Below are 83686 nucleotides of genomic sequence, written 5' to 3' on the forward strand. Positions count from 1 at the left end.
TATTGGGAACATATCGGGCACCGCTGGCGCGGTGCCCTTGCCCTCTTCGACTTTCAGCCGCAGCTCTCGCTATCAACAATCTCCTTCGCAAGAGCGTTCTCCTATGTCAGAACTACTGTTACCTGATTCACCAACCATGATGCGATATAGAAAGGAGGCTCCCTCCCCTAAGCTCAAGATGGAATACAGTACTAAAAATATCAAGATAGAATCCAACAAAACGCTGATTAACTCTCTTTGCGCCTGAATAAGGTTCAAATTTGAATCCAAACTTAAAATATTCAACAAAAATGAATAGATAATACCAATGACGGCGCTGAAGAAAGGATACATGAAGACTTTCTTCATAATAGCCAGTAGCCCATTCTCCTCTGCTCTATCGACAACGCTATCATAGCCTTGAAAAATGACAATAAACGTCAGAACACCAGCGATAACTACACCAAAGACGCCGAGTGCAAAGTTTCCAGTCAAACCGTCAGCACTGATTGTTCCCGCAATCATCAGAGCCGCGATTACAAGAGTCAGCCCTAATGCCCAGAATAAATCGCGGTGTCGTCTCAGTATAGAAATGTTCGACATGATAGTTAAATTTATACTATAATCTAGTTACCACATATTCGATGCCACGATTCACATTTAGGTTTGGTGAATTTGAGAGTGATGAACGGCTTCCACCACTTGCTTCTTTGGATGAGGTAGCGGAGCGTGATGGTATTTTTGGCCCTACCGGTGATCAGCGCGGAGCGTATGATCATTTCATGGGGAATGATTTTCTTTATGTAGATTTTGTCAAAGAGGTTTCCGAAGAAGTTACACAAATTGAGGAAGGGAGTTTTAAAGCAACAGAAATACCACACGCCCGACGCATGCAGTTTCTGCTGTTTGAAAATGGAACGTATGCATTCGAGTCAAGACGGGGAGTGTATGATAGCGATGTGTTTGAATATCTGCTAGAGGATTACGATTTCCAATATTCACTAAGTCGATATGAATCGCTTGGACTAGATGCGATGAGGCGGTTTTATAAAGGGAGTGACCGCGTAAAGAAACTCAAAGCTGATGAGATCGGACAACATGAACCAAATCCTCATGTAACCGATGAAGAAATCCGAGAACTGACCGAAGACTTTGGTCAGCATTCCCGGAGTATTATTGCTAGCGTGGGCCGGACCAAAGAAAATCTCAGAAATGCCAAATTCATTAAAGATGGGGTGGCAAAATACTCGGGCCTATCGATGATAAAATCAGTAACCCCGGAAGGTGAAATACGAAAGTTGCGCGACAGCGGCAGATTCGATTTTGGGGTTGATGCCGATAAGGATGAAGACGAGCAAGCACAATCCGTCCGAGACACTGTTTCAAATGTGATCAGGAATGTATTCGATGGAGCGAGCGTCGATGATGACGACGATTAGACTTGGTCTTCATTTGTTCTAATTCTCATACACTGTTCTAGTTACTCCCCAACCGCTTCTTCCACAATCTCGATTTCCTGGTCGGTCAACCCATACAGCTCGTAGACGATCTTATCAATCAGCTCGTCAGTCCGCTCGATCTTCGCTTCCAATTCGTCGGCCCGCTCGACTGTCTCCATGTAACTCGCCAGTCCATCGCGAACGTCGTCGATGGTTGGCAACGTCAGCGTCTGAAGGCGATCTACCAGCGAGTTCCTCTTCGTAACTGTCTCACGGAAGCCAGTGAAGCCACTGGCCTCGTCGGGAGAGACCGGCACAAACGCCGCAATCGGGTCAGTCACCCCCTCTAAACTCATTTCGGGATGTGCGTTGGTTCAACCGTATGACTGATTAGTTGACCAACCGACAACTCGGCACTCAGCGGGGAGACAGCCTCGCCATACAGCAGCAGAATCAGTCCACAGCAGTTCCACGCCACTACACCGTCCAGCAGCCAACCCAATAGCTGCGTCAGTGCGTTGCGTGTGTCAAGACGCGGTAGCCATCATGCCGATACTGGAGTCTGACCAGCGCTGTTGTGCGCCCGCTCAGCGGATTTGGTGTTCCATTTACACTCCATTTATAAGTGGTATTCGGCCAGATTTCGGGGCCATATCACACTTCCTATACATACAAATCCGCCGCTATAGACCCTCTGAAGCCCCTTAACAGCGACTACCCCTCATTAACGCGCGAATAACGCGCGCGAATGGAAGGCCCCAACTACACCTTCCCACCCCCTTCGCCGAATCGCGCGCGACGCGCGATGCTTGGACTCGAAGGGGGGGTCGAAGGGGTCTGTCCCCTTCCTTCGCGCGCGTTTAAATCGCGCGCGAATTGGAGAAACCCAGTACCAATTCCCATATATAAGAATATGAACTATTATAGTCGATTTGTGGTAGCACACCTAATACCCCGGTTTGCGCGGTTTAACAGTGCTATCCCTCGTTGTCTCAAGTGCGTCATGTTCGCAACAACTACGAAACTCAGCGGCGGTAAGAAACACAGTCAGAATATCGGTCCAGTCCCGATCACCGACCACGCACATGAGCGCTGGGCCGAGCGTGCGGCCACCGCAGGGACGGATATCGAAACGGCGTGGCACCAGTCGATTCCTGTTGGCGCACCTGAGCGGGACGCAGACATGGCTCGGCTGTACGCACCGTGTGACGTGCTGTTCGTCGTCCGTGGCGGGGCTGTGACCACCGTGTGCCCGGCTAACTACGGGAGTCTCAACACCGACGGCCTCGGTGCGTGTACGGCGTGTGGCAACCTTGACTCGCTCCAGTACGGCGACACGGCCTGTCGGTGGTGCAACACCCAGCCACAGGAGATCACGCTGGATAGTGGACTGACGGTCACCGCGACGGAGGAGGAGTAACATGTCTGCTCAGTGGCCTGAAAAAGATCTGGCGGACGTGCACGGGGCGGACGAGTACATCGTCGTCAAAGCGTGGGTGAACCACATCGAAGATGTCGCGTCACATCGCCCACACCAGAAGGGCATCCTCGGTGACGAGTCCACCTGGGACGAGGATGCCCGCAAGTTCACCGTCTGGGACCCAGATCTGGACTTGGAGAAAGGCAACCTCTACCGGATTTTCGGCAAGGAGCGAACCTACGAGCCGCTCGGCGAGATTCAGATCCAGATTAGCGATGCCGACCACGTCGACCTGCTCTGCGAAGGCGAGTAGGTAGGATCAAGGCAGCATTTTTTGCGGCGAGATCTACACCGCTACCGATTGGTAGTCGCACGACCTGCGCCGTGGTCCAGTTCCAGCTAATACTCCGGGAGATGCTGTGAGTGACTGAGTACGGGGTGGAGTTGCGTATTCACAGTACGAACACGACTCCGGCCACGGCCCACGAACTGTAGAGTTGTGCCAGCCCATAGTATTCTTCCCGCAGCGATGAACCACTCTCGTAGCTATAGATTGCAAGTGCGGCCATCACCAGTCCAAGGTTTGCATAGACCTCAAGCATGGTGTGTGGTCGCACAGCCTCGTAGACATGAGCGTTCACGGCTACTGCGTTCGCAAAGATCGCCGGCCGGCTCACATACTGCTTCTCGACTAAGTATCCCAATACAATGAGCGACAGCGGGGTCAGGTGGCGCAAGACAATGTCCGGCAACCACGTAACCCATGTTTCGGTGAGCCACGACAGTTGTAGCAGAGCAGTACTCACACTAGAACACCTCGCTTGCCGGGTCCGAATCGGGGCGAGCAGCCGTGATCTTGGTATTGCTTTTGTTGATCGATCAGTAGCTTGAGACGCATTTCAAACTCTTGCATTATGGCTCAAAGTCAGATCTGGTTTCGACATAAGTCGACTAGACGTTTTAGCTGTAAACATCGGATAGAGACTTGTTTACAGGCGAAAATGCCGTTTTGAGCTTCAAAACGATGGACGGGTTAAAGTGCCAGCCAATATGATTGAAAGGTATGCCGCCGACGATTAGCGCTCGTGTGGACGAAGAGAAAGTTGAAGAACTGAAGAATCTGACCGACGCCGATGCTGATTCCGAAGCCATCAGAGCGGCTGTTGATTACGCCGTCCGAGAACGGCGGCAGCATTCGGCATATCTGGGGATATTCATGACACTGCTATTCCTCACGTTTGAGGCATACGGTGAGATATCGGTTCCTAGAGAGTCTGGACCAGTTCTCTTGTTGGCACTCGTGGGTGTGTACTTGCTACCCAAGTTGATGCGGTTCTACCACAACTGGACGAATTAACGAACTGTCTGGTTGCAGTAGACTCATTATCCGCATTTTTACTTCTTCTGTGCTTCTCGGAGGCCACATTATATGTCAGTAAGAATTGAACTACCCGGCATGAACATCGAGTCCGCAGTGAGCGAATTGACATCTGCAGAGAGTCAAATGCGGGATGATCCCCCAGACTCAATTGCAGACAAAGACGAGGCACTCGGTGAATACCAGTCACTGTTCCAGCCTGATGAAGTCGCTAATCTCCCGGAAGAGCGGTTGAAAGAATTCCTCCGGTACGAGAATAACAGGCACTGGACTGGTCTCCATCGACAAGAAGGCAAACTAACAGAGGATATGGACCAACTCAGGACGGCTCTCCAGACGCTTGTTGATACAGACAAAGATTTAGCCTCCCGAGTAACCGAAGTAAAAGATACCATTCACGGGATGGGGAAAGCGACGCTCTCAGCCATTCTCCTGACTGCGTATCCGGAAGATTATGGCGTCTGGAATAACCGCTCAGAAGAAGCGCTCAAACAGCTTGATGTCTGGCCCGAATTCGAAACTGGAGCCGAGTTCGGCGAGCGATATACGGAGGTAAACGCCGTTCTGCGTGACCTCAGTGATGAACTCGAAATCGACCACTGGGACCTTGATGCACTCCTTGGCTACGTCGTTGAGAATGATCTGGTACTCGAGGAACCCATCATCGAAGACGCGCCACAAAAGAGTGAGTTTGTCAAAGAAAAACACCTGCAACAGTATCTCGTCAACAACTGGGACCACATCCAACTCTCACAGGACTGGCAGATCTATAGCGATTCAGACGACCCAGAGGCAGGCGTAGAATTTTCGACTGGGGTCGGACGCCCAGATATCCTCTTGACTCACAAAACCGACTCCAGAGTGTGTGTTGTCGAGTTGAAAAAGTCCAATAGCAGCGACAGAGCAGTTGGCCAACTGCTTAGATACGTCGGTTGGGTTGATGAGCACCTTGACGACTTAGAAAACGTCGCCGAAGACGCTGATGTCGAAGGCCGGCTCATCGTCAGCGGAGCCACAGAGAAATTGGAATACGCGTTGTCAGCAGTTCAGGGCCTCACTCTTCACCAGTACGACGTCAATGTGGAGCTCAAGACTCCGGATTCAGTTTCTGACCGATGATCACACCTGATCGCTGGCCCGTAGGTTATCGTCACTGAGAGCACTCAAGACGACTTCGCAGACCGACTCATGGAGACAGCCACTGATGCGACGATTCACCGCGCCCAGGTCGACCTCGAGTCGTTTGCAGCGGCACACCCCACGCCGACCCATGGATGGGTTGGTTCCGAGCGAGCGACGGCCCGATCGATAGCGGCGCAGCCTATGGCGACATCGACAGCGAGCCCGATCTGGCGGAGTTCATCCACAGCAACGAGAACAGTCAGCTGGGCCTGACGAATCTAAAGTACGACGGGCGGCTCCTGAAGCTCGTTCTGTCGGAGAGTGGTTGGCTCGCTATCTACGATCCCAAAGATATGGACACGATCGAGTTCACGCGGTTCATCCACGACGAGGTGCTGCCGCACACATCGCCGAAGCTGATGAGCTGAATAAAAGCTGGGCTCTGCTATACTCCCCGACGTCGATGCAAACGGTAGCTGCACCCCCAAGGTATTTTCTACAGGACTCTCGATACAGCACCTGATGTTCTGGATGTGCACGCGGTGTGAGACGGTTCATACACAGAATCCCGATGAATGCCGTGAGTGCACTGCAACCACCTTCGAACCTGTCGCTGAATCCGATCTCCAGTCCACTTCATCGACAGGCCCGGATGCACTGGACGATACAGACACCCAAACCTACGGAACAACGCCTGATCCCGAGTTTGAGTCCAGTCCTGACGTGGCCGTCGATGGCTCAGTCGAGGCCAGCCAGCACGATACACTGCCGGCCCACAAGGAGGCGAGTGGATCTGGACTTACCGCAACGGCACGGCGTGTCTATCATACACTTCGGGCGACATTCCTTGCACCGGTGGCCCTGTTCCGTCAGTACCTGCTTCCGATTCTCGCTTTCGCGACCGTCGTAGTCGTTGTGCTCTGGCTATTGAGTTAATCACTGTACGCTCTTGCGTAGGAGATTGTTGATACTGCTGAGCGGTCGCTGTGGATTCGAAGAGGACAAGGGCACCGCGTCAGCGGTGCCCGACACGAATGATCCCGCTAGATGTGTTTGGGTCGGAATCGGTCGCAGCGGACCTGCTGGAACAGGTTCGCTGGCGTGACGGTGTTACCTGTCCTCGCTGCCGTTCTGACCGAACGGTCAGAAACGGCAGCTACAGAGAGTTTCAGCGGTATCTCTGTAAGAATTGCGACCGCACGTTCAACGACAAGACTGGCACAATCTTCGCTCACTCGAAGATCGCGCTCCGTCGGTGGCTGTTCTCGATCTACGCATTTCTCCGGTTTAACACCAGTCTCCGCCAACTACAGTGCGAAATCGAGGTGACACACAAAACGATACATCGGCGCATCGAGCGCTTTGCCAGAGCGCTCGATGCGCCTTCGCTTGATCTCGTCGGCCCAGTCGAAATCGATGAAGTGTACGTCTCTGCCGGGAAGAAAGGCCGCGAGCGCGACCAGCCGTCGCGCTCGCGTGGCCTGTCCACACGCGGGCGAGGTTCGTATAGCGGGGACAAGCCACCGATTTTCATCATCGCCGACCGCGGCACCGGTCAGCGGTACGTGATCCCAGCGAAAGCCGCAGACGAATCGACGATTCGACTCCTGCTGGCCGACCGCCAGCAGGAGTCGATCACCGTCTATACCGACGGCTTTCGAGCGTACGAACCGCTCGAAGCGGACGACGCATTCGACCGCGAATACGTCGTCCACGGTGACGGCGAATACGCCGACGACGAGGTGCACGTCAACACCTGCGAGAGCCACGCGTCGCAGGTGCGACGGTGGCTCTCGCCCCACCGAGGAATCTCCAAAGACAAGTTGACACAGTATCTCAGAGCGTTCCAACTACGTCGGGAGCTGTTTCGGAAACCCGGTCGAGACGCTCTCAAACACGCTGTTCGAGCGACGCTGTGAAATCAACAATGTGCTACGGATGAGCGTAGTCGAATGCTGAGATATATTACTAGCAGAGGCGACGGACACCAGTCAGCCCTATCAGGAGGCATGCATGCACCTTGCTTCACCAAACAACAGCATCCGCCTACACTGTTCTTGGAATAGTTTGATAATAACTTGCGAGGTCAAGGACACCTGTTGCGAGACCACTTGTATTATATATTAAACAGAGATAGAACTAACAGAGTATATCGCTATGCCCCCGGGACTACGGTCTGTCACTATTATGGACTCAGAGGGGGAGTCAGTTAATGCAGATAATGTGATAGGTATTGATGAGTCTGGGGATAGTGGGTCAGGATACTACGTTACAGTTGCAACGCGTTGTAGCAGGGAAGCAGATATCGACTTAGTTAGAAACCTCATCGAAAACGAATTACAGCCATTCAAGCACAAATCCTCCTCCATCATCAGATACAGCTCGTTAACACCTGAGGGGCGAGCAGAGCGAGCATCAGCACTTCTAGAGGATCTACGCGATACAGAAATAACATGGGCAGCGATCGTGTCTCAATCGAATCCCTCTAAAGAAGAACAAGCCGCTGCGGCGGCAATGGCCATTAAAAAGAGTATCACGCACGGGCTTTCCACGGGGGCTGTTTCCCACGGTTGCGGCGAGACTGTTGCTGTACACGATGGCGTCAGAGACACATATAGTGACTATTCTAAAGATCTTCGAAAGCAACTGTCGGGGTGCTGTGATAGCAGTTTCCAGAGAAGTATCTGCCCTGTGTATCTAACATATCTTCAGGAAGCAGATCTCACATATCCACAATCAACTGCAGCTGACTATATCGCAGGATACATTCGAGAGAAGTATGCTGACAATGAAGCCGTAGCTCACGACTGGATATACGAGTTTGACCAATCTTGGATTGACCCGGGCCCCCAAGCAGATCCGGTCTACCGCCTCGAGGAATTCAGTCCTGTTCGGGAAGCGGAGGTACGTTCGCGTGTAATCGCGTGGTTGACTGGGCGAGGTATACCACGGGAGCCCCAACCAACAGGCCGCGACCCATATCAGAATTTAATCGACGAAATCGAGAACGAAATCGTCTACGAGTATCTAATGAGCTTAGAGTAGGAAACCGGACGTCGATAGGCCGTGAGCCACTACCTCACTGCCCTAACCGGGCACGGTGGCGCCTTACGCTAACCACCATGCCCGCGTCCTCATATTCAAATTGGCCAGAAGTATGTATAAAGCTTTATCCATGAGTGCCGGGATAGATGGAACCGGCTATCCTGGGATTGCCGGTCCCGCTCATCCCGGGAAGACTGGAACAGGGGATTCCGGGATACTTGGTTATGAGAACAACATCTCATACCAGGGATGAGAATCTTCCTAACAATCAGAAGTAGGCTACAAAAATATGAGCTTAGAAATTAACGACAGAGATCTCGAACTTCGAATCAAAGGCCACCTGTACGAGATACGCGAAACAAATGGAGAAGTCATAGGAGGGGAACAGGGATATCCAATGGCAGAGCGTGGCTATCAATCCACTCTCCAAAGTGTCGCGAGTTGTGCTAACGAAGAGGTATTGGATGCCGTTGCCGAGCACATAAAGGATAGAATGAGAAACACCGGAGAGCGGCCAGAGAATCGGAAAGTTCGTCGAACTGCTCGCAGATTAGTTTCTGAAGCGGGGTATCCTCCAAATCAGTATTTGAATAGAGCTTGATGACCACTGTTGGCAGAAAATGTCCAAGTAGCGTATAACACAGTCTAAGCAGATGTCAATGTATCAGTAGCACTCAAAGGGGTTATCGACAACGTAGTTGACATCAATAACGACTTGTTATATTAGTCGCAACATATACCCCCGATTTTCATATGAAATACGGTGTGTGACACTAGCTGATACCCACTTTACTAGCGGATACCTGACTAATCGTAACTACGTACCTGAAAGAGCGCGTTGAGGCACAGCAGTCTCCAGCAGCCGGCGTCGTGGGCAACGTCAAGCGAGCACGCCACATCGCTCGCGAGTACCATGGCTGGGATCTACCAGACGAAAGCGAGCTCCGTCACCAAGCGATGGCGGGCGATGCGTGATGTCCAGTGACTCGTCCCAGTATATGACCTACAGAACCGACGAGTGCGACGCGCCGATCTTCGACGCCGAGCGCATCGCATCTGTCGACGGAGAGTACGGGCCCTGCATGGCTCTCGGGCGTCACGCCGGCGTCTGTTCCAGTGGTCATCTCTCTGTCTGGGACGTCGCTGAGGCCTGAGTTCTGTCGGTCGCGTACTCGTACTGGAAGCAATTTTGTGTCCCCCCGATAGGGTGAGGAGTTTCCCGAACATGAGCACCGAACAGCAGTCCGTCGACGAGCACCCTTCAGGCACCGAAGCCGACGACCGACCAGATATTCGTGCCCAACACCGGCAGGCACAGACGAGTGGCGAGGTGTTTCAGGGGCGTCCACGGGGTGAGAGGTAGATGTGCTGCCCCGACTGCCAGTAGGCCCCACAAGAGAGACTCAACCTCGACAGTTGAGAAACGGTTAACGAGGAGCATGCAAAAGTCGGGCTTGTGACTGACGATCTCGCGTATCCCTCTGTCGAACTCATCCTTGAGCTCCACGACCAGGTCGTGACAGAAGGCGACATCACGGAACCGGGGGTCCGGTCAGAGGACGCGATTGCATCCGCACTACAGTACGTTTCGGAGGGGTTCTTCGGGGAAGTGCCTGAGACGATCCATCAAAAGGCGGTCCATCTGATGCGACTACTCGTTTCGGAGCATCCGTTCGTCGACGGAAACAAGCGAACGGCACTCCGAACAGTGGTCGTTTTCTATATGCTGAACGGATACACGTTTGAGTACGGTGATGAAATCCGAGCGCTCTTACACCGGTTTGCGACCGGCGAAACCACAGTCGACGTAGACACTGCAGTCATCTACTTCCGGGCATGTGCTCGCCGCAACTGATAAACCGATACACTGGATAATGATAGATAGAGAAATGGCGTCTAGCACCGATTCCTCGACGGCGATTGACGAGGAAGTCCGCCAGTTGTACGAGCGATATCAGGCGGCCGAAAGCGACGCCGAACGCCGCGAGATTGCGCTTGAAATGGGGAAGCTCGATGGACGTCGCCACGCAGATATCTACGCAGCGCTCGAAAACGAGTGAGAAGCCCCACGTTCTGCGTTTTCGTGTCCAGCGTCGTTCGCGACTAGTGGCTGCTCGGTCGCCTTTTGTGAACGTCTTTGCCCTCTCGTAGAAGGATCAACCCATCTTGAACTCTCCACGCCGCTAGCGGTTGCTTCCAATACGACAGCACAGCACAATCGTCGCGCACATCTGAGTTTCGTGGTCTATGCTCGTGTTGCGTCGGCGACGTGGTCGTGTTTGTCGAGGCTGCCGACAACTTGGGTTTCCGTGGCATACACGACGCTGCTCCTGCGTGGGTCGAACCGCTGTAGTGATGCCGGTCTAACGGCGGTACTGGAAGCAATTTTGTTCCCCCCGGTGGGTGAGGGGGTTCTCGAATATGAGCACCGAACAGCAGTCCGTCGACGAACAGTCTCCAGACACCGAAGCCGGCGACCGACCGGACATTCATACCCAGCACCGGCAGGCACAGGCCAGTGGCGAAGTGTTTCAGGGGCGTCCACAGGGTGAGAGATAGATGTGTTGTCCCGACTGCCGGCGGCCACGGTCAGCGTCGGCGTGTGTCGACAAGCGTTACTACGTCAACGGGCAAGCCCATGACCCGATCCCGTGGGGCGAGGGGAGCCAGTATCTCACGTACAAGCTGCAAGTCCTCCAGACAAACGAACGGACCGTTACCGTCGACCTCGAACGGTGGCGCGACCAGTCGTGTCCTGCCTGTGGCGTCGAGCAAGGCGAGCTCCACCACCAGATGTGTGACTACGAGGAGTGCCCCGCGTGTGGCGAGCAGCTGCTACTGTGTTCGTGTCTTGTCGAGATCAACGCGACGTCCAGTATCACAGGCCGCTTCAAAAGGTTGCTTGGCCTCTTCTGACAACTTAGCGTCTGTGGGTGCGGTTTGAGTTGCGGACTGAACTGACGAAAAGAAACGCTGCTATCCAGAATCCGAGCGTATACACAATATGTGATAAGACAAAGGTAGTCAACTCAACCTCAAACTGCAAATTGAAGATTTCTGCTCCAGTAATTAGGAAAATCCCACCAAACATTATTTGCGGAGGGAATCCACGCTGCATAAACCAGAACCGTGTGGATAGCCCCAAGACACTGATGATAACCGTGGCGATCGTCCAGTACAGTCGGACAGTATCCTGTATTCCCAGGTCTAGATTGCCCCAGATTATGAAGTAAATGATGGTCCACAGTGCGATCAGTAACAGAAACAGTATCAACAGGTGAGCAATGATCTTTCGTCTGAATCCACCACTTGATGGGAGCGAGCCATTCGAAACGAAGTCATAGACTTTTCGATAGAAATTGACCGCGACTGCCCCCTGCATAAACAAACCGAGTAGGATGATCCCAACAACGACGGTGTCGAATGAGGCTGTCTTTCGTGCGCCCCAGATCGTGAAACCCGTTCCGATACCGAGTATGAGCGTCCCAAAAACACCCTTCGGAGCCTCGACAGCGAAGTCGCTCTTCGGATCAACGAACGGCAGGCCCCATGTGATAAGTACAGATCCAGTAGTTACCAGAACTATTGCCAACCACGGCGGAAAGTAATCCAAAATCCACGAAACGACCATCATGCAACCTCCCGAAAGCGGTCCTGTAACGATTGAACGAGGATGTACGTGACCAAAAGCATCAAGATTAGTGGGAGTCCGGCGACGCTATCTGCAAATGAATACCCGAAGATAATCTCGCGTGTTATATCCATAGAATTTATTTGCCAGATGAGAACTGGCGGATAGACGACAGTCATCACGACCCAGAGTCCAGCAAAATTGGCCAGATCATCGGCGGCTATCAGATACGCACCCGTTGCTGCGAGATACGTTCCCAGCAACACAAGTGGTGGATAGATCTCAAATATCGATTCAAGCGGCCCGATATTTCCACCGAGGATCAGAAGCCCAGTCAGTAGCTCTCTTGTTGGCATTCGTTGTATGCGTATCTGCACTAATCAATAAGCGTTAATTGCTGGTTGAGATGACGCGCACGTCAGAGTCGCGCGCAGTTGGCGACGAGAGGGACACGACTGCACTCGCGCTGGCAGTCGGTTCCTTGCAGCGTGGGACTGACGGCCGGGCAGAGACGGGTGGCCGGCTGGTGTATCGTTTGGCCGTCGATTAACAGAGACACTCGTGGCGCACTTGGCTCGCGTTGATCAAATCTTGATGAACATCGGTGGCAAGTTCGTGCATCGCCTTTGCTTGCGATTCAGTGGCAATTCCGAGCCGGTAGTAGGTTTTTGTTCGGTTCTGGTTCCATAGTTCAGCTAATCGTTCCCCAAACGCGTCATCATAGAGTCCGATCTCTGCACCTCGCTGGTACAGTCGCCGATGACTACTGATGACTTCAGAAGCGTCCATTGCGCCGTCGTGGATGAGTCGGAACTGGATCGTCCGCTCTATCGCAACGAACGACGACTCGATGACAACTGTGTAGTAGCCACCATCAAGCAGGCGGGACGCAGCTGCCAGAAGCCGACATGCTCGGCGAAGTTGGACCAATTCGGCTTCGTCGACATCGAGCCCGTCCTCAACATTCTGTGGTGTCTGCTCGAAACTACGCTCAGCGGCTGCCAGTGCGTTAAGCACTGATTCATTCTCCATTCGCGTACACCTCCGCCCGGATATTGGATAACTGATCTGTCCCGACTAATATCAGTCCCTCATCGAACTGCTGTTGGAGCCGGTCACCAATCCGTTTCGCGCTTTCGGTCGATTCGACCAACGTTTCGAAGGTGTAGCGGTTCCCCTCAAATTTCGTCTCTTGGAGAGTGCTTACGATTGACTGAACAGTTCGGCGAGCCTGTGTCCTATCGTCTTCGACGAAGACAAGAAGATCGATATCACTTGCGCGGTCGGCTGTCCCCCGTGCCACGCTACCGAAAAGCAGGACGCCGACGAGATGGTCAATCTCTTCCTGAACAGTATCGACGAAGGCCCGGACAGGCTTGTGAAATTCCGACTGGGGGATCGACAGGACTGGATCAGATTTTGTGAGTCGGTCACGATGGATACGCACGTATTGCTTCCGGCCTTCTTTACGGGTCTGAACTGTGCCGAGTTCTTTGAGCAGTTTGACTGCCTTTGAGACCGTTGCCTGATTCCCGTCAATCATTTCCGCGAGTTGGCCGATGGTGAACTCTTCATATGGCTCCTCAATCAAGCGAGCGAGCACATCCTGCATCGCCTGATATCGAAAGACCCGGTCCTGAGGGAACGGATACTCCAGAGCAATTGTGGTCGTTCCTTTCGTAGTAGGCATACTATTCCTATTAGGAATGTATTGGTATAAAAGCCAGCTTCAGCCTGGGCAACCAATTTGGAAACTATCGATGCCCATGTCGGGGGTGAGCGATTGAAGGCGAGAGGGACATGACTGGCACTGACGCTGGCAGTCGGCCCCTCGCAGCGTGGGGCAGACGGATACCTGGTGGATAGCAACGTGGGGCTGGCAGGCGGGCTGAGAGCGCGAGAGACGAGCGTGTATCGGCGTGGGACTGACGGCCGAGCAGATACAGGTGGTTGGCTGGTGTGTCGTCTGACCGCCGGGCAGCCGCCGCTGGGCGGCACGCTCGCTCTTGGCGGAGCCGGTACGTGAGCTGTGGGCCGGCGGAGAGGGTTCGGAGGGATAGCGTCTCGTGTGTGGCGGGCAGGAGGTTCTGGTATTACTGGGACTGGAGGCGAGTTGGGTGGCACTTGTGACGGTGTCGAGGGAGCCGACGGTTCGGCTGGCAGTACCCGTGAGACTGCTGGTGACGGGACTACTGACACTGACGTCGGCGGCACTACTGACTGCGACGGGACTGCTGGCTTCGACGGCGCTACTCCAAACGGTATCGCGACGACGGACTCGGTGTCGGACCAGCACACCTTGAAAGCCCCACGCCGCTGGCGGTCGCTCACCGACATATCCTCACTCCGTTCGGATAGGGGCCGCTGACGCGACCACGGCAAGCGCCAGCGGCGTGCCCCTTTCAGTCCCACCCGACTGCTACGGCACAACACAGCAGTAATCGAACGCACGCGTCGGAGTCGCGCGCGATCCAGGTGAGGAACCCTCGCGGCCGGCGCTCCCTCGCCGGAACGAGGACGGGCACTGCGTGCCCTGTGTTCCGGGCTGCTCACTTCGTTGCGCTGCCGGGCTTTCACCCATCCGGCACTCGCTTGGCCGCGCGGGATGCTGGCTCACCGCCACCGCACACGATGGGACCGCCCACCGGGGTGTCAACCACCTACGTCCTTTATATACCATTTTCCCTCGAAACGCGAAACACAAGACGCCGCTTAGAAACCACTCAGACACCCGAATATTGCACTTGAAACAATCCAAATGGTCCGTTATCTTTAAGTAGTCGGCACCCATGCCTTTAGGTACGGAAAGACACGACGCACGCGGCGCTGGCAGGGCAGTTTCACGCCGCAGAAATCGGGTGTAGCAGCACCCGACAAGTGTCTTTCCGTATGGGAACTGAAAGACAATGTACGCTACCAATTCCAGCGGTAAGAAAGCATCGGCAAGCAACCAGACGGTTTCTCTTTCGGCCCACGTCGAGGGTGGCCCCGAACAGCTTCTAGAGGCGGTTGCAGAGACGGAGAACGGCGACGAACTCGATTTCAGGATGAATCGGGGTAGCGATAGCCGTGGCAACTTCTACGCCCGACAGGAGGAAGCATACGACTGGACCCGCTCGACCGAGGTTGGTCCGGACCGGCGGTTTGGCGAAACGCTGGAACAGCAGGAAGAACGCCACGGGCGCGAAGCCGAGCAAGCCCGACACTCCGAGGTCGCACGCGCCCACGTCGACGGTGCCGACCGCGAAGCCTCGGCTCGCCAGCTCACCGACGCGGAAACCGGACGGGCTGACGGGTTCCGTTCCCCGGCTGACCCCCGGCAGTGGATGGACCGCGACACGCTGGCGCGAGTCAACCAGCAGGCCGCGACGCTGGCAGACAAAACCAGCCTGTCACGAGCGGCAGCAGGCCGCCGACTCGCGGCCCTTGTGTCCGGGCAGATGGGCGACTGTAACAGCCTGTATGAGGCTTCCTTTACCGTCTTAGACGAGGCCCAGAGCGAACTGGCAACTCCCACGCCTATCGCGGATGTCTCGCCCTACGGCTACGAGTGTACGGTTGAAGGCGAAGTAACGCACATCATCGCGGAGCCAGACGCGCGGAACCAGTACCAAGTCCTCTATATCGAGGACGACGAGGGCACGAGCGCGAAGGTCACGGTCTGGGGCAAATCCATGCACGGCGGCGAGATGGTGCGCACGCTTCACGAGGGCGACCGGGTGCGAATCTCCGGGGGCAAGCCAGACGACTACAACGGTATCAAGACGGTGGCGGTCACGAGCGACACGCTCATGTGCATCATCGAGCGTGGCGACGGTCCCGCGCCTACCGGACACGGGGGCGGCTCGTTCGGTTCGTCCGGCGATAGTCGAACGGCGGCGTCATGGGAAGCAGAGTCAGACACCCATCAGTGGGCCAACGAGCGGGATTCTGACCGCGCGGTCGCCGTGACGCTCGGGAAGGCCCGCTGTCCCGAGTCCGGGTGTTCGGACCTGTTCGACACTGAGCATGGAGCCGCCACCCATCAGGGTCTCGTCCACTCCGAAGCAGACTAACGCCCGGTAGCGAGGGCGTTCCCCATCGAGCGGGGGCTTCCTCAGGCGGTGCGACGGTGCTCGCGCACGCGGCCTCGCCGCCGCCTCCGGCACAGCGGGCGGCGGCGAGACAACCGCGCGCACGGACTGGCACGCCACCGCACCAGCGCGTCGACGTGGGTCAGTCTGGTGGGGGCTGTGAGAGAGCCGATGTCTTGGTGTGTGCGTGAGCGTGGGCCAGCCGGCCCGGGAGAAACCGGGCTGAGTGGCTGGTGGGTCGCGACAGCGCGCGACGCCACCGACAGACTCCCGCTGGTCGTCTGTCGAGCCCTCGTTCGCTGTCGCTCACGAGGACGACGGAACGCTCCGCTCGGCGCTATCGCGCGCCTCGCGGCGGTCCATCGTGCCTGCGGTAGCGGGCGCGATCCCGGCCTGCCGCCGGAAGGTGAACGGGAACCACTCTTCCCGATGGGCGGGAGCGCCTTCGTCTTAACCAACACAGTCGGCGCAGTCTGGGGAGCTGTTGGTTAGTTGCTTTCTGGGCCCGATGTCTCGGGCGGAAACACCTCGATTTTGTGTGGCCGCAGGCGGGTGGCGGCCAGACAGGGCCGCCGGGAGGTGATTTCTCAAATGGGAGACGTCCAGTGTCCACGCTGTGAGGAAGTCTTCAATACCCGGTACAACCCCGTGCGGTTTCGCGCCGGGTCCTTCTACGACCCAGAGCGCGATGAAGAGTACGAGCAGGTCTGTGAGGACTGCCATCGAGAACTGACAGACAAGTAAATCAGTCGTCTACTCCCCAATTTTTTCTCGTACTGGATCGGGTATCGTTCCGAGTTCCATCTTCAGGAGGCGTTCTGCTTCATCAGTGTGGGTATCCTCTTCGATCAGGAAGGCTTCGACGGTCTCCCGATCACTGTGATACTGGATTGCTGTCTCGTATCCATACCGGGTGTTTACGCCTGGTGCTGAGCCGTGCTTGACACGCACCAGAAACTCGCGATCCTCCCATGTTTTGATTTTCACTGACCGCGGTGCATCGAGTTCTTGCCGGGCGATGTCGATCACTTCGTCGACGACCGGCCCGATCGTTTCCATGCTCGGAATCTGACGCTGGTTGGATGGCTGTTGCTCTGGAGAAAAGTGTGGCTGTGACATGAGAACGGTACGATTCAGACTTGTCCGTCATCGCTCAAAAAGCTCCGGGTTGGGCTGGCTCCCCCAGCTGGCACCTGGGGAAAGAACAGTCTCACCAAGTGCCGGATGTATCGCAGGCGTGGGTCTGCCGGCCGGGGCGCAACTGGGCTGGATGGCTAGTGGACCGTCCCAGCGCGCGACGCCACTGACAGACTCGCGATGCTCGTCTGTCGTGTCCTCGTTCACTCTCGCTCACTCGGACGACGGGGCGCTGCGCTCGGCGCGGTCGCGCGCCTCACGCCGGTCCACTCGTGCCTGCAGTGGCGGGCGCGATCCCCGCCGGGAATCGGACAGTCCCCCGGCTGAATGCCACACTAAATTACGATAGTGAAAGAGTGTGAAAACAAGGCGTGTTGTACTTGTTGGGATTCAGATACAAAGCTCCGGACATGATGGTGTGGTCGCCGGCCGGTGGCTGTCGGGTTGTGCGCCACGAGAACCCGAAGCGAGCGAGGGTCGAGCGTGGGTCTGCCAGCACTGGCTCAACTCGAGTGTGGTCGTGATCGGCGTGGCCCTGGACGTCGGCGGCCGGCAACGTGCGTGGCACAGTGGACTCGCATGGCACTCGGTGGGGCTGGCCCGCCGTGTCGAAGTCACGATATGGCTCCGGGGAGTGAGGCGACTTCTATCTGAAACTCAATAGGTTTCCTTGCGGGGTGAGTGTGTCAGTCTTCGCTCTGGGTAGGTTCCGCGATCCACTGTCTCTTCCTTTGTTCTATCTCTTATGTTTTCCTTCTTATGTCTCTCGCGCCTCCGCCGGGATATGCACGACAAGGTAAAGAGTGTAGTTTGTATCCGATTCTGGGCGATTCATACCCATGCCGTCCTGCGATTTGCTGATGATTCGTCGCCGTGTTTGAGTGATTCACCGTGATTCAGATTAGCAAATTACCGACGCCTTCTTGCGATTTCGCATATAGAATAGTCCGAAGAAAGTAACTTCAACAACTCTGATATAAGTCGAGTGCTACAGTCTCGACAAGACCCGGTTACCAACTTGCAGAGAAGCACCACCACGTCACGGAAATAAGAAATATACAGAATATCTTATAGTTAGAACACGGGCAAATTGATGTAGGTCACATGAACTCAGATGGCCTGCGTCGCTCTCCGCTTGCCTCAGTTTCGTCCCGTTCTTCACTCTTGTCAGTATCAGCCTCCGTGTCCGATTCAGCAGGCGATTCACTCTCCTCCTTCTCAGCAGAGTCCGTCTCGTCACTGCTGTGATCTGGGACCGTCTCAGGGGAGTGGTCGCCATCGTCATCGGACAGCTGTTGGTCCTGATCCGCGCCACCAGAGTTACCCTCTAAATCTGATATATCTGGGTGGTCTGTGTCCGGAGACGTGACGGCAGTGTTCGCTGTTGTCTGGTCGAGTGGGTCGCCCGACTCGTCGTCGCCCAACCCGTCTGTCGCGTCGACGGTCGGCTCGACTTCGGAGTCACGATCCGACCCACTCTCTCCGGACTCATCATCGTCGTCCTCACCAAGTGACCCACGAAGCACATCGTCGAGCCGAGCCCGGGTGAACGAGAACCAACTGTCGCTCTCGATGTCGGTGTCATCGTCAGTGGGTTCCGGCTCCGAACTGCCCGGCGACTCCGCACCCTGTGCCGGGAGGCTATCGCGAACGTCGTCTAGTTCGTAGGACTGCCCGTGGACCCACGTCGTCCGAGAGACAGCAACGCACTCACCGGGCTGAAAGTCACGGAGCAGACCAGAGGTGACCGGCGTTTTGTCCTTCTCTTTGTACGTGTCCCGAGCCTGCGTCCGTGGGTTCTCGCCGCGCCCTTGATGGCTCATCGACACCATCTCGGACCGGTCATACTGCCGACTCTCGCCGAGTTCGTCGAGGATAAAGTCCGTCGACTCGCTGTCACCCGGACCGAAGTAAACGCCTTGCGGGCAGTTGCCGACAATGCCAGAGATTGTACTGTACGTGTCCTTGAGTTGGCCGATTGTTTGCACGCCGACTAGTGCCCGAGCCTTGTGTTTCCGCCCTCGGGCGGTAAGGTTCGTCACCTGAGTAAGCGCCGGCAGCGCGTCAATCTCGTCGAGGATGTGGACCGTCGGATTCGAGGCGTTCATCGCGTAGCGGATCGACCAGTCCACGAGCAGCTGATACATCGGCCCGAGCGTTTCCAGTTCCGTCGGGTTCGAGTCGATGATGAGGACTCGGCCTTCCGGGTTCTCGATATATTCTTGCAGTGAGAACTCCCCGTAGTCTCCGAAGTCACCAGTGAAGACGGGGTCGACGTTCTCTTTGATCGTTTGGTAGACGTTCTGTGCGCCTTTGCCTTTATCAGGGTCGATATGACCCGAATCCGGCCGGTCGAACTCGTCAAGCGCTTTCTTGAGCGCGATGTGGCCCTCGTTGAGCAGCGAGACGATATCGGCGTGACAGAGAGCATGGCGGCGACTGTTCTTTTTCGCGCTGAGATGCAGGTACATCAGCATCTCCGCGAAGGTCTGTTTGGCGGGCCGATGGAATGGGTCGTGGCCGTCGGCTTCGCCGAAGATCGCGCCGGCGACCTCACGGAAGTCCGACTCTGAATCGGCGTCCTTGAACAGATTCCAGACTACGTCGCTATCTTCGTGGCGGATGCGCTGAACCTCAAAGCCCAGCTCCTCGTAGAATGCTTGAAAGTCCTCGCCGGTATCGTGAGCAATGACCGCCGTGTCACTGTAGTACGGGAACTGGTAAGCCAGTAGTTTCATCATCGACGTCTTCCCGCTTCCAGTCTCGCCCACGACGGCTGTGGAGACATCTTGATCGAGCGTGAACGGCATCTCTGTGTCGTTGTGTTCGTGAGAGACTTCTTCGAGCGGGACAACGGACTCCCCGTCGTCATGCTCCCACTGGTTCATCGCGAGCATTTCCGGCGAGGTCCGGCGGAGTAGTTCCCCAGAGAACACGATACCGATTGAGATGGCATACAGGATTACCGTGGTCGAGTACGAGAGCATCGGCAGCGATAGCCCCGGCACGGTGAAGTCAGCGAATAGTGTTCCGACTGAGATGGCAGCCAGAACGTGTGCGAACGGGAACAACAGCGCTGCGCTGGGTGTCTGGACAAGCACGTCGTAGAAGAACGCCGCGCTGATGAGTCCAAAGCCGAGGTAAATGTAGCGCCACGCCCAGAACCGCTTCGGAAGGACCTTGTCACTATCGACGATCATCGGTGGGAAAAGCAGCATGAACCCGGCCCAGACGAACCCGACGACGTTGTCGTACTTGAGGCTATTCGGGACTTCGCCAGAGCGTTGTCCCGGTGGTGCAGAGGAACTAGAACTCACTGCCACCACCCGACTTCGCGTTCGGGTTCCTGCTCGCGTTCAATATCAACTTCGGGTTCGCGTTCAGTTGCCGCCTGTTCTTCGGCTCTCTCCGCAGCACGTTCTGAGAGTGGTTCAGTTTGGCGCTCATCGTTCGCTTTCTCAGCCGTGGGCTGGCCGACGTCTTTCTGCTGGCTCTTCTCAGTCGCCCGTTTGAGCGCTTTTTCTGCTTCGGGGTTCAGCGATAGTTCTTCCTCATGGTACTGCTCCCGTGCTTCTTCATCCACGACCCGACCGATGTCCTCCGGAGAATCACTGGCGGCAGCCGTTGGGTCACGCGTTCGAGCGGGTTCTTCAAACGCGGTTTCCGCCCGTTCACTGAGTTTCTGGATGTCTTCTAAATCCATTTCCAGCTCTGCCTGCTTCCCAGTAGCTGCGACATGTGCATGTGGAAAGTCTGTATCCCGGTGGACAGCATACACATAGTCGGTTGTCGGCTGGCGGGCAAACTCTTGGTTCATTACGTCCCGAGTGTTGGTCTGAACCTCTTGGGGAGAATACTGTCCAGTCGGATCTGGCGAAACGATCAGATGCCGCTGGAATCCGAACTCTTGACTCTTGTCGACAAATCGGTCTACTTCTGGGTCGGAGAGTTCTCGGCCGGCCGGGTTCCGTAGATCAACTGTCGCTCCGGCATCCTGGTCTCGGTCACGGCGAATATAATCGACGAGGTTCCCTGCTCCGCTCTGCTGATAGTCCGTTTCTACAATCATGCGCCATCACCCGCTGCGCCGGCGGACCCCTGTCCGTCTTCGCTGCTACTGCCTTCCCCTGCAGGAATCGCTTCGGACTCAGTGTTGAGCTCCTGTCCAGTGAACCGTTCAGCAAACTTCATCGCAAGCTGTTGCTCGGCAGTAGAGTAGTCGTCTTTAATCAGCTTCCAGATTGAGATAAGATACGCTGTCCGCACTCTCTGGATGTGCCGTACTTCCTCGAGTGTTTCAGACTCAAATTGGTCCAGAGTCTCCCCCAGTTCCTCCTTAAGAGAGTCCAAAATGACTTCTATCTCAGTATCAGTTCCATACCGGCCGTACTGATGCTCCCCAGTTTCACGGTCAATGTGATCCTCAATCATCTCATGACCATACTCCGAGATTGACGTATCCTCTTCATCGGCTAGTTGTTCAAGCCACTCCCGATTTTCGTCAGTCGTATAGATCTGAATGACAGTTCTCTCACTCATTCTTGACCCTCCTTGTTACGGACGTTGTCTACCTCTTCCTGTAGCTTGTCTGTCGCTTCATCCATCGCAATAGCACGCTCCTCTGAGGAGTAGTCTGTCGAAATCAAGTCCCAGAGAGCTACTTCATAAGCCAACTCTTCAGTTGTCTCAATATCTGCTGCCTTGTTCACTTGCTCTGTCACACTCTCAGCGATCTGTTCCAGCTCTGGTTCCAGACCCAGTTCCTCCGCACGCTGATCGTGCAGCTCACGGGCAATGCGTTGCTCCGTAGCTTTCAGGATATACTCCGATAGGTCTTCATCTACCTTCCGAGCCTGCCGTACTATCTGATCTCTCTCTTCTTCACTCATCCGTAGCGAGATTATGTCATTCATGTGAATTACTCCGTAGTGTCAAGCTCCGCATCAGTCTCTGCCTCGATACCACCGTCAGCGACAACTGCTTCTGGCTGTGTCTGGTCAAGCGCTACAGACACCACATCCACCAACTCGTCTTCGCTGAGTCCGTTGAGGACGTGTTCAGCCTTCTCCGGGGACAATCCACGATTCGCTAGCTCTTGCTCGACTGCCTTCGAGCGCACGAACTCTTCGAAATCAGCAGCGCGGGAGTCAGCCTCGTGAGCAACAACGTCGAGCGCATCTTCCGCGTCAGCGTCGAGGTCAATGATCTGCTTTTCCTCCCACGACGTCTTGATCGTCAGCGGGTAATCGCCATGTTCGTCGACGCGAACCAGTGCTTGCGAGTAGCCCTGTCCGTCGCCCAGCGACTCCTTGCCGGCTTCGGCGTGCTGGATGTAGGACTGCTGTTCGCTCGTTAGCCCAGCGCTCGTTGCGGTTTCGTCGCCCAGTTCCGGCTCGCGGTGATGCACCTTGATCGGGCACATTCCTGCGATTTCCTCAGCGGCTCCCTTGTCCTCGAACTCAGAGAGCGTCTGGGACAGCATCACCAGTCGCAGTCCGGCGTGGCGCTGGTGCCGCGCAATCTGGTTCAGCGACTCCAGATTTGCGTCGTCGTTGAACAGGTAGTGAGCTTCGTCGATGATGATCTCGACCTTCTGTTGCATATTCTTGGCCTGCTGGTACAGCGTCGACAACAGCAGTTGCATGATGAACGACTGCTTACCGAGGCCACTACCCGAGCCTTCGACCTGTTGGAGGTCCAGATAGACGGCCTTGCTGCTGTCGTCGATCAGCCGCAAGTCCGACTCTTTCGAGAGGTTGCCAAAGGTACTCCCCGGCCGGAACGGATGCAGTGCAATCGAGAGTTCGTTTGCGTACTGCTGGATTTTCTGCTGGGACGATTCCGTCGTCGCTCCCGGGAACATTTCTGGCTCTTCCTGGAGGCGGTCAACGACTTCGAGGAAGTCACTCAGGTCCGGCGAGTTTTCCGGCGTGTGCGTCGACGGGTCCGCTGGGTCGATATCGGACTCGGAGAATATCGTGTCGATCAGGAACGTGATGAGGCCGCTGTGCATCTCCAGATCGACATCCCGCGATTGCAGGAAGTTCTCGATCACTCCGTACACTTCGTCTTTCTTCGCTGAGACGGGCTGCATATCGGGGGACTGTTCGAGCACATGCTGAGGCGTCGGATGCATCTCGCACGGGTTCAACGGCGTCTCGCCGCTGATTGTGATCGTCTTTGCATCCAGCATCTTCGCGCTGCCGTGCATATCCCCGACCGGGTCGATGTAGATCTGCTTGACGTCCGACCGCTTTTTCAGCATCCGCATCGCCCGAGCCTGCGTGCCGTGGGTCTTCCCGCCGCCGGGCATCCCAGTTACCAGCTCCGAGTGGCCGGTTTCCAGTTCCCACGGGTCGATCAGCAGCGAGGAGTCGTTGTGGCCGTGCAGTCCGTACTCGATGCCGTCCTCCATCCGCAGGTAGTTCGACGAGAACGGGAACAGCGACCCGAGCGCTTCCCCGGTCATCGAAGAAAGCCGATTCTGGCCCAGTTCGTTGGCCCCGATCGGCGAGACGGTCACCAGTCCTGCTTCCTGCCGGCGGGTCGTTCGCTTGACCCCACAGTTCGACGGCGAGTCGCGCAGCAGCGTTTCGAGCCGGTTCGTTTGCTTCCGGAGGTCTTCTTCGGTCTCCGCAGTGAGGCGGATGAACGCCCCAACACGGAACAGAGACGTGTGATTGCGCCGGACCATCTGCCGGATGTACTTTGCCTGGTTGACCTCCTGTTCGATATCCTCCGCTTCCAGCTCTCCTTTGTCGTTTTGCAGCATCTTCAGCGAGGAAATCCACTCCTTCATCACCGACACTGCTGTATCAGCGTCGTATGGGTCGATGTGGATTGAGACGTCGACGGCGAGGTCCGTATCCAGCAGCAGTTGCTCCAGCATCCCACTCGTCGGATGCTCGGGATACGTCTCGATCCAGAAGCACCGCGTGTACGTCTCTTGGTCGATGAGGGCGTGGTCGGCTTCCCATTCGATATCCGTCGGCGCGACCAGTGATCGATGGTTCTCTCCCGGTCTATGCAACTGGGAGACGAAGTCAGTCTCGTCGACCTCGTAGTCGGTCCCACCAACGTCGTCGGTGTCCATCCCCTCCGCAGCGTCGTGGGCTGTGGCACCCTCGCCGTGCTTGATGAGTTCCCGAGCGGAGTACGTCACCGGAGAGACGGAGGCCGCCTCTTCGTACTCGCGTTCCGACCGCGTTTCACAGGCCCAGTAGTCCTCAGTCAAGTGCGCCAGTTCGTGGGGGCTGACCGACCGGCTACGGCACCGAAACATATTGTTGACTGCTCTGTCGACGGTTTCGAGCCGGTCGTGGAGCTTCTTGGCTTTGAACTCTTCTCGCTCGGCGTCAGTGAGCGTGTCACTGTCGAATCGAGTGAACAGCCGCCCAATGACCGGTATCCCAGTCAGGTAATCCGCGATGGAGTCGCTGTTCATCTGGAGGTCGTGAATGTCGTCGTCAGTGACCCAGACGACGATGTAGTACTTGCGCTGGAGTTCAGTCTCAGTTTCAACGTTGCCGCTGTCGTCGATGTAGCGGTTGACGAACTCCATGAGGACGCCCCGGAAGATCGAATGGCTCTTCGCATCGGGGTCGTCGAGTCGGTCGATATGCGCTTGGATGTGGGACTCGTTGTCGACTTCGGCCGTCGTGACGTGGAGTTTCGCCCGCCCAGTCAGGGATTCAGACAGGCGTGTGAGTGACTTGACGGCTTTGTCCCATTTCTCGTCGTCCTGCAGCGACATATTGGCGGGCTCGACTTCGACCGCGCCGACGTACGCTCCGTCGACGCGCTCAATGCCGTGGGGCATAACCCGCTCTAATCGGGTGACCTGCCGAGTATCCTGATTCCCTTGGCCGTGAGTGTACTGGCGCTTTTTGACGAGCCAGAACAGTTTGACCCGTAGCCACTCAGTCAGGCGATAGTGATCTGGCCGGACTTTGTGCAGGATGTAGAGGAACACTTCCACGACCGCTGTGAGAGCCAACGTGGGGAAGAACAGCGCCGCTGGCACGAATGGCATCCCCATCGCGACGAGGAAGCCAAACGGCGGGATGAGGAACAGGATGAGTTCCCCGAGTGTGTAGTCGCCCCAGAAGTTGGTCGAATCTCCGAGCGATTCGTGGATGATGTTCGTGTTGTACTCTTCTTCTGAGTCAGCCATTAGTCGTCATCCTCCTTGTGAGGCAAGCCGTCGCGGTACACATCCGGCCCTAATATATCGTCATCAGTTGCAAACACATCCCTGAGCGAGTCGTACGACTCGGACTCATCGGACTCCGTGGTCTCGGTATCGTTCTCGTCGAAGTCGTCGTCGGAGAACGGCGGGTCTGAGTCAGACTCGTAGACTCTGGTATCGCCAGAGTTGATCTGTGTTTGGCGCTCCATCTTGGTTTGGCGCTCCATCTTCGTCTGGCGTTCGCTAATCGGAGTGTCGTCACTCTCGGAGTCACCAGACGAGCCAGACGAGCCGGACGAGCTGGACGAACCACCGTTGGTGAATCGGCTGTTGAGGGGACTTCCACTGGACCCGCTCCCGCCGCTGGAGGGCGGTGAGCCACCAGATCCACCAGACCCGCTACTGCCACTGCCGCCGCCAGAAGGCGGAGCGGAACCGCCTGAGCCACCGGAGCCACCGCCGCCGGAGCCACTGTTGCCGCCACCTCCGGAGCCGGTGGGACTACTGCCGCCACCGGAACCGCTAGAACCCCTCTTCATGCCAGCGGGGTTAGCTGCCATCTGGCGGTGGACCATCTGGGCTCCCGTGGCAGCACTGCCGACACGCCCTTTTGCAGCGCCTGAGGCAGCCCGAATCGTGCCACCCGTCGCCATTGCTGCGCCGGGGCCACCGACCGCGCCAGCGCCGGCTGTCGCCGCTGCGCCACCAGCCGCCGCACCGATCTTGAGTGGCTTTTTGCCGCCGGCGAGCGCCTGTTCGCTGACTTGGATTGCCACACGGCTACTGCGCTGGATGAGGACCTTCTGAGACTTCGCCGCCAAGTACAGCGTCACGAGGCTGATGAACAGGGACAGGTCAGAAGCCAGTCCCCAGTTTGTCGCTTCAAAGCTCATGCGGATCAGGATCGCAGGCGGGATGCCCGCAGCGAGGACTCCGGGATATGCGCCGGCGACCTGTTTTGCCAGTCCCGAGAAGCGGTTCAGCGGCCAGACTTCGACTGCCCAGAACGTCGCAACCAGTGGCATCGACAGCGTCAGCAGGAAGACCAGCAGCCACCGAGTGATGAAGATGAACGCCGCCTTGAGGTAAACGTACAGTCCAACAACCATGAGGACGAGGAATATCCCAAGGCTGAGATCCGCAATCTGCTGGACTGAGCCAATTAGTGCGGCGATCTCTTCTTTCGACTGACCGGAGCGGTAAGTCGCCTCACCGATAGCGTCGAAGAATTGTGTCCCTAGTGAGGCCACTGGGAGCCAGAAGAACAGCGAAAGGAAGGCAACTCCGAGGCGACGTAGGAGTTTCTTCCGGATAACAGGGTTCATTGACCCGTACCTGAGCCCAATCATCGCCAGAACAGAAAGCTGGATGCCGAGCGCTAACCCAACGATTCCATCGAAGTAGATGCCTGAGATTAGCGAGTTCCACGGAGCATTGCTCGCCGACTCAAATGCAATGTCGACAGGGGCTGCTGAATTCGGTCCTTCAGGGGCAGGTGTCCCAACCATTGGATCGATAAGTTTCTCTAGAAACCCGTCGAGATAATCAACGATGTCCGATTTGAGTTGATCAAGGAAGCCACTGATACCAGATGTAATTGCCGACGAGAGTTCTGCAACCACCCTCTCGGCAATCTCCTTCACGATTTCCCCAGCAATTTCCGTCTGCATTGCTATGTCTCTGTCTCCGCTGGGGTTGCAGTGATTTCTTCTGGCTCACCGGCCAGAGATCGTTTGCAGCCGCTTGTGTCGTCATATCTGATGGGCAGGCTGACTGTAACTGAGTCGCTCCAGAGAAAATTGACAGTCAGTGCTTGATCGATCTCAACTATTTCACCTCTCTCATCAACTCTCCTACAATTACCTCCATGGTCTTCAAGAAGGAAATCAAATTTAACCACAGCGGTTTCGCTGGGCTTCACTGGAACGAAGCGATTGCTTTTCTCCTCACCATTCAGTAGTGTCTGAGATGCTGCATCTGTGCGTTTCCCCACGTTCCGCACAACCATCGCCAAGCTACCATCGACGAAGTCTGGATGTTCAGCCCCAGGGATAACCTCCTCAAACTCAAACGTAGTGCCCAGTTCGAGTGGGAGTTTGGTTTCGACGTCGTCACCACGGAGATAGAGCGTGTGCTGTCCCCGAGGCAGCGGTTCGTACGAATCCTCTCCTTCTGTTAGCGAGAGGCGTGTCCGGGTCTCGCCAGGACTGAAGTAGTCACTGGAGAACTCCCGACCGGACTCTGTGATGATGCTAACCGATGAGGGCTCAATCTCATCGGTCACAGCCACTTCCAGAGCCAATTGACGGCCGTTCTCGACAATCTCAATCGACGTCTCTTCGATGTAGTCGGACTGCTCTTCTGGCGGGCCGGCGCTTCCACCGTCTCCGCCGCTATCATCAAACAGCCCGCCACTGCAGCCTGCAAGCGCGGCAAGGCTCCCGCTAAGGAGTCCAAGCACTGTTCTGCGGTCGATACTGCTGTTTCGTGGTATATCTTGCTTTGTCATGGATTATACCAACCAACAAATTTGCCTCTCGTCCAGACGTCGTAGCCATACAGCGCCAGCACAGCCGGCAACACTGTCAGGAGCGTCACCACAGCGAGGTCGATGAACTCCGCAAGGTCTGGGAGATCGAGTTCATACGCGACCCGCTCTTGGGTGTCTCGCACTGGGACAGCACGCCCTTGCTCCCACCAGATCTGAGCCGGGCGATACGTGACTATCGCCGAGGAGACTTCGCCTTGGTCGACGGTGACCGTAATCTCATCATCGCCAGACAGTGACCGTTCGACCCGGGACTGACCCGTTGCGACGGTAACGTTCCCTGCCGCAATCGGGAAGCCAGCCGTCGGTTCGACACGGACCAGCAGGTCCGTCGAGTTGTCGGTCGAGTTGACGACCTCGGAGGTGATATTGACCTCGCGGATTAGCGTCGGGTTCGTCGAGTCCGCTGGCTGTTCGATGCTGTTCCCGCGAACCAGTCCGTTGATCTCGAAGTTCTCTGTCCGGAGTTGTTCCGCACTCCGAATGGTAAACCGATCTGCCGTCGTGAACGTCTCCGAACGGTTGATCCGAATCTCCGGCGGGAGCGTCGTCCTGTTGGTTGCGTTCGCCGTCGTGTTCGCAGTCGCATTTGCCGGATACGTCGCTTCGAGCGATGGGACGAACCGCCAGCCGTCGGCACTCTCGTTTTGGACGCGGTTGACCGTGACCTCTGGGCCTTCCGTCGTCCGGACAGCGTGGGTTTCGAGAGGTCGTACTGGCGTGGTCGTGTTCTCCGACCAGTTTTCCCAGCCCGGCGGTGAGCGAGTATAGAACCGCCACTTGCTCTGGACTTCGTATCCGCCATCGAACTGGACGCTCTGCCAGCTGCCGGGGATTACAGTCCCGATGCGATAGTCGTCGGTCGTGGCCCCTCTGCCGTTCGGCACGACGCCGGGCTCGACGACCATGGCCCGCTCGGAGAGATTTTCCACCTGGACTGTCCGTGAGTCCGTGACCGTCAGTTCGTACTCGTCAATCTCGTCATCGCCAATCTCCGAGATATTCGTCGAGATCGTCGTGACCAACTGGAGTTCAGTGGTTCCGTTGATCTCCGTGTAGTTGAGGGTGGGCTGGGCGGCAGTGCTGTTGTCCATCGCAGTGCCGTTGGCGTACAGCGTCGTGTTCGTCGACGTGTTCAGGACGCGGAAGTCGTCCTCGAAGAACTCCGAGATGTACACCCGGTAGTCGTGGATGGCACGAACGGTCCCGTTCGGACGGACCAGCCGTTCCGTGCCTCCCTGTTGATGGACGACCGTCGATGGCTCGATGCTGAAGAACGCGACGTAGGCGTCACGAATCCAGAGTCCAGAGCGAGTGTCCGTGACGTTCACTGGGTGCGAGGCGTTCTCGATGCCAGTCCGGAACGAGTCGTGTTCGGGCCGGTTCCACAGCGTCGTGTTCGAGGGCTCGCGAGAAACCATATCTCCCGTGCATGAGGGCAGGACGGCCAGCGTGCCGTTCTCAGCCTCGGCCCGGTCAGCCCGTGTGAGGTTCGGATGATCGGGATCGCCAGACCACAGCGCACGGAAGAAGGTGTGGTTGTGGTTGTAGGACCGGTTCGGGGGCAGGACACCCGGCGTCGCGTTGTCCCCGACAGAGGCATTGGCCGGCGGGTTCGAGGCGTTCTCGTAGCACGAGACTTTCGCGCTGAGGTTCTGCCTTGCTCCAACTTCGACGGACCTGTTTGCTTCTGTCTGGTTCGCCGCTGGCCCTCGATCAACGGACTCGTTGCCCTCGGTTCCGTTGGCTGTTGTCCTGTTGCCTGCTGGGTCTTGGACGCTAGATTCGTTGTTTTCGGTGCGATTCGTCTGTGTTCCCTTGCGGTTGGAGCCATTCGGTGCGGTGGCGTTTTGCTGGAGTACCCCCACGCCACCGTGACTCGTGTCGGGAAGGGAGTGTGCCGTCCCCCGCTCAATTTGGGCTGGGTTGCCACCAGCGGACGCCGGCCCCGCAGCTGCGGCTGTCGAGAGCAGCGAGCAAAGGGCCGCGATCATCAGCAGTGAGCGGAGTGATGGCATCGTATCTTCAGAATGGCGTCACGCAGTCGGAAAAGCCGAAGCCGACGTTGTCCCCGAACTTTGTGATGAGCTCTGGAGCTACGATTGCCAGCACGACGACGCCGAGGCCAACCAGCGAGAGGATGAGGTCCCGGCGGGCCTCGTTTTGCTGGTTCGGGTTGCCAGAGGCCCGCATATACGACAGGCCACTGCGACCGACGAACACCATCGTTGCTGGCAGGCCAAGACCAGCCAGCGCGCCAAAGACGACGTTGACGCCATCCTCGACAGCAGTGTTACAGTAGATGTTCCCGACGTCGGTCTGGCCCATCGCCGAGCCAGCAAACAGCGTGAGGATCAGCAGTAACTGCGTTGTCTGTCGCACGCCGGGCGTGAGCCACGCGTCAGCAAACCGCCGCTTCGCGTGCGTGTAGAGTGTTGGTTGTGCGGTCGATGCGTTCGATGCTGTGGTTTGTGTTGACATAGATATCTCTGTTTTTGCGGTCTTGCTTGCCCGCCGATTCCCCACCGGTAATCCGCTGGTAGCGTTATGTTGGTTTTCTTATACAGTTGGTGAATTCTGTCTTGAATCCACCAGCATGTTATGACAGTGGGATGAACAAATAACTTGTGAACAGAATATAACATTCTAGATTTTGACAGGCAGTATTTTACGTGAATGACGTAGTTTTACGCACCCATGTATACTCAGGCTGTGAAAAATATGTTTGGAAAGTATAATTAACTCAGTCACATGAAAATCCTGATACTGAAAGAATATTTAGAATATAGGCTATATATGTCATTATAGTTTCGGCTATACTGTCGGCAAAGTGAAAGGAAAAAATACATATAACCTGACTAGATATTGTCACATACAAGTGCAACGACTCAACAGGGGACCAGCGAGACGGGACCGCTCCCCGTCGACAGCTGGAGAGTCAATCGCAGATCGCTGGTCCACTCAAGACAGTCAACTAACTCTTGTCTGACGCGCGGCAGACAAACTAGCCGCGGTGTTTAAGACAGGAGCGGCCAAACCAAATCAACATCAAGCATACGAAAAACACTCACCGCTAATCGGTGAGAGGCAGGACGCCGGGGTCGTTGGCGCGACCCCGGCTGAAAAGGTGAGCCTACTATCGTTCTCACCTACTGCTTCTTGCCGTGATGAAATAAGCGTTGCGCCCGAACAGAGAGAGCCATCTCTGCGCTGTGTTTGGGCCTAGTCGCGTCGGCAGATAGCTGTGAGACTGTCGTAATCGCCGGACATGACGAGCTTCGACGTTCGCCCCGAGGGGTCGATAGACCCTACCGCACGACTATCACTCGGCCCAGAGGCCATAACGAGTCCTACGGCTCTCAATCGCGCCCTCTGGGAGCCCGACACGCAACTCTCGGATGCACTCTTGACAGCGCTACGCCAACTGGTCGCGGATGTGCCTCGCGACAAGTGGCGGGCGACACTGATCGAAGAGTGCGGTGTCACGGCACTTACTGACGAGATTCCCGGCACGGGAGACGAGTACCACTACGCGACGCTGGCCGCCCAAGCAGCCGACTCTCAGTTGCAGTGGTTCCGGCTGCTGGAAGTGTCTCGCCAGCTCGGTGGAGCAACATCTATCGGGACCCATTCATCGCTTGCTGATGTGCTTGAGGGGCCGATCACGATGCTTGAGGCCGCCGACGTCCAGCCAACGCTTGCCGTCGACGTGCGTGAGTTGTGGGACCTCTCTCGAACACAACGCACGGCGCTGATCAAGTTTCTCGTCGAACTGAGTGTTGGTATCGAGATCGTCCTGACGAACGCGACGCCACGAGTCCAGCGACATCTCCTCTCCGAGTTTGATAAGGTGCTGCCGGCCAGCGTTATTCAGTCTCTGGAATCGTGCCTGCACGGGTCCGACGCCGTGACAACGCGAACAGAACAGCGCCGCCAGCACGTCCGAAATCTCTTGGCCGACCGAGGGGCAAACCATGAGGACTGGAAGCGCCTCTACGCCGTCGCAGATGCCACAAAAGAGGAACTGACCTACGATGCTCTCCAAAGTCACACGCTCTTGGAGTGGTCCTCTCGCGAAGCGATACGCGCGTGGGTGAAGCGGATGGCTGACGCCGATCTGGTGAAATCCTATGGTACACACGAACGGACTGTTCGCCTGCTGCCAGCGGGCTATGCGTTGCTGGATGAACACCCAGACTCCTCTCTCGAAACCTCGTCTGTCCCCTCTGATGGCGGTACGGGGCGTATTGACGAGAGCACGCAAGGAGTGGGTACCAGCCAGCGGGCCGATTCACCCGGCGTTACTGACCCCCCAAAATCTCCGCACAGTTCCGTGTACACCCCAACCGCCAAAGGAGAGGAGGGGGACCGGCCCGACAGCGAGGCCGCGACCGCCACCCGCGGCGGCTCCAGCACCACGCCGTCCGTCTCGTTCCTTGACGGTCACATCCACGACGCAGCGGTCTCAGCGGCCGCTCCCGGCGAAATCGCGCTCTCGTCCCGCACGGTCGACTCGACTGGGGACTCTCGTGGGGTCGGTTACTCATTCCTAGAGGAGCGCGACGAGGTCGTTGTTGAGGTTGAAGCAGCCGGCTACCAGGCCCACACACTGGTCCGTCTTTGTGCGGCGTTACTCTCGGAACCGGCGTTTCAGCAGGTCTTAACGCAGAACAGACTCGCTGGCGGGCCAGACCGGTCTGGTCTTGATGGACTCCCAGTGACTGACCCGTATCTACTCCGGGACGGCGGCTGTCTGGGCTACCTACGAAACCAAGACGCCGACGCGAAGGGGCTTCAATCCCGGCTTCGACAGGCTCGCGACGGCCTACTATCGATGAGTGTTGACGTCGACGTTGAGGACGACAGCAACGACGAGAACAACGGCCTGTCAATGTTGGCCCGGACCGCACACGGCCTGCTCGGCACTGTCTCTCGAATCTATGATATGCTGGGGGTCGACATCACCCGTGTCCTCAAGATTCCTGAGTGGGCTGTCTCGGATGGCTGCCGCCGGGATCACCTCGCGAAGATGATCGCAACCCAGACAGCCGTGTCCAGTCGCTACGGGCTCTATTCCGCGTATCGTGTCCTCTACGAGGACCGCACAGACAAGCGGTCCCAACTTCTCGCGACGCCTGACGTCGATGCAACTGACCCAACCGGCGACACGACTGGCAGCTGGGTCTTGGCCGGGCCGACCGTCGATTCGATGCGCTCGCACCTCGAAAATCTTGACGAGTATCTCGATCTTCAGGACGAGGCTGACGGGTTCTCAGCGTTCATACTGAATGTCGATATCGTCAACGGTGATCGTCGCGACGCCGTCGCCACTGCGCTGTCCCGGCAACTCAGCCTCAAATCGCTGAAACCGACCCGAGAGACGGTTTCGATCCTCCATGCACTGACGAGCGATGCCTTCGCTGCGGCACGGGCCGTCTCCTATCTCGGTGCCGAGACGGACCGGCCACGGAACCTCACGACCGAAGACATTCGGTATGCGCTGTCGATGCTCGATGCCGCCGAACTCTTGCCCGATATCGGCCCCCAGTCTGTCTCGGAAACCGTCGCGATACTGCTGGATGTCGATGAACCCCTGGCGACGGGTGACCTTGCCGACCTTCTGGACGTCTCGACACAGACGCTTCGGAACAATGAGACGTACTTTGCCGACCTCGAGGCTGCCGGCGTCATCCAACGCGAGGATCTTGGGCCGGGTCGAGCGACGGAATGGCGGATTTGTCTCCCGTTCGGCGGCGAGGACAGCAGTTCGCGAGTTGCAACTCCTACCCCTGAGGTGGACACAAATGCCTACGGACCGCAGTTCGCCGACGAGATGGCTGTTATCGCCGAAGTTCTCTACGAACTAGGACACCGGGAGATCGACTACGGCGGTGAACTGACGCTGGCTGTGACAGGACGCGGTGATCGGTTCGACGAGTGGCTGGAGTTGCATCCAGATGTCAGGCCGGTGCTGTCGCCGGTCGCTCACCTGCAGGGGACGACGCTCGAAAAACTGACTGAGACGGGTGACACAGTCCGTTACCAACCCCCCAAATCGGTCGTGCTGGGGCTTGATCCCGATCCAACGACAACGCAGACTTCGCTCGTCAATTCTGCAAACTAGAGAGCAATCCGCCGATCTGGATGATTCCCTCTACGCGGTTGTGATTAGCGCGATAAGCACGACCAACAGTACTCAATCTGACTACCTGATTCAAATCCGATCCTCATTAGCTGTCCGCAACTAGGCGTCTCTGCTGCGGGAGATAGTTGTTGTGTGTGTGCAGTCTGAATTTTTTCGTGAGCCCTCCTTGGACGAATACGATTGATTTGTGCCCGGATGATTCGCCAGAGAATAGATGTCCATCTGGAATCAGACATATATAATCGCCCTGTGAACCGACGTTCAGATGGTCGAACTCACTCTGGATCGGATTGTTAGCCTTGCTGGCGATTGGAATGACGATTCTCGCGCTAGTGAGCAATTTCGGGAAATAATTGAGAACGAACAGACGACAACCGAGGAGATTGAGGCGTATCTGCGTGAGGCAATGGAAGGAACTGAGCAGTACCACAACCGTGCTTTACAGGATATTGTCAATAACATTGGACGACGTCTTGGGTTTGAGGTAGAGTACGGTATCTATCAGGGCAGAAGTGATATAATCGGGTACGACGGCCACTGGAAATCGACTCCGACAGAGGATGAAACCCATCTCGTTGTGGAAACGAAGAAAACGACCGCCTACTCCATCGATCCGGGACAGGCTGGCGATTATATGGCTGAACTCACGAACAGAGACGACATTGAGCGGTCGCAGATCTATGGTCTATACGTAATTGGTGAGGGCGATGTCGAGACGGTTGCACAGACCGTGTTTGGCTCACAGTACCGCGACCGGATGCGAGTGATAACTGCACAACGCTTGCTCGACCTGCTTAAGATTCAGGAAGATTCAGGACTCCGGCATGACCAGGTGGTTGATGTTCTTCTTCCGATCAACGCTGTTGATGTTGGGCAACTTGTCGGCCTGATTCAGGACGTGATTGAGTTTCGAGAGGACAATAGTACGGGTGCCGAATCGACTGGAGCCGGAACTACCGGAACTAGCTGGGACGGTCCACAGACGGGTGGAGATGCCGTCCAAGGAACAATTTCTCGGGACGAACTAGGTGGTCCAAATGATGCGACAGTCGCTGTGTTCCCGTCGCAAACGTCGGGTGTGGAGTTCCTCAAAGAGAATAATGCATGGGGATTCGTCCATATCAATCAACAACCCGAGTACGTAGCGATGTACATATCTGATGATGTCCAGCAGATACACTACGTAGCTCGTGTGCAACAAATAGTCCCGGCTGCTGATGCCACTCTTGCCCGAACGCTGGAGTCATATATTGGCGACCAAGCGGAGTTCGATGAAGGCAAGAAAGTGGTTGTCTTCGAACCTGATTCGCTATACGAGTTAGAAGATCCAATAGAGTACGAAAGCCGAGTTCCGTACTCTCTACGCTACACAGAGCTGAGTCGATTTAAGCAAGCAGAGACAACCGACGATATTCTGTGAGTTATCTGAATCTGATGTCTATTTCGGGGATAATCACGACCAGATAGCTTGGATTATTCTTCGAGGTAGGTCATTACCTGTTCCTGTAGATGCTTGAACGCATCCTCGGCAGTGGCCACGTCAGAACCACCTGTGATGACTATCTTTCCATTGGCAAAGACCAAGAGAACAGCTGGATGGTCAGCGGGCCGATAGATGAGTCCGGGGAACTGTTCTGGCTCATATTCCACGGATTCCAAACCCAACGCGACAGAGAGCGTATTCAAATCGACTGGGTCATCCAGCTGTGCCGTACAAACGACGTTCTGTACTTTGAATCTGGTTTCAGTCTCTGCGTTTACGATGTCCAGCTCGGATAGTGCCGTGAGGAACGCGCCGTTTGTCTCGTACAGCTGTTCCAACGTCGAGCATCCACTGATAATGTATTTTCCACTCCGATAAACCGTGATGAGCGGACCATCCGCAACAAGTCGAAGGTAGAGACCATGATAGTTTGAAGGGTTGTATTCGGTGTACGGCAAATCTAAATCGGACTTGACCTCGGCGACATCAAGTTCCACACCCAAATCTCTCGACCCGACAGCGTTCGCAATAGAGATCATTCTTCCTTTGTCTCTGTAGAAGAGACGACATACGCCGCTGTTACTAATTCCGGTTCTTGGGGAGTAACATGCTTCTCTTCCTCAAGCCTGGATAGCTCCTCTTCACGTTCTCGTCGTAGACTCTCGAGCTTCTGCTTCGCGTTCCCAATCGGCGCGGACATATCCGCACCCTGCTCAGCACGGTGTTGGTACTGCTCTAACCGCTCTTCCCATTCTTCGATTTGCTCTTCGAAGTATCGCTCAGCGTGCTCACGTTTGATTTCGATCTCCCGTTCTCGTTCGGTTCGGGCCTCCTCGGCGAACGACTCAACGTGCGTCCATGCTTTCATCTCTGCAGCCTCGTAGAGATCCTCCGCCATACTCGAGAGCCGATCAACCTCATGAGACGATGAGATATCGCTAAGAGCCGTCGTCTTCGAGAGCTCAGGAACATCAGTTGTCACACTACCATCTGGGCGAACAAAGAGACGAACCAGCTTCTCGGTCACCACATCCCCAGCACCGGAGACGTAGCCAAGGCGGTAATTGAACAAGATTCCAGGGGTTTGAGACGCCGTCGCAGCGACCTTCGTCACAATTTCACCCTGGATACGGTCGCCGTCCAGGCAGAATTCGATGAGCGACTCGACGAGAGGATGGTCCAGCGAAATGAACTCGACATCATCCTCCTCCATCGCGATATCCTTGGTGAACGTGGCGCGTGGGTACTGTCGTGCTACCTGATTTCCACTCAGGACCTCAGGGACATCCAACTGGAACACGTCCCCTTCCATCCGGGCCGGTCCGGGTCGAACACCCTTAATAGAGCCGCCGAATTCGCCGAAGAACACACGCACGAGCGTCTCGATATCGTCCTCAGACACCTCACCGTGTTGACTGCGTTCGATCACGTCGAGAATCTCATCGTCTTCGCCGGAGAGATCGAAGCGGTCGCGAATTAGGAACTCGTTTTCGACGGTCTGAATCGCCTCACGTTTCTCCTCGATGGTCGCCTCGATATCGGCGACGACACGTTCAGTCGGCTCCCCTTCAGCAATGGCCGCCATAATCGTCTCGTCCAAGTCGACGTCCTCGAGGACGCGACCGAGGACATCAGAGCGCATCCCGAGGTCCGACTCGATCTGGTTCGTCTTCTCGATGAGCAGGTTGAGGATCTCGCTCTCGCGGGTATCGGCGAAGAAGAGATTCCGAATCTCGACCGTGTGCTCTTGGCCGTAGCGGTGGAGCCGCCCCATCCGCTGGTCGATCCGGATGGGATTCCATGGGAGGTCGTAGTTCACCATGATGTGGGCGAACTGTAGGTTGAGCCCCTCCTGGGCGGCGTCAGTCGCAAGCATCAGGTTGGCTTCCTCCTCGAATTTGCTCATCTCTTCCCGTCGACGGGACTGCTCGAGGTCGCCGTACACCTGGGCGACGTCGTGGTCAGCGAAGACCTCGTCACGTAGATACTCCAGCGTGTCCGTGTATTCGGTGAAGATTAGGATTTTCTCGTCGGGATCCTCTGAGAGAATGCGGTCGACGAACTGCCGGAGCAATCGGGCCTTCGAGTCCGTCTCGATGTTCTTGGCCTGCTGCCAGAGCTGTTTCACGCGGTCCAGTTCCTGCTGGACTTGCGACTGATTGAGCGTAATCGTGACTGTCTCAAGCGCCTCCTCGACCCGAGCGCGTTCCGCGTCAGTGAGCGTCTCGGGTTCGGTACTATACCGCGGAATGAGGTCCTGAACCTCATCTGGGAGGTCTTCGGCGACGGCGTCGTTCTGAATCGCCCGCATCCGGTTTTCAAGAGACTTCCGGATCGCGTAGATACTCGAGACTAGCCGCTTCTGGTAGATCACCATCGTGAACCCCGCCGCCTGGTTCTCCTCCTGCTGGGCGAGATTGTAGTACTCGCGGATGTACTCGGTGACGTCGTCGTACAGCTTCCGTTCCTCACGGGTCATCTCGACCGGCAGCGCCTCGATGTTCTTCTCGGGGAACATTCGGGTCCCGTCGGTCTCATACATATCGTCCTTCAGCCGCCGGATCATCAGATCCTCAAGCGCCTCGGGACTGATCTGTGACTCGTGGCTGAAGCGATACGGGTCGAGCAGGCTCACGAGGAAGTAGAACTGGTCCGACTTCCCCTTGTGGGGGGTCCCGGTGAGGAGGAGCAGTGAATCGGAGTTGTTGGCGACCGCATCGCCGACTTTGTACCGCTCTGTCCGTTCGATTGAGTCGTCGCTCGACCGGCGGGCCGTGAGGTGATGGGCTTCGTCGAAGACCGCAACATCCCACTCCTCGTCGAGGTTTTGGAGGGCATCGAGGACAGAGACGCGGTCCGACTCGGGGTCGTCGACGGTCTGCTTCGCGAAGTCGATGGAGGTGATAATGAGGTCCTCTTGCTTCCAGACGTTCTGGTTGGGGTGGGACTTCCGGTGTGTACGGACCGTCTCGCGGTCGTAGATGACGAAGTTGCGGTCGAACTTCTCGCGCATCTCTTCTTGCCACTGGACGGTCAGCGGCGCCGGCGCAACGATGAGCACCCGGTCGGCCCGGTCACGGGCGATGAGCTCTTCGATGACGATGCCGGCTTCGATGGTCTTCCCGAGGCCGACCTCGTCGCCGATGAGGTAGCGGTGGTCGTAGGAGTTGAGGATTTCGTAGGCGGCCTGTACCTGGTACGGTTCGATCTCGATGCGGTTGCTGGTCAGCGAGAGGAATCGATCGTACTTGTAGGCGAGATCCAGCCGGATCGCCCGCTCTCGAAGGTCGTAGTGGAGTGGGGCGTCGGACTGGCCTGCTGCGAGGCGATCGACGAGCGAGTCGAGTTTCTCGATGTGAGGGAGGCCGCTGGGGAGTTTGCGGAGCTGGCCCTCCGAGGTGTAGACGTGGAGGAGATGCCCACCGTTGGGCCGTTGCTCGATTTTCGTGATTTCTCCACGCCCGCCGGCGAACTTGACTTGATCGCCGACCTCGAAGTTAGTCATTGAGAATCTCTATCGGAAAATAGCCGCTCAATACGATCTTTGAAATTATTGAAAGCAGCTTCAGCTTCCCCGAGTGTCCTAACACCTGTTATGATACACTGCCCGTTGGTGGGTATTGTTATTAAGCAATCTGCGTTTTCTGGCCAATAATATACGAACGGTGATTGTTCAGGCTCATACTCAACATTCTCAAGTCCCAACGCAATAACGAGGGTATCTAAATCAATTTCGCGACCAAGCTCATCCTTACAAATGAGATTCTGAACTTCGGGACGTCCTTCTTCAGAATCATAGCTGATCCCCAGCTCTCCCAAGGTTTCATTCAGACGATCATAGAGGTGTTGAACTTGCTCATTTGTCTTCACACCAACTATCGTATATGCACCCGATGAGAATAGAATAATGACTGGCCCCCCCTGAGCAAACCTGATCTGAAGCCCAGGGAATTGCTCCGGCTCATATTGGATATTTTCAATATTGAGGTCATTATAAAGCGTATTAAGATCTAATTCCACTCCGAGGTTGCCTGAGGCAACAATATTCACAATTTCCATTTTCAGAGATCTATATCCTTGTTTAGGCTATTCACCGGTCGTCAACGGATGCTTCAATCAGGTCGATTTGTTTCTCGGAAAGGCCATACATGTCGTAGACCTGTTCGTCGATCTCCGTTTCCAGTTCTTCGATCTCCTGCTCCAGTTCCTCTGCTTTAGAATGAATCTTAATGTAGCGTTCCATTCCCCCCTCTACATCGCTCACTTTTGGCAGCTGAAGATCACTCAGACGGTCGATTAACGACTTAGTTTTCGTGGCTGTTTCCCGGAAACCTGCGAATCCTCCTGCTTCTTCAACAGCGACCGGCACGAAGTCAAGCAGTAATCGCTCCATCATACGATCAACTCCAACGAACTGCATCGCAAGGATAGGCTCAGTTTCTGTATAGCCCCATTGATCTGTTTCGTAATCTTCGCGGTCAACAGGTTTGTAGCGAGCGGTAGCGTACAAATTTACGGTTCCATTTTCTTGTTTGACGCTTACCTCACCTAATCTAAGGTTCTCTTTTTTGTCAGACGTGTCGGTGAGAATAGTTTCATTGAGATTGCTTGCCGGCATATACAACTCGCCAAGACTTTGTCCTTCGGTGTAATCTCCGAGGTAATCTTTCAGATTCAGATTTAGCGAATCTAATTCTGCTGTACGCTCACAGACTCTCTTGACGAGCTCTTCTAGCTCATCACCAACAGGTGCAGGAATGGGGAGCTGATCTAGGTAACTACAAGAGTAACTGTAGTACCCTCCTCGTTTGATCCGGGAGATAGAGTGAAGATAGAACTCGGCAACTTTGGAATTAAGCACTCCAAGAAGTGCTTCAGCTGAGAGTTCTCTTGGAACTACTGAAAAGACTCGTGCGTTACTATACCCTCTTCCACCTTCATCAATACAAAATTGGTTCTGTTTAGATTCGCCGGAGGTAACGATCTTACGAGAATTGAACACCGGAATTCGCCCCGGTCGTGTGAGCTTATACCAGTCATCGCCTTCGATATTCTCTCTTGAATCCTGACGCTCAGCGAGCTCTTCCTTATGTGAAACTAAGTAGTCGTATGCGTTAGGGTACTTGTTCTGTAATGTAGTAACTGAGAGTAACTGAGTTTCTCCATCAACCTCTTCGTATGGGTAGATTGATTTTTTGCTCGCTTGTGGGAGATGCCAGCGTTCAGGATCTCCACCACGAATTACGTCAAGAAAAATTTCGTCTTCTATATCGGATTTTTCTGCTTCTTCGGGGTCAAAAAGGAGAATCTCATCCCTGCCTGTGAACATTCCAGTACATGATTCCGCGAATTCAGTCAGTCGTGGATTCTCTTCTAATTCATCAATTAAAGCTTCCTCTGACTTGCTAGTGAACGTCCATTCCTCATCTGCTGGGAGAGCTGTCTGATACTGGTCAATAGCATCAGATTCAGCCTCATTACGTAAGACATCAACTAATTCATCAGATAGCGAGTTGACCTTAGTGTAGTCAACGGTAGTTTCCGTGGGTTCGTCAGGTTTCCAGACGATGATACCGGCATACGTTGTCGCGTCTTCAAAGACAGGTAGATCACCGAAATCCACTATTTTCTCCACATTTCGATTAGCTAAGAACTCACGCAGCTTCTCCCCATAAGTCGAGTTCCGAAACTGTAACGAGGAGATATACGATGCTGTTCCACTAGATTTACACAGTTCTGTTGCTAGTTCGAAAAACATTAACGAAACATCTATTCGACGATACGCGACCTGATATTGTTGTTTTAGATAATCAATCAAATCATGATCTAGATTCTGAACTCGGACGTAAGGCGGGTTTCCGATGACCGCATCAAACCCTGGATCACCTATCTTCTCACCCTCTTGATTATAGAAGACCTCTGGGAATTCTAAACTCCAATGGAAATATTGGCTCTCTTCAGACCATTTTTGTGCCGTCTGGAACCAGGAAGTATTTCTAATACCTTCCCAGCTACTGTCATCTTCTAACGATGAAGCCATGCGTTTGTACGCATCTGAAGGTATACTGTCACAACCAAACCGTTCGGCAGTATGGACATTTGCCATTGCCTCCAGACGTTGCCGGAGCTTGTTTCGTTCAAATTCGTCATACTTGGACTCCATCTGCTTTACGTCAGCTAACTCTTGGTTTTCGATTGCGATGAAGTCCTGATATATCCGCATAAGCTGCTCAATAGTTCCCTTACGCGCGACACCGAAGTCAGCTAAAGTAGCATTCTGACCATTCCCACCGGAATCGGATTCCAATTCTTCGATCTCCTCGATATCGCTGCCGACTAGAGAGTTCCCGGTCTTCAGGTGGTGATCAAGAAACGCAAGTGGTTGTTCAGCGGCGAGCGTCCTAAGCCACATCGAAACCTTTGCCAACTCGACTGCGAGCGGATTCAGGTCTACACCGTATATACATCGCTGAGCGACTTGTCGTCGTGCCCAGTTGATATCGTGTCCCTCATCGACGGTCTCAATACCCTGTTGAGCGGCTTGTCGCTCCTGTGCATCGATAATTTCACGAGCCAGATAATCGATAGCACTCGTGAGGAAATGTCCACTTCCCATTGCGGGATCAAGAATTTTGAGATCGAATATCTCTTGGGCGAACTCCTCGGCGAATCCGCCCTCATCGAACGCGCTTTGGCCAGCAAGATCTATCCGGATATTTTCAACCAACGGTCCGAGTGTGTTTTCAACAATATATTCGACAACGTATTCTGGCGTATAATACGATCCCGTTGTCTTCCGCTCACCAGAACCAGTGGTGAGATATATTTCACCACTCTCAACGACGATTTGGTCGTTTTCATCAGCACTCACATATTCCCCATCGGAAAGGGATAATGGCTCATCAGCGACGTGGAGTTTGTACTCAAGAAGCCCTTCGTAAATGCTCCCGAGGTGGCGGACGTCCAGCGACGAGTAGTCGACGAAGATCTTCCCGCTGCCGTTGCCGTTCTGACTCCGGGTGAGCAGTTCGATAACCTCAGCGAGATAGGCGTCCCCGACCTGGTGGTTCGCGAGGAACCGGGCTTCGACGCTATCGTCCTCGTCCGGATCAGTTCTGAACAGCCCACCGTTGTATGCCGGGATGTAGAGGTCCTCCTCAGGGATACCGCGCGACTGACTGCCCTGGTCGATAAGTTTGAACAGTTCGTCCAGTCGGTCCCAGAGGTTGTCCTGCCAGTCGCGATACTTCGGATTCGGGCTGTCGAGTTCTTCAGCGACATCCTGCTTGAGCGTATTCAGACTGTAGGATTTCTCGTAGATCTCGTTGTTCGTATCGAGCAGGTCACGACCCTCACTTTCTGCGTAGAGCACGAAGATGAGCCGGTAGAGGTAGATGAGCGAACTGTCGTGAATGAGGTCGAGATCGTCCTCGGAGAGGTCGTTGTCCGGGTACTGCATGAATCCCTCCGAGAGCACCTTGATCGCCTCGTAGATGTTGTCCTGGAGGTCCTCTCCCAACTCCTGAGCGAAGACGTTGGACTCGTCGTAGACTTCATCGAGGAAGCACTCGCCGCTGGAGTCCTCGAGGAACGCGCCGTGCCTGAAGAAGAGGTAGAAGTATTTGAAATCCTCAAGATCTCCCTTTTCGAGGACGGTCGGCAGGTCGATCTCGTAGTAGGAGTCGAGGCGATGGCTCGTCGGGCCGTAGTAGAGCCGCCACTTCTTCCCGTCAGTGAGGACGGCCCACCGCGCCGGCGTCTCCTGTAGGTAGACGTGAATCTGGTAGCTCGGGTTCTCGAAGTCCCGTTCGTGTTCCCCACTCCCACGGGTGTCGAGTGGCCGACCCCAGCGCTTGGCGTCCGCGACGGCGACGGCGTCCTTGTAGAAATCGCCTCCTTCCTCGCGGCGCTCGAACGCACCGCGTGCGGCGTCCTCGGATTCGAAGAAGCCGTAGTCGGGCCGCCGTTGGGTCCGGCTGGTGCTCTCCTCAACCTCAAAGGGGATGCCCAGCTTCCGAAACATCGGCCGGATGAACTTCTCCTCAAGTTGGGACTCATTGCGCTTGGGCGCAGTTTCTTTCTCTCGCTCCCATAGGTCGATAATGTCCGCTTTCGCTTCGCGGAGTTCGTCGTCGCTAACCTCGTCCCACGCCTCGGTCTCAGGGAGGTGCTCGTCTAGATAGTAGTTCGAAAACAAGTCGCGATTCGTCCGGTAAGTGAGTGCCGTTTGCATACGTTATAGTGGAGTGACGATGAGGAACTGATCCGTGTCCTTGCTGTCGATGATAGCGTGAGCGACTTCTTTTGCATCGGCAACGTCGACATCGACGTCGTCGCCAATCTCAGCCTCAAGTTTTGCGAGTTCAGAGCCTGAGATGTTCACCCGGCCGGAGTTACCTGAGTTCCGGGCGATGCTCTTTCGCGTCATTCGAGATGCTCGGATTGAGCGGCGTATACTACTTAGTCTTTACTTAGACTATTTCACTCAGATAATACGAAAAGAACGGTAGAGAACGTCCACATTACGGATGACTACTCGTAATCTGGTACTTACAGAAAGGTAGTGCTTTGTACAGACCCGCGAGAAGGCGGATCAGTTATTTACTCAGAAGCCACCGTACAAAGGGTTCCTGACCAACACTGATGCCCGTGTGTCAGCAACAGACTGTGACTCATGACGACAGCACCGAACTCTAGGAGTTTGGTGAAAGCACGATAGGGGAGTACGGAGAGTGGAACGCAGGTGGAGGGGAAACGGGGCACGTTGGAGGGCAGCGGGTCGAGCACTTAGCGCTCGCCAACACTGGGGGTCAGTTGGGGAGTGATGGGGCAAGCGTGTCGGATACTTTTCGGGGACCGCCTCCGACCGGCGGCTACCTACACATACTGGCCAGTGGATAATCAAGCCCCACAGAGTGTTTCTGACTCTGAAACACTCCTTCTGGGTCGGCTCTTACCAAGCACAGCGAAACAGCCGAATTCCTCTCTGTATTGACCGTGAGCCAGTCCAAAATTTTGTGTTCCTCTGTCGGGTGAGAGGATGACTGACCTTTCACTCGGTACGTTCGAAGACGGAGACAGCGCCGACAACGACCTCGATCCCGATGCTGCAAGCATCGCCCGATGCGCGACGACGTGTCGCGCTCCTGACCGTGACGACAGCAGTTGGGCCTCCCCGGACGAGGACTGGGGGCTGACAACACAGCGGCCGGCGTCGTCGATCAACACGTCGGCTGGTCGAGCAACCAAACAGCAAACCCGGTGGGTCGTCGATGGGGACGTCGGAGACTACGTTGAGCAGTACGCAACTGGTGACCTCCTGCAAATCCCAAACACGTACGGCGACTTCAGTTCAGTCGACACTCGAGTCACATTCGTCGACGGGCTCGCTGACAGCTACGGGTACGGCATTGACACACAGGCTCTTGAAAAGGCATTCCGAGTCCTCACTGGCGGTGGCCGATACACTGCGTCGCAATATACTGCCATCCCGTGCGGGAAGCAGCCATGGATTCTGACGGGTCCAGAAGGGACGCTCTTGTGCAGCTGTATGCCCGTCGAACGGCCGGAGAATCCATACACGAAGGACCTGCGGACGCCAGAGACAACCCTGCAGATCGAGGAACAGAACCAAACAGTCCGCACGGGAGCCGCTGAGTTTGCTCACTTGCTGTCCGACGCTCTCGGTGTCGATATCGAGGGTGTAGAGTACGCAACAGTACGCGGGCAAACCCAGCACTCGTTCATCGGCGAGGAGGACAAGTTTTCGATCAAGGCTAGTGACTTAGCACAGTTGCACGGGTTAACATCCGACCCATCCATCATCCAGGCGGGGATAGGCCATGGAGTCCAGCCCCCCAGCGGTGGCGACCCAATCTCGGTTGAGTGGGACGGGCCGGAGCATCCGGTTGGATATCTCGACGAGGGAGACGTGATCGCCGGCTACGAGTTTACGTGGGAACAACCTGAAGAGTCGCTGGAAGACGTTGCAGTCGTTCGCGAGTACCGGATCACACGGAACTACTCGCGATGGACGGTTGACTACTATACCCACCGCCTTGCGTCAGTCGTCCCCTGACCGACGCCGCCAACGGCATATTTTGTGTGCCCTCCGGCAAGTGGAGGGAAATCGAAATGTCACAGTCTACAGCGGCCAGTAGCACCGAAGCAGCAACCACCGACGCCGAAACGAGCGTGCCAGAGACGCCGGCGGACGGTGACGCAGAACTCGACACTGCGGACCTCCTGTCGCTCAATGCCCCGCAGCATCTTCGGATCAGCGGCGAGGTCCAGTTGTTTGAGCGGATCTTCGCGGCGGCTGGCACGGTCACAGACAAGACGCGACTCGGGATTGCAGAGTCGGGAATCGCCATCCGGGCGGCCGACCAGCAGGGGCACGCGATGGTTGACCTGCGTGTCTCTGCAAGTTCGTTCAGCTCCTTCGATGCAGGGAGGGGGACACTGGGAGTGGATGTCGGACGAGTTCGCGATGCACTCTCGATCGGCGACGCAGGCGACCTTGCACAGTTCGCACTCGATGCAGCGAATAGCACACTAGAAATCAACATCGACGGGATAACGCGCACTATTTATCTTGAGGCGGTTGAATCGCTCCGCTACCCTGTCGAGATGCCAGAGATAGACATCCCGGCAACCGTCCATCTGAGTCCAAATGACATCTCGCTCGGTCTTGAGGCAGCGGATATGCTTGCCGACCGGTTTGACCTCTCTGTTGACTCCGATACCGGAGAAATGCAGTTCGCCGCAGACGGTGACACTGACAGCATGACCTACCGGTGGGACGACACGGATCTCATCGCCTTCGAGCCTGCGGATGTCGAAGTGAAACTTGACTCGTCGCTGGTCAAATCGGCGAATGCTGGCCTGCCAGACGGCACTAATCGGGTTCTCCATATCGGAGACTCAGTCCCGCTTGTGCTGAAATCGGAGTTCCCCGACGCCGATGGAGCGATGCAATTCGTGATCGCGCCGAAGCTCCCGAACTGACTCGGCTCCCCGTGGTTTTGCGGAAACGGTGGTGTGTCTTAACCAACAGCGACCGCCATACTTCTCGACTGTTGGTTAGCGCTAATTTTGTGTCTCCCCGGTCGGGTGAGGGATTTTCCTCTATGGACCCGACCGAAACAGTGCCAGACTACGAGCGCTTCGAGCGCGAACAGATCGCACAGGACCGTGACCGGCAGCGTCCCAATACCGTCGAGATTGACGAGCCACGAGGCCGTGAGGTGGTCACCAGTCTGCTTGACGAGGGGCTGGTTGAACCGATTCCGGAACAAAACGTCTTGCAGCACGTTCCGTCCGGGCAGTGCTTTGACTCCGACATGGCGCTGGTGTACTTCCACAAAGGCTGGGAGGCCAGAGGCGAGGAGTAGCGGATTCGCGTTTGTTAGACTCTTAAGCCAACAGAACGAGCTACAAGACTATCTATTTGCGTTAACTACTCTCGGAAAGAATCAATTGTCACAAACACACATATAGCACAGGTAAAGGACTTGTCTGCAGAGATATATATCAGATAGCAATGAGTGAAACCACTAGCAATCAATTCTTTCGGAGCCGATTCGGGCTAGGAGCTGAGTGCGTAGTTATTGGGATCCTAGAGTTTCTCTGCGTCACGGTCGTCCTCTTAGTAGACGAGAGCTCATTGCAGTTCAGCCTTCTTGCAGGTACTGCATTGGGAATATTCACTACTGTTTTACGCTATTTAGTCCAGCGCTGAAGGAGTTAGCCACCCACTCACTCGGATTGGGGTGGTCTACTCAGCTGCTGTGAGCGCCACCTGAACTGAACAACTCGAAGCATCGTAGACTGGGGAGACACGATATCAATGTGTCTTAAATTAAACAGCGAATTTTCTGACCCCCAGTGGAGGTGCGGGGGCGTGCCCGAGAGCGCGTCCCAGAGACAGATTAATGTCAACGATACAGTCAGAGACACCAGAGCAGTCGTCCAGCCAGCAGACCACTTGCACCTTCGACGATTCGGACTCCCGGGACGAGGAGATGCGCGACCAACTCGATGCGTGGGTCGAGGATCTTGCCGACCTCACCGACGAAGCGCAGGCCAGCGAGCAGTTCCAGCAGTGGCTCGACGTCCAATCGAAGTTCCATGATTACTCGGCTCGGAACACGCTACTCATCAAGCTCCAGTGTCCCGAAGCAACCCGAGTTGCGGGGTACAATACGTGGCAAGACGAGTTCGACCGGTACGTCCAGCAAGGCGAGGACGCGATCTGGATCTGGGCTCCCATTATCACGAAGAAGTGCCCCGAATGCGGCAATTCGCCGTCGTATCACGAGAACACGGACTGTGAGTACGACGAGACAGAGCCCGAACAATGGCGGCGGGGACTGGTCGGGTTCCGGCCAACGTCGGTGTTCGATATCTCTCAGACCGAGGGCGAACCGCTTCCCGAACTGGAGACAGAAGCACACGGCGACCCGGATGGACTTGTCGAGGACCTGTTGGACGCGACCGACGAGATCGGCGTCGACGCAAGAATCGTCACTCCGGAAGAGTGGGAGCATGGGTCTGCACGGGGCGTTTGCGAGCGTCGGAACGTCATGACCACGAATCCGATGGTCGAAGCGGTCGACCGAGACAATCGGGCCGCCCTCGCGAGTACACTCATCCACGAGTTCGCCCATGCAGAGCTTCACTTCGATGTCGAGGATGAGGCGGAGCGGTCGAAACGCGAAGTCGAAGCCGAGGCAGTCGCCTACGTGGTCAGTCGTCACTTCGGGCTGGACCCCGACAACTCGGCGTTCTACTTGGCGGCGTGGGACGGCGACGCACCAGAGACGCTTCGGGACCGGTTGGACCGTATCTCGTCGACTGCGGCGGATCTGATCGACGCCGTCGAAGGTGCCAGCTGAGAGGGAGCGGTATCTTTCCAGACGTGCTTGAGAGGAGTGTTTTGTGACTCCCCTGGTGGGCGAGGGAGTCGAATATGCGTTCACAAGCAGCGTCGGGTAGCAGTCCTGTCGGACAGTTTCTGAGTGTCTTAGCTGACGTGCGTGACCAGATCGGAGGGCCGTACTACCTCGGAGATGCCAACGGGCGGTTGGAGTGGCCCGACCGAGGAGTGTACTTTTTCTTCTCGCCAGCAAGCGACCTCAGACAGATGCCCTCCACAAAGTGGCGACTCTCACGGATCGGTACCGTCGGCGTCAGTACCGGTTCGTCGAACACGCTCTGGAACCGACTCAGGCAACATCGTGGGAATGTTCGCGGGAAGTACGCCGGCGGTGGCAACCATCGTGGTTCGATTTTTCGCTTGCACGTTGGACGGGCGCTGATCGAGAAACACGGCTGGCACGACGAGTATCCCCACTGGGGCGAGCAGAATCCCGACGCCGAGACGACTGCTGTTCGCGAGCAGGAACACGAACTTGAACAGCGCGTGTCGGAGTACATCCGGGATTTGCCGTTTCTGTGGGTTGACGTTCCGGGCGACCCCGGACCCGAGTGTGACAGAGCCGAGATTGAGTCAAATACCATCGCAATGGTGTCGAGGTATCGTCGATCCGCAGGGCCATCGGACCTCGATTGGCTTGGATACCACTCGCCGAAGTCTGAGGTGTATCAGTCTGGACTGTGGAACGTGCGACACGTCTCCGACTCGTTCGATCCGTCGGTCGTGGACCAGTTATCAGAGTATATTTCGTCAACGGAAGCGCTGGACCATCAATCGCGGATCTGATGGCAGGTTCCGCAGCGAGAACTCAGTACGCTCGGTTACGACCCCGTAGGCAACCCCAGTCAGTGGCGCAACCACGGGAATCCACGCCAGTACTGAGATGAACGGCTCCACCGAGGAGGCCTGCCAGATTCCAGCGTACATCAAAATCATGTAAACGGATGCAGCAGCTGTCGACAGTCGCCATCGGACTCCCGCCACGAGCCCGGCCAGTGGGAGGCCATAGAACGCTACATCACCCGCAAGCGAGGGCAAGGGAATGGCGACAGCAATCGCACAGAGATATGTCAGGAACATCGCTGTGCCTCCTATGGACGCGACGAATAGCCGTCGCCATCCAGCACGCTCGTCGGTGTCGTCCTGGACGGACTGCTCGTCGCTTTCCTCGGTCGTCGTGGTGACTGCAAGAGGACTCTTCGACTGTGTCTGAATGTGGCTGGGCTTCGAACGCGGGGCATTGCGAGACTGCCCGTTGGCCTCAGTTTCGCCCTCGACTTCCTCGGTGATCGGGACTTCGCTCTGCAACGCAAGGACCCTGTGAGTGTCCTCTTCTGGACTGCTTGCTGGCTCTTGTTTCGCTGACTCTGGCAGGTTCAGGCGTCCCGTCTGTGTGATGTCTTCTTCGCAGAACGAGCACACTGTCAGGAGGTTCGTGGTTTTATTTGTCCCGCCGTTCTCGGCGGGGATTCGTCGCACGACTTCCAAATCCTCCGCAGGGAACCGCGTCCCGCAGTTGATGCAAGTGTTGTTGTCCAACTGCTTCCGGAAGACGATCCGGTACGCCCAGTCTGGTGGGTAGTCGCCCCGGTAGTTGTCAGGGTCGTCGTACTGCGATTCGATACCTTCCTTCATTCTGCTCGACACTTCTTCCCGTCTCCGTATTTAAGCCGCGGGGTCGTTTTGTGCCGCGCCTGCCAGCTGGGCGCGCCGGTCGGTGCGCTCGGTGTTGTTCATGTCTTCTGAGGCTCGACACTCTTGGTCAGCGGCGGCTGTCGGCGATGCACAGCAGGCTGAGTACATCGGGTTCCTTCACCGGGAACCGTTCGTAATCGATGCTTACCGGCTTGGATTCGCCGTCGGCGTTCGCGAGGACTACACCTACCAGTCCTCGCTGCGGAACGTCGACGTCCCGATTGAGATTCTAGACAACGACTTCCGGAATCCAGACTTGGACCGGTACATTGAGCGCTTCGAGCGATGCGAGCCGTCGGTCGGGATGCTCGGCGATGCATACGACCAGCAGGAAGCGCGACGGTACAACCAAGCCGCACGGGAGCTGAAACGAAAGTTTCCGGAGACAGAGGTCATTATCGTCCCGAAGTGCCGCGACGCAATCGACGTGATCGACGAGGACATTGTCTTGGGCTATCCGATGGGCTACTCCGACCAGACCGCCGACGAGTACACGGATATTGTGGACTGGCGGGGACGGCGAGTGCATCTGTTGGGAGCAAGTCCCACGAAACAGTATCCGGTGATCGAGGAGCTAACACAGCCGCGGGTGACTGGGCAGGAGCCAGCCGATATCGTTGGCGTCGACTGGAACGGGATTCATCTGGCGGCGCTTCACGGCGAGTATTTCTCACCACACGGCTACGGGAGTGCGGACCAGCTCTCGATACGGGAGACGGTTCAACAGAGCCTGCGACACATCCGGTCATACTGGAAATCGCGGGGTGTGTGGCCGACCGTGAAGAAAGACCGGACCCCGCTAACAGCGGAACCGATGGACCCTGTCTGGGCTGCTGACGGTTCAACAGCGACTGTGAGTGGCCTTGAGGATGCGATTGTCGTTGAGTATGAGAACGGACAGACGCTCGCGTACCGGAGCCAACACGAGCGAGACAGGGTGGAATACCGGGCAGGTCTCACTCCCAGTGAAGTTCACGGCTAGAACAGCTACTGCCACTGAGGCTCTTACCGAACTCAGTGAAACAGTATTGTCTGAGTTATGTCATAACCACTGATGATGAATACAGGGCGCGAATACAGCAGTGCAACGTCGTCAGTCTAACATCCTTTTCATCTCTTCGACCGGCACTTCGGTTCCATCGTCGTATTCGAGTGTTTGCTCTGTCACCGTTTTATAGCCGCATTTTTTATAGAACGGCACTGCATTGAGCGAGGCCCAGAGGCCGAGCGAATCGACCGAGGCTTCTCGCGCGAACCGTTCTAGCTTGTCAAGCAGCCGTGTTCCAATCCCTTTCCCCGCGGCGCTGGGATGAACATACATACCGGTGATTTCCCCGTGGACATCGACTGTGAAGTACTCGTCGGCCTCGGGTTTCATCCAGCCGAATCCGATGACGTGTTCGTCTGTTTCAGCAACGAGGAAGTGCGTTTCGGCATCCCCAATGGGATACAGCGAAGCATCAACCCCGCTTTTCCACGCTGAAATCTGTCGCTCGTTATACTGCTCATTCCCGACTGCTTCGATAGCGGCCCTGTTGACCTCACACAGTCGATCTACGTCCGCTTGTGTCGCGTCACGAAACCGTACATCCATACGGCTCTCTAACAAAACAGAACTGTATAATTTTGCTCCCATGATCTCGAATACTGTATCCAGCCTCTATATCTTGCTGCCAATTCGCACCAATGTCAGTTCCTCTATGATTATTTCACCAGATTAGGCAAGAGTCACCACTGAACAGCCGTGTATCCCGTAGAGCCGCAATTTTTTGTCTCCCCCACGGGTGGGGAAGTTCCAGATATGAGCGCGAAACTGTCTCAGGAGACTGCACCACAGTACAGTTGCCCGAATTGCGGTTGCACGAAGGCACGAGACTACGGAAACGACGGTACAAGAGAGTGTTCGGGATGCGGACGCGACGCGACACCAGACCGGAAGAACTACGGTGCAATTTTGGATCCAAGCAAAATCACACCTGAGTCAGTTGATGCACCTGCTAACCACCCAGAAGCACATCTGCCCGGAAGCGTTGCCAGACGGCCACAACTACTGATTCTAGCACCTGATTTTGTGACTCCCGGTGGGGCGAGGGAGACAGATGACCACCACACAGACTGAGCGGACCCGTGGCCGCTTCGTACTCATCGGATGCGGCGATGCGAAAACCGACCAGCCAGTTGCAGTTCGCGATCTCTATACATCCTCGTACTTCTCGGTCAAACGATCGTATGCCGAGGCAGCTGTCCAGTGGGCTCGAACTGCTGACCGACGAGCGAACACCTGGGCGGTTCTCTCTGCAGAACACGGGATCTTGATGCCCCGGCAGACGGTCGCCCCGTACGATACGACCATCGAGGACCTGCGCGACGACCCCATCGAGGGAGAAGCCAATTATTGGCTGCCGTCAGGGGAACAGGTCGAAACCCGCCTTGACCGCTGGGCGCTCCGTGTCCACTCGTCTCTCGGTGATTGGCTCCGGCGGCCTTATGCTGCCGATCAGCAGGAGTCCCCCTGCCGGGAGTTGGTCGTTCTGGCTGGCAGCGACTACGTCGACGCGCTGCGTGAGCGCGACATCTTCGACGGCCGACCAACTGCGATTCGGGCTGGGCGAGAGACGTACACTTCCCTTCCGCCGAAAGCGACAGTCCGCTTCCCCTTCCAGGAGCGTGACTTCGACGGGATGTTCGACCAGATGGACTGGCTTTCAGACCGCGTCGAAGAACTCTCGTCGGCAGCGGCTCCAGCCCGACGATCAGAACTCTCGGCCTTTGACGGGGGCTTCGAGCGCGACTCTGCTACGTGGCAAACAGGCCACAGTGGCGTCGACGTTGAGGGGACTGAGCAGGCAGGGCTGGATGCATTCGAGAACGTCCCTGAGCGGTTCCTTGCCACGAGACAAACGAGTCTTGCGACCGACGGCGGGGAGAGAGAACAGGATGGATAGCGTGCAAACCCGCGATATTGAACGTACAGCGGATATCCAAGTTTGGAGTCTAGACCTGGGAGGAAATCACGAGCAGACCCCTAATGGGGGATTTCACACACACACCAGATTTGGAGTCGAGATATCTTAATATGAGTGTGCTTGAGTCCCGCGCTTACGGAAGCTGTACTTACTGTGCTGTCTCATCTTTCTCTTCCTTTCACATTCTAGTTAGACTAGACTAGAAGGAGACACCAGATTTGGAGTCCAGACACATCCGTAAACATGCTTCGAGAGTTTGTCCCCAGCCTCTCGCGCTTCTGGACTCCAAATCCGGTGTGTGTGTTGACCGCTTCTTACCCAACTCCTAGAATAGATTTCAGATATAGACACCCAGTATCGACTCCTATCCAATCTTCCACAGAGATGTCTCATCAACAGCAGAATCTGAGGACCTTTTGACTGCGTTTTGATGGCATATGATACAACCACCCAGTACACTCCAAATCCAGTGTGTTCCGATAGATTTGGAGTCAATTGAATATCCAATAGAATTAGTGATGAGGAGCTAAAACTACTATCTTCACTCCAAACTAGGTCCATAGGTTTTTGTGCCATCAATAAGATATGCGAGATATGCCAGATGCAGGGGACCAAGGGGGCGACCCCCTTTTCGACGCTCCTGTCGTGGAGCATCGGAACGAGATTTTCAAGAACCGAGACCTCGTCGACACGGATCACGTCCCTGACGCCGACCGCATTATAGGCCGTGACGAACAAATTGAACAGGTAGCTCACGAGATTGGGGCTCTTGTTGTTGGTGAACCGGCCAGCTCGGTGCTGATCTTCGGAAAAACGGGAACAGGAAAGTCGCTTGTCGCTAAACATGTAATGGGCAGGGTCGAAGCAGAGGCTGACCGTCGTGGTGTCAGTGTTGGAACTGCCTATATAAACTGTTCACAAACTGACGGTCCTGCCCGAGTCCCGCGCAATATTGGCCGTCGCATCAACCCTCCTGAAAGCGGCGTCAAATTCCCGTCCCGCGGTATTTCGACTGATGAATACTATGAGCGGCTATGGTCGATCCTTAACCAGCACTACGATGGTGTTGCCATTACGCTCGATGAAGTCGACAGACTTCGCGATGATTCCCCACTGATGATTCTTTCTCGGGCTCGAGAAAATGGTTCAATAGATATACCCATTAGTATCGTGGCAATCTCGAACAAGATCGACTACCGGAATCAGATGAACGAGCGGACAAAAAGTTCGTTCGGCCATCGAGAGTACGTGTTTGACCCATACGATGCCAACCAATTACGGGAGATTCTTAGGAACCGATCAGACGCCTTCCACGAAGGGGTGATTGAGGAGGGAGTCATCCCCCGGGTGGCAGCTCTCGCTGCGAAAGAACATGGCGACGCCCGAAAGGGCATTGAACTGTTGTTTTCACTCGGCAAATACGCCATACGAAACGGTTATGATACTATCTCAGAAGAAGATGTTCCAAAAGTACGCGAGATGGCTGAAGCCGAACGGCTTCGCGACCTTATTACGGGCTTGCCAGCCCATTCCCAGCATGTCATCGGAGCACTTGCAGCGCTTACAATTAGTAATTCTGATGAAGGGTGGTTCCGGACCTCGAAGGTATTAGATGCATATAAAAAACTCTGCAATGAGCACGCTGTCGATCCAGTCACCCATGAGCGTGTGAGACAACTTTTGGAGGAACTGTCATTTCTTGAAATCACCGAGTCACGGAACCAACACCAAGGGAGCAAAGGACAATTTAACGAGCACACGCTCAATAAACCCCCAGAGATTATCAAGCAAATCTATAGAGAGACAGCACCGTGAGCGACTGTGGCTGAACCTCTTGGGTCTCCTCAATAAGCACGCTCACTGACCGGTTGTTTCAGCCAGCTGGATGAATAAAGAAGCCGTATTCACAACGCTTAATCAACACCCCCTTAGTATCATCGGGTCTGTTGCTTAAATCCTTGAGCTGAGTGATTTTCTGTTCCTCTGGCGGGTGAGAGGATGACGGAAACTGATCCGACTCAGACGCAGGACGGACAGCCAGACCAGCAAGCCGGCTTCGACTTCAGCAAGCCCAGTCAAGAGCACGAGATCGAAGTGTCGTATTCGTGGGGGTATGTCGACACCATCTACATGGACGACGACGGTGAACTCGTCCGCGCACAGGATACTGACGGTTACTACCGCAACGACGAATCGTTCGAGTGCACCTGTGGAGAGACATTCGGTTGCGAGAGCAAAGCAAAATCTCACATCCGAAGCGAGGGCTTCCGAGGCCCACCAGTGCCGGTCGCCGGCCATCCAGAAGCATTGCGTTGGGACAACGAGACAATGACCGACTTCGGGGGGAATGTGGAATTCATTCCAGACGTAACGAACACCGCCGCGAAAGTTGTCGACGGGGCTGACTACCTGATCGCAACGGCCCGGACAACACTGACGCCACCAGCGGACCACGAGTTCGACAGCTGGGAGCCACTGCAATCCGGCCGCCTGTCGAATCACAATGGCGACTCATTGTTCTCGGCGCGGATCTTGTCGAAGGCTATCGCGACGCTTTCGACCGGACATCAGTACGTTCCAGACCGCTACACCATCTACTTTCGTGGGCACACAGCACTGTACTTGGAGGGGCCGAGGGGCGGCATCATCATCGCTGAACGACTCCCCGGCCTCGACTGAGACGGCGGTTTTCTGTTCCTCTGGCGGGTGCGAGGATGTCCACACACTCAGCGTCGACGCGAGCACAGTCGTTTCAGCATCGCCCGCCAGCAGACACAGGGGAATGTTCCTGTCCGATTCACGCCAACGGCGACCCGTTTACCGCACCTCTCGGGATTCGATTTGCCGATCATGTCGCCGTGGAGCCAATCGACAGAGAGACCGCAGCCGCCGTGTACGAGGCGCATCACTCATACATGGAGTCGCTGCCGTCGGTCAACCTCGCTCACCATGGGATGTACTTTCAGGACTCGCTAGTCGGGGCTATCACGTACCGCTACCCGCTCATCTCAAAGAAGCGAATCCGGTACGGCGTCGACGGCCAGCTCTGTCCCGAGCCCGTCGAGATCGACAGTCTTCCAGCAGAGATTCGAGCGACCGCCCGGCGGGTGCTTCCATCGACGAACACGGCAGTCGTTGACAGCGAAGTGGTATCCGGCGACTCACTCGTCGAGGCTGCGCGGATTTGCATGGGCGTTCGGATGCCAAACCTCGCGTCGGCAGCGCTAGCCCGCTCACAGGAGCGATTCTTGCAGGCTGACGACCGTGACACTCGCTTCTTGTTGACGTGGGTACGCTCGGACTATGATGGCGCGATGGTTCGGGCGCTGCAAGACAAGGGCTGGACCTGTACGGGCTACCGTGAACCGGGACAGGCAAGCAACCGCGAGAACAAGCCGATTCGTGAGCGATACAAGTGGCGCTTTCTCTGTCCCGTGGACACTGCTCGCGAACAATCAACACTTGCACGGTGGTCTCAGTGACCGACGTCCAGCCCGAGGCAACGGCTGAGTGCTGTCGGTTCTGCGGAGAGAGGGCCGATATCTCCGGCAAGGCGTACACGTATGTCCGGTGGCCCGACGAGGTTGACCGAGAAGACGGCGTGTTCCGATTTACGATTTGCCGGGAGTGTGCGCTTCAGGACCGCGACAACGTCGAGCAGGCCGCTCTGCTTTTCCACGAGGCAGATCGAGACTATCTGCTTACCTGCGATGTCTGTGGAGCTGTTGGCTGCCGGTCTGCAAGCACCCGCCGTCCAGCAGCGGAGACGTATCGGCTTGCAAGCATCATCTCTTGGTCGGTGACGATCAACGGCTTCGACGGGGCGACAACCTCCTGCAGTGAGTGCAGCCCCATCGTGCCGGTCGACTGTGTGAAACGTCCCGACCGAACATACGACGATGAAGTGCCGCGTCTCGTCGAGCCCCCGTTTGACTCAGCTGCGAGGACAGCGGACGATGCTCCGGCAGACAGTACACAGGTCGAGATCGGCGGGTGGACTGGGTAGCCAGCGGTAGTTCCACGAAACCGGTGGGCCTAATCAGTTAATGAGCAGTACAGATTATAGCCGTAGCAGTGAATTCTCATCTGATAGAGAGAGTTAAATACACCTCTCAGTTATAAGACTCAGTGACCGTGTGGTGGTAAGATCGCCACCCCTACGTGTTACGCAGTCCGATTATGACCTCTCGATCAAATGCTAATCCCACAGATGCGCCAACAGATAATTTCGAATCAGCCCTCAAAACAGTCATTTTGGAGTCGTTCGCAGAGGGGGTCGCTATCGAGGGCATGTGGGAGGTAACTCCTCCATCATCGGTCGTACCCAACTGGCGAATTACCATCGAGAAGACCGACAACGCAGACACCCCCAAAGACGAGTCTACGTTCCTTGATGAATAGGCAGATCCCCGTAGCGATCTGTCTCAGTAGACCCTGATACGTATCTGTAGAGGAATCAGCTCCACCGACCATCCCTCCAGTATGTAAATAGAGCTACCAATACCGAGTATTTATATACTGACCGACTGAATTTTAAGAATACACCGCTGAAGTAGGCCAATACCGACAGGAAGCGGGTGATGGGTAGGCGAGGTATGCAGATAACGATGACAAAGACACAACACACTGCCAACGAAGGAAGTACTGACTCCGATCTATCTGTAACGACTATCTTCGAATTACTCACGAGCGAGCGCCGTCGACGTGCGTTGCAGTATCTGACACAGGCAGTCGGTGCTGTCCCGATTAGCGACCTCGCCGACCAACTTACACTCTGGGAGGGCGAACACACCCGCGAGCAGTACGAACGGGTCTGTACCAGCCTCTTCCACGTTCACCTTCCGAAGATGGCCGACGCTGGAGTCGTGCAGTACGACCCAGCATGCGAGACAGTCCACCCACAAGAGGCTATTGAGCAGATCACGCCCTACCTCGAATTGGCCGGACTCTCGGACCGTTAGTAGAAATATACTTCTTCTGTTCGGTACGCACGCTTACTGAGGGGCGTATTCGCTCTATGACGACTGAAATGAATGTACGTCTGTAGTACCGACTTGTCCGATAAGTCGCGGTTTGGTCACTACATCGTACTGCGGATCTGTTCGGCTAGAAATTCGTACTGTTCAGCAGTCGCCTCCTTTTTTACATAGCCTGTGGGGCCGACGGCGATGGTACTACCAATAATCGTCTCACGGTCCTGCGAAGTGAAGAAAACAACCGGGAGTTGTGGATACTTTATCCGAATCATCCGTAGAAATTCAAGTCCATCTACTCTGGGCATATCGAAGTCTGAAATGACACAGTCCGGCTTGTCGTTGTCGATTATTTCTAGAGCTTCGGTGGCACCAGAGGATACGGCGACACTGAACTGCTCGTCTTCGCGTTCAAGAAACCCCTCAGTGAGGTCCTGAAAGTCCGGTTCATCATCAACATGGAGGACTTGGATCGCCTCTTGAACACTACTCGACATATTTAGCTATTTTATCACATTTGCAAAAACGACATGGGTGTGATTATTATATTTGATAGCTGGGGCGGATTTTGCGCCGTGCGCGGCCCGCGGATGTCACTGCCAGTAAGGCGTCACAGAACAGTTCGCAAGGTAATTATTTTCAGAACTGTCAAAAAGAATCGCCTGTTCAGTACGTAGTTTTATTGAGCAGGTATTTCAGCCAACGCAGTAAGTAGAAAACTTCACCCACAGCAACAGCGAGCCCCAATTTTGTGTTCCTCTGGCGGGTGAGAGGATGTCTCGAAATATGTCCTGCCGTCGTTCGGAAGACCTGTCACAGCCAACCACCTCGCAGTTCGTCGAGTCCATCACGGCGACTGTTCGAGGGCAGTCCGGCAGCGCCGATGTTCAAGCAGTTGTCCTCCGTGCGGTGGCCCGGCGCTCAGACAGTATCGACCTCCCGGATGTACTCGAACTTCGCTCGCTCCTGGACGTCGACGGCGAGCAGGTAGACACGCTGGAGGAACAGGTTACAACCATCATCAGCGCCATCGAAGCCGAACTCGCCGGTTGGGACCGCCGGGAGGTCGCTGCATGAACGCAGCAGACGTGGCCACGTTGGGCGATTTCGGTGCTGGTGGCCCATGCTCGGATGTGCTGATTGACACACAGAGCGCGGCACAGGAGGCTGCCGTCGGTGAGTGGGAATTTCTCGCCGCTGGCAACGACACGATCGGCTGGCATATCCCCGACACCGGAGCGACAGTCCTGCTTAAACACAGTGACGCTGGCTGGACGCTCGAACGGGCGACCAAACTGGTCGGGACACGAAGCACACTCGACGCCGGGCTGGAGCTTGCCAGCTCGTACATGGCGGATCGACCGGAGGGAGCGTCGGCATGGCGATGATCGAGCGCGAGCAGTGGCGTCGTGAGGAACGCCATCGGGTTCCGGCCGCGCTGGCACGGGCCCGGTTCTGGCAGTCGGTTGCGCCGCACAAGGTCGGCTTCTGGGACGCCGTCGACGAGACGCTTCTGGCTCACTACCCGGGCTGTCGGTACAAACGCAGGACGACGCTCGACGACTTCCGAGAGGAGGATTCATGAGCGACACTCCTGACTCAATTCTCGACAAACTCCCTCCAGAGCGGTTGCTGGACGCCGACCATCTCCAGCCAATCGTCGCCGGCATCAACTGCATGCACTCAATGGAGACGGTCAAGCGGTATCTCGCATACGAGAACAAGCACCAGAACCGGACGCCGATCCAGTCTCGCCTTCGAGAGCGGGCACGGGAAATCCGTCGCGATGAATTGGATGCCGAGGAGCAAGCCATCGTGTGATTTCTGTGCCCCAACGGAGTGAGGGGCGTCCCACAGAGGACGTGCCGCCAAACCGACTATGACCGAGAATAAGACAGATGAGACGGCTGTACAGCAGTGCGACGACCTCGATATCGACCCTGATGCCGTGGATATCGGTGATGGACTGAAAACGACCGAGGGCACGTCTGCACTCGCCGTCGTCGGTGTTGACGCTGAAAAGGAGCGGGTGAAGGTGTACTCCCCGTCCGGCGAGCTGACGGTCAATCGCTGGGTGAGCATGGACCTGTTCAGCGTCCACTCCCCGAACGAGGACATCCAGACCGACGCCGACCGCGAAGCGTGGCTGAACGAGACGCTGCCGAAGAAGGCTACGCATATCGACGGGAACGTGTACCCACTCAGGTATGCCATCGACGAGGACGGGAACGTGATCGCGGAATAATCGAGGAGCCGTACCACTCTCTCTTTCGCTCACTCTCACGCTCACGGTTCCCGAGCGCAAGCGCTCGGGGGACACGCTCCACCTTGGACCGGCAGGCCGGTCCGGCGGTCCCGCTTCAGGAGGTAGGTGAGGCTCATCGCGATGAATCGGATGGCAGGGAACGAGCCGCCGTGTATTTTCTGCGCCCCAACGGGCTGAGGGGCGTCCCACAGAGGGCGTGCCGCCGACCAATTATGAGTGAGAACAAGACAGACAAGACGGCTGCACAGCAGTACGACAACTACCCCGATCCCGACGCCATCGTTCACTTTGGCGATGTCTCGGAGGAACTGGTCGAGTTGGTCGAGGAAACGCTGGAAACCTCCGAGTTCCTGTCGACCTCTCGCGACGACCTGCCCGAAACGACGCTGCTCGTCGAGGCGGTCAACAATGAGTGACGACCAGCTGTTCATCGTCGTTGAGGGCGTCGGGCCAGCAGATTTTCCTGAGAACGAGGTGAGTTCCAACACGCAAGACGAGGCCGTTGCTCTCGCGAACGACATACACGACTTGATCCGGGAGGAGTACGGCAAGGAGGAGGTCGAGGGCGTCATCCCGGTGGTCAATCCCGACGCCCACGAGCAGATGCAGGCAACGGAACTCTGACAGGCGGCGAAAAGGCAGTTTCTTTAGCCATGGTGCTGGCTGCAACGCCTGCTCAGTATGTATGCGTATCTTGCACATTATATATAACCCTCAGCGACAAAGTACAGGTGGAAACCTTGGCCGATGTGTGGTTCACAAAGCGATGGGGGCTCGAATCCGGAACTCCATCAAAGAATTGTTGAGCAGTCTACGGATGTTGCTACTATCTTTGCTGCCGACGGGACAATCACGTATGTGAGTCCGTCGGTTCGTCGTATCCTTGGCTACGACCCTGCTGACTTAATTGGTAATCAGGGGTATGAGTACGTCCACCCGGATGACCGGGAGGCCAATGCGAATGCGGTCGAACGAGCGCTGGACGGGGATGGATCGGCCGTTGCTGAAGTTCGGTTCAAGCGGGCTGACGGGACGTGGTGCTGGATCGAGTCGACACTTCGTGACCACCGTGACGACCCGGTAATCGACGGGATCCTCGGGATGAGTCGTGATATTTCTGACCGGAAAGCCAAAGAGCAGGAATATCGCCAACTCGCAACGGAGTACGAAACGTTCCTCGAAAACGTTGCAGACGCAATATTTTTGCTCAGCGTGCGCCCAACCGAAACAGGGTATTCATTCGAGTTCGAGCGTCTGAGCCCATCATACGAGGAACAAACCGGCCTTCGTACGGAACAGGTCAAGGGGAAAACCCCTGAAGAGGTATTTGACGACGAGCGTGGGGCTGAACTCGCAGCGAACTACCATCGATGTGTTCGAGTGGGTGAGCCGATCTCATATCAGGAAGAACTCCCTGTGAGTGAAGACGCACGGTTTTGGGATACGGTTCTAGCGCCAGTTTTCACCGATGGAACAGTAACCCGAGTGATCGGTATTACGCGAAATGTGACAGAGCGTGTTCGGCGGGAACGGCAACTCAAAAGTCAGAACGAGCAGTTGGACGAGTTTGCAAGTATTATCTCTCACGACCTGCGGAACCCGCTTACTGTCGCCATGGGACGTATAGAACACCTATCTGAGGAACACGACAACAAGCACATCGATGCAACTGCGCGGGCACTTGAGCGTATGCATGAAATCACCCAAGATACGCTCACGCTTGCTAGACAAGGGAAGGTTGTCTCAGAGATGGACGAAATTGACTTTAGCGGGCTGATTGGTCGATGCTGGCAAACAGTCCCGACGGATGAAGCTACGCTTGATGTCGCAGATGGGTTGCGGATTCGAGGTGATCAGAGCCGCTTGCAACACCTCTTTGAGAACCTCTTCCGTAATGCCATTGAACACGGTGGGGCGGATGTGACCGTCCGTGTCGGCGAATGTGATTCACACGGCATCTACGTTGAAGATACTGGACAGGGCATTCCCGAAGAACAACGGGACAGAGTGCTTGAACCGGGGCACTCATCAGCGAGTGACGGGACAGGATTTGGTCTCACTATCGTCAAACGGATTGCAGAAGCACATGGATGGCACTGTCTAGTTCTGGATTACCTCAGCTGGCGTTCGTCCGTCGAGTGCTTGGTTCGGTCGTTCGTGGTTGTAGTGGTGTCTGAAGCGTCGTAACCACTGTTTCGCGCTGGATTGACTGCCCCTCCAGAAAGAATGGAAGCGGTCGATTCGCATGGTGACAGTCTGGAACCACTTTTCGAGGTGGTTCCGGATTCGATAGTCGAGCCGACCGCTCAAGTCGTGACGTGAGAGGGCAGTCAAATAGCCGCCAGCATCAACGAGAAACACTGTCTCGGCAACATCGTGTTTCTGAGTGAGCCGGTGCAGGAACGCCGCCGCGGGGTCAGTCCCGCGGCGGCTGAACACGTCAACTTCGAGAAGCAGCTTTGATTCGGTATCGACAGCGGCGTACAACCACTTCTTTTCGCCGTCAATCTCGATTTGTTTCTCATCGACCGCGACCCGCGACGGCTCCGCCGTCGGCGGGTCACTCTGTGCTTCAGACAGTGTATGCACCCAATTCCAGACAGCACCGTGAGAGCGATCGACACCCAGCAGGTCTAAGACAGCAACCGTCTCCCTAATCGACAGCCCCGCAGTATGGAGACGCACCCCAAACCGCCGGACGGGTGTCGGTGTGCGTTCATTCTCCCAAACGTCTTGGCTGTCCTCATCCAACGTTTCTCTGAGGAGGTCTGCGAGTTGCATAGGCACTTCTCGCTTCGACCTCCTCGCTTCTCAAACCCGCTCAACTAGACAGTGCCACATGGATGGAGGCTTCAAATTCAGGAGAGTTCTGAGGGAGGAGCCCGGTTTGAATTCCGAGATGTGGATATAATCCATGCGTGATGAGACACAGTAATTGCTGAAAGGTGCTAAAGGCTGTTAGTTAGCACTCGCGCTAACCGGACTGTACCGAACCTCAGTATCTTGCACGGGTTGACTGACAAAATCTCAATAGCTCCGATTTCCCGCCCATAGGTGAGTCTCCTGCGCTGACCGCTTCTATCTGAAATAGAGTTGCGCCTTCACGAACTCTAGTCACCGAATTTTCTGTGCCCCAGCGGGGTGAGGGGCGTCCCAGAGAGGGCGTGCCGCCTGTTACACATGGCTACCACAGAATCCCATAGCGACGCCGGCAGCATCGACGAGAGCGAACTGGAGGAGGCTGACCCGAACAACCGGACCGTTCGGGCGCTGACCGAAGTGATGACCGTGTTAGACTCGATTGGTCGGGCACGAAACGCCGACAACCTCTTCTTGGTCAACTCTGGCTCCGGCTCAGAGTATCTTGTCGACACTCGAACAGGGAGTTGTGAGTGCAAGTGGAAACAGTTCAACCCCGGCGAGGAGTGCAAGCACCAGAAGCGAGTCGCCTTCGCCACCGGCGAGCGACCTATCCCGCAGTGGGTGGACGACGACGCTCTGGACGACCAGTTCGGGTTGCACGTCGACGGCGAACCACGGAAAGCAGTCGCTGACGGCGGAGTCATGGAGGTCCGGTTCGACGACGGCGGTGTCACAGACCCCAACGAGGACCCCTTGGCTGTCACCTCCGAGGACGAGCCACGCACGAAACGAGCGAAGCAGGAAGATATCGACGTTTCCTTCCTCGCAAAGCCCGGTCGCTACGAGGTCCACTCAGCGTCAGATAGCCGGTACGAGGTCGATGTGCTTGAGGAGACGTGCAGCTGTCCCGATATCGCCGAGCGATGCAAGCACCGTCGCCGGGTCGAGATCGAGATCGACGCCCAGCGAGTCCCCCGCCCGGATGGAAAACTGCCAGACGCCTAACCGGGCGCCGCAGCGTGTTTTCTGCCCCTCTGGTCAGGTGAGAGGATGTCTCGAAATATGTCTTCACAAACTGTCCAGACAGCGTTGTTTGCAGCTACGTCGGGTTGTCCCGAGTGTGGCGGCGAACTCGATAGCAGCGGGCGAGAAACGCACTGCGAGGACTGTGGCCTGGTGACCGACCAAGACCAGATCGACCGCAGGCCAGCGTGGCGGACGTACGACAAGGAGGAACAGAAACGGACGGGTGCGCCTCGGACGGCCACTCGCCACGACCGAGGCCTGTCGACGAATATCGGCTCGGTTGAGAGTGCAGATATTTCCCCGAGACAGCGTCGACGGCTTGCTCGCCAGCGACGACTCCATGGCCGGTCGAAGTTCACCAGCAAGCGCGACCGAAATCTTGCTCACGGGCTTGGCGAAATCCGACGCATCGCGAGTGCCCTGTCTGAGAGCAACGCGGTGAAAGAGCAGGCAGCCACGTTCTTCCGGGAGGCACAGGAAAAAGACCTCCTGATCGGACGGTCGATTGAGGGCGGTGCAGCGGCCGCTGTGTACGCCGCCTGCCGGTGCAATGGCCTCGTGACGATGGAGACGGTAGCCGATGTCGCACGGTGTTCAGACTCCCATATATGGAACTGCTACCGGACGTTCTTGGTGGAACTTGACCTTCCGATTCCAGTGTCGCTTCCGGTGGACTGGGTGGCGCGGATTTGTTCGGACCTTCCATTCAACGTTTCCCCGGAGATTCGCCAGCGGGCACTCGAACTCGCAGAGCAGGCAACTGAGTCAACAGCGGTCAACGGGCGACCGGATGGGGTTGCAGCCGGCGCTCTGTATCTCGCCGGTCAAGAGTCAGACATCCGGCTCACGCAAGTGACGATCTGCGAGCCGCTGGATGTGCATATTACGACGGCCCGTCAGTGGTTCCAGCAGATCGAGGAGCATATTGTTGCGTGACCTCTCGCGACGGCCTGTTTTGCGTGCCCCGGCGAGGGTGCAGGGCGAGCCAGCAAGCACGTCCTGAGAGAGACATATGTCAGTTACTGATACTCCCGAATCGGCGGCACAGCACGACTCTTCGAGTGTTTTTGCGTCGGTCCCAGCGCCACGGTCGCCAACGAAAGTCGCATCGTTTGTCGAACGAGTCCTCGTCGAACTTCGCCACGAAGCGGTGGCTGCTCGGTACGTGACTGATCTAGACCAAGCCGGAGCGAAGACGATCTGGTGTCGGGTCGAGCACACGCCGTTGGACGTCGACGCAGAGTACGTCCAGATTCGAGACGACCCCCGGCTAGGGGTTGACGTCGAGCCGTGTTCGCAGGCGACGGTTCGAGAACGACTGTGCCAGTGTCTTGACCACGACCGGGTTGGGCGCGTCGACGTTCGACCGCTGGCCGGCGTCTCGATGAGCGACGACTGAGCTGTGCTTCAGGTCTGGTTCCGCATCGGCAGGTCGAGATCACCGAGGGCAGCGTGCTGGCGGAGAACGCAGAGATGTGGGCAGACAGTCGTCGCCTGGAAGACTTCGCAACTGCACCAGCCGGCGTGGGTTCCGTTAGGATGCTCGGCCAGCGAGCAGTTCACAGGACAGTCGCCGTCGGCGGAGACGAGAAACAGGTCCGGGCGACCGCCCTTCGTTACGTCGACACTGGCATCGAGGGCAGCGTTCCACGTTGCTGACCGACGCTGTCGGATCTGCTGGAAGTCAAGATCACGGGTGCCACTTGGCTGGCGGGATATCCACTGGTTTGGTGGCGAACACTCGCTAGTCGCGGTTGGGGACTCGGCTGTTTTCATGATGAGTCCTCGTACTAATACATATATTCTCAAACAGCAAAAAAGTTGCGATAGAGGCGATAATGAGTGGATTTTGTGTTTCTCTAGTGGCTGAGAGAATCCAACAATGAGTAGTAAATACCAACGTGGGAACACCGGGCCGAAAAAGTTGAAGTGGCGCTGGAAAGATGAGACTAACAATCGGTCGCTGCCCCAATCGTGGGCCGACAACGGTCGCACAGAATCTCCCGCAGAAGATGAGGTGCAACTGTACGCAATCCAGTGTCGGGCTGGGCTCTTACTTGAGTGGCTGGTCAATACACGAACTGGAAAGCTACTCAGGGGTCCGCTGAGCGAGAAACCGGGGATTCGTGTCCTGTACGTCACCGCTGACGGTGAGCACGCACTCGTCAAAGAGTCCGAAGCCCGCGAAACTGACGGCAGTTGGAAGCCACCCAAGCAGTTCACCAGCGTCATCGCGAAGGACATAGAGGAGGCTGATCCCGTTCCAGACTCCAGCCAGGACCACTACCGGCGCTCGGTCGAAGAACTGTACGACCCGCCGTAGCTGCTATGAGGTCTCTTTCGCTACTGAGTACGACAGAATCAGGTGTGTCGAGTCGGAGTACTGGTAGGGATGAGTGAGAGTGAGTACGCTGAGACGGTTGCGTGTCCACATTGCGATGCCCCGAACGGAATAGACCCAATTCATGATGGGGAAATACGACGTGGTACCACCTGTACCGAGTGCCGCGAGTGGTTCCCCGTCTTCTCCAGTGGGGACTCATGATCCGAACACTCGACAGGCATTCCTTCTAGAGTGGCACTCTCCAGCAGGCCAGATTTTGTGACTCTCTGGTGGCTGAGAGAGCATGGCTTCGCCACAGATCGACGTCAACGAGATTGTTGCAACGCTTGAGCAAATTCGCCAGCGCGGGCACAGCGCGCACACGGTCTTTCGAGACTGGGTCAACCTCGTGCTGTTCGCACTGCAGGACCGAGACGACCCGTATCTGGAGATCGTTGACGACTATCGCGAGCGCGGCGACATGGATCACCCACGCGGGCAGCGGTCGGTCGACCTCTTCGCCACGGCGTTCGGCCAGCTCCAAGAACGGATGGCGGCTACCGACGCTGACGTTCTGGGTGCTGTCTACGAGGAATACGGGATGTCCAGCGATGCGTTCGGACAATATTTCACGCCCCACTCTGTTTGCGAGACGATGGCCGAGATCGCCGGCGTCGGAGGCGAGAGCGATACCGATGATAGACAGACGGTCCTTGACCCGGCCTGTGGGAGCGGTCGGACGCTACTGGTCGCCGGTCGAAAGCAGCCAGACGCGCTGTTTGTCGGGCAAGACAAGGACCCACTGTGTGCCCGAATGACGGCGCTGAACTGCTGTTTCCTGAATCTGGATGCCTATATCATACAGGGCGACTCACTGACTGTCGAGTTCCAGCGAGCGTGGCAGACGTCGTACTCTTCGCTGGGTGGGAGTGTTCGCGAGCTAGATGACGAGGCGGTCGAGGAGCTTCGCGAGTGGGTGACCGACGCCTTCGAGAACACGGTCGAGGCGGAGGATCAGCCCAGTCCAACGCAGGGGACAGACACGGGCGCGGAAGACCAAGCATCTCCTGTTGCGACGTCTGTTCCGAGTGAGCAGGCCAGTCTGGGTGCGTTCGAGGGCAGCGATTGACGGCTGTTTTGTGTGCCCCAGTCGGGTGCGGGGCGTTCCAGTGAGAGCGTCCCGAGGAAAACCATGTCCAATGAACCAGACACAGAGCCAGACACGGCTCCAGACTCAGTTGAAAAGGTCGAACGAACGGACTTTGGGTGCAGTATGGAAGCACGGTTGGATCGAGGCACTGACACCCGCGATCAAGACAGAGTGACGATCAAATCGAAGGGTGAGACTGCCGAGGAGACGATTGTGGAGTTCTACAAGCTCCTAGAAGAGTACGACCAGGAGATCAGTGGTCGGCTTCGGGATGTTCAGCCCGAGGCAGACGAGGCAGGCGAGGAAGACGAGGATTAACAGCTAGTTTACCATCAGATTTCAGCCGTTTTCGAGACTGGTTCTAGCCCTCAAAGTAGCCATTAATGCGTCTGGATTTTGGTCAATTTCATTAGACTTAATGGCGCAAAGTTGTTAGCCAGCCTGAAATGTTTGACCTCACCAGTTTTCAACGTGACCTGCTGTATGTGGTGTACGGTCTAGACGGCCCACATGGCCTCGCTATCAAAGACGAGCTCGAAGACTATTACGAGAAAGAGATCCACCACGGACGGCTCTACCCAAGTCTTGACACACTTGTCGACAAAGGCCTCGTTGAGAAGGCGCACAAAGACAGACGGACCAACATCTATTCAATCACGCAACGTGGCGAGCGAGAGATAGCTGCTCGAAACGAGTGGGAACAACAGTACGGAACGGGTGAGCTTTCTGGATGACTGTCAACGCGCCTTATTTTGATCCGTAGCGCCCGGAGTCGATATCGACAAGTCGTTTCTCGATGGCTGTTTCGAGGGCGTCACCCCCGGGAGTAGCGTCGTATGCAGGCGGAAGACGATCCATGCTTCCCGTACAGCGGCGGTCCGGGTAAATCTGGTGGTGCTTACTACACTAATACAAACCTAATCACAAAACTAGAATATCGCCGTCTCAGGTTCTGTATGGTAGGTTAGATAGACTTAGTGGGTTTGATAAAGTGCATATTGATATATAAAATTCGCTCAAATTCTGACCTTTGATAAACAACACTATCGTTGTCCGCATAGGTTCATGATTCCCTTTATGCATTCTGTAGCTTCGGCCACTCCTGTACTGCAGACGGCAGACGAATCATCGCAGGGTCACGCATGAGATACCACTGGCGCTCTTCATGACACGGAGACGATTGAACTCGTGCATTGAGAGCGGCGGTCTCAACTTCTGTGGGGGTGCCGAAGACCGAATTGTGTCGCAGTTTGTTGAGCAGGCACTCTAATCGGGGCAAGCGAAGGGTGATAGCTCCATATGCATTGAAACGACGGGTCTCAACCCGTGCCACGTAGCAATCGTCCGGTTCTGACTCACCAGCCCGTTTCGGCGGTATCTGACTTTCGTGTCGGTGCACGCGGAATCCCAACACCCGCATTCTGGGCTTCGCTCTTGGGTAGGGGATTGTTAGTGGAGGGCTGCCTGGTGATTTTCTAAGAGTTGAACTACGCGATCAATCGATCCAGAACTGGGGGTGAAACCGGTTGAACGAGGAATCTCAGGGGACTCACCCGAGGTACGAGATCCTCACCAACAATCTACGCCACAAGAGCGTCCATGTGATTGATTTGTTCGCCATAATATCGTTATCGTCGCCTCTACACACCCAATTCCGTCTTTTTATCATTTCGCAAACTAACATTGTCATATAGATAATAATATCAATCTATAATGTAAGAAATATAGGCTTATTGATTAAAATGTTGTGGTGAATGCTCCAAAGTGGGAACCGTGGGGCTACTCATAAGCTATTGTGTCGTAGCGTAAGGTCAATGAGTCCAATCACACTACTGGGTGCCATCGTCCCAGGATTAGTGACGTTCCTCTCACCAGAACTCGCGAGCCGTATGCAGTTTGGATGGACAATTTCCGTTCACATCATCTTCGCATCTCTTTCGATCGGGCTCGCACCGTTTATTATCTACTTCACTTGGAAAGACGTGCGGACGAACGAGCGGCGGTATGCGCGATTGCGCTCGTTCTGGGTGAAGGTTTTCGCCGCCGGCTTCGTGATGGGTACAGTCACCGGGATTCCGATGAGCTTCCAGTTCGGCACAAACTTCCCACAGTTCGCCGAGGTGGCTGGAGAACTGATCGGCGGCCCGCTGGCCTTCGAAGCGAAGATGGCGTTCTTCTTAGAGGCCGTCTTCCTTGGCGTGTTGCTGTACGGCCGCGACCGAGTCAAAGATCGGACCTACATTATCTCGTCGGTACTCGTCGGCTTCGGTGCCTGGCTGTCGGGGTTCTGGATCTTGATCGTCAACGCCTGGATGCAGACCCCACGGGGCTACGAGATGGTCACCCGCAACGGGATGGAAATCGCCAAACTAACCGACCCGTTCGCCGCGTTCTTCACCCCGAGAATGCCCTGGATGTACGTCCATATGATGAACGCGTCGGTGATCTCGGTCGCACTGCTGGTCGCAGGCGTCTCGGCGTACATCGTCTGGAAAAAGCCCGATGCTGAAGCCTGGAACACCGCACTCAAGTTGGCTGTCGTACTCCTGATCGCCTCCGCACCATTCCAGGCGATCCACGGCGACGCCTACGGCCGCCACGTTGAGGACACCCAGCCACAGAAGTTTGCCGCGATGGAGGCACACTACGAGACGGGGCAGGCCGATCTACACCTGCTCGCGTTTCCGAAGTCACCTGAGGCACTCACCGATCCGCGCGCCGAGAATCTCGTCACCGTAAGCCTCCCCGCGGTCGGGTCGTTCCTCGCCAGTGGCGGGGACTTTGACGCCGAGGTCATCGGACTGAACGAGTACGAGGAGAACCCCCCCGTAGCACTCGTGTTCTGGTCGTTCCGTTTCATGGTCGGGCTCGGGTTCCTGTTCATCGGGCTCGCGCTCTGGGGCGGGTTCCTCATGTACCGAGGCCGGTTGGCCGACAGCACACGCTACCTGAAGGCGATGATCGCTGCATCACCGTTCGGCTACGCTGCGTTGCTCACCGGCTGGTACGTCACCGAGATCGGCCGGCAGCCGTGGGTCATCCAGGGCGAGCTCAAGACGAGCGAGGCGGTGTCATCGACGCTCACCGGGGCCGAGGCGACACTGACTCTGGTTGCGTTTGTCGTGCTTTACGTCGGGCTGATGCTGACTGCGCTGTACATCCTGAAGTGGCTGGTCCGGGAGGAGCTCCGGTCACTCGGCGTTCGAGAGTCGAGTGGTGGCCGCTGGCACGGCCCGATTCCGTGGGTGAGTAGCGATGACTGACACGCTGTTGCCCGTCGACGCGTACCTCGTCGAGTCCCTGCCGGAGATCTGGTTCGGCGCCGTGCTGTTCGCGTTGGGGATGTACGTTGTCCTCGACGGGTTCGACTTCGGTATCGGGATGCTTTACGCGACCCGGACGGACGAACGCGAGCGAGAGACGTTCCTAGCGGCGTTCGGACCGGTCTGGGACGCGAACGAGGTGTGGGTCGTCGCCTTCGGGACGATGCTGCTAGCGGCGTTCCCGCGCGTGTACTCGCGCCTGCTGGCGGACAACTATCTGCTCGCGCTCGGGTTCGTCGTCGCGTTGGTGTTCCGGGGCCTCGGTCCGGAACTCCGCGAGCAGCGCGACGACGAGCGCTGGAAGCGCTACACCGACTATGCGTTCATCGGCGGGAGCGTGTTCGCGCCGCTCCTGTTGGGGATGCTCGCGGGTCGCTGGCTGTTCGGCGAGGCGACGCTACCAGTGGCGTTGACTGGCGTCGGCCTAGTCGCCGTCTCGATAGTCACGGGGGCGGCGTTCCTCGCAGCCAAGACCGAGCCCGGTCTGGCATCGGATCTGCGAGCGTACGGTATCGGTGCGACAGTGGCGTACCTTGGCGGTGTGGTCGTGCTGCTGGGAACCGTCGTCCTGACCGATGTGGGCGGTGCTGCCGACGCGGTGCTCTCGCTGCCCGTCGCTGCAGTCGTCGCTCTCTCGGTCGCCGTCGGGCTGAGCGGGAGCGTACTAGCCAGACGCGGCCGGTACCGAGCCTGGCTTGCAAGCGCACTGTCACTGCCCACACTGTTGACGATCTTGGTCGCAATTCTGCTGTACCCGACGATTTATCCGCCGACCGGGTTGTTGGTTAGAGAAGCGGTCGTGTCGCCACTAGCGCTGAACCTCGTGACCGTCCTCGGGTTTCCGGTCCTGCTGCTGGTACTGTGGTACTTCAAATTCCTCTACGGCGTGTTTAGCGGCCCAATCGAGGGTGAGGGCTACGAGGGGTAACCCCACCAACCTCTCGTCGTTCCATTCTCCGCTCAATACTGGTGACTCTCCGATCGGGGATGTGTACGATATGATGGAATCCCATCCTCGCGATAGTATATCACTCTCGGTGTCACACATCGCCAGTACCGGCAACTGGAACGCGACTAAGCGTATCGGCTTGGACTGCTAAAGACTGCATTCTGTTGCAGTTTGTCGAGCAGACCTCCAGTTGGGGCCATCAAAGGAAGATAGTTCGATATACATTGAGAACGCCAGTCTCAGCTTCTGCGCTCAAATTCTGTTCTCTAAGAAATAACATAATTCTCATCCAAGTAATGGTATGAGTTTTTTTATTTGCTCTTGTTGTGGACATGACGATAATACTTCGAAGACGGTGTGTTTGGATATCCAGTGATACTCCGAAGCCGGTGCGTGAATTCTATTTTAGTGGATAACGATATTCCGGGTATAAGAGGGGTGTATAGTTGGTGACTCGACTGTGTAGATTGTGACTCCCTCACCCCTCTTTCGAAATGAAACCTAGTTATAGTGGCTAGGGAGAAAGAAGCTCTCCCACCCCTCTTTCGAAATGAAATCTACGCCTGAACCCTCATATTATGGCTTAAATCGGAGGAACGGTCTTCTGCTGGGGTTCTCGACTCATTTCAATCCGAATTGGGGACGTTTTCGGGTGAGATGATACGCGTAAAACTCTGTGGTTCACTTCAACCAGAAATAGCAGACACGCTTTGGTCCCATTTCATTTCGAAAACGGGGTGAGTGTGTCCTGTTTGCGGAGGTGTATTCTGGTCACGTTTTGCGATGACGATTTCATTTCGAAAACGGGGCCTTCATTTCGAAAACGGTGGTCCACATAATTTCATTTCGAAAATGGGGCCTTCATTTCGAAAGGTCCCCCTTCATTTCGAAAAGGGTTATTACAATGGCAATCACATGCAAAGACAATGGCAGACGAGTTAGGCAGTTCCACCAAGGAAAAAAATGAACCAGACTCCGCTTCGGGGTCAGAGGATTCAATAGTCGATGACATCCTCGGTGGGGACCGGCGGTCAGTCTTTGCTGATAAGAGTCTGGTGGATTCTAACACCATTGTTGATCACGACCGCATATATGGTCGTGATGAACAACTTGCGGCAGAAGCTCGTGCGTTTAGGGACACTCTTGATGGTGAGCGGCCACCGGATCTCCTACTTTATGGCCCCAGTGGAACTGGCAAGAGCCTCACTGTCAAGTCTGTTGCTGAAAAAGTCAAAGAGCGGGCGCGAGAAGCCAATATTTCGTTTGACTATGTTTCGGTGAACTTCAAAACGATGGAGTCCTATACCCTTGATCGAGCGGTTTGGAAACTGGGAAAGCAGACCGCAAAGAGAGCGGGTGTCTCTTGGGACATCCCTCAAAAGGGAGTCTCGACAGATGAGAAATACGTCCGACTCTATGATATTGCGGACAGGCACTTTGATGCTCTCGTGTTCATTTTGGACGAGATTGATGCCCTAACTGGACGCGGTGATGAGCCGGCATATTCTCGGTTATTGTATAGTCTCAGCCGTGTCATGGCCGAACAGCATGTTGACACACTTATTTCGACAGTCGTTGTGACGAACAGTCCGAGATTCAGGCAGAATCTCGATAGCCGGTCGGATAGTTCCTACAACCCCAATGGCATACACTTCTCAGATTACAATGCAAATGAGCTGATTGAGATTCTCAACCGACGTCAAGATGCATTTGTTGACGGTGCATTGGGCGAAGGGGTTATCAAATTAGTAGCAGCGTACGGCGCACGCAATGAAGGAGACGCACGCCGAGCTATAGATCTACTCCGAGATGCTGGTGAGATAGCCAATAGCAAGGGCGACACGACAGTCACAGAAGACCATGTCCGCGCAGCTAACGACTCCGTGGTCAAAAACAGAGTCTTAGAGATTGTTCGCGGACTGTCCCTACAGAAAAAACTCACCGTATATGCCGCAGCTATTGTAGCCGATATAAATAGCGGGGCAGCGCCGAGCCCTGCGGTCTACAAAATATATAAGTCAATCTGCCATAACTTGGATTCCGACATATACACCCAAGAGACAGTCAACAGCCACATTGATAAAGCGGAAACATACGGATTACTCGAAACTGACCGGACTAGTGGAGGGTACAAATCAGGAGTCTACCTCCTATTCCGATTTGAAGAGCCTGTCTCTGCCGTAATCGAAACACTCGAGGAAGACAGTATGTTCGACGACATCGATTCTGAGAATCTAAGAGAAACTGCAGCCCAACTCTGCTCTTAGAGAGCGTTTCTTTCGGATTTACTTCACTCAGCTAACTTTCAATGCAAACAACTGAGAGGCAGTCTACATATTAGCCGTTAGGGATTCCGAGAGTGAGTATAACCGCACCAGCAATAGTTAGTATGGACGCTTTCACCTGTTACTCATCGTATAGTGTGTAGTCTTCGCCTGAACTGGCATAGACCAGCCAAGAGGACACAAAAATCACTATACACCCCAAGGCATACCTTCCAAGATAGAGAATTGATCTATTCCAACCCTCTAGAATACACTGACTGTCGAACTCGCGACTCAGCAGCACATAGCAGAAATAATTCAGCCCACAATAGATATATACCAGTCCAAGTGTTAGATTAGGTACGGAGGCATCACGAATGGATATCACAGACATTCCCGACGAGGCGTACGCTGGCGACGAGTCACCGCCGGATCTCGATGATTTAGAGTCGCTCGATTCGCTGATCAAAGGTGGTCCGATCCGCGAGCGACTTCTCGATATCGTCACCGGGCTTCGAACCCCTACGAAGGTTTCCGACATCGCCGATCTCGCTGATTGTGATACTGAGACTGCCCGCGACTACTTGGAGTGGTTCGACGGGATGGGATTGGTTCACCGTCACGACGGCCGCCCCGTCCGGTACGAGCGCAACGACGCGTACTTCCAGTGGCGACGTATCGACCGCATCCGCGGCGAATACTCCGACCAGGAGATCGTTGAGGTGCTTTCAGACGTCATCGAACAGACCGAGGAGTACAGAGAACAGTTCGACGCAGACCATCCCGACGCCGTCTCTCTTGTCGAAGCCAGCCGCGAAATGGCAACTGAAGACGCGTGGGAAGCGCTCTCCGAGTGGAAAACGCTCGAACGCAGAGCTACCCTCCTCGACGCGGCGCGGCGTGATCACTCAACTTCTGGTAGTTCTCCCGGTCATATCGATGCCTGACAACCAGGACGGGCCGTCCAGTACCGGCCCGACCGATGCTGAAATTCTCGACCGGATTACCCCACACCTCTCCAGAAGCGCCCGCTTCGGCGATGTCCAAGCACGCCCTGAGTATGCACCGAACGCCGTCGTTGCTGACTACGACCTCGGGTACTTCCCAAGCGGGGTCACGCGAGCGTATCTTCGTATCCGATGGTTCGAAACCGATGACTTCAGCATCCATTACTCCGAGCAATACCGGACGGGGAACTCGTGGGAGTGCCGCTGGGACCGCCATCCCAATGACCACAACGCCCGTGACCACTTCCACCCGCCCCCGGATGCGCCGACGCCAGGCGAGGACGAAGACTATCCAGATGAGTGGCAGGACGTGCTCGCCACCGTACTTACTCGTCTTGACGAACGAATCGAGGCATTCTGGAGCGAGTGACGAGCCAAGGTAGAATCAAAGTGTGCGGCTCTACGGAACGTTGTCTGGTTGAATACGACTTGGGTCAGGAAAACGGATTACCGGCGTCTCGGTGTATCGTCGCATCGATCCCCCTGGTATTCGAGTTCTACTGTACAAACCCCGACTGTGCTTTGTGGCGTCCGGACCGTATGCATTGAGAGGAGCGGTCTCAACTTCTGCGCTAATATTCTGACTTTTAATACGCTCTTGCGAAGGAGATTGTTGATAGCGAGAGCTGCGGCTGAAAGTCGAAGAGGGCAAGGGCACCGCGCCAGCGGTGCCCGATATGTTCCCAATANACGCTCTTGCGAAGGAGATTGTTGATAGCGAGAGCTGCGGCTGAAAGTCGAAGAGGGCAAGGGCACCGCGCCAGCGGTGCCCGATATGTTCCCAATAAGTCGATTCGTGTCGGAATCGGCTGCAGCGGACCTGTTGCAGCAGGTTCGCTGGCGTGATGGCGTCGAGTGCCCCCGCTGCCGTTCTGACCTGGCGGTCAGAAACGGCAGCTATCGGGAGTATCAGCGGTATCTGTGTAAGAATTGCGGCCGGACGTTCAACGACAAGACCGGCACGATCTTCGCTCATTCGAAGCTCTCGCTGAAAGAGTGGTACTTCACGATCTACGTGTTCTTACGGTTCAACACGAGTATTCGCCAGATCGAGGCAGAGCTCGATCTCTCGTACAGAACGGTGAGACGGCGCGTCGAGCGCTTCGCCAGCGCGCTCGACGCGCCTTCGATCACACTGTCTGGACCGGTCGAAATCGACGAAGTGTACGTCTCTGCCGGTCTCAAAGGCCGCGAGCGCGACCAGGAGTCGCGCTCGCGTGGCCTGTCCACGCGTGGACGAGGCTCGTACGACGGCGACAAACCGCCGGTGTTCACGCTGGTCGATCGTGGCTCGGACGATCGATACGTCGTGCCAGCGAAATCCGCCGATGAATCGACTATTCGACTCCTGCTTGCTGACCACGACGAGGAGTCGCTGACCGTCTATACGGACGGATTTCGAGCGTACGAACCGCTCGAAGAAGACGACGCATTCTCCCGCGAATACGTCGTCCACGGCGACGGTGAATACGCTGATGGCGAAGTACACGTCAACGGTTGCGAGAGCCACGCGTCGCTGACGCGACGGTGGCTCTCGCCCCATCGAGGAGTGTCAAAGGACAAGCTAACACCGTATCTCAGAGCCTTTCAGCTTCGCTGCGAACTCTACAGAAAACCAGGTGACGAAGCGCTCAAACATGCTCTTGATGCTGCCCTCTGAAAATCAACAACGTGCTTCACAAGAGCGTNCGAACTCTACAGAAAACCAGGTGACGAAGCGCTCAAACATGCTCTTGATGCTGCCCTCTGAAAATCAACAACGTGCTTCACAAGAGCGTTTAATAAGCAACATAATTTTGCCTGCAGGCTCGTGATTCCCTCTGTGCATTGCTTAAATTCAACCCATTCCAGCGCTACAGGCGGCAGACGAATCGTTGAGATTCCTCCCATGGACCGCTTTTGAGGCATCTCATGCTGCGATCGGACTCATGCATCAAGAGTCCCCGCCTCAATAGGTCCTCGTACATTCTTCTGGACGGGGACCTGCTCTAGAGACCGTCTAACAGTCGAAAATAACTGTTCGAGATTTCAACCAATCCTGAGACGTAACTCCGCCCGAATGCGGAACACGCGTTCGGCTTAGTAGTCTGGCGGTAGCGCTCGCCCTGATACTTGTTGATCTGTGTGAGTAGTGTGTTCGAGACTCAATGCTTGGTCTTATTTACTTTGGCTACTCATCAGCGAGCCCCAGTTCTTTCTCAATTGTCGTATCCTGCAGCGATGATTCAATAACGGCTGGGTAGAACTCGTCGTTTTTCGGAAGGTCCTCGCCGTGCTCGCGACGCCATTGGACGTTCAGCTCGGAATAGCGCAATTGCAGATCGTCAACAAGCCCGTCCGGTAAGTACATATTGACGTTCCGTCGCTCGCGAACGCCATTGCTCTCTGCTGTCTCATCGCTCTTTTCACTCTCTTCTGTCTCTGCCGTCTTTTTTGTTGTAGCTGTTTCTGGTGTCTTTGACGTCTTTGAGGAATTTGATTGCGTGTTGTTATGATCATCGTCTTCGTCATACCGCTGGTCAAAGGGGTCGCGGTCGCGTTTGTCAGCCATCGATCTGTTCCTCCAAGTGGTATGCAATATCGAGATAGACGTCTTCCATATCACAATCCTCCTCGTGTTCAAAGATTGAGACACCGTTATTCCACGCTCGCTGTAACGCAACCCGCTTTCTGATTTCAAAGACTTCACAGTTCTCTTTGTCATCAAAGACGTCTTTGAACCACTCCATCATCTCATCTGCCTCACCGTCGACACCGACCTCATTGGCTACAAGACCAACTTCGTGGATGTCACCAAATGCCTGCTCCATGCTTCGCAACTGCTGGAATAGGAGCTCTATAGCACGGATAGACGTTGACTTCGCTTGCGCTGGGATCAAGACATGACCTGTCGCTACAATCGCGTTATCGGTCAGAACGCCGAGGTTCGGTGGACAGTCGACAATAATGAAGTCATATTCGTCGTCGACATTGTCGAGAAGCATATCGAGGCGCTCCTCCCGGCGCATCACGTTCGACAGTTCATCCTCAGCGTTGATCATCCGCACATGTGATGGGACACAGTCCATCTCCTGATGTTCAACAATCAGATCCTCAAGATCGTCCATCCGGTCGAGATCGGGCAGGACCTCAAAGAGCGAGTCTTGCTCTGGATCATCGTACAGGTCCTCGAAGCCTAACCCTTCTGTCGCATGTCCCTGTGGATCAAAGTCGATTAGCAGCACCTCACTGCCTAACTCGTTCAGTGCACCGGCTACATTGAGTGCTGTCGTCGTTTTTCCTGCGCCGCCTTTCTGATTACTGACGCTAAGTCTCATAGCCATCTTTTCTCTCTTTGAGAGCAAAACTGTCGGAAAGGTCAAAAAGGTACGTCAGACACAGCACCAAATGATGCTTTTCAGGGAATTTCGAGAGTTAGTACGTTACTCTGATCAATACAGCAACAGGAGTTTTCTATAGAAATGTGGCGTCACCCTCTCTCAGTGTCCACTACGGAGATAGCTCGTCAATCGGAGCCAGATACTGATTCTCCCACTCTCGATGGCCTTGGAGGTCTCGCACGCCACGCCTTGTCAGTCGATACTCATTTCCTCGTCCGTTCTTATCCATTTTCTTGATAAGTCCCTTCTCGACCAAGTCATCCAGCTGTGGATACACGCGTCCGGCTGTGATCTCTTCAGGATAGTGCTCCTGCAACTCGGCGGTGAGTTCTGTCCCCTTCGGATTATCCATGCCTGCGATCACGACTAACATATCACGTTTAAAACTATTCACATCGTACATCCTGTCAAACCAAACGCCACGTCCGGGAGTCATAATCTTATTTATTCGCACTCATCCGAACACGCCTTGGGGAGCCTCCTGAAGCGCTGTATCGCCTCTTTGCCTTACTCACAATGTTCGTTTTGTGCAGCCCTCACAGTCGGAGGTTCCACATAATGTCCAACCCACCAGACGGCGCATTGCTGACCGAACTCGCAACCTACCAGAACCGAAAGCTCCTGCTCTGGCAACTTGCAGCAGACGGACGCACAATCTGTGGTATCCAGTTTGTCGCTTGTGAGCGCGACCTGCAGGACGCTTCTATCGACGAACAAGTCCAAGCCTTCGTCGATGATATGCTCTCTGACGGAGAGGTCCGGCCAGAGTACGACGCGATGGCGGACTGGGAAGCCCTGGAAGCGAACCACGGCGACACTGCCGACCAGTACCTCTAGATCGGACTCTGCCGCAGGGCGATTTTGTGTCGCCTCCATGGCTGGAGGCTTTCCAGTATGTTGCCGACAACCGAACCACCGTTTGACCCGATCTTCGTCGATGAACCGCTGCTTATCTCAAACTACAAAGAGACGATCATCAGCAAAGTCGGCTTGCCATTCTACGCCGACGTTGACCGCCCCGATGAAGCGCCTGCTGACGAGTGCGAGCGAACCATCGACCTCGCGGAGCGAATCCTGCGCGCCGGCGGCGTCCGAACCGGCTTCGGACACCACGAGGAAGTCCGGACCTCGATGGAATCGTGGGCTCCCAATGCCGACGAGGAATGCGACGCTGACCCCGGCTACTGGCGGTCGTCAGTTCTCTTGATGTCTCCCCAAGAGATGAACTTCGGACAGCTGGACGGCGAACCCGAGGAGAGGCACGAGAAAGCCAAGACCGTGCTTGCCTGGGCCGCCGACTGTATCGACAGCGACGTCCTTCAGGAAATCGAGCGGTCCCAAGCCGAGGACATCAAGCAAGCGTGGCGCGACGCCGCAGAAGCCGAACTGACTCAGCGCGAAATCGAGCAGTTCGCCGAGGACCCGCCGGAAGCGCTCGATGGGTGGACGAGACTTGACGCCAACCACGACGCTGTCAAGGTCGCATACGTCGCTGACAACCACGGGACGCCATCGGTCGCGGCCGTCTTTGAAGACGCTGACAGCGAGTTGGAGGCGCTTGAGTTCACTCTGGAAGAGTGGCAAGAGAACGACGGCAATCCTCGTGAGGCCCGGCTGAACCGGTACTGCGTCACCACTGACGGCGACGGGGCCTACGCCCGTCTTCGATCACATCTGCTGACCTTCGAGGTCGAACCGATAGAGCGACTTGAAGTGTGAGTTGATCTCGCTCTGAGTGCATAGAATACCGACAGTACAGCTGGTTGTATTCTGCTCTGCTGAATTGCTTAGAACATTGTAGGAGCCAGTCATCAGGTGCGGACCAGAACGTGATTGTATCTTAGTCGCTTTTAAGGGCTTCCTCAGGGAGCAGTATCTCGGGTCGTTGGCGGCAATCTGCAGCCCGTGCGAACGCTCTAATTCGATCCCACTCGTCGGGTGTGAGGTTGCTATCCATAATTGACAACTACCTGTTTAGCGTTTTAATATTTTCTGTATTTATATGAAATAAAAGGCAGTTAGGGAAGGCAACGAGGACAAACTAACCTCAGGAGGGTCCCTACGACACCCCCTTGAGACCGGCTTTAGTCCCAGACTTAACACACCGTATTTCGAGTGAAAATACCATCGCTGTCTGGTGGTTTTCTCCGGAGACAGTGGTGTGTGCCAATTCTTCAGCGATTAGTCGACCAGACTGTGAGTTTTTGCACCCCCAGTCGGGTGCGGGGCGGTCCAGTGAGAGCGTCCCGACAGTACCCATGGCATCGAAGACCACCAACAGCGATCAGACCGGAGAACAGCACCCAGCATCTAGCGAAGCGCAGTTCCCAGACCTCACAGTCCACGCCGAGGGGACCGCAGATCGACTTCGACGAGTCAATGAACCCGGGAAGGCCGATTGTCTCGAAACAGTCGAGGTTGAGCTAGCTGTCGAGTACGATATCGCCTCCTACGACGAGTGGCGCAATCTCGTCGACCCAGACTACGCCATACACGGACGGACCGTTGAGAAGGGCACGATCATCGACGACTTGCTCGACAGACTCGAAGGCCACTACCGCCGGCAGTCGGACTCTAGATATGAAGCCCCGGACTGGAATCTCACGGTGACCGGCTCGGCGACTGCTTGGCGACGACTCTTCATGGAATTTACCCAGATGCGCGGTTCAGGTTCCGACCGTGCCCACAAAGGCACCCTTCGTCTCAAACGGTTGCTCGCCGCAGACCTCGTAGACACAGGCGCAGCGCTGGCTGCCCTCGAACTCATCAACCAGTACGATCTGGACAGATCAACGGACACGTTCATCGCAGAAGTGACGGACAGCACGGACGGCGAGTAGCCAACTCGTCCTGTCTTGGTCTCGGCTCTTACCGAAGACAGCAAAACACTGGTATCTGTCTCTAGGTTGGTAGATCGGGCTGTGCAAGATGCACAGCGCGTATCTTGCATGATGTTCAGTATATCTGTCGCTGATGAAACCGTCTATCAAACACTTACGGTTAATAAACCTCGAAAATAATCTTCTATATAATGGCGGAGTTATTCATATTCACACTTCTCGCCACAATTGTTGCCATTTATAGAGTACTCCCCCGTTATCGACAACTTCGAGTCACCTACACACTTTGGAACAAGCCCATTGCAGGCCTTCTCACAGCTCTTGGACTTACCGTTCTTGTGAGCTACGCTGGAAGCATCTACTTACAGAATACCGACAATACCACACTCTGGAGCCTGAAAACTGCCTACACACAATCCCCCATCGAAATCACCTCTCTCGAAATCGAATTCATTCAGTTAGCTGCAACCATCACGATCATGGGCGTGTTCCTCGGTGTATTCCTAAGCAAAAGTGTGCGTATTCGCAACGAACAAATGCTCTTATCTGCACTACGTGACCTCTACAACCGAGGCGAATACGCCACGCTCGTAGAGGTGCTTCGAGACAACTACACGCCCCTTATCGACCACCCGGAGAAACCCACGCCACCGAGTGAACAACAATGGCGAGACATTGATGTTACAGTCACGCACACGCTTATAGAGACTGAAGAAGCAGAAGAACTTGATGATTCTTCGCCTTTGGTCGAATATGTAGAGGAAGATAACGAGGAGCAATCCGCTCGTGAGCGTGTACGAGATACGTTCGAATTGAAGCGTCGACAAGCAACATACTATCTCGCGATGCTGCGGTACCGACTTGCTGACTCCGCAGAAGACTCATCCAGTTACACAGAAACTCTGCTGTTAGACCCTGAACTCGGCGCTAAATATCCGATTATTGACCCTGGACTCGGGATTGACATCATCTTAGACATCGAACTTGACGGGTTCCAGCGTCGAGACGTTACGCATCAGTATCTAACAACGCTCCTCCGAGAAAAAAACAGCTTGCTGTACCAAGAGATTTCGAATAACATGACGATGGACGGGATCCACCGGTATCGGGTTAATCCCGATAATCGGTTATTGCATGCGTTGTTCTCGGATTGCTCTCGTGCTGAGGAGTTAGATGCGTACAGGCCGATTGGGGATACAGCCAAAGAAATGTTGCGCGATCAGGGAACGAAGGAGTACGATAAGTACAACGCTCAGCGGTTGACATCTGTAAGTCGCTCGAAAGACTACGTGTTTAATGACCCGATTTTTGTCGCTATCAGTTTCTTTGATATTATGGTTCGTGAAGCGCTCTACCAGCGAATTGACTGGCATATGTGGTTGTACTATTACGAATCAATGACTCGCCTGATGTGCGAGAACTACAAGAACACGGAAGAAACTGATCCGGATAGCGAATGGCCGAACGACTACTCTCGGTTTATGTATGAGATGATTAGCAACATGGGTGATCTACTTCGGATTATGGAGCGGATGGTGGAAAACGACGAGTATGATGTGACGAACGAGGATGGTAACTATGAGGAATTCATTGCGTTAGAATCCTATCGGCGTAATCGAGGTGGAACCATTCCTAAGTCGGCAGTAGAGATTATGTTGTCGTGCCATCAGGAGATTCTGACGACCGCAGAGATTCCACACCAGTTCAAAAAGTATATTACGGAGATCATATTCACGAGGTGTAGTGAGTTGAGAGAGTATGAAGAGGAGTCATTGCCATGGAAATATAGTGAATTCATGTTAAAGCGTCTGGATGCGATGATTGAAGGCCGCCCTGGGTCGGAATACCACCGGGAGTTAGAGTCAGTGTACAATGATGGGGTTCGTCACGAAATTGTTGCGAAGGGGATTACTGGAGGATGGATTGTGGATGAACTGGATGAGTTGATCCAATCATCATAATGTGTTGCTGACGGTCGTCTCTCTGTTGTTGACTGTATGAAAAATTGAGTCATCCCCGCGTGAAACTGCCGATAGCCACCTGCTGCATTCGTCTTTAGTTAGTGCTCACACCTCGGTTGCGTAGCGGTAGCGAGCGTCTCTTGTAAGATCGGTCGTTGCTGGTGAATCTTCTGTGC

Annotated in this window: 88 protein-coding genes and 1 pseudogene; 59 read left to right on the forward strand and 30 right to left on the reverse strand. The window is 55.6% G+C overall.

The annotated features are described in order from the left end of the window. Nucleotides 1-72: 72 nt before the first annotated feature. Entirely contained in the window at nt 73-504 is a 432-nt protein-coding gene (locus C444_RS08410; RefSeq protein WP_049909340.1) for a hypothetical protein, read from the reverse strand. A gap of 119 nt (nt 505-623) precedes the next feature. Here C444_RS08410 and C444_RS08420 point away from each other — a divergent pair, with 119 nt between their 5' ends. Next, a complete protein-coding gene (locus tag C444_RS08420; RefSeq protein WP_152420793.1) occupies nt 624-1418 on the forward strand; it encodes a hypothetical protein in 795 nt (264 codons plus the stop codon). A 41-nt stretch (nt 1419-1459) separates the two neighbouring features. On the opposite strand, the pseudogene C444_RS08425 reads toward C444_RS08420, so the two are convergent. After that, nucleotides 1460-1753, reverse strand: a pseudogene (locus tag C444_RS08425) (restriction endonuclease); the annotation flags it as partial. A 668-nt stretch (nt 1754-2421) separates the two neighbouring features. Here C444_RS08425 and C444_RS08430 point away from each other — a divergent pair. Continuing rightward, nucleotides 2422-2838 carry a hypothetical protein gene (locus C444_RS08430; RefSeq protein WP_004592284.1) on the forward strand — a complete coding sequence of 139 codons (417 nt, stop codon included), beginning with the start codon at nt 2422-2424 and terminating at the stop codon, nt 2836-2838. Between the two features lies 1 nt (nt 2839). Then, nucleotides 2840-3151, forward strand: a complete 312-nt coding sequence (locus C444_RS08435) for a hypothetical protein (protein WP_004592285.1) — start codon at nt 2840-2842, stop codon at nt 3149-3151. A gap of 139 nt (nt 3152-3290) precedes the next feature. On the opposite strand, the gene C444_RS08440 is transcribed toward C444_RS08435, so the two are convergent. After that, nucleotides 3291-3644: a hypothetical protein gene (locus C444_RS08440; protein ID WP_004592286.1), complete on the reverse strand. Its 354-nt coding sequence runs from the start codon at nt 3642-3644 to the stop codon at nt 3291-3293. A gap of 257 nt (nt 3645-3901) precedes the next feature. Between C444_RS08440 and C444_RS08445 the strand changes: the two genes are divergently transcribed. The 12 genes from C444_RS08445 to C444_RS08495 all read left to right on the forward strand — a co-directional run bounded on the left by C444_RS08445 (nt 3902) and on the right by C444_RS08495 (nt 11299). Next, nucleotides 3902-4195 (forward strand): hypothetical protein, encoded by a 294-nt coding sequence (locus tag C444_RS08445; RefSeq protein WP_004592287.1) that lies wholly within the window; start codon nt 3902-3904, stop codon nt 4193-4195. A 99-nt stretch (nt 4196-4294) separates the two neighbouring features. Continuing rightward, nucleotides 4295-5335 (forward strand): PDDEXK family nuclease, encoded by a 1041-nt coding sequence (locus tag C444_RS08450; RefSeq protein ID WP_004592288.1) that lies wholly within the window; start codon nt 4295-4297, stop codon nt 5333-5335. Nucleotides 5336-5490: 155 nt separating this feature from the next. After that, complete coding sequence (locus C444_RS08455; protein ID WP_004592289.1) at nt 5491-5766, forward strand: hypothetical protein; 276 nt, start codon at nt 5491-5493, stop codon at nt 5764-5766. 94 nt (nt 5767-5860) lie between these two features. Continuing rightward, nucleotides 5861-6274, forward strand: coding sequence for a hypothetical protein (locus tag C444_RS08460; RefSeq protein ID WP_004592290.1), 414 nt, complete (start codon nt 5861-5863; stop codon nt 6272-6274). A gap of 98 nt (nt 6275-6372) precedes the next feature. After that, nucleotides 6373-7257 carry an IS1595 family transposase gene (locus C444_RS08465; RefSeq protein WP_004592291.1) on the forward strand — a complete coding sequence of 295 codons (885 nt, stop codon included), beginning with the start codon at nt 6373-6375 and terminating at the stop codon, nt 7255-7257. Nucleotides 7258-7525: 268 nt separating this feature from the next. After that, nucleotides 7526-8383 carry a hypothetical protein gene (locus C444_RS21780; protein WP_152420795.1) on the forward strand — a complete coding sequence of 286 codons (858 nt, stop codon included), beginning with the start codon at nt 7526-7528 and terminating at the stop codon, nt 8381-8383. A 974-nt stretch (nt 8384-9357) separates the two neighbouring features. Beyond that, nucleotides 9358-9537: a hypothetical protein gene (locus C444_RS22290; protein WP_049909347.1), complete on the forward strand. Its 180-nt coding sequence runs from the start codon at nt 9358-9360 to the stop codon at nt 9535-9537. A 71-nt stretch (nt 9538-9608) separates the two neighbouring features. Continuing rightward, nucleotides 9609-9746 carry a hypothetical protein gene (locus C444_RS22295; protein ID WP_167320809.1) on the forward strand — a complete coding sequence of 46 codons (138 nt, stop codon included), beginning with the start codon at nt 9609-9611 and terminating at the stop codon, nt 9744-9746. 93 nt (nt 9747-9839) lie between these two features. Beyond that, the gene (locus C444_RS08490) at nt 9840-10238 is read left to right on the forward strand and encodes a type II toxin-antitoxin system death-on-curing family toxin (RefSeq protein ID WP_004592294.1); all 399 of its coding nucleotides are present in this window, start codon (nt 9840-9842) and stop codon (nt 10236-10238) included. Between the two features lie 34 nt (nt 10239-10272). Continuing rightward, nucleotides 10273-10443 (forward strand): hypothetical protein, encoded by a 171-nt coding sequence (locus tag C444_RS22300; RefSeq protein WP_004592295.1) that lies wholly within the window; start codon nt 10273-10275, stop codon nt 10441-10443. 361 nt (nt 10444-10804) lie between these two features. Continuing rightward, nucleotides 10805-10942 (forward strand): hypothetical protein, encoded by a 138-nt coding sequence (locus C444_RS22305; RefSeq protein ID WP_004592296.1) that lies wholly within the window; start codon nt 10805-10807, stop codon nt 10940-10942. Beyond that, complete coding sequence (locus C444_RS08495; RefSeq protein ID WP_004592297.1) at nt 10943-11299, forward strand: hypothetical protein; 357 nt, start codon at nt 10943-10945, stop codon at nt 11297-11299. A gap of 4 nt (nt 11300-11303) precedes the next feature. Here the strand turns inward: C444_RS08495 and C444_RS08500 are convergent, their stop codons facing one another. After that, nucleotides 11304-12014 (reverse strand): hypothetical protein, encoded by a 711-nt coding sequence (locus C444_RS08500; protein ID WP_161607602.1) that lies wholly within the window; start codon nt 12012-12014, stop codon nt 11304-11306. Then, nucleotides 12014-12370: a hypothetical protein gene (locus tag C444_RS08505; RefSeq protein WP_004592299.1), complete on the reverse strand. Its 357-nt coding sequence runs from the start codon at nt 12368-12370 to the stop codon at nt 12014-12016. Before C444_RS08505 ends, C444_RS08500 begins: the two co-directional genes overlap by 1 nt. Before the next feature lie 50 nt (nt 12371-12420). Between C444_RS08505 and C444_RS22035 the strand changes: the two genes are divergently transcribed. Beyond that, nucleotides 12421-12564: a hypothetical protein gene (locus C444_RS22035; protein WP_158598778.1), complete on the forward strand. Its 144-nt coding sequence runs from the start codon at nt 12421-12423 to the stop codon at nt 12562-12564. Here the strand turns inward: C444_RS22035 and C444_RS08510 are convergent. Both C444_RS08510 and C444_RS08515 read right to left on the reverse strand, forming a co-directional pair. Then, a complete protein-coding gene (locus C444_RS08510; RefSeq protein ID WP_004592300.1) occupies nt 12561-13046 on the reverse strand; it encodes a hypothetical protein in 486 nt (161 codons plus the stop codon). The two genes, C444_RS22035 and C444_RS08510, sit on opposite strands and share 4 nt — an antisense overlap. After that, nucleotides 13036-13704, reverse strand: a complete 669-nt coding sequence (locus C444_RS08515) for a nucleotidyltransferase domain-containing protein (RefSeq protein WP_199722367.1) — start codon at nt 13702-13704, stop codon at nt 13036-13038. The genes C444_RS08510 and C444_RS08515 overlap by 11 nt, the downstream gene beginning before the upstream one ends. Before the next feature lie 423 nt (nt 13705-14127). On the opposite strand from C444_RS08515, the gene C444_RS08520 reads away from it, so the two are divergent. The 4 genes from C444_RS08520 (at nt 14128) to C444_RS22040 (ending at nt 16831) form a co-directional block, all read left to right on the forward strand. Continuing rightward, a complete protein-coding gene (locus tag C444_RS08520) occupies nt 14128-14382 on the forward strand; it encodes a hypothetical protein (RefSeq protein WP_004592302.1) in 255 nt (84 codons plus the stop codon). 538 nt (nt 14383-14920) lie between these two features. Next, nucleotides 14921-16069, forward strand: coding sequence for an SOSS complex subunit B family protein (locus C444_RS08525; RefSeq protein ID WP_004592303.1), 1149 nt, complete (start codon nt 14921-14923; stop codon nt 16067-16069). Between the two features lie 201 nt (nt 16070-16270). Then, a complete protein-coding gene (locus tag C444_RS21785; protein WP_152420796.1) occupies nt 16271-16579 on the forward strand; it encodes a hypothetical protein in 309 nt (102 codons plus the stop codon). Nucleotides 16580-16678: 99 nt separating this feature from the next. Next, nucleotides 16679-16831: a hypothetical protein gene (locus C444_RS22040; RefSeq protein ID WP_023842963.1), complete on the forward strand. Its 153-nt coding sequence runs from the start codon at nt 16679-16681 to the stop codon at nt 16829-16831. A 9-nt stretch (nt 16832-16840) separates the two neighbouring features. On the opposite strand, the gene C444_RS08530 is transcribed toward C444_RS22040, so the two are convergent. The 10 genes from C444_RS08530 to C444_RS08575 all read right to left on the reverse strand — a co-directional run bounded on the left by C444_RS08530 (nt 16841) and on the right by C444_RS08575 (nt 30441). After that, nucleotides 16841-17146 (reverse strand): hypothetical protein, encoded by a 306-nt coding sequence (locus C444_RS08530; RefSeq protein ID WP_004592304.1) that lies wholly within the window; start codon nt 17144-17146, stop codon nt 16841-16843. A gap of 1178 nt (nt 17147-18324) precedes the next feature. Next, on the reverse strand, nt 18325-20541 hold the full coding sequence (locus tag C444_RS08535) for a type IV secretory system conjugative DNA transfer family protein (RefSeq protein ID WP_004592305.1): 2217 nt from the start codon (nt 20539-20541) through the stop codon (nt 18325-18327). Further along, nucleotides 20538-21293 carry a relaxase/mobilization nuclease domain-containing protein gene (locus C444_RS08540; protein WP_004592306.1) on the reverse strand — a complete coding sequence of 252 codons (756 nt, stop codon included), beginning with the start codon at nt 21291-21293 and terminating at the stop codon, nt 20538-20540. The genes C444_RS08535 and C444_RS08540 overlap by 4 nt, the downstream gene beginning before the upstream one ends. After that, nucleotides 21290-21763: a hypothetical protein gene (locus C444_RS08545; protein ID WP_004592307.1), complete on the reverse strand. Its 474-nt coding sequence runs from the start codon at nt 21761-21763 to the stop codon at nt 21290-21292. Before C444_RS08545 ends, C444_RS08540 begins: the two co-directional genes overlap by 4 nt. Then, a complete protein-coding gene (locus C444_RS08550) occupies nt 21760-22137 on the reverse strand; it encodes a hypothetical protein (RefSeq protein ID WP_004592308.1) in 378 nt (125 codons plus the stop codon). The genes C444_RS08545 and C444_RS08550 overlap by 4 nt, the downstream gene beginning before the upstream one ends. A 5-nt stretch (nt 22138-22142) precedes the next feature. Continuing rightward, entirely contained in the window at nt 22143-25397 is a 3255-nt protein-coding gene (locus C444_RS08555; protein ID WP_004592309.1) for a VirB4 family type IV secretion system protein, read from the reverse strand. Beyond that, on the reverse strand, nt 25397-27082 hold the full coding sequence (locus tag C444_RS08560; RefSeq protein ID WP_004592310.1) for a hypothetical protein: 1686 nt from the start codon (nt 27080-27082) through the stop codon (nt 25397-25399). The genes C444_RS08555 and C444_RS08560 overlap by 1 nt, the downstream gene beginning before the upstream one ends. A gap of 2 nt (nt 27083-27084) precedes the next feature. Further along, nucleotides 27085-27921: a hypothetical protein gene (locus C444_RS08565; protein WP_004592311.1), complete on the reverse strand. Its 837-nt coding sequence runs from the start codon at nt 27919-27921 to the stop codon at nt 27085-27087. Next, entirely contained in the window at nt 27918-29978 is a 2061-nt protein-coding gene (locus C444_RS08570) for a hypothetical protein (protein WP_049909350.1), read from the reverse strand. Before C444_RS08570 ends, C444_RS08565 begins: the two co-directional genes overlap by 4 nt. Nucleotides 29979-29985: 7 nt before the next feature. Continuing rightward, a complete protein-coding gene (locus tag C444_RS08575) occupies nt 29986-30441 on the reverse strand; it encodes a pilin (protein ID WP_004592313.1) in 456 nt (151 codons plus the stop codon). Between the two features lie 787 nt (nt 30442-31228). Between C444_RS08575 and C444_RS08580 the strand changes: the two genes are divergently transcribed. Further along, a complete protein-coding gene (locus C444_RS08580; RefSeq protein ID WP_004592314.1) occupies nt 31229-34084 on the forward strand; it encodes a hypothetical protein in 2856 nt (951 codons plus the stop codon). 286 nt (nt 34085-34370) lie between these two features. Beyond that, the gene (locus C444_RS22740; protein ID WP_004592315.1) at nt 34371-35525 is read left to right on the forward strand and encodes a hypothetical protein; all 1155 of its coding nucleotides are present in this window, start codon (nt 34371-34373) and stop codon (nt 35523-35525) included. A 53-nt stretch (nt 35526-35578) separates the two neighbouring features. Here the strand turns inward: C444_RS22740 and C444_RS08590 are convergent, their stop codons facing one another. From C444_RS08590 to C444_RS08610, 5 genes are read right to left on the reverse strand one after another with little or no spacing between them, the layout of a single operon-like run. Beyond that, complete coding sequence (locus C444_RS08590) at nt 35579-36127, reverse strand: TATA-box-binding protein (RefSeq protein WP_004592316.1); 549 nt, start codon at nt 36125-36127, stop codon at nt 35579-35581. Next, nucleotides 36124-39093 (reverse strand): DEAD/DEAH box helicase, encoded by a 2970-nt coding sequence (locus C444_RS08595; protein ID WP_004592317.1) that lies wholly within the window; start codon nt 39091-39093, stop codon nt 36124-36126. Before C444_RS08595 ends, C444_RS08590 begins: the two co-directional genes overlap by 4 nt. Next, nucleotides 39090-39647: a TATA-box-binding protein gene (locus C444_RS08600; protein WP_004592318.1), complete on the reverse strand. Its 558-nt coding sequence runs from the start codon at nt 39645-39647 to the stop codon at nt 39090-39092. The genes C444_RS08595 and C444_RS08600 overlap by 4 nt, the downstream gene beginning before the upstream one ends. 31 nt (nt 39648-39678) lie before the next feature. Further along, nucleotides 39679-43821: an Eco57I restriction-modification methylase domain-containing protein gene (locus C444_RS08605; RefSeq protein WP_004592319.1), complete on the reverse strand. Its 4143-nt coding sequence runs from the start codon at nt 43819-43821 to the stop codon at nt 39679-39681. A gap of 3 nt (nt 43822-43824) precedes the next feature. Beyond that, entirely contained in the window at nt 43825-44016 is a 192-nt protein-coding gene (locus C444_RS08610) for a hypothetical protein (protein ID WP_004592320.1), read from the reverse strand. Nucleotides 44017-44628: 612 nt separating this feature from the next. Here C444_RS08610 and C444_RS08615 point away from each other — a divergent pair. The 5 genes from C444_RS08615 (at nt 44629) to C444_RS08635 (ending at nt 49311) form a co-directional block, all read left to right on the forward strand. Beyond that, on the forward strand, nt 44629-45666 hold the full coding sequence (locus C444_RS08615) for a hypothetical protein (RefSeq protein WP_004592321.1): 1038 nt from the start codon (nt 44629-44631) through the stop codon (nt 45664-45666). A 56-nt stretch (nt 45667-45722) separates the two neighbouring features. Beyond that, nucleotides 45723-46595 carry a beta clamp domain-containing protein gene (locus tag C444_RS08620; RefSeq protein WP_004592322.1) on the forward strand — a complete coding sequence of 291 codons (873 nt, stop codon included), beginning with the start codon at nt 45723-45725 and terminating at the stop codon, nt 46593-46595. Between the two features lie 122 nt (nt 46596-46717). Continuing rightward, the gene (locus tag C444_RS08625; protein WP_004592323.1) at nt 46718-46981 is read left to right on the forward strand and encodes a hypothetical protein; all 264 of its coding nucleotides are present in this window, start codon (nt 46718-46720) and stop codon (nt 46979-46981) included. Between the two features lie 540 nt (nt 46982-47521). Beyond that, complete coding sequence (locus tag C444_RS08630; RefSeq protein ID WP_004592324.1) at nt 47522-48484, forward strand: ArdC-like ssDNA-binding domain-containing protein; 963 nt, start codon at nt 47522-47524, stop codon at nt 48482-48484. 74 nt (nt 48485-48558) lie between these two features. Continuing rightward, entirely contained in the window at nt 48559-49311 is a 753-nt protein-coding gene (locus C444_RS08635) for a hypothetical protein (RefSeq protein ID WP_239641278.1), read from the forward strand. Here the strand turns inward: C444_RS08635 and C444_RS08640 are convergent. Then, nucleotides 49276-50160, reverse strand: a complete 885-nt coding sequence (locus C444_RS08640) for a hypothetical protein (RefSeq protein WP_004592326.1) — start codon at nt 50158-50160, stop codon at nt 49276-49278. The genes C444_RS08635 and C444_RS08640 overlap by 36 nt on opposite strands. Nucleotides 50161-50260: 100 nt before the next feature. Here C444_RS08640 and C444_RS08645 point away from each other — a divergent pair, with 100 nt between their 5' ends. After that, nucleotides 50261-51202, forward strand: coding sequence for a DUF6610 family protein (locus C444_RS08645; protein ID WP_004592327.1), 942 nt, complete (start codon nt 50261-50263; stop codon nt 51200-51202). A 111-nt stretch (nt 51203-51313) separates the two neighbouring features. Here the strand turns inward: C444_RS08645 and C444_RS08650 are convergent, their stop codons facing one another. Continuing rightward, the gene (locus C444_RS08650; RefSeq protein WP_004592328.1) at nt 51314-51814 is read right to left on the reverse strand and encodes a GNAT family N-acetyltransferase; all 501 of its coding nucleotides are present in this window, start codon (nt 51812-51814) and stop codon (nt 51314-51316) included. A gap of 505 nt (nt 51815-52319) precedes the next feature. Here C444_RS08650 and C444_RS08655 point away from each other — a divergent pair. From C444_RS08655 to C444_RS08680, 6 genes are all read left to right on the forward strand, one after another. After that, nucleotides 52320-53165 (forward strand): DUF6884 domain-containing protein, encoded by an 846-nt coding sequence (locus tag C444_RS08655; RefSeq protein WP_004592330.1) that lies wholly within the window; start codon nt 52320-52322, stop codon nt 53163-53165. A gap of 615 nt (nt 53166-53780) precedes the next feature. After that, entirely contained in the window at nt 53781-55001 is a 1221-nt protein-coding gene (locus C444_RS08660) for an orc1/cdc6 family replication initiation protein (RefSeq protein WP_049909352.1), read from the forward strand. A gap of 183 nt (nt 55002-55184) precedes the next feature. Then, nucleotides 55185-55865: a hypothetical protein gene (locus C444_RS08665; RefSeq protein ID WP_004592332.1), complete on the forward strand. Its 681-nt coding sequence runs from the start codon at nt 55185-55187 to the stop codon at nt 55863-55865. Between the two features lie 35 nt (nt 55866-55900). Further along, complete coding sequence (locus C444_RS08670) at nt 55901-56668, forward strand: hypothetical protein (RefSeq protein ID WP_049909353.1); 768 nt, start codon at nt 55901-55903, stop codon at nt 56666-56668. Then, nucleotides 56665-57192, forward strand: a complete 528-nt coding sequence (locus C444_RS08675) for a hypothetical protein (protein ID WP_004592334.1) — start codon at nt 56665-56667, stop codon at nt 57190-57192. The genes C444_RS08670 and C444_RS08675 overlap by 4 nt, the downstream gene beginning before the upstream one ends. 601 nt (nt 57193-57793) lie before the next feature. Continuing rightward, on the forward strand, nt 57794-58147 hold the full coding sequence (locus C444_RS08680) for a DUF7344 domain-containing protein (protein WP_152420797.1): 354 nt from the start codon (nt 57794-57796) through the stop codon (nt 58145-58147). A 119-nt stretch (nt 58148-58266) separates the two neighbouring features. Here the strand turns inward: C444_RS08680 and C444_RS08685 are convergent, their stop codons facing one another. Then, nucleotides 58267-58656, reverse strand: a complete 390-nt coding sequence (locus tag C444_RS08685; protein ID WP_004592336.1) for a response regulator — start codon at nt 58654-58656, stop codon at nt 58267-58269. Nucleotides 58657-58945: 289 nt separating this feature from the next. Here C444_RS08685 and C444_RS08690 point away from each other — a divergent pair, with 289 nt between their 5' ends. From C444_RS08690 to C444_RS08725, 8 genes are all read left to right on the forward strand, one after another. Beyond that, nucleotides 58946-59236: a hypothetical protein gene (locus C444_RS08690; protein WP_004592337.1), complete on the forward strand. Its 291-nt coding sequence runs from the start codon at nt 58946-58948 to the stop codon at nt 59234-59236. Beyond that, a complete protein-coding gene (locus C444_RS08695; protein ID WP_004592338.1) occupies nt 59233-59547 on the forward strand; it encodes a hypothetical protein in 315 nt (104 codons plus the stop codon). The genes C444_RS08690 and C444_RS08695 overlap by 4 nt, the downstream gene beginning before the upstream one ends. Further along, a complete protein-coding gene (locus C444_RS08700; RefSeq protein ID WP_004592339.1) occupies nt 59538-59744 on the forward strand; it encodes a hypothetical protein in 207 nt (68 codons plus the stop codon). The genes C444_RS08695 and C444_RS08700 overlap by 10 nt, the downstream gene beginning before the upstream one ends. Then, entirely contained in the window at nt 59741-59980 is a 240-nt protein-coding gene (locus C444_RS08705) for a hypothetical protein (protein ID WP_004592340.1), read from the forward strand. The genes C444_RS08700 and C444_RS08705 overlap by 4 nt, the downstream gene beginning before the upstream one ends. Nucleotides 59981-60038: 58 nt before the next feature. Then, a complete protein-coding gene (locus C444_RS08710; RefSeq protein WP_004592341.1) occupies nt 60039-60404 on the forward strand; it encodes a hypothetical protein in 366 nt (121 codons plus the stop codon). A gap of 233 nt (nt 60405-60637) precedes the next feature. Continuing rightward, a complete protein-coding gene (locus C444_RS08715) occupies nt 60638-60841 on the forward strand; it encodes a hypothetical protein (RefSeq protein WP_004592342.1) in 204 nt (67 codons plus the stop codon). Beyond that, nucleotides 60834-61049 carry a hypothetical protein gene (locus C444_RS08720; protein ID WP_004592343.1) on the forward strand — a complete coding sequence of 72 codons (216 nt, stop codon included), beginning with the start codon at nt 60834-60836 and terminating at the stop codon, nt 61047-61049. Before C444_RS08715 ends, C444_RS08720 begins: the two co-directional genes overlap by 8 nt. Nucleotides 61050-61172: 123 nt before the next feature. After that, on the forward strand, nt 61173-62612 hold the full coding sequence (locus C444_RS08725) for a PAS domain S-box protein (protein WP_004592344.1): 1440 nt from the start codon (nt 61173-61175) through the stop codon (nt 62610-62612). Here the strand turns inward: C444_RS08725 and C444_RS08730 are convergent. Continuing rightward, nucleotides 62526-63206 (reverse strand): IS6 family transposase, encoded by a 681-nt coding sequence (locus tag C444_RS08730; protein ID WP_004592345.1) that lies wholly within the window; start codon nt 63204-63206, stop codon nt 62526-62528. The genes C444_RS08725 and C444_RS08730 overlap by 87 nt on opposite strands. A gap of 399 nt (nt 63207-63605) precedes the next feature. Between C444_RS08730 and C444_RS08735 the strand changes: the two genes are divergently transcribed. From C444_RS08735 to C444_RS08745, 3 genes are all read left to right on the forward strand, one after another. Then, a complete protein-coding gene (locus C444_RS08735) occupies nt 63606-64292 on the forward strand; it encodes a hypothetical protein (protein ID WP_004592346.1) in 687 nt (228 codons plus the stop codon). 57 nt (nt 64293-64349) lie between these two features. Beyond that, nucleotides 64350-65249, forward strand: a complete 900-nt coding sequence (locus tag C444_RS08740; RefSeq protein WP_004592347.1) for a transcription initiation factor IIB — start codon at nt 64350-64352, stop codon at nt 65247-65249. A 76-nt stretch (nt 65250-65325) separates the two neighbouring features. Further along, a complete protein-coding gene (locus C444_RS08745) occupies nt 65326-65712 on the forward strand; it encodes a hypothetical protein (protein WP_004592348.1) in 387 nt (128 codons plus the stop codon). Between the two features lie 8 nt (nt 65713-65720). On the opposite strand, the gene C444_RS08750 is transcribed toward C444_RS08745, so the two are convergent. After that, nucleotides 65721-66089, reverse strand: a complete 369-nt coding sequence (locus tag C444_RS08750) for a hypothetical protein (RefSeq protein WP_004592349.1) — start codon at nt 66087-66089, stop codon at nt 65721-65723. Nucleotides 66090-66195: 106 nt separating this feature from the next. Between C444_RS08750 and C444_RS08755 the strand changes: the two genes are divergently transcribed. From C444_RS08755 to C444_RS08800, 10 genes are all read left to right on the forward strand, one after another. Beyond that, a complete protein-coding gene (locus C444_RS08755) occupies nt 66196-66636 on the forward strand; it encodes a hypothetical protein (RefSeq protein WP_049909357.1) in 441 nt (146 codons plus the stop codon). Between the two features lie 304 nt (nt 66637-66940). Then, on the forward strand, nt 66941-67765 hold the full coding sequence (locus tag C444_RS08760) for an N-6 DNA methylase (protein ID WP_004592351.1): 825 nt from the start codon (nt 66941-66943) through the stop codon (nt 67763-67765). A gap of 63 nt (nt 67766-67828) precedes the next feature. Then, nucleotides 67829-68104, forward strand: coding sequence for a DUF7389 domain-containing protein (locus C444_RS08765; protein ID WP_004592352.1), 276 nt, complete (start codon nt 67829-67831; stop codon nt 68102-68104). 128 nt (nt 68105-68232) lie between these two features. Further along, nucleotides 68233-68520 (forward strand): helix-turn-helix transcriptional regulator, encoded by a 288-nt coding sequence (locus C444_RS08770; protein ID WP_004592353.1) that lies wholly within the window; start codon nt 68233-68235, stop codon nt 68518-68520. A 1080-nt stretch (nt 68521-69600) separates the two neighbouring features. Then, nucleotides 69601-71049 (forward strand): cytochrome ubiquinol oxidase subunit I, encoded by a 1449-nt coding sequence (locus C444_RS08775; protein ID WP_004592354.1) that lies wholly within the window; start codon nt 69601-69603, stop codon nt 71047-71049. Continuing rightward, nucleotides 71042-72037: a cytochrome d ubiquinol oxidase subunit II gene (locus C444_RS08780; protein WP_004592355.1), complete on the forward strand. Its 996-nt coding sequence runs from the start codon at nt 71042-71044 to the stop codon at nt 72035-72037. Before C444_RS08775 ends, C444_RS08780 begins: the two co-directional genes overlap by 8 nt. Before the next feature lie 947 nt (nt 72038-72984). Further along, a complete protein-coding gene (locus C444_RS08785; RefSeq protein ID WP_004592356.1) occupies nt 72985-74325 on the forward strand; it encodes a Cdc6/Cdc18 family protein in 1341 nt (446 codons plus the stop codon). A gap of 374 nt (nt 74326-74699) precedes the next feature. Further along, nucleotides 74700-75269 (forward strand): DUF7342 family protein, encoded by a 570-nt coding sequence (locus tag C444_RS08790; protein WP_004592357.1) that lies wholly within the window; start codon nt 74700-74702, stop codon nt 75267-75269. Continuing rightward, nucleotides 75262-75699 carry a hypothetical protein gene (locus tag C444_RS08795; RefSeq protein ID WP_004592358.1) on the forward strand — a complete coding sequence of 146 codons (438 nt, stop codon included), beginning with the start codon at nt 75262-75264 and terminating at the stop codon, nt 75697-75699. Before C444_RS08790 ends, C444_RS08795 begins: the two co-directional genes overlap by 8 nt. 405 nt (nt 75700-76104) lie before the next feature. Next, entirely contained in the window at nt 76105-76989 is an 885-nt protein-coding gene (locus C444_RS08800) for an IS1595-like element ISHja1 family transposase (RefSeq protein ID WP_004592359.1), read from the forward strand. Between the two features lie 510 nt (nt 76990-77499). Here the strand turns inward: C444_RS08800 and C444_RS21210 are convergent. The 3 genes from C444_RS21210 to C444_RS08815 all read right to left on the reverse strand — a co-directional run bounded on the left by C444_RS21210 (nt 77500) and on the right by C444_RS08815 (nt 79145). Next, nucleotides 77500-77880: a hypothetical protein gene (locus tag C444_RS21210; protein WP_004592360.1), complete on the reverse strand. Its 381-nt coding sequence runs from the start codon at nt 77878-77880 to the stop codon at nt 77500-77502. Next, on the reverse strand, nt 77873-78646 hold the full coding sequence (locus C444_RS08810) for an AAA family ATPase (protein WP_080509695.1): 774 nt from the start codon (nt 78644-78646) through the stop codon (nt 77873-77875). Before C444_RS08810 ends, C444_RS21210 begins: the two co-directional genes overlap by 8 nt. 172 nt (nt 78647-78818) lie before the next feature. Next, on the reverse strand, nt 78819-79145 hold the full coding sequence (locus C444_RS08815; protein WP_004592362.1) for a helix-turn-helix transcriptional regulator: 327 nt from the start codon (nt 79143-79145) through the stop codon (nt 78819-78821). Between the two features lie 122 nt (nt 79146-79267). Between C444_RS08815 and C444_RS08820 the strand changes: the two genes are divergently transcribed. From C444_RS08820 to C444_RS08835, 4 genes are all read left to right on the forward strand, one after another. Further along, nucleotides 79268-79546 carry a hypothetical protein gene (locus C444_RS08820; protein ID WP_004592363.1) on the forward strand — a complete coding sequence of 93 codons (279 nt, stop codon included), beginning with the start codon at nt 79268-79270 and terminating at the stop codon, nt 79544-79546. 57 nt (nt 79547-79603) lie between these two features. Continuing rightward, a complete protein-coding gene (locus C444_RS08825; RefSeq protein ID WP_004592364.1) occupies nt 79604-80428 on the forward strand; it encodes a hypothetical protein in 825 nt (274 codons plus the stop codon). A gap of 539 nt (nt 80429-80967) precedes the next feature. Then, nucleotides 80968-81549, forward strand: coding sequence for a hypothetical protein (locus C444_RS08830; RefSeq protein ID WP_004592365.1), 582 nt, complete (start codon nt 80968-80970; stop codon nt 81547-81549). 191 nt (nt 81550-81740) lie between these two features. Beyond that, entirely contained in the window at nt 81741-83510 is a 1770-nt protein-coding gene (locus tag C444_RS08835; protein WP_004592366.1) for a hypothetical protein, read from the forward strand. Nucleotides 83511-83686: the final 176 nt, after the last annotated feature.

Origin of the sequence: Haloarcula japonica DSM 6131, from assembly GCF_000336635.1 — an archaeon.
Lineage (GTDB): Archaea > Halobacteriota > Halobacteria > Halobacteriales > Haloarculaceae > Haloarcula > Haloarcula japonica.

What these genes read in the sequence shown, in the direction of transcription:
- C444_RS08635 (WP_239641278.1), top strand. Translation starts at nt 48,559, where the DNA reads ATGCGTTCACAAGCAGCGTCGGGTAGCAGTCCTGTCGGACAGTTTCTG.
- C444_RS08590 (WP_004592316.1), bottom strand. Translation starts at nt 36,127, where the DNA reads ATGATCTCTATTGCGAACGCTGTCGGGTCGAGAGATTTGGGTGTGGAA.
- C444_RS08825 (WP_004592364.1), top strand. Translation starts at nt 79,604, where the DNA reads ATGTTGCCGACAACCGAACCACCGTTTGACCCGATCTTCGTCGATGAA.
- C444_RS22295 (WP_167320809.1), top strand. Translation starts at nt 9,609, where the DNA reads ATGAGCACCGAACAGCAGTCCGTCGACGAGCACCCTTCAGGCACCGAA.
- C444_RS22305 (WP_004592296.1), top strand. Translation starts at nt 10,805, where the DNA reads ATGAGCACCGAACAGCAGTCCGTCGACGAACAGTCTCCAGACACCGAA.
- C444_RS08460 (WP_004592290.1), top strand. Translation starts at nt 5,861, where the DNA reads ATGTTCTGGATGTGCACGCGGTGTGAGACGGTTCATACACAGAATCCC.
- C444_RS08755 (WP_049909357.1), top strand. Translation starts at nt 66,196, where the DNA reads ATGAGTAGTAAATACCAACGTGGGAACACCGGGCCGAAAAAGTTGAAG.
- C444_RS22290 (WP_049909347.1), top strand. Translation starts at nt 9,358, where the DNA reads ATGTCCAGTGACTCGTCCCAGTATATGACCTACAGAACCGACGAGTGC.
- C444_RS08580 (WP_004592314.1), top strand. Translation starts at nt 31,229, where the DNA reads ATGACGAGCTTCGACGTTCGCCCCGAGGGGTCGATAGACCCTACCGCA.
- C444_RS08630 (WP_004592324.1), top strand. Translation starts at nt 47,522, where the DNA reads ATGTCAACGATACAGTCAGAGACACCAGAGCAGTCGTCCAGCCAGCAG.
- C444_RS08745 (WP_004592348.1), top strand. Translation starts at nt 65,326, where the DNA reads ATGTCAGTTACTGATACTCCCGAATCGGCGGCACAGCACGACTCTTCG.
- C444_RS08720 (WP_004592343.1), top strand. Translation starts at nt 60,834, where the DNA reads ATGAGTGACGACCAGCTGTTCATCGTCGTTGAGGGCGTCGGGCCAGCA.
- C444_RS08790 (WP_004592357.1), top strand. Translation starts at nt 74,700, where the DNA reads ATGGATATCACAGACATTCCCGACGAGGCGTACGCTGGCGACGAGTCA.
- C444_RS08450 (WP_004592288.1), top strand. Translation starts at nt 4,295, where the DNA reads ATGAACATCGAGTCCGCAGTGAGCGAATTGACATCTGCAGAGAGTCAA.
- C444_RS08570 (WP_049909350.1), bottom strand. Translation starts at nt 29,978, where the DNA reads ATGCCATCACTCCGCTCACTGCTGATGATCGCGGCCCTTTGCTCGCTG.
- C444_RS08830 (WP_004592365.1), top strand. Translation starts at nt 80,968, where the DNA reads ATGGCATCGAAGACCACCAACAGCGATCAGACCGGAGAACAGCACCCA.
- C444_RS08595 (WP_004592317.1), bottom strand. Translation starts at nt 39,093, where the DNA reads ATGACTAACTTCGAGGTCGGCGATCAAGTCAAGTTCGCCGGCGGGCGT.
- C444_RS08785 (WP_004592356.1), top strand. Translation starts at nt 72,985, where the DNA reads ATGGCAGACGAGTTAGGCAGTTCCACCAAGGAAAAAAATGAACCAGAC.
- C444_RS08435 (WP_004592285.1), top strand. Translation starts at nt 2,840, where the DNA reads ATGTCTGCTCAGTGGCCTGAAAAAGATCTGGCGGACGTGCACGGGGCG.
- C444_RS08695 (WP_004592338.1), top strand. Translation starts at nt 59,233, where the DNA reads ATGAACGCAGCAGACGTGGCCACGTTGGGCGATTTCGGTGCTGGTGGC.
- C444_RS08420 (WP_152420793.1), top strand. Translation starts at nt 624, where the DNA reads ATGCCACGATTCACATTTAGGTTTGGTGAATTTGAGAGTGATGAACGG.
- C444_RS08820 (WP_004592363.1), top strand. Translation starts at nt 79,268, where the DNA reads ATGTCCAACCCACCAGACGGCGCATTGCTGACCGAACTCGCAACCTAC.
- C444_RS08725 (WP_004592344.1), top strand. Translation starts at nt 61,173, where the DNA reads ATGTGTGGTTCACAAAGCGATGGGGGCTCGAATCCGGAACTCCATCAA.
- C444_RS08775 (WP_004592354.1), top strand. Translation starts at nt 69,601, where the DNA reads ATGAGTCCAATCACACTACTGGGTGCCATCGTCCCAGGATTAGTGACG.
- C444_RS08690 (WP_004592337.1), top strand. Translation starts at nt 58,946, where the DNA reads ATGTCCTGCCGTCGTTCGGAAGACCTGTCACAGCCAACCACCTCGCAG.
- C444_RS08560 (WP_004592310.1), bottom strand. Translation starts at nt 27,082, where the DNA reads ATGCAGACGGAAATTGCTGGGGAAATCGTGAAGGAGATTGCCGAGAGG.
- C444_RS08515 (WP_199722367.1), bottom strand. Translation starts at nt 13,704, where the DNA reads ATGCCTACTACGAAAGGAACGACCACAATTGCTCTGGAGTATCCGTTC.
- C444_RS22300 (WP_004592295.1), top strand. Translation starts at nt 10,273, where the DNA reads ATGGCGTCTAGCACCGATTCCTCGACGGCGATTGACGAGGAAGTCCGC.
- C444_RS08410 (WP_049909340.1), bottom strand. Translation starts at nt 504, where the DNA reads ATGATTGCGGGAACAATCAGTGCTGACGGTTTGACTGGAAACTTTGCA.
- C444_RS08705 (WP_004592340.1), top strand. Translation starts at nt 59,741, where the DNA reads ATGAGCGACACTCCTGACTCAATTCTCGACAAACTCCCTCCAGAGCGG.
- C444_RS08565 (WP_004592311.1), bottom strand. Translation starts at nt 27,921, where the DNA reads ATGACAAAGCAAGATATACCACGAAACAGCAGTATCGACCGCAGAACA.
- C444_RS08760 (WP_004592351.1), top strand. Translation starts at nt 66,941, where the DNA reads ATGGCTTCGCCACAGATCGACGTCAACGAGATTGTTGCAACGCTTGAG.
- C444_RS08810 (WP_080509695.1), bottom strand. Translation starts at nt 78,646, where the DNA reads ATGAGACTTAGCGTCAGTAATCAGAAAGGCGGCGCAGGAAAAACGACG.
- C444_RS08465 (WP_004592291.1), top strand. Translation starts at nt 6,373, where the DNA reads ATGATCCCGCTAGATGTGTTTGGGTCGGAATCGGTCGCAGCGGACCTG.
- C444_RS08685 (WP_004592336.1), bottom strand. Translation starts at nt 58,656, where the DNA reads ATGTCGAGTAGTGTTCAAGAGGCGATCCAAGTCCTCCATGTTGATGAT.
- C444_RS08495 (WP_004592297.1), top strand. Translation starts at nt 10,943, where the DNA reads ATGTGTTGTCCCGACTGCCGGCGGCCACGGTCAGCGTCGGCGTGTGTC.
- C444_RS08575 (WP_004592313.1), bottom strand. Translation starts at nt 30,441, where the DNA reads ATGTCAACACAAACCACAGCATCGAACGCATCGACCGCACAACCAACA.
- C444_RS08815 (WP_004592362.1), bottom strand. Translation starts at nt 79,145, where the DNA reads ATGACTCCCGGACGTGGCGTTTGGTTTGACAGGATGTACGATGTGAAT.
- C444_RS08500 (WP_161607602.1), bottom strand. Translation starts at nt 12,014, where the DNA reads ATGGTCGTTTCGTGGATTTTGGATTACTTTCCGCCGTGGTTGGCAATA.
- C444_RS08545 (WP_004592307.1), bottom strand. Translation starts at nt 21,763, where the DNA reads ATGAGTGAGAGAACTGTCATTCAGATCTATACGACTGACGAAAATCGG.
- C444_RS08800 (WP_004592359.1), top strand. Translation starts at nt 76,105, where the DNA reads ATGTTCCCAATAAGTCGATTCGTGTCGGAATCGGCTGCAGCGGACCTG.
- C444_RS08660 (WP_049909352.1), top strand. Translation starts at nt 53,781, where the DNA reads ATGCCAGATGCAGGGGACCAAGGGGGCGACCCCCTTTTCGACGCTCCT.
- C444_RS08655 (WP_004592330.1), top strand. Translation starts at nt 52,320, where the DNA reads ATGACCACCACACAGACTGAGCGGACCCGTGGCCGCTTCGTACTCATC.
- C444_RS08665 (WP_004592332.1), top strand. Translation starts at nt 55,185, where the DNA reads ATGACGGAAACTGATCCGACTCAGACGCAGGACGGACAGCCAGACCAG.
- C444_RS08765 (WP_004592352.1), top strand. Translation starts at nt 67,829, where the DNA reads ATGTCCAATGAACCAGACACAGAGCCAGACACGGCTCCAGACTCAGTT.
- C444_RS08670 (WP_049909353.1), top strand. Translation starts at nt 55,901, where the DNA reads ATGTCCACACACTCAGCGTCGACGCGAGCACAGTCGTTTCAGCATCGC.
- C444_RS08700 (WP_004592339.1), top strand. Translation starts at nt 59,538, where the DNA reads ATGGCGATGATCGAGCGCGAGCAGTGGCGTCGTGAGGAACGCCATCGG.
- C444_RS08540 (WP_004592306.1), bottom strand. Translation starts at nt 21,293, where the DNA reads ATGATTGTAGAAACGGACTATCAGCAGAGCGGAGCAGGGAACCTCGTC.
- C444_RS08625 (WP_004592323.1), top strand. Translation starts at nt 46,718, where the DNA reads ATGGACCCGACCGAAACAGTGCCAGACTACGAGCGCTTCGAGCGCGAA.
- C444_RS08550 (WP_004592308.1), bottom strand. Translation starts at nt 22,137, where the DNA reads ATGAATGACATAATCTCGCTACGGATGAGTGAAGAAGAGAGAGATCAG.
- C444_RS22035 (WP_158598778.1), top strand. Translation starts at nt 12,421, where the DNA reads ATGACGCGCACGTCAGAGTCGCGCGCAGTTGGCGACGAGAGGGACACG.
- C444_RS08605 (WP_004592319.1), bottom strand. Translation starts at nt 43,821, where the DNA reads ATGCAAACGGCACTCACTTACCGGACGAATCGCGACTTGTTTTCGAAC.
- C444_RS08615 (WP_004592321.1), top strand. Translation starts at nt 44,629, where the DNA reads ATGACTGACCTTTCACTCGGTACGTTCGAAGACGGAGACAGCGCCGAC.
- C444_RS08510 (WP_004592300.1), bottom strand. Translation starts at nt 13,046, where the DNA reads ATGGAGAATGAATCAGTGCTTAACGCACTGGCAGCCGCTGAGCGTAGT.
- C444_RS08750 (WP_004592349.1), bottom strand. Translation starts at nt 66,089, where the DNA reads ATGAAAACAGCCGAGTCCCCAACCGCGACTAGCGAGTGTTCGCCACCA.
- C444_RS22040 (WP_023842963.1), top strand. Translation starts at nt 16,679, where the DNA reads ATGGGAGACGTCCAGTGTCCACGCTGTGAGGAAGTCTTCAATACCCGG.
- C444_RS08525 (WP_004592303.1), top strand. Translation starts at nt 14,921, where the DNA reads ATGTACGCTACCAATTCCAGCGGTAAGAAAGCATCGGCAAGCAACCAG.
- C444_RS08650 (WP_004592328.1), bottom strand. Translation starts at nt 51,814, where the DNA reads ATGGATGTACGGTTTCGTGACGCGACACAAGCGGACGTAGATCGACTG.
- C444_RS08445 (WP_004592287.1), top strand. Translation starts at nt 3,902, where the DNA reads ATGCCGCCGACGATTAGCGCTCGTGTGGACGAAGAGAAAGTTGAAGAA.
- C444_RS08835 (WP_004592366.1), top strand. Translation starts at nt 81,741, where the DNA reads ATGGCGGAGTTATTCATATTCACACTTCTCGCCACAATTGTTGCCATT.
- C444_RS08610 (WP_004592320.1), bottom strand. Translation starts at nt 44,016, where the DNA reads ATGACGCGAAAGAGCATCGCCCGGAACTCAGGTAACTCCGGCCGGGTG.
- C444_RS08710 (WP_004592341.1), top strand. Translation starts at nt 60,039, where the DNA reads ATGACCGAGAATAAGACAGATGAGACGGCTGTACAGCAGTGCGACGAC.
- C444_RS21780 (WP_152420795.1), top strand. Translation starts at nt 7,526, where the DNA reads ATGGACTCAGAGGGGGAGTCAGTTAATGCAGATAATGTGATAGGTATT.
- C444_RS08645 (WP_004592327.1), top strand. Translation starts at nt 50,261, where the DNA reads ATGTCTTCTGAGGCTCGACACTCTTGGTCAGCGGCGGCTGTCGGCGAT.
- C444_RS08620 (WP_004592322.1), top strand. Translation starts at nt 45,723, where the DNA reads ATGTCACAGTCTACAGCGGCCAGTAGCACCGAAGCAGCAACCACCGAC.
- C444_RS08680 (WP_152420797.1), top strand. Translation starts at nt 57,794, where the DNA reads ATGACAAAGACACAACACACTGCCAACGAAGGAAGTACTGACTCCGAT.
- C444_RS08730 (WP_004592345.1), bottom strand. Translation starts at nt 63,206, where the DNA reads ATGCAACTCGCAGACCTCCTCAGAGAAACGTTGGATGAGGACAGCCAA.
- C444_RS08555 (WP_004592309.1), bottom strand. Translation starts at nt 25,397, where the DNA reads ATGGCTGACTCAGAAGAAGAGTACAACACGAACATCATCCACGAATCG.
- C444_RS08770 (WP_004592353.1), top strand. Translation starts at nt 68,233, where the DNA reads ATGTTTGACCTCACCAGTTTTCAACGTGACCTGCTGTATGTGGTGTAC.
- C444_RS08530 (WP_004592304.1), bottom strand. Translation starts at nt 17,146, where the DNA reads ATGGAAACGATCGGGCCGGTCGTCGACGAAGTGATCGACATCGCCCGG.
- C444_RS08600 (WP_004592318.1), bottom strand. Translation starts at nt 39,647, where the DNA reads ATGGAAATTGTGAATATTGTTGCCTCAGGCAACCTCGGAGTGGAATTA.
- C444_RS21210 (WP_004592360.1), bottom strand. Translation starts at nt 77,880, where the DNA reads ATGGCTGACAAACGCGACCGCGACCCCTTTGACCAGCGGTATGACGAA.
- C444_RS08715 (WP_004592342.1), top strand. Translation starts at nt 60,638, where the DNA reads ATGAGTGAGAACAAGACAGACAAGACGGCTGCACAGCAGTACGACAAC.
- C444_RS08735 (WP_004592346.1), top strand. Translation starts at nt 63,606, where the DNA reads ATGGCTACCACAGAATCCCATAGCGACGCCGGCAGCATCGACGAGAGC.
- C444_RS08740 (WP_004592347.1), top strand. Translation starts at nt 64,350, where the DNA reads ATGTCTTCACAAACTGTCCAGACAGCGTTGTTTGCAGCTACGTCGGGT.
- C444_RS22740 (WP_004592315.1), top strand. Translation starts at nt 34,371, where the DNA reads ATGGTCGAACTCACTCTGGATCGGATTGTTAGCCTTGCTGGCGATTGG.
- C444_RS08505 (WP_004592299.1), bottom strand. Translation starts at nt 12,370, where the DNA reads ATGCCAACAAGAGAGCTACTGACTGGGCTTCTGATCCTCGGTGGAAAT.
- C444_RS08795 (WP_004592358.1), top strand. Translation starts at nt 75,262, where the DNA reads ATGCCTGACAACCAGGACGGGCCGTCCAGTACCGGCCCGACCGATGCT.
- C444_RS08455 (WP_004592289.1), top strand. Translation starts at nt 5,491, where the DNA reads ATGGGTTGGTTCCGAGCGAGCGACGGCCCGATCGATAGCGGCGCAGCC.
- C444_RS08780 (WP_004592355.1), top strand. Translation starts at nt 71,042, where the DNA reads ATGACTGACACGCTGTTGCCCGTCGACGCGTACCTCGTCGAGTCCCTG.
- C444_RS08640 (WP_004592326.1), bottom strand. Translation starts at nt 50,160, where the DNA reads ATGAAGGAAGGTATCGAATCGCAGTACGACGACCCTGACAACTACCGG.
- C444_RS08430 (WP_004592284.1), top strand. Translation starts at nt 2,422, where the DNA reads ATGTTCGCAACAACTACGAAACTCAGCGGCGGTAAGAAACACAGTCAG.